A 115,343-nucleotide genomic window follows, 5' to 3' on the forward strand; every position below is an offset into this window, starting at 1 on the left:
GCGAGTCCACCCCCGCCTCGGACAGCGCCAGGTCCACGGTGAGCCGCTCGATCCGCATCCCCAGGTGCGCGGCCAGCAGGGCGCGCACGTGCTCGCGGACGGCGGCCTCCGGGTCACCGTCGGCCGGGGCCGGCCCGACCGGCGGGACCGCGGCGGGCGCGGCGGCCTCGGCGGGCGCGGGCACCACCGGTGCCGGAGCAGGCGCCGGAGCGGGCGCCGGAGCAGGCGCCGGAGCAGGCGCCGGAGCGGGCGCGGCCACGGGTGCGGCCGCCGCCACCGGAGCCGGAGCGGGGGCCGGAGCCGCGACGGGCTCGGCCACGACGGGCTCGGCCGGCACGGGCCCGGCCGGCGCCACGGCGGCGCCCTCGGCCGCGATCAGCCCCGAGCCCGCGGCCTGCACCCGGTCGAACCGGTCGCCGGGGGTGAGCCAGTAGCTCTCCCGGGCGAACGGGTAGGTCGGCGCGGGCACCCGCCGGGGTGCCGCCCCCCGCCACAGCTGCGCCCAGTCGATCGGGGCGCCGCCGACCCAGAGCCGGGCCACCTTGTCCAGCCGGCCGGCGTCCACGACGGCCCGCAGGTAGTGGAGCCCCTCCGCCCCCTCCAGCAGGAGCGACGTGGTGGCGTCCCGGCCGCTTCCGGTGAACACCCGCTGCTCGGTGCCATCGGCCAGCCAGGCCTCCAGGACCGCCGCAAGCGAGGACGGCGAGTCGGCGACGACGGCGAGGCGCTCGGCGTACTCCTCCCGCCCGCTCTGCAGGGTGTGGGCGAGCGCGGCCGGGTCCACGTCCTCGTGGCGCCTGGCCCATCGGGCGAGGTTCCCGGCGTAGTCGCGCAGCCGCTCGGCGTCCCGCGCCGACAGGACGAACAGCTGGTCGCCGGCGGGCCCGGCGACCGGCGCCTCGCGGTACTCCTCGACCACCGCGTGGACGTTGACCCCGCCCAGCCCGAAGGCGCTCACCCCCGCACGCAGCGGGGCCTCGGCCCCGGTAGCGGTGCGCACCGGCAGCCAGGGCTCGCGCTCGCGCACCACCCGCAGCGGGCTGTTCTCCAGCCGCAGGTGCGGGTTGAGGGTTTCGAGGTGCACGTTGCCCGGGATCTCCCGGTGGCGCATCGAGAGCAGCGCCTTGATCAGGCCGGTGACGCCCGCGGCCGCCTCCAGGTGGCCGGTGCTGGGCTTCGCCGACCCCAGCGCGACGTGCGGCTCGGTCCACTGGGCGCCGTGGTCGGCGTACAGCCGGGTGAAGGCCGTCTTCAGGCCCTCGACCTCGATCGGGTCGCCGAGTTCGGTGCCGGTGCCGTGCGTCTCGACGTAGGTGACCGTCCGGGGGTCCACTCCGGCACGGCGGTGGGCCGCGACCACGCAGGCGGCCTGCGCGTCCGGGTTGGGCGCGGTCAGCGAGTTGGTGCGGCCGCCGTGGTTGACCGCGCTGCCGCGCAGGACGCCGTGGATGACGTCGCCGTCGCGCACCGCCGCGTCGAGGCGCTTGAGCACCACCATGCCGACGCCCTCGGCCCGGGCGATGCCGTTGGCCCGCGCGTCGAAGGTGCGGCAGCGGCCGTCCGGGCTCAGCATCTCGCCCAGGCTCATGTCGACGAACAGCGTCGGCGAGGCGATGACGTTCACGCCGCCGGCCAGCGCGACCTCGCACTCGCCCTGCCGGATCGCCTCGGCCGCCTTGTGGACGGCGAGCAGCGAGGACGAGCAGGCGGTGTCGACGGGCTCGCTGGGGCCGCGGAGGTTCAGCAGGTAGGACACCCGGTTGGACAGGATCGCGTGGGCCCGGCCGGCCGAGTTGTAGCCGTCGAGCGGGACGCCGAGGGCGTGCTGCAGCTCGAAGTAGTCGTAGGTGCTGCTCCCGATGAAGACGCCGGTGTCCGTGCCGGACAGCGCGGACGGCCGGATGCCCGCGTTCTCGATCGCGCTCCAGGTGGCCTCCAGGACGAGCCGGTGCTGCGGGTCCATCGCGACGGCCTCGGTCGGCGAGATGCCGAAGAACCGCGCGTCGAACAGGTCGACCCGGCGCATGAACCCGCCCCACCGGACGTTGGTGCGGAACTCGCCCGGCTCGGGCTCGCCGTCGATGCGCCGCCAGTCCCAGCGGTCCGCCGGGATCTCGCGGACGAGGTCGTCGCCCGCCACCAGGTGCTCCCAGAACTCGTCCAGGTCGTCGGACTCCGGTAGCACCCCGGCCATGCCGACGATCGCGACGCCGTCGAGCGCGGCCGCGACCGGCGCCGGGGCGCTCGTCGGCACGGCGGCGGCGGTGGTGGGCTCGGCGACCACGGTCGGCGCGGCGACCGACGCGGCCACGGCGGTGGGCGCGGCGGCTACCGGCGCGGCGGGCGTGGCCACGGGCGCGGCGGGCGCGACCGGCGCGACGACCATGGCGGGCGCGGCGACGGCGGCCGGCACGGCGACCGGCGCGGCCATGAACGCGGCCACCGGCGCCGCCAGCGGCGCCGCCGCGGCCGCGGCCACCGCGGGATCCTGCGCGAGGATGGCCTGGCCGTGGTCACGGAGGATCTTGGCCACCAGGTCGTCGACGGTGGCGACCCCGAAGAAGGACGCCGGGGTCACGTCGAGGTCCCAGCGGGTGTTCACCTGGTGGCTGAGCCTGGTGTACATGATCGAGTCGAAGCCGTAGCGGCTGAGCTGCTCGTCCGCGGCGAGCTCACCGGGCAGGACCCCGGCCACCTCCTGGACGAGTGCCAGCAGTTCGCCCGCCACGGCGGCCTGCCAGGCGTCGTCGGCCGCGCCGGCGCCCTGCCCCCGGTCCGTCCCGGCCGCCGGGGCGGCGGTGCCCGCGAGGAGGTCTTCCGTGCCCGCGACTGCCACCTGAACCTCCTGTCGGCCGAGCACCGGGCTCGGCTCCTCGAATCCCGCCTGCGGCGCGAGCGGTCGAACTCCTGCCGCGGCGGTGCCGGCCGCGGCCGGGATGGCCTCGCCAGGCCCGGCCGGGCTCGCCGGAACGGCCTCGGCCTCGGCCGGGGCGGTGGTCCCGGGCACGGCCGCCTCGGCGGACGGCTCGTGCTCGCCGACCCAGCACCGCCGGCGCTCGAACGGATAGGTGGGCAGCGCCACCAGCACGCCGCCGTCCGGCCACTCCACCGGCTCCCCGGCGACCCAGCGGTCGGCCGGGGCCGTGCCACCGGGCCGGGCCAGCGCGGGGTGGTCCGCTCCCTCGGCCGCGGCGGCGAGCGCGGCGGCGAGGGTCCGGCGGTCGGCGGCGGTGACGGCCAGTCGCTCGGCCATCGCGTCGCGGCCGTGCTGCAGCGTGTGGGCCGCGTCCGCCAGGTCGGCGATCCGGTCCAGGCCGTCGCGCAGGGCGGCGGCGTAGCGGCGCAGCGCCTGCGGCGTGCGCGCCGACAGCGGGAAGACCCAGGGGCCGGCCGGACGCCGCGGCGCCGGGCCCGGCTGCGCCTCCTCCAGCACGACGTGGGCATTGACCCCGCCGTAGCCGAAGGAGCTGACGCCCGCGCGGCGCGGGTGGCCGGCCGGGCGCGGCCAGGCGGTCGCCGACCGCACCAGGTGGAACGGGCTCCCGTCGAACCGCAGGTGCGGGTTGGGCTCGGTGAGGCCGGCCACCGGCGGCAGCACGCCGTGCTCCATCGCCAGCAGCACCTTGATCACCCCGGCGGCGCCGGCGGCGGACTCCAGGTGGCCGGCGTTGGCCTTCACCGCGCCGACCCCGCAGTGGGGCTCGGCCGGCTGGGGAAGGCCCCGGCCACGGCGCAGTTCGTCGAAGGCCATCCGCAGGCCGTTGATCTCGACCGGGTCGCCGAGTTCGGTGCCGGTGCCGTGGGTCTCCAGGTAGCCGATCGTGGTCGGGTCGACGTCCGCGCGCTCGTGCGCCCGGACGATCATCGCCGCCTGGGCGGCCGGGTTGGGCGCGGTCAGCGAGCGGGCCCGGCCGCCGTGGTTGACGGCGCTGCCCCGCAGCCAGGCCCGGACGGTGTGCCGGCGCGCCCGGTCGGCGCTGGTCAGCACGACCAGGCCGAAGCCCTCGCTGCGGACGAAGCCGTCCGCGTCCGCGTCGAAGGAGCGGCACCGCCCGGTGGGGCTGAGCATGCCGGTGCTGCTCAGCAGCACGTGGTTGTGCGGCGTCAGGATGAGGTTGATGCCACCGGCCACCGCGATGTCGCACTCCCCCGACCGGATCGCCTCGGCGGCCCGGTGGATCGCGACCAGGGAGCTGGAGCAGCCGGTGTTGACCGGCTCGCTCGGCCCGTGCAGGTCGAGCAGGTAGGAGACGCGGTTGACCAGGATGGAGTGGGTGGTGGCGGTGGCGGCGTGGGCGTCGACCGGGTGGCCGGCGGCCTGCCGGATCTCGTCGTAGTCGTTCGACCCGGCGCCGATGAACAGGCCGACGTCGGATCCGGCCAGCGTGCCGGGTGCCAGGCCGGCGTCCTCCAGCGCCGTCCACACCCCCTGCAGCACCAGTCGCTGCTGCGGGTCCATCCCGGCGGCCTCGTGCGGCGAGATGCCGAAGAACAGCGGGTCGAACATGTCGACGTCGTGGACGAATCCGCCGCGCCGGGCGTGCACGCCCTCCGGGAGGGTGCGCCAGTCCCAGCGGTCGGCCGGCACCTCGCCGATGAGGTCGTCGCCGACCGCGAGGTGATGCCAGAAGTCGTCCAGGTCCCTGCTGCCGGGCATCCGCCCGGACAGGCCGATGATCGCGATCGGGTCCGGGCCGGCGGGGCGGGCGGCGTCCCGCGGGGCCGGGGCGGCGGGCTCGGCGGCCGGCTCCTGTCGGTATTCGACCGCGGTGTTCCCGGCCGGCGCGATGTTCCCGGCCGGCCCGGCGTACCGGGTGCGCAGTCGGTCCCCGTGGTCGCGGACCAGGCGCTCGGCCAGGGCGCGCAGGGTGGCCGTCTCGTAGAACAGCGCGGGGGTCACGTCGAAGCCGAACTCGTCGTTCAGCCGGGTGGCGAGCAGGCTGTAGCTGACGGAGTCGAAGCCGTAGTCCCCGATCGCCCGGTCGAGGTCCAGCTCCGCGCGCGGGATGCCCGAGGCGTCGGAGGTGAGCCCCAGCAGCTCGTCGGTGAACGCGGCGGCGGGGTCGTACCCGGTCGGGGCGGTGGCGGTGCCGGCGGCCGGCGTGGCGGTGGCGCCGGCCGGCGCGGCGACGCCGTCCTGGGCGGTGCCGGGCGCCGCCGTGGCGACGACGACGTGCTGGAAGTTGCGGCCGGTCTCCGCGGTGCCCGGCAGCGCGGCCACCGGGCCGTAGCCGGCCCCGGTGAGCAGCGCCGTCCAGCCCGGCACGTCCAGCAGCGGCGAGCCGGGCAGGCGCAGCGCGGTGTCGTGGTGCGTCCACCAGCCGTCGAACAGGCCATAGGTGACGGTCCCGCACAGGGTGACCGTGGTCAGCTCGTTGAGCAGCAGCTCGCCCCCGGTGCGCAGCACGGCGCGCAGGTGGCGGACGGCGCGGCCCAGGTCGGAGGTGGCGTGCAGGACGTTCGCGCCGACCACCAGGTCGAAGCCGCCCGCGGGGAACCCCTGGGCGACCGGGTCGGTGTCCAGGTCGAGGCGCTTGAACCGGGTGAACGGGTGGCGTGCGCCGAACTCCCGCCGGCCGTGCGCGAGGAAGGTGACGGACAGGTCGGTGTACCAGTACTCCACCCGGTCGCCGTACCGGTCCAGCGCGCGGAGCAGGCCGGCGGAGGTGCCGCCGGTGCCCGAGCCGACCTCCAGGACGCGGACCGTCCCGCCGGCCGGCAGCTCGGCCGCCCGCCGCTCGACGTGCGCCATGAGGCGGTCCGTCAGCAGGTCGTTGTAGAGGTCGCTGATCGGGTTGCCCCGGTAGATGCCCTCCATCAGCGAGGTGCCGGAGGAGGGGAACAGCAGCTCGGTGGCGAGGAGTTCGCCGCGCAGCAGTTCGCCGTAGTGCGCCAGGCAGTGCGCGAGCAGCCGGACGAACACCGCGTGCTCGGGGTGCTCGGCGGCGAGGTCCTCCAGCTGCCGCAGGTGTCCGTCGGCCCGGGCCGCGGCCAGGGCGCCCGGCACCGGCCGGTGGCGCCCGTCGCGGAGCTCGACCAGGCCCTCCTCGATGATCATGGTCAGCAGGGTGCGCAGCAGCCGGTCGTAGCGGGGGACGACCCCCACCCGGCGGGCGACCTCGTCGGCGTCCGGGTCGGAGCCGTGCCACGCGCCGAGGTCGTCGAGGACGGCGAGCAGGGCGCCGCTCGCGATCGTCGTCATGCGGCGGTCGAGGGCGTGGAAGTCGTCCACCACCCGGCGGTCTCCGGCGGTCAGTGGGCGGCCGGTGGGCACCATCTGCGTCGTCTCCGTTCTCGCTGCTCCCATCCGATCGCGCAGGGCTGCGCTGCCGGGTACCACGACGACCTGGGGCGCCGGCTGTCCGAGGGCCCGGGCGAGCGCGGCGAAGCCGCTCCCGGGCTCGATGGACGCGAAGCCGGCGGCGGTCAGGCGGTCGCGGTGGGTGTCGTCGGCCACTGCTCCGACGGTGCCCCAGTAGCCCCAGTCGACGGCCCGCACCGGGTACGGCAGGCGGGCGTCGAGGGCGTGGGCGTAGGCGTCCAGGAAGGTCGATCCGGCCGCGTAGTTGGCCAGGCCGGGGTCGCCCAGGAAGGACTGCGCGGACGAGAAGAACACCAGGAAGTCGAGGTGCCGTCCGCGCAGGGCGTCGACCAGGACGGCCGCGACGCCGGACTTGGCGGCCAGGCTCTCGGTCAGGTCGGTGTCCGAGAGGTGGTGGGTCAGCCGGTCGCGGCGGACCAGGGCGGCGTGCAGGACGCCGTGCACCGGCCCCGCCTCGTCGAGGAGGGCCGCCACCCGGCGGGCGTCGGTCGCGTCGGCCCGGACGTAGCGGATGCCGTCCCCGAGCCCGTCGGCCGGCCGTTCGCTGCGGCCGACCAGCACGACCCGCGCGTCCCACTCGGCGACCAGCCGGCGGGCGAGCGCCAGGCCGATCCCCTGCGCGCCGCCGACGACCAGGTACCGGCCGCCGCGGCGCAGCAGGGCGGCTCCGCCGCCCGCCGGGGCGGGGCGCAGCACCTGGGTGTGGCAGACCGTGCCGGTGTAGGCGAGGCGGGTGCCCCGGGGGGCCGGTGCCACCAGGGCGGCGGACGGGTGGGCCGGGTCGAGGTCGACGGTCGCGACCGACCAGCCGCGGTGCTCGTTCTCCAGCACCCGGGCGAAGCCGACGACCCCGGCGGCGTACGGGTCGGTGACACCGCGCCCGGGGGCGGCGGCGGCACCGGCGGTGACGATCACCCAGTCGAGCTCCCGGATCCGGGACCACTCCCGCGCGTACCGGGCCAGGGCCCGGACGCCGGACGCCTCGGCCCGGGCGACCCGGTCCACCTCGTTCGGGGCGGCCTCCGTCGCGCCGGTCAGGACGTAGACCAGGCGCGGCCTGACCGTCACCGGGCCACCCAACTCGACGACCAGGGAGCCCTCGTGACGTCCAGCCAGCTCGGCCGCCAGACCCGCCCGGGAGGGGGCGTGCAGCACCACGACCGGGCCGTCGGGGGCCGGCCGCCCGGCGGGGACCGCGCACGGCTCCCAGACCGGGAGGTCCATCGGGACGTCCGCGGCGGCCTGCGCGGGGACGTCCGCCGGGAGCGACACCGGGGCCGGGGCCGCCGCCGGGCGGGTGGCCGGGGCGGCCGGGGTGTTGTCGACCCAGCAGCGGACCCGCGCGAACGGGTAGCCGGGAAGCCGCACCTTGCGCGGCTTGCGGTCCCGGTGCAGCGCCCGCCAGTCGGGGGCGGCGCCGGCCACCCAGGCCCGGGCCAGCTCGTGCGGGTCGAGGGAGTCCGGGGCGGTGACGCCGCCCGGTCCGGCGGCGGTGCCCCGATAGCAGTTGGCCGGCGCCGAGCCGTTCAGGTAGGCCTGGAGGGCGGAGCGGAGTTCGTCCGGCCCGGAGACGACCACAGCGAGCCGCTCGGCCATGGCCTCCCGCCCGGTCTGCGTGGTGTAGGCGAGGTCCGCCAGCGGGACGCCGGCTCCGGTGCCGGCCGGCACGGCCGCGGCGAGGTCGGCCAGCGTCGAGCGCGCGTCGACGTGCGGGGTCCGGCCGGGGAAGCGCTCGCCGAGCGTCAGCGCCAGCCGGCGCAGGTCCTCCGCGTCCAGGCCGAGTTCGTCGAGGGCGGTGTCCGGGTCGGCGCCCGCCAGCCCGGCCAGCTCCGCCACCTCGGCGGTCCGGTCGGCGCCCGGCAGGTCGGTGTAGCGGTACGCCAGTTCGCGCAGCGCCTCCTCCGTGCGGGCGGAGAGCAGGACGGCCTGCGGCCCGCAGAGGCCGGTGTCCGGTCCGGGCGGCTCCGGGAACTCCTCGACGACGACGTGGGCGTTGGCCCCGCCCGCGCCGAACGCGCTCAGTCCGGCCCGGCGCGGGGTGCCGTCCCCGGCCGGCCACGGCTCGGCCCGGCGCTGCACGTTCAGCCCGACGGTGTCCCAGTCGATGGCGGGGTTCGCCGGGTCGGTGTGCAGGGAGGGCGCGAGGGTGCGGTGGCGCAGCTGAAGGAGGATCTTGGTCAGGCCGGCGATCCCGGCCGCGGACTCCAGGTGGCCGATCGACGACTTCACGGACCCGATCCGGGTCGTCGTCCCGCCGAAGACCTGGTCCAGGGCGGAGATCTCGATCGGGTCGCCGAGCGAGGTCCCGGTGCCGTGCGCCTCGACGTAGCCGATCGAGGCCGGGTCGACGTTCGCCCGCGCGAGCGCCCGGCGCACCACGTCGGCCTGGGCGGCCGGGTTGGGCACGAAGAAGCCGCCCGCCCGCCCGCCGTGGTTGACGGCGCTGCCCTTGATCACGCCGAGGACGCGGTCGCCGTCCTCCAGCGCGCGGGCCAGCGGCTTGAGCACGACGACGCCGACGCCCTCGCCGGGCACGTAGCCGTCCCCTCCCTTGCCGAAGGCCCGGCAGCGTCCGTCGGAGGAGACGAAGCCGACCTGGCTCAGGTGCAGGTACTTGTACGGGTGGACGATCGCGTTCACGCCGCCGGCGAGCGCCACCTCGCACTCCCCGGAGCGCAGGCTCTCGCACGCCAGGTGCAGCGCGGTGAGGGACGACGAGCACATGGTGTCGAGCGCGAGGCTGGGCCCGCGCAGGTCGAGGAAGTAGGAGACCCGGTTGGCGACGGCCGAGGCGAAGGACGTCGGCAGCACCGGCAGCCGCTCCTCGGCGCCCAGGCCGAGCATCTGGTACTGGGTGAACATCACCCCGGCGAAGACGCCCACCGGGCGCCCGGCGACGTCCGCGCGGGTGAGGCCGGCGTCCTCCAGGGCGTGCCAGGAGGTCTGCAGGAACAGCCGCTCCTGCGGGTCCATGCCCTCGGCCTCGCGCGGCGTGATCCGGAAGAAGCCGGGGTCGAACTCGTCGATGCCGTCGAGGAAGCCACCCCACTTGCTGGTCGACCGACCGGGGGCGCGCTGCGGCTCGTAGAAGCCGTCCGGCCCCCAGCGGTCCTTGGGGATCTCGGTGACGCAGTCGCGTCCGGTCCGCAGGTTGGTCCAGAACCGGTCGAGGTCCTCGGCCATGGGGTAGCGGCCGGCGACGCCGATCACCGCGATGTCCCCGGTCGGGTCGGGCGCGGCCTCCTCGGCCCAGGCCGGCTCGGTCGCCGCGGCGACGTCTGCGGGGGCGGCGGCGGCGATGTCGGCGGGGGCCAGGGCCAGCGCCTCACGGGCGCGCTCGGGGTCGCCGTGCAGCACCACGACCTCCGCGCCGGTGAGCGACAGCGCCCGCTCGAACACGGCCAGGCCCTCCGCAGTCGGCAGCGGGACCTGCCCCTGCCGGCGGAACAGCGCACGCGCCGCGTCGTCGGTGCGCATCCCTCCCTCGGCCCACAGCGGCCAGCCGAAGGAGACCAGCCCGTGCTCGCGGGCGTAGGCGTCCTGGAAGGCGCTGGCCGCGGCGTAGTCCACCTGCCCGACGTTCCCGGCGACGCCCGTCACCGAGGAGAACAGCGCGAAGAAGTCGAGGCTCAGATGACGGGTCGCCCGGTGGAGCAGCACCGTGCCGCGCACCTTGGGTGCCAGCACCGCGGCGAGGTCCACGGCGGACTTCCCGGGCAGCATGGCGTCCCGCAGCACCCCGGCCGCGTGCACGACGCCGTCCAGCCGGCCGTGCCGGTCGAGGACGTCGGCGACCAGGGCCGTCACGTCGGCGGGCACCGTCACGTCGGCGCGGACGAACCGGCCGGCGACCGGCTCCGCCGGGGGCGTCCGCCCGGCCAGCACGGCCGTGGCACCCCGCTCGGTCAGCAGCGCGGCGAGTTCCCGGCCGATGCCGCCCGCGCCGCCGGTGACCAGGTAGACGCCGCCGGGGCGGATCCGCTGCCCGGCGTCGAGCGGCGTGTCGCGGTAGCGGCGCACCTCGCGGCGCCCCCGGGAGTGCCGCACCCAGGTCTCGGCTCCGTTGCCGAACTCCGCGAGCAGGGCCCGCGGGTCGGCGTCGCCGTCGCACTCGACGGCGGTCACGGCGAGCTTGGGCTGCTCCAGGCGGACGGTCCGGGCCAGCCCCGCCACCGCGGCCGCGACCGGGCCCGGCCCGGCGTGCACCACGGACACCGGTTGCGGCGCGAGCGCCTGCACCAGGGCGAGCAGCTCGCGGCAGGCCGTCTCGACGGCCTCCGGGAGGTCGTCGGCGGGCGCGGCCAGGTGCAGCACCCGCTCGGGCGCGGTGCCGAGCTCGGCCAGGAGCCGCCGGAGGTCGCCGGCCTCGTCGGCGCGGAGCTCGTACGCGTCGGGCCCCAGCCGGCGGAAGGCCGCGCCGCGCCGGACGGTGACCTGCCCGGGGTGTACCCGGAGGTCGCCGATCACCAGCAGCGGGCCCTGCTCCGGCGCGGCCGGGCGGGGCGCCGACTGCCAGACGCCGGTCAGGCAGTGCGTGCGGGCGGGGGCGTCGGGCTCCGGCTCGTCCACCGCGGGGGCGGCCGGGGCGCGCCGGTCGGCGGGCAGCAGGCCGAGGAGGTGGGCGGCGACCGCGTCGACCGTGGGGTACTCGAACAGCAGGGTCGGGTACAGCGAGATGTCCCACCGCTCCTCGAGGGCGCGGACCAGCGAGAGCAGGTGGGTCGAGTCCAGCCCGAGGTCGTAGAAGCCGAGGTCGCCGTCGACAGCCAGGGCGGGATCCCCGGCGGCCTGGCGGACCAGCCCGGCGACCTCCGCCCGGAGGTCGCCGAGCCTGTCACCGGCGGCCGCCGGGGCGGACGTAGCGGACCGGACGGGCGGGTCCGAGGGGGCGGAGGAAGCGGAGGGGGCGGAGGGGGCCGGCGGGGCTTCCGGCGCGGCGGCCACCGGCTCCGCGGCCACCGTGGTGAGCCGGGTGATCGACGCCGTGGAGCGGATCCGCTTGAAGGTGAGGCCGGTGAACCGGGCGGCGGGCGCGCCCGAGCCGTCGTACAGGTCGATGTCGGCCTTCACCACGTCGGCGCCGACCGCCACCCGGGTGAACCGCAGGTCCACCGTGCAGGCCTCGCCGAGCGGACGGACCGCCCGGAACCCGCCGATGTGCAGCGGGATCAGCGGGCGCCCGTCGGCGTCCTCGCCCGCGAAGGCGAGCGCGTACGCCTGCATGGTGGAGCCGTCGAGCAGGGCGGGGTGGAGCAGGAAGTCCTCGGCCGTGGCGCGGGCCTCCTCGCCGAGCGCGATCTCGGACCGGACCCGGTCCGCCGAGGCCCGCAGGGTGCCGGTGACCCGCATGAACGCCCGGTGGTCGATGCCCGCCGAACGCCCGGTCGCGTACACCTCGGCGACGTCGCGCGCGGCGCCGGCCGGCGCCGGGTCGGGCGCGCCGGTGAGCGGTGGCAGGTCGGTGTGCAGGGTGGCGTGCAGGTGGGTGGTCACGGTGTCGTCGACCGGGCCGCCGTCGTGGGTGCGCCGACTGGTCGCCGTCACCCGGTAGACGTCGCCGTCGGGTTCGGCCTCGACGGTCAGCTCCCGGTCGAAGGCCTCGGTGGTCACCACGGGCTCGACGAACAGCACGTCGCTCAGGCCGGTGCGCTCCAGCGGGAAGTCGTGTGCCGCGAGCAGCCGTTGGACGATGTCGAGGAACGTCACTCCCGGCAGGGTGCGCACCCCGTGCACACGGTGGTCGTCGACGATCGGGTTGTCCCTGTTCAGGTGTAAGGCACAGCGTACGGACCGTCGGTCCACGTGTTCTCTCCTGGTGATCGGCGGTTCGGCTCGGCGGGCGGCGGGCGGGCGCGCCGGATTAGGTGAGCGTCAGGTCGAGCCGGGCAGACCTGCGCGGGGCCGGGGTGGTCACGGCGGCAGGCCGGTGCCAGAACCGGCGGCGACGGTAGGCGGGGGGCGGCAGCGGGGGGCGCCCGGGCTCTCCGGGCGTGCCGGCGCCGAGGACGGCGTGGGCGTTGGTCCCGCCGAAGCCGAAGGCGCTCACCGCGACCCGGCTGCCGGAGGGCAGGTCCGCGACCTCGGTCACCGGGAAGAACGGCGACTCGGCGAAAGCGAACCGCGGGTTCGGGCGGTGGCAGTGCAGGGTGGGCACGAGCGTGCCGTGCCGCAGGATCTGCACGGCCTTGATGAACCCGGCGACGCCGGCGGCGCTGAGCAGGTGTCCCATCGAGCTCTTGATGCTGCCGATCCCGCAGTAGCCGCGGTCCTGGGTGTGGGCGCGGTGGACGGCGGTGAGCGCCTGGAGCTCGATCGGGTCACCGATCATCGTGCCGGTGCCGTGGGCCTCGACGTACCCGATCGTCCGGGCGTCGATCCCGCCGCGGGTGAGCACGTCGGAGACCAGGGAGCGCTGGGCGCGGCCGTTCGGTGTGGTGTACCCCATCGTCCGGCCGTCGTTGTTGACGCCCGAGGACTCCAGCACCGCGAGCACCCGGTCGCCGTCGCGCAGCGCGTCGTCCAGCCGCTTCAGCAGCACCATCCCGGCGCCCTCGCCGGGCACCAGCCCGTCGGCGGACTCGTCGAAGGTGCGGCAGCGGCCGCTGGGGGACAGCGCCTTGCCGGCGCTGAGCATGAGGTACGGCTCCTCGTCGAAGAGGAGGTCGACCCCGCCGGCCAGGGCCATCGACGACTCGCCCGAGGCCAGGCTCTGGGCCGCCAGGTGGATGCTCACCAGCGAGGACGAACAGGCGCTGTCGACCACGAGGTTGGGGCCGGTGAGGTCGAGGAAGTGCGAGACGTGCGCGGCCACGAAGTTCTGGTTCACGCCGACGATGTACTCGCGCTTCGGCGGCTGGAGGTGCAGGCGGTGGTTGCCGGTGCGGGCGCCCACGAACACGCCGACCGGACGCCCGCGCAGCTCGGCGTCGGTGTACCCGGCGTCCCGGACGGCCTCCACCGAGACCTCGAGGGTCTTGCGCACCAGCGGGTCCAGGTGCCGTGCGGTCTCGTCGTCGAAGCCGAAGTAGCCGGGGTCGAACAGGGCGGCGTCGTCGAGGAACCCGCCCCACTTGCTCTGGCTGCGCCCGTGGCCGCCGTCCGGGTGGTAGAGCCCGGTGGTGTCCCAGCGGTCGGCCGGGACGTCGGTGACGAGGTCACGGCCGGCCAGCAGGGCCTGCCAGAGCCCGTCCGGGTCGCTCGCGCCGGGCAGGCGGCAGCCCATGCCGATCACGGCGATGGGCGTCGGACGTCCGGTGGCCGCAGCGGGAACGGGTGCGGCAGCGACAGCGGGAGCCGGGGCGAGCGCGAGGGTCGCGCTCGGGACGGCAGCGGCGGGTGACGGAGCGACAGCGGCGGGAGCGGCGGCCGGAGCGCCGAGGGCGGCGGCGAGCCCGCCGAGGGTCGGGTGCTCCTGCAGCAGGCTCGGGTCGACCACGTCGCCGAGCTCGGCTTCGAGCGCCCGCACCAGTTCGGCCATCAGCAGCGAGTCCACGCCGACGTCGCCGAGCGTCGTGTCGGGCCCCAGCAGCGCGGGGTCGACCCTGGTCGTCCGGGCCACGACGGCGAACAGCCAGCCGAGGTCCGGCGCGGCCGCAGGAGCCGCCGGGGTGACCGGCGTGGCCTGGGCCGGCTGCGCGGGGGCGGCCGGCCGCGGCGCCAGGTACAGCTCCGCCGTGGCCACCGACGAGCGCTCCACGAGGCACGGCAGCAGCACCGCCCCGTCGGGCACCCGCAGGGCGAGGTCGAACAGCCGCAGCGCGTCCGTCCCGTCCACGTCGGGGACGCCGAGCGCGGCGCCGGCACTGGTGCGGTCGGCCCCCATCCCCACCTCGCGCCACAGCGGCCAGCGCAGCGAGCGCACCACCCAACCGGGCTCGTCGGCCCGGGCCTCGGCGAAGTCGTCGAGCGCGGTGTTCGCCGCCGCGTAGTCCAGGTAGCCCGCCGCCAGCCGCGGCGAGGCGGCCGCCACCGAGGAGAACAGCACCAGGAGCTTCGGCGGCTGCCCGCCGAAGGCGGACCGGAGCACCCGCAGCCCGTCGGTCTTGGGCCGCAGCACCTCGGCGATCTCCTCGGCCCCGCGGGCCAGGAAGGAGGTCGGACGGTCCATCACGCCGGCGCAGTGGAAGGCGGCGACGACCTCCCCGGACTGCTTCCTGACCTGGCCGAACAGCCGGCGCAGCCGGGCCGCGTCGTCGAGCGCGTCGGTGCGCACGGTCAGCGTCACCCCGCGCTCGACCAGCGCGGTCAGCGCGGTGAGCCGGGCGCGCAGCACCGGATCCGTGGCCGGGTCCGCGAGCAGGGACGCCCACCGGTTGCGGGCGGGCATCCGGGAGCGGCCGAGCAGCACGAGGTGCCGGGCGCCGCGGTCGGCCAGGTGGGCCGCCAGGCGCAGGCCGATCCCGCCGAGGCCGCCGGTGATCACCGTCGCGCCGCGGTCCAGCCCGGTGAGCGGGTCGGCGCCGGTGGCGGCCGGGGCGAACCCGGCCACCGGGCGGCGGCGCCGGCCGCCGGTGTGGCGCAGCTCGGTCTCGCGGTCGACCGCGGCCGTCTCGGTGGCCAGGGCGGCGGCGAGGGCGTCGTCGTCGCCGTCCACCCGGACGGTCCGTGAGTGGACGGCCGGGAACTCGCCGGACAGGGCCCGGTAGAACCCGGCGAGGACGGACCGCTCGGCGCCGCTCACGTGGACGCAGCGCAGTCCGGACCGGGTGTTGGCGGCGAGCACCTGCTGGAGCAGTGCGATCCGTTCGGTCACCCGGGTGCCGGGCTCGGTCCAGTCGGCCAGGTCGACGATCCCGGCCAGGCCCGCCGGGTCGGTCAGCGGCTCCCCCGGGACGTGCACGACGGCCTGCTCGCCGAGCACCCGGCGGGCGAGCTCCCGGTCGGCGGTCACCGCCAGCAGGCGGCCGGCGGGGACGGTCGGCGGGGCGGGCGCGTCCTCCCAGGTGGTGGTGAGGAACTCGGCGCCGGCCGTGGGCGCCACCCAGTGCCGGTCGCGGCTGAACGGGTAGGTCGGCAGCGAGACCGGCGGGGCGTGCGGGGTGGTCGACTCCCGCTCCGCGGCGGGCTCGCGGTCGAAGACGGCGGCGAGCCCCTCGGCGAGTCCGGCGAGGTCGGTGGCCTCCACGGCGACGCGGTGCGCCAGGGCGGCCCGCCCGGTGCGCATCGTCCGGGCGATGGAGGCGAGCGGCGGGGCGTCCGGCGAGCGCACCACGGCGAGCAGCGCGGCCACGGCGGCGCGCAGCGCCTGCGGGGTGCGGGCCGAGACGGGGACGACCACCGGGCCGTCGAGCGGCCGGTCGGCCGGCGCCGCGGGGGCCTCCTCCAGCACGACGTGCGCGTTGGTGCCGCCCATGCCGAAGGAGCTGACGCCGGCCCGGCGGGGGCCGCCGCCGGTCGGCTCCTCCCAGGGGCCGCGCTCCCGCTGGAGCCACAGCGGGGAGCCCTCGACCTTGATCATCCGGTTCGGCCGGGTGATGTTGCGGGTGGCCGGAATCGTGCGGTGGCGCATGGCCAGGATCACCTTGATCATGCCCGCGATCCCGGCGGCGGCCTCCAGGTGGCCGATGTTGGTCTTGAGCGAGCCGACGCCGCAGTGCGGCCGCTCCGGGCCCGGGTGCCCCCAGGCGTCGTAGAGGCGCTCGAACGCGGCGACCATCCCGGAGACCTCGATCGGGTCGCCGAGGCGCGTGCCGGTGCCGTGCGCCTCCAGGTAGCCGATCGTCGCCGGGTCGACGCCCGCCTCGGTGTGCGCGGCGACCAGCAGGTCGGCCTGGGCCTCCGGGTTGGGCGCGGTGAAGGACTGGGCCTGTCCGCCGTGGTTGACGGCCACGCCGCGGATCACCGCGTGCACGCGGTCCCCGTCGGCCAGGGCCCGGTCCAGCGGCTTGAGCAGCAGGGCGCACACGCCCTCGCCCCGGACGTAGCCGTCCGCGTCGTCGTCGAAGGTGTGGCAGCGGCCGCGCGGGCTCAGCACGCCGGTGCGCTGGTAGGCGTTCTGCCGGGCCGGGTCGCACAGCACGTTGACGCCGCCGACGAAGGCCTGGTCGCACTCGCCGGCGCGCAGCGCGGCGACGGCCTGGGCGACGGCGACCAGGGAGGAGGAGCAGAGGGTGTCCACGGCGACGCTGGGGCCGCGCAGCCCGAGGGCGTACGAGACGCGGTTGGCCACCAGGGACGGCGACACGGCGACGCTCAGGTGCGGTTCGTCGCGGCCGGCGTGCTCGGCGAGGACGGCGGCGTAGTCCGAGTGGCAGACGCCCGCGTAGACGCCGGTGCGGGTGCCGGCCAGTGCGGTCGGGTCCCAGCCGGCGTCCTCGGCGGTGGCCCAGGCGGTCTCCAGGAGCAGCCGCTGCTGGGGGTCCATCAGCGCCGCCTCGCGCGGGCTGATGCCGAAGAACTCGTGGTCGAAGCGGCGGATGTCGTCGAGCAGGGCCGCCCTGCCCACCACGTCGGGGTGGGCGGCGGTGTCCCACCGGTCGAGCGGGATGTCGCGGACGGCGTCCACGTCCCGGCCGAGCAGGTCCCACAGCGCGGTGACGCTCTCCGCGCCGGGGAACCGGCCGGCCATGCCGACCACGGCGATCGGCGCCGACGGGTCGCGGGGCGCGGTGGTCACCGGACCGGTCGCGGCCGCCGGTCGCTCGCCGCGCAGCACGCGGGCCATGGCGGCGGCCGTGAATGCCTGGAACATGGTGCTGGGGTCGAGTTCGAGCCCGAGGTCGTCCTCGGCCCGGGCGGCGAGCTCCGACAGCGCCAGGCTGTCCAGCCCGAACGGGCGCAGGTCGTCCTCGGCGGTCAGCGAGCCGGCGGGCCGGGCGAGCACGTCCTCCAGCAGCGGCAGGAGGTCGGCCTCCAGGTCGTCGGGGACGGACGCGGCGGGCGCCGGGGCCGGCGCCGGTGCCGGTGCCGGTGCCGGTGCCGGTGCCGGTGCGGCGGTCCCGGTCCGGGCCGTCCCGCCGTCCCAGAGGCCGGCGAAGACACCGGGGTGGACGAGGCGCTTGACGGTCTCGATCCGGGCGAGCGGCCGGCCGTCGCGTTCCCGCAGCAGGGTCGAGGTGAGCACGGCGCGGTGGTCCGACTCGAAGCGGCAGTCGTCCAGCCGGTAGCGCACCGAGTCCTCGATGCCGCAGTTGCCCAGGTAGAGGATGTCCCGGCTGAGGGTGCAGGCCTCGACGGCCCACTCCCCTCCCGGCGCGAGCGACTGCAGGTACTTGCGCTCGCCCCGGTCGTTGATGTGCGGGTACGAGGCGAAGTAGAGCAGTCCGGCCGCGTTGACGTCGGCGAACGGGTTGAGCTCGTAGGTGTCCTGGAACAACCCGGGGCCGGCACCGGGGCCGAGCCCGTTCCTGGCGCGGAACTCGGCCTGGAACTCCAGGTGTTCGGCGGTCGGCTGGGCCACCGGCGCCCGCCCCGGGTTGCGCGGGGCGCCGGGCGAGAGCCAGTTGCCCGCGCCCCTGCGGACGAAGGAGGTGAGCAGCCGGGCCTCGACGTGCGAGGTGGCGGTGGCGAACCGGACGTCGCTGACGAAGGCCTGGTCGTCCAGCCTGGCGAGGGTGCCGTCGAGCTGCCCCCGGTCGTGCTCGGCGAAGAACCGCAGGGAGTCGGCGGCGGTGAGCCGGACCCGGACGAAGGCGGGCAGCAGTCTGGTGCCGTCGCCGTCCGCCAGGTCGGCGACCTTGCTGCCGAAGTGATTGCCGATCAGCTCCCAGTGGAGGTCGCCGGCCTCGCGCAGCAGCCAGTTCTCCGACAGTCCGCCGACGGACAGCGAGGGGAGCCCCAGGACGACCGACCGGCTCAGCACGCCGGCCTCCCGGTGGCCGGGACGGGCGGCAGGAGGGGGTCCGGCTCCGTACCGCCGACTCCCACCTCCGGACATGTGCATGACATCTCTCGGCAGCGCCGGTTCACCACATCCCCCGTCCCTGATGTGTCGTCGCGCGGGCTCCGAGGCTGCGCGGCAAACCGCCCGCGCACGATTCGTGGAACCCGTCGAAGAAGAACAGTCGGCGGCTGTAGAGGCGTATCGCGCCTCCCACGTCCCCGTGGTCTCGCCCCCCCGACGCCGATCATCATGAACGATCATGTCCACGACCCGCAAGGGGTGTCAGTTCGTTCACGACGGGAGTCGTCGGCGACGCGCCCGCACGCCACGCCGAACGGACACCCGTTCGACAGGTGGACCGGACAAGGCCTTCCCCACATCGGCGGATTTCATTCCGGTTATTTCGATCTTTCTCCATCAGGGCCCCCACCAGGCATTTCTGATGACCGACCAGCTGATGCGTGGTCATTTCACCCCGCCTTAGGACCGATCGCGGTGTCGGTCGGAACGGATCACCCGGCCACCGTCGTCGGAGGGGTCCGTCCGGCCCTGCCCGGAGATCGGCCGAAAACCATCGACGGGGACAACAATCCAGCCACGCCCGCCGGCTCGGGAATTCACCGGGGAACGGGTCGGCCGGTCGGCCGCCGCGACCGCGAACTCCCGGGCCGGCGGCGAGGATTCGGCCAGCGCTTTGGAGCACACCACCGCCCCCAGTAGGGTGCCCAGCATGTTACGGAACGTGAAAGGCACGCAGTACGTGACCGCCCTGCGCGAGGGCGGCTCACTACCCGGCATCGTCGAGGCCGACAACGACGGCACCTATGTGGTCAAGTTCAGGGGGGCCGGTCAGGGCAGCGCGGCCCTGGTCGCGGAGGTCGTGTGCGGCGAGCTCGGACGGCGCCTGGGCATCCGGGTTCCCGAGCTGGTCCTCCTCGACATAGACCCCGAACTGGCCCGCCGCGAGGCGGACCAGGAGGTCCAGGCCCTGTTGCTGGCGAGCACCGGCCAGAACCTGGGCATGGACTTCCTGCCCGGCTCGGTGAACTACGACGGCATCAAGTGGCAGCCGCCGGCCGAGGAGGCCGCCCGGATCTACTGGCTGGACGCGCTGACGGCCAACGTGGACCGCACCTGGTCCAACCCCAACCTGCTGATCTGGCACCGGCAGCTGTGGGCGATCGACCATGGCGCCGCGCTGATCTTCCAGCACTCGTGGCCGGCCGTGGACGCCTGGGCCAACCGCAAGTACCCGATGGACTCGCACGTCCTGAGCGAGCCGGTGTCCGAGGTCTCCGACGCGAAGCTCCGGGACCTGGACGCCGAACTGGCGGCCCTGGTGACCCGCGAGACCGTCGAGGAGGTCGTCGGGATGGTGCCCGACCACTTCCTCCTGGGCATGAACTCCGCGAACGGCCTCGAACCCGACGTGCTGCGGGAGCGCTACTGCGACTACCTCACGGCCCGTTGCGCCGGCGAGCGCGACTGGTGGCCGGCATGAGCACTGAGACGACCCCGTCCATCGGATTCGACTACGCGCTGCTGTACGCCGTTCCCCGCGTCGACCGCGGCGAGCGGATCAACGTCGGCGCGCTGCTGTACTGCAAGGAGGCCGACTACCTCGGCGCCGCGATCCACCTCGACGAGACGCGGCTGCGCGCCCTCGACCCCGAGGTCGACGTCGTGGCCGTCACGGGGGCCCTGGAGGCGATCCGCGCGATCTGCACCGGCGACCGGGCCGCCGGCCCCGCCGCCGGCGGCACCGCCCGGACCCGCTTCGGCTGGCTCACCGCGCCGCGCAGCGCGATCGTCCAGCCCAGCCCGGTGCACGGCGGCATCACCGCCGACCCGGCCGCGGAACTGGACCGGCTGATGCGCCGTTTCGTGCACTGACCTCGGGATTCGCCCCACCGGTCGCCCTCGGGCTGCCGTCGCCTCCCCCGGGAGGCGGCGGCAGCCCTTCGTCGTTCCGGAATCCATTTCAGATACATAGCCGTATTGGGATACAGTCTTGTATCCGACGGCGCATCAGGAGGCGATCACCATCACCAGGCGGCTCACCCGGCAGCAGAGCCGGGAACTCACCCGCGAGCAGCTGCTGCAGGCCGCGGCCGAACTCTTCGCCGAGCACGGTGTCAGCGGCACCTCGGTCGAACAGATCGTCGAGCGCGCCGGCTACACCCGCGGCGCGTTCTACGGCAACTTCGAGGGCAAGCACGAGCTCGTCCTGGCCCTGCTGGAGCAACGCACCCAGCGCGAGCTCGAGGAGATACAGGAGCTCAGCCGCGACGCCGGGTCGTTCGACGACCTGATGGACCACATGCGCTCCTGGTACCGCCGGCGCGACGAGACCCTCGGCAGCTGGCTCGCCCTGCGCACCGAGCTCTGGCTCTACGGCCTGCGCGACCCGAAGCTCCTGCCGGTGCTCGCCGACCGCGAGCGGCGTTCGCGCGCCGCGCTCGCCCAGGCGCTGGAACAGGGCTTCGCCGACCGCTCGGTGGCCCCCCCGGCCCCGGTCGAGTTCCTGGCCCTCGTCGTGCACTCGTTGGGCGACGGCCTGTCCATCCAGCGCGTGATCTCCCCCGAGGACAGCGACATCGACACCGTCGCGAACGCCATCGAACTGCTGATGCGCTCGTGGAGCGCGCTCGCCCGGAACCCCGCGCCCGCCAACGAAGCCTCCCGCCCGTCCCCCGGGCATCCGACCGACAAGAGCCGGATGCCACCGATCGAGAAGCCGGAGAAGAACCCATGAGCAGCAAGGCTGGGCAGGCGGCGCAGCCGACCGCCGAACCGCCTGTCGCCTCCGACGCCCCCACGCCGGACCCGAAGCGGTGGCTCGCGCTGGCCGTCCTGCTGGTCGCCACCTTCATGGACCTGCTGGACGTCAACATCGTCACCGTGGCGATCCCGACCATCCAGGGCGACCTCGGCGCGTCGGCCGTCGTCGTCCAGGCGGTGACCGCCGGCTACACCCTGGCGTTCGCGGCCATCCTGATCACCGGTGGCAGGCTCGGCGACATCTTCGGCCGCAAGCGGATGTTCATGACCGGCGTCGCCGGGTTCGTGGTGTCCTCCGCCCTCTGCGCGGCCGCGCAGAACTCCGAGATGCTGGTCGCCGCCCGCATCCTCCAGGGCATGACCGCCGCGATCATGGTTCCGCAGGTCCTGGCGGTCATCCACGTCACCTTCGACCCGAAGGAGATCGGCCGCGTCGTCAGCCTGTACGCGGGCATGATCGGCCTGGCCATCGTCGCCGCCCCGATCCTCGGCGGCGCCCTGGTCGACTGGAGCCCGTTCGACCTCGGCTGGCGCGCCATCTTCGTGGTCAACCTGCCGGTCGGCATCGCCGCCCTGGTCGGGGCCTCGAAGTGGATGAGGGAGTCGAAGTCCCCGCACGCGATGCGGCTGGACCTGATCGGCATGCTGCTCGCGATCGTCGGCCTGCTCCTGCTGATGCTGCCGCTCATGCTCGGCCGTGAGCTCGACTGGCCCGCCTGGAGCATCACCTGCCTGTTCGGCGCCGCGCCCGTCCTCGTCGGCTTCGTCTTCTACGAGCGGCACAAGACCCGCAAGGACGGGTCCCCGCTGGTGATCCTCTCGCTGTTCCAGGTCCGCGCGTTCGGCGCCGGCGTCGCGGCGCAGATGCTCTTCAGCGCCGTGCCGGCGGGCTTCTTCCTCAGCTGGACGCTCTACCTCCAGGGCGGCCTGGGCTGGTCGGCGCTGCACACCGGTCTGACCGCGATCCCGTTCTCGCTCGGGGTCCCGATCGTCGGCACCATCGCGGTGCGCACGCTCTACCCCCGGTACGGCCGGTACACCCTGGTGGCGGGCGCCGTGGCGATGATGCTCGGCGTCGGCTCCTACGCCTGGGTCGCGAACCACGCCGGGAGCGAGATCACCTCCTGGCACGCCGTCCCGTCCATGCTCCTGCTCGGCTCCGGCATGGGTCTGCTGATGGCCCCGCTGACCGGTCTGATCCTGCGCGAGGTCAAGCCGCAGGAGGCCGGCGCGGCGTCCGGCATCATCAACGCGACCGGCCAGCTCGGCGCGGCCCTCGGCGTGGCGATCATCGGCGGTGTCTTCTTCTCCGCCCTGGCGAGCAACGCGGGCCCGCAGGCCGACAAGGTCATCCCGACCGTCCAGGCGGTGGCACCGGCCCAGGCCGGGGCGATCCGCGCCTGCGCGACCGACTCGCTCGGCCAGCCCGACCTGACCAAGGTGCCCGAGAGCTGCACCACGCTGCTCGCGAGCACGTCGGGCAGCAGCCAGGACGCCGGTTCCGGCGCCGACGCCAAGACGGTCGGCAGCACCCTGAACGAGATCCGCTCCAAGACCTTCATCGCCACCTACAGCGAGGCGCTGTACTGGGCGGCCGGCGGTCTGGTGCTGGTCACCGGCCTGCTGTTCCTGCTGCCGCACCGGACGCACCGGCCGGAGAAGCAGCAGGCGTGAGCCTCGGCGACCGAAGGGGTGTTCGCCCCCGACTGTTAGGCTGACCTGCTGCCCTGTCACCGACTGACGCGCGGTCAACTCCACCGCGAGGGCCCGTGGAACGCGGGCCGGTGACCGAACCCACACCTGGAGAAGCACAGTTATGAGCGGTACGACCTACCAGGTCATCACCCACGGCAAGTTCGCCGAGCTCACGGACGAACAGCGGGCTTCCCTGGTCGCCCAGGCCGGCGAGCACGACCTGTTCAAGGCCCGGTTCACCGAGGAGGGCACTGTCACGTACGAGCCCGCCCTGCTCACCTTCACGTTCCGCGTCCTCATCCCGGCGACCGACGACGACACCGAGGACCTCGTGCTGGGCCAGGCCGAGGAGCTGGCCGCGGCCGCCATCCACAAGCTCGGGGGCACCTACCGGGACCTCCGGTCGGTCTCCACCGACCTGTCCAAGATCAAGGTCAAGCGCAAGGGCCGCTGACCCCCGGATGGGACCCGGCCCGTGCCGGGCGCACGGGCCGGCAGGCTTCGGAAAGGATGCGTTCTCTCATGACACCCGAACAACTCGCCATCGACCTGGGCGATCCGGTACTGCGCCGGGTGTTCTCGGCGCTCGCCCTCGGCGCGACGACCTCCTCGGAGATCCTCTCCGCCTCGGGGCTCGCCGCACCGCAGGCCGCCAAGGCCATCGGACAGCTGGTCCGCAGCGGGCTGCTCGTCCAGGGCCGCGGCTCGCTGGCCTTGGACGAGGCCTCCCTCGCCGAGGCCGCGGAGACCGCCGCCCGGCGGGTGGCCGAGGAGATGGCGGCCGACCAGCCCGACCCGCAGCTGCGCGGGCACATCCGCGGCGGCATCCTGGTCGACGTGCCGGAGCAGGACGACGCGAGGCTCGCGGTGCTCGGGCACATCGCCGGGAGCACCTTCGCCGCCGGCGACGACTACGACGAGCGCGCGGTGACCGACCGCCTGCAGCCCTGGTGCGAGGGTGGCGTGCTGGACGCCGTCTCGCTGCGGCGCGCCCTCGTCGACGACGGGCTGCTGGCCCGTGAGTCCAACCGCTACCGGCTCGCCGCCCCCGTGGGCAGCGCCGGATGAAGACCGGCGGAAGGCCCCGCACCCGGAACGCGGGGCCTTCCGCCTCTTTCCCCTCCGGGCCCGTCGAGCGGACCCGGCCCCCTCAGATCCCGGCCGGCACCGGCCTCGGCCGGCGCACCGCGTCCAGCACGGCCGCCTGGTACGGCGTCAGCGCCGACGCGGACCCGGCGGGCGGGAACAGCGCCGACCAGTCCGGCCGGAACCCGCACTGATGGAGCGCGCCCAGCGAGTCGAGCACCGAGCGGCGCTCGGCCCGCCGACGGCCGGAGGGCAGCAGGCGACCGGCCCGCTCCCCGTGCTCCAGCGTCTGCCGGATCGGGCTGAGCAGCACCGGGTGGGTGCTGACCTCGACGAACACCTCGTGGCCGGCTGCGTGGAGCCCCTCCACCGCGGCGGCGAGCCGGACCGGCTCCCGCAGGTTGCGCATCCAGTAGCCGGCGCCGAGTTCGGTGCCGGGCACCGGCTCGGCCGTGACCGTCGAGTACATCGGCACCCGCGTCGGAACCGGCCGCAGCGAGCGCAGCGCGGCCCTCAGGTCGTCCCGCAGCTCGTCGACGTAGTGGCTGTGCGAGGCCACCGTGCCCTTGATCACCCGGCAGTAGACGTCCCGCCGCTCCAACTCCTCGACCAGCGCGGCGAGTGAGTCCGCGTCACCGGCCAGGACCGTCGAGCGGGGGCTGTTCTCCCCGGCGACGCTGATCCGGCCGCCGCTGGCCGCGGCCACCGCGTGGGCCTCGGCGGGCGGCAGCTCCGTGGTCGCCAGCGCCCCCTTGCCGACGATCCGCCGCAGCAGTCCGCTGCGCCGGCAGGCGATTATCAGGGTGTCCCGCAGGGACAGCGCCCCGGCGGTGTACGCGGCGGCGATCTCCCCCATGCTGTGGCCGACCACCGCGTCCGGCGTCACGCCCCAGCTGCGCCAGAGCGCCACCAGGGCGATCTGCAGGGACACCATGGTCGGCTGCAGGACGTCGATCTCCCCCAGCCTGGACGCCGTGTTGTCCAGGCCGATCTGCTCCACGACGGAGAAGCCGGCGAACTCCCGGACCTCCCGGTCGCAGCGGTGCAGGGCCTCGCGGAACACCGGTTCGGTGGCGAGCAGTTCGCACCCCATCCCGTACCACTGGGCGCCCTGGCCGGCGAACACGAACACCAGCCCGGAGGGCCGGTCGGGGGCGGCCTCGGGGAGGCTCCCGCCGCCCTCCGCCGTGCTCGACCCGTCGAGCCGCTCGGAGAGCTGCCCGGCGAGTTCCTCGTACGACTCGACGGCGAAGGCGACCCGGTACGGGCCGGCGGAGCCGGTCGCGGCGACCCGGCAGTAGTGGGCCAGCGGTGGCAGGTCGCGCCCGTCCAGGATCCGGGCCCGGTGGGCGAACAGCACCGCCCGGAGCCGGTCCCCGGTGTCGGCGGCGACGGCGAACAGCCGTGCGTTCACGTCTCCCTCTCTCGGTCCGGGTGGCGGGGCGCCGGGAGCCGGCGCCCCGCCGGACGGTGTCATCGGCGGACGGCGATCTGGTGGCGGTAGCTCTCCATCGGCAGCCCGCTCATCCACGGCACCACGCCGATCCGGCTGAGCGCCCGGATCGTGGAGTTCGGCTGGTAGCCGGCGAACATGCCGCCGAACATCAGGATCTGGCTGTGCGCCACGATCTGGCGCATCAGCGGGTTGAGCCGCTGGCGCTCCAGCTTCTTGCGGAAGTGGCTGCCCTGCGCCATCCGCCGCCGCACCGCCGCGCGGACCTCGGCGGAGATGTCGTGGTCGGTGGTCCACTCCAGCCCGTCGATCTCCGCGGCGGTCTTGCGCATCGCCGTGTACCGCTGGCGGGTGAACACGTCGATGTGGCTGAGGTGGCCGCCCGGGCGCAGCACCCGCTCGACCTCGCGCAGGAACTTGCCGAGGTCGGGATAGGTGTGCGAGCTCTCGATGTTGACGAGCACGTCCACCGAGGCGTCCTCGAAGGGGAGTTCCTCGGCGTCGCCGTGGACGAACCGCAGGCCGCTCCCCCGGGCGAGGGTGGCGTTGGCCCGGGTGATCGCCCTGGGCGACAGGTCGAGGCCGGTCATCCGGGCCTCGGGGACGATCCTGGAGAGGAAGTTCAGGCCCGCCCCGATGCCGCAGCCGACCTCCAGGACGTCCCGGCCGGCCAGGTCGTCGAGCTCGACCGGGAGGTCGCGCAGGGCGAGGAAGTACAGCTGCTCGCTGAAGCCGTCGGTCCACGGCTCGCCGAACCCGGGCAGCAGGGCCCGGATCTCCTCGGCGATCCTGGCGTCGTACATGCCCCAGTTCCACAGGTCGCCCTCACCGGAGAGGGTGGCGGCCATGTCGTAGATGGTGGCGCTGGCCTTCTTCATCCCGGCGGCCTTCTCGCCCTGGCGGGGCGCGCTGGACTCGTCGAGGTTGATGTCCTTGAGGCCGCTGGTGAAGGCGGTCATGATCTCGGGAGTGGCAGTCATGTGCGTTCTCCGGGAGCCGGGTCGGGGGCGCTCACGCGCTGACGGTGTCGCCGCGGACCAGGCCGAAGCCCTCGGGCACGTCGGCCGGGTCGCCGCCGGTGGTGAGGGGCCGGTTGTCCGCGTCGACGAACACGACGCTGGGTTCGTACGAGCGGGCGCGCTCCTCGGTCATCGAGGCGTAGGCGATGATGATGACCGTGTCGCCGGGGCTGATGAGCCGGGCGGCGGCGCCATTGATGCCGATGATCCCGCTGTCCGCCTCGCCCTCGATGACGTAGGTGCTCAGGCGGGCGCCGTTGTCGACGTCGACGACGTCGACCTTCTCGCCGGGCCAGAGGTTCGCGGCCTTCATCAGGGTGGCGTCGATGGTGATCGAGCCGACGTAGTGCAGGTCCGCCTGTCGCACCGTCGCTCGGTGGATCTTGGACTTGAGCATTTCGCGGAACAGCATGGTCTCCCCGTTCACCAGGTCACCGGCAGCTCGTGGACGCCGTAGATGATCATCTCCGCGCGGGTGCGGATCTCCTCGGCCGGGACGGCGAGGCGCAGCTCGGGCAGTCGGGCGGCGAGGCGCTCGAAGGCGATCCGCAGCTCCAGCCGGGCGAACTGCTGCCCGACACACTGGTGGATGCCGTAGCCGAAGGCCAGGTGCGGCACCGACTCCCGGGTGATGTCCAGCCGGTCCGGGTCGGCGCAGAGCGCGGGGTCGCGGTTGGCCGCGGCGAGCGACATCGAGACCGCGTCGCCGGCCGCCATCCGGTGCCCGTCGAACTCCAGGTCCTCGCCGGCCGCGCGGATCGAGCCACCGTGGACGACCGTCAGGTAGCGCAGCAGTTCCTCGACGGCCTTCGGGGCCAGCCCCTCCGGGTCGGCGGCCAGCGCGGCGTACTGCTCCGGGTGTTCGAGCAGCGCGAACGTCCCCAGGCCGATCATGTTGAGGCTGGTGTCGTAACCGGCGACGAGCAGCACGCTGCCGATCGTGGCAAGTTCCTCGTCGTTGAGCTCGCCCCCCGCGACGAGCGTGCCGAGCATGTCGTCGGCGGGCTCGGCACGCTTCGTCTGGACCAGCCGGGCCAGCGCGGCGCCGATGTTCTGCCAGCCCGCGATCGCCTCCTCGGCGCTGGAGTGCACGGTGAACAGCGCCTGGATGGCCTTGCCGAACTCCTCGCGCTGGTCGGCCGGCACGCCGAGCAGCTCGCAGATCGCGGCGACGGCCACCGGCTCGGCGAACGCCTCGACCAGGTCGACCGGCCCCCCGTGGGCGACCATCGCGTCGAGGTGGTGGTCCACCAGCTCGGTCATCCACGGTTCCAGCGTCCGGGTGCGGCGGGCCGAGAACCACGAGGCGACCTGGCGCCGGTAGCGGGTGTGCTCCGGCGGGTCCATCGCGGTGAACATGCCCGGCGGGATCGCCATGCGGGAGGAGGCCATCGGCAGCGGGATGGGCGAGCGCAGGATCTCCCCGCGCGAGCTCATCCGGCGCTCCGTCAGCAGTCGGCGGACCTCGTCGTAGCCGGTGACCAGCCAGCCGATGTGCCCGTCCGGGAACACCATCCGGGCGATCGGGTGCTCCGCGCGCAGTTCCGCGAGCCCCACGGCCGGGTCGAAGGGACAACTGCCTCGGCGCATCGGATGGCCGTCGACGGTGGGGATGGGGGTGGGGGTGGCGTCGCTCATCACTTCTCTTCCTCCGGTGACAGCAGCACCGGGAACCGTTGCATGGCCAGCAGGTAGCGCGGCGCGATCTCCGCCGGGTCGACGGCCGGCCGCAGGTCGGGGAACCGGTCGAACAGGCTGGTCAGGGCGATCTCACCCTCGATGAGGGCCAGGCTGCCTCCCAGGCAGTAGTGGGCACCGCGGCCGAAGCCCAGGTGCGGGTTGTGCTCGCGGGTGAGGTCCAGGCGCTCCGGGTGCTCGAACTCCTCCGGGTCGCGGTTGGCGGCCGCCAGCACCACCTGGATGGCCTCGCCCGGCTGCACCGTCACCCCGCCGATCTCGACCGGCTCGGTGGCGAAGCGGCGGAAGGTGTGCTTCACCGGCGCGGTGTGGCGCACCAGTTCGGCCACCGCGCGGTCGCCGATCGCGGGGTTCTCCTTGAACAGCCGCAGCTGGTCGGGGTGCTGGAGGAGGGTGAGGGCACCGAGCGCGATGAGGTTGCGGACGGTCTCGTGGCCGGCCTGCACCAGGACCATGGCCAGCGCCACCAGCTCGTCGTCGTTCAGCCGCTCGCTGTCGTCCTCCTGCGCCTCGACGAGCTCGGAGATCAGGTCGTCCCTGGGCTCGGCCCGGCGGGCGTCGATCAGCTTGCGGGTCACGTCGGCCATGCCGCGCACGGCCGGGGCGAACTGCTCCGGGTTGGGCCGCAGGGCCTGGGCCAGCGTCTCGCTCCACTCGCGCCACTGCTCGCGGTACTCCTCGTCCACGCCGAGCAGTTCGCAGATGACGATGATGGCCAGCGGGTGGGCGTAGTGCGCGATCAGGTCGGGCTCGGGCTCGGCCGCCAGGCCGTCCAGCAGGCGCTCGGCCACGCGGGCGATCGCCGGGGACAGCGCCTGCATCCGGCGCGCGGACAGCGCCCGGGTGACGAGCCGGCGCACCCGCATATGGTCGGCGCCGTCCATGGTCAGCAGGGTCGAGTCGAACATGTCGACGATGTCCTCGGGGACGCCCCGGCTGAGCATGCTCTGCCGGTGCGAGTCGCCCGGCGGGCGGCTGCGCAGGGTCGGCTCGCCCAGGACGTTCCTGACGTCCTGGTAGCCGGTGGCCACCCAGATGTCGCTGCCGTCGGCGAACTTGCCGCGGCAGACCGGACGGGGGGCCGAGAGCCAGCGCTCCCCCGCCGCGGGGTCGGTGATGAACGCCGGGTCGGACAGGTCGAACTCGCTGGCGAGCGGGTCCGGTCCGCTGGTCCCGGCGGGTTCGTCGGCGTCGTGCGGGTGCTCGGGCACGGCGGTGTCGGTCATGGGGTCAGCTCGCTCCTCGTTCAGCGTTTCGATCGGGCCGGGGCAGGCGGCCGGGGCGGCGCGGCAGGTCGGACGACCGGCGCGGCGCGGTGGATGGCGGCCGGTCAGGCGGCCGCGGCGGTGTCGGTGCCGACGGCGGCGGCCTCGGCCATCAGGCGGTCGGCCAGTTCGTCGGCGTGGCGGTCCCGCCAGTCGCGCAGCGGGGTGTGCTCCAGCCAGCGGTTGCACGCGCCCAGCGCCGGGCCGCAGGGGATCTGGTAGTCGGCGACCCGGTCCGGTGCGCCCTCGATGGCCCAGGCACTGGCCTGCGCGCAGTACCAGCGGAAGACCAGCGCCATCCGCCGCTTGGGGTCGGTGCCGGGTTCGGCGGCGCGGCCGAGCCGCGCGTACACCTCGTCGAACGGGGCGCCGAGGTAGTCGCGCTCCACCTTGGCGCGCACCGCGGCGGGCACGGCGTCCCAGGAGTCGTGGTTGCGCCACAGGTCGTAGAGCTTGGTCGCCCTGGCGTGGAACAGCACGCCGCGGCGGAACACCCGGGCACGGCCGCCGAGTTCGAACAGGCCGCCGTACGGCGCGAACGCCGTGTCGTGCACGTCGGCCTGCTGCAGCAGGTCCTTGGCTGCCGGGCTGATCCCGCTCTCGGCCGTGCACAGGTTGACCGAGCCGGTGAGGACGAAGTCGGCGCCGAGGACGAAGGCCGCGGCAGCCGACTCCGGTGCGCCGATGCCGCCGCCGGCGCCGATCCGCACGGCCCGCGCGACTCCCCCGAGCTCCGAGCGCAGTCGGCGCAGCGAGGGCAGCAGTGCCCACAGCGCCGCCAGGTCGGAGTGGTCGCCGGCGTCGCCGACCGCGCAGACGTCGTCCGCCAGCGCGACGCGCTCGCCGGCCGCCGCCTCCTCGGCGGTGAGCAGCCCCTCGGCCACCAGCTGCCGCGCGAGCGCGGCGGGCGGCGGCGAGAGGAACAGGCGCGCCGCGTCCGGGCGGGTCACCTTGGCCAGTAGCTTGCGGGGCACGTGGACGGTGCCGTCCGGCAGCACCCGGGCGCCGGTGAGGCGGTGCCGCACCAGGGCGGGCGTCACCTCGACGTGCGTCGCGGCCTCCACGAACCGGACGTCGTGCCGGATCAGCACGTCGACCAGCTCGTCCTCCGCTCCCGGGTCGAAGGGGTCGTGCGTGACGTTGACGCCGAACGGCGCGCCGGCCGGGGTGAGGTCCCGGATCCGGGCCACCGCCGCGCCCACCTCGGCCGCGGGGAGTCCGGCGGCGCCGAAGAAGGAGAGCAGGCCGGCCCGCGCCATCCGGGCGACCAGGTCCACCGAGCCGATACCGAGGCGCATCCCGCCCGCGGCGTAGGCGAGGCGGACCCCGTAGTCACGGCGGAAGGCCGCCGACCCCAGCTCCCCGGGGCCCCGGACGGCCTGCGCCGTCGCGGCCGGCAGCCTTGCGGCCCGGTCGTCCGCGGTCGCAAGCCCCGCGGCCGGGAACCCCGTGCTCGGGAGCCCTGCCGCCGGGAACCCCGCGGCCGAGAGCTCCGCGGCCGGGAGCGGGGTGGCCTCGGTCCGGATCCGGTCGATCAGCTTGGTCAGCACCTGCCCGGGGCCGAGCTCCCGCACCCGGAACCCGCCCAGAGCCATGAGCAGCCGGATGCTGTCCGTCCAGCGGACCGGCGAGACGATCTGCCGGCGGAGCGTGGCGGCCACCTCGCCCGCCCGGTAGGGCCTGGCCTCGACGTTGCCGATCACCGGGATCTTGGGCGCGGCGAAGGTGGTGGCGTCCAGCAGCCGTCCGAACTCCTCGGCGGCCCGCGCCATGTAGCGGCTGTGGAACGGCGCGCTGACGTTGAGCGGTGCGCAGCGGGCGCCCGCCTCCTTCAGCAGCGGCAGCGCCCGGTTGACGGCCTCCACCGGGCCGGCGATCACCGTCTGGGTGGGCGCGTTGTCGTTGGCGAGGTCGAGCTCGTCGAGGGCGTGGTCCCGGAGCACCTGCCGGACGAGCCCGGCGTCGACGCCGGAGACCGCGGCCATCGTGCCGCCGGTGACCTCGCCCATCAGCCGGCCGCGCTCGGCGACCAGCCGCAGCCCGGTCTCGAAGTCGTACACCCCCGCGGCGAACAGGGCGACGAACTCCCCGAGGCTGTGGCCGAGGACGTAGTCGGGCAGCCGGCCGCCCTCCTGCACGGCCGCCAGCCAGGTGAGCGCGTTGACGACGTACAGCGCGGGCTGGGTGTAGCGGGTGTCGCGCAGGTTGCGGCCCGGGTCCTCCAGGCACAGTTCACGGACGGAGTAGCCGAGCACGGCGTCGGCCCGGGCCACCAGGTCGGGGAACCGGTCGAACACCTCCCGGCCCATGCCCTTGGCCTGCGCCCCCTGCCCGGGGAAGACCCAGACGTCGAGCGTCCCCGGGTCGGCGTCGAGCGGCTTCGCGTCGCCGGCGGGTCGGGCGGGCACTGCCGTCGGAGCGGTCACGGGTGTCACCTCGGTTCGTCGTGCGGGGGTGGCGAGCGCGGGGCGTGCGTCGAGCACGGCCCGGTGGAGCACCTCCTCGCGGGCGTACGGGGACAGCAGCGGCATGACCCGGGACGAGCTGCCCTTCGGCAGGGCCGCGCGCACCAGGTTGGCCATCGAGCCGGACGGACCGAGGTCCAGGAAGAGCAAGTCGTCCCGGGCCAGCAGCGGGCCGAGCGCCCTCGTCAGGTCGAACGGGTCGCGCAGCACCCGCCAGAGGTGGGTCGGGTCGATCATCTGCACGGCCGTCCCGGTGGTTCCGGAGATCAGCGGCGTCGTCGCGGGCCTGGTGGTCAGCGAGCCGACCAGGTCCTTGAAGGCGCCCTCCATCGGGTCAATCAGCGGTGAGTGGAAGGGGTAGAGCACGGGCAGCCGCTGGCAGAGCGTGCCGGAGGCCTGGAGGTGGCGCTCGATCCGGTCCAGCTCCCCGGCCGTCGAGGCGAGGACGAAGTTCTCCGGCGAGTTCACCGCGGCCACGTGCGCCCGGGCGAGGACGGGGTCCCGCCGGGCGAGGCCGACGTCGGCGAGCACCGCGAGCATGCCCCCGCGGGGGCACTCCGCCTCGAAGAGCTCCACCTGCCGCAGCAGGGAGGTCAGGCACTCCTCGGGGTCGACGATGCCGGCCACCGCGGCCGCCGCGACCTCGCCCAGACTGGCGCCTAGCACCGCCGCCGGCTCGAAGCCGTACGAGCGCAGCATCCGCGCCAGGGCGTACTCGACCATGAAGATGGCCGGCTGGGTCAGCGACAGCCGCGTCATCGGCCGCTCGGGCCCGTGGTCGCCGCCGTGGATGGCGGCGACCACGGAGTCGCCCCGGGTGTCGCGGACGACGGCGTCCAGGGAGTCGAGGGTGTCCCGGAACACGGCGTCGGCCCCGTAGAGCCACTTGCCCATGCCGTGGTACTGGGAGCCCTGACCCGCGAAGAGGAAGACCGGTGTGAGCATGGTCAGGAGGCGCGCAGGGCGGCTTCGAGGACCTTGTGACCGGTGGGCAGCTGGGTCACCGACTCGACGGTGAAGCCGCCCTCCTCCAGGGCCCGGCGCATCGCCGGCTCGTCAAGGCCGAGGGTGCCCTCGTCGCACGCCACCGCCTGGAACATCGCGCGCCAGCCGTCGATGTCGTTCTCCACCAGCGGCTCCAGCACGAGCAGCCGGGCGTCGGCCGGGCTCTCGGCCATCGCGGTGGCGATGGTCCGCAGGATGCGCACGCAGTTGTCGTACGTCCAGTCGTGCAGCACGTTCTTCAGCAGGTAGCGGTCGGCCCCGGCGGGGACGGACGCGAAGAAGTCGCTCGGCACGTAGCTGATCCGGTCGAGCACCTCCTGGTCGCGGACCCGGCCGAGGGCGGCCGTGCCGCGGCTGCAGACGCTGGCCCGGTCGGCGACGACGCCGTTGAGCCCGGGGTTGGCGGCGAGGATGCCCGGGAGCAGGCCGCCGCTGCCGCCGCCGACGTCGACGACGGTCTTGGCACCGGTGAAGTCGTGCTGCTGGACCAGGCAGTGGGCGACCGGCGCGGCCAGGTCGATCATGCCCTGGTCGAACAGCTCGGCGGTCTCCGGGTGGGTCTCCAGGTACTCGTACAGCGACTCCCCGAACACCTCCTGGAAGCCGGAGCGGCCGGTCTTGACGGTGTGCATCAGGCCGGCGAAGGCGTCGTCGTACAGCTCGGCGGAGAGGATCGCGAAGTGGCGCTGGGTGAACGGGTGGTCGGCCCGCAGCGGCGCGTAGGCCTCGGCGAGCCTGAACTTCTCGCCGTCGCGCTCCAGGATGCCCGGCACGGTGAGCATCTGCAGCAGGCGGTACAGCACGTCGGGGTCGGTCTCGGTGCGCTCGGCCAGCTCGGCCGCGGTCATCGACCCGTCGGCGAGGATGTCCGCGATCTCCAGTCGGGCGGCGACGGCCAACGCGCGGGCGAACCAGCCGCTGACGGCCAGCTTGAGGATCTCCATGGGTTGTGGCTCCTTCGAGGTCCGGTCAGGCGGTCCGGCGCAGCCGGTCGACCAGCGCGGAGGGGGTCGGGTTTTCGAACATGTCGGTGAGGGCGAGCCGGACGCCGGTGAGGTCCCGGATCCGCTGGGCGAGCACGACCGCCAGCAGCGAGTGCCCGCCGTTGGCGAAGAAGTTCGCCCCGGCGTGCAGGTCCTGACGCTCCAGCAGCTCGGCGAAGAGCGCGGTGATCGCCCCGGTCAGCTCGTCCTCCGTGGCCGCGGCGGGGCCGACGGCGGCCGGGCCCTGGTCCTGCGCCGCGAGGGCCGCGAGGGCCAGGTAGTCGACCTTGTCGCTGCCGGTGCGCGGGAAGGCGTCCACCGCGACGAACCGGTGCGGGATCACCGAGCGCGGGAGCAACTTGTTTGCGTGGTCCCAGAGTTCGTCGACGGCCTCGGGCCGGTTGGGCACCCGGACGAACGCCGCCAGCGAGCCGTCCGCCCCGGGGTCTCCGACGACGACCACGGCCGCCGCCTCGACGTCGGGGTGGCCGACCAGCACGGCCTCCACCTCGGCCAGTTCCACGCGGTTGCCGCGCAGCTTGACCTGGCGGTCGGTCCGGCCGTACAGGTCGATCCGGCCGTCCGGGCGCCAGCGGCCGACGTCCCCGGAGCGGTGGAAGCGGCCGTACTCGGTGTTCTCGCCGAAGCGCTCGCCGGTCAGCTCGGGCCGCCGGTGGTAGCCCTCGGCGACGCCGATCCCGGCCACGCAGAGCTCGCCGCGCAGGCCGATCGGCAGCGGGCGGCCGTGCGGGTCGGCGATGAAGATCCGGGTGTTGGCGACGGGCGCGCCGACGTCCACCCGGCCGGTGCGGTCGGCGGTCATCCGGCCGGCCGTCGCCCAGATCGTGCTCTCGGTCGGGCCGTAGACGTTCCAGAGGTCGGCGCCGGCCGCGAGCAGCGTGTCGGCCAGTTCGGCGGGCAGCGGCTCGCCGCCGGTCAGGATGGTCCGGCCGGCCGTCAGGTCGGCGTCCTCCCGTACGACCAGCCGCCAGGTGGTCGGGGTGGCCTGGAGGAAGCCGATGTCGTGGGCGGTGACGGCCGCCGCGAGGAGCGCGCCGTCGGTGCGCGCCTCGTCGGGGAGCACCACGGTGTGGCCGCCGTGCAGCAGCGGCATCATCAGTTCCAGCGAGGACGTGTCGAAGCTGTACGTGCTCAGCCAGCCGGTCGGCCGGGGGGATCCGGCCACGCCGAACCGCTCGGCGTAGTCGACGATGTGGTTGACCAGGCTGCGGTGCGGGATCGGGATGCCCTTGGGGCGGCCGGTCGAGCCCGAGGTGTAGATCAGGTAGGCCAGGTCGTCGGGCCCGACGGTCACCGCGGCCGGGTCGACCGGCACCTCGGGGGCCGTGGCGCAGTCGGGCGCGGCCACCGCGCGGGGGCCGTCCGGCGCGGTGATCCCCGCGCCGACGATCACGGTGCGGGCGCCGGCGTCGTCGAGCTGGTGGGCCAGCCGCTCCTCGGGGTGGTTGGGGTCGAGCGGCAGGTAGGCCGCGCCCGCGAGCCAGGTGCCGAACACCGCGGCCGCGAGGGCCGCGCCGCGCGGCAGCAGCAGGGCGACGACGTCGCCGCGCCGCACGCCGGCCTCGGTCAGCCGGGCGGCCGTGTCGACGGCGGCCGACCACAGCGCGCCGTACGTCACCGCGCTGTCGCCGTCCCGGACGGCCAGGGCCTTCGGCTCGGCGGCGGCGCGCCGGGCGAAGCCCGCGAGCACCGACGGCGGTTCGACGGCGCGGTCGGTCGCGTTGGCGGCGTCGATGACCGCGTGGTCCCGCTCCGACCAGGTCGGCAGCGAGGCGATCGGCGCGTCCGGTTCGGCGCCTACCGCGACCAGCAGGGCGTCGTACCGGCTGACCATCAGTTCGACGTCGGATCGATCCAGCACACCGGTGTAGAACACCGCGCGCACGGTGGCCTTGTCCTTGCTGGCGGAAACGAAGAATTCGAGGTCGAACTGGCTGAAGCCGTTCTCCACGACGACGAGCTCGGCGTCGGTTCCGGCAATCGTGAAAGCGCGCTGGTCCTCGACGTAGGGAACGTAGTTGAAAACGTGCTTGAACAGCACGTTGCGCCAACCGGAACCGTCCCGTTCGACGACGTCGAGCAGATCGTCGGCGGACACGTCCTGGTGGGCCATCGCCTCCAGGAAGGTGCGACGGGCCAGCGCCGCGAGATCCCGGAAACTCGCCTCCCGGTCGAGCATCAGGCGCAGCGTGACCAGGTTGCTGTGGTAGCCGATCGCGTCCATCGCCTCCCGGGTGCGGGAGTTCACCGGCGAACCGATGGTCAGGTCAGGGCCGGCGCCGTGCGCGGCCAGGAGCACCGCGTAGGCGGTGAGCAGGACCACCGACTCCGGGGCCCGCAGCTCCCGCTGCAGGCGGCGCACCACCGCGTGGGCCTCGGGCGACAGCACGTGGGTGACCTCGTCGCCCCGCAGCGTGGTGACCGGCTGCTCGGCACGCTCGCACCACAGCTCCAGCCCGGAGGACCGGAACCCGGCCATGGTCTGCGCCCAGTAGCGGCGGCTCTTCTCCGACGCCTCGGGCTCGTGCCAGGCGGGCACCTCGACGGGCTCGGGGTGCCCGCCGGCGAGCACCGCCTCGTACAGGGTGACGAACTCGGCGCGCAGGATCGCCGTGGACTGGACGTCCGACACGGCGTGGTGCAGGGCCAGGCAGTACACGTCGTGGTCCGGGCCGTGCAGCAGCAGGGCGCGCACGAGCGGGCTGCCGTCCGCGAGGAAGGGGCGGGCGACGAAGGCGGTCAGGGCGGCGAGTTCCTCGCCCTCACCGAGGTCGGCCTCCTCCAGGTCGACGGCCAGGGAGGCCGGGACGGACCTGGTGAGCTCGGCGTCCTTGCGGTGGAAGACCGTCCGCAGCACCTCGAAGCGCTCCAGCAGGAGCTGGGTGGCCTTCGCCGCCGCGGCGGCGTCGAGGCGGCCGTGCACCCGCAGGCCGAGCGACAGGTTGTTGGCACCACTGCCCGGGACCAGCTCGTCGAGCAGCCACAGGGTGGTCTCCTTGCGGGACGCGCGAACGGCCCCGCCCGGTATGTCGGGGCTCACGCGCCGCCCTCCGGCCGGGCGGCCAGCAGGCCGGCCACGGTCTCGGCGACGGCGGGGGTGCGCAGGAGGTCGCGGTGCTCGACCTCGAAGCGGTGCTCGTCCGCGATGACGATGGGCGCCACGCCCGGCGTGGTGCGCATCCGGTTCAGGCCGCTGCGCTCGCTGCCGGAGGTGACCACCGTGGCGCGAGCCCAGCCCGGCCGCGGGTCGAGGCCGGAGGCGGCGCACAGGTAAGCCATGAACGAGCCGACCATGGCAACCAGTTCGTCGGCGTAGTCCTCGGCCAGCCCGGCCCGGAGCAGGGCGCCCCGGCCGATCGGCGTGAACACCGAGTACAGCTCGGCCGCGAACTCGGCCGGCTCGATGCCGGGCTTGGCGGCGAGCAGTTCCGCCGTCCCGGACAGGTTGGCGATCTCCTCCTCGGTCAGGATGGTCGTCATGTTGCCGACCACCCGCCCGAACTGGAGGTGGGCGGTGGGTACGTCGACCAGCTCGGGGTCGAACACGATCACCGCGGGGGCGACGGCCTGGCGCTCGGCGACCTTCTCGGCCAGGGCGCCCGCGAACACCGAGCCCGCGCAGTAGCCCATGACCGCCCGGACCGTCCGTCCGGACGCCTCGATCTCGGAGAGCCAGCCCTCCAGGTACTCGTCCGGCGAGGCGCCGGTCTCGGGGGCGCGGACCGGCGCGACCGTCTGCCAGAGCGAGAAGTCCGGATTCAGACCGGGCGCCAGCTCGGCGAACCCGCCCTCGTTGCGGCCGGTCACCGGGAAATCGGCGGCGAGCACGATATCCGCGTCACTTCCGGCGTCGAAGACGACGTTCCACACGGCAGGGTTGGGCATATTGACTCCCCCGATTGTCAACGATGAGTTGCCGGGTAATTTCACGGGCCTGACGAGGCCTCACCGGCCCGGGCCACCCCGGATACTAGATCCAGCTGATCAGCCTGTCCACATCAATCGATCAAGACCAATCACGCCTGATCATGATGCGCCTTACGCGACTTTGAGCCATGGGGGAGGGTTTCGGACACACGCGACAAGATCGCCATTACCCAGAAATCCGGCACGCCAAACATTCCCTTGCTGAGAAAGTGCGCGAAATTCCCGGAAAATCGGCGGAAATCCAGTGGATCACACACCCGATTCCGCCCCAAACGCCCCCTGCGGAGGGGCATCGCGCCACCGGGAACTGTCCGAAAGTCTTCGCACCGGCCCCCACCGCGCCGACGGCGCCCGCCAGGGGCCCGGAGCCCACCGCCGGCATCCGCCGCAGCGTCGGAGTTGACGGGACATCACGAGCGGTATCGCCCCGTCGGCAACCTCATCTGACGCTACGTCCGCCGGTCATCACGCCCGACACTGCGGGTGCCGATACATCATCCGCGCAGGTCGCGGCCTTGGCCGTCGATGTTCGGATCCGCTCGGCGCTTCCCCGGCATCTTCACCTGCACAGGGCACCAGCGGCATCATGATCTGTCGTGCTGCCGCGTCTGGCCAGCTACGGCGCCTCTTACTGCTGGTCCGCCCGGACACAGTCCTGCGGTGGCACCGCGACCTGCTCAAGCGACGCCATGCCGCGACCTGCGCACCGACGCGTCGCGGGCGCCCGCCCACCGTCCGCTCCATCCGCGCCGGGGCCAGATTCCTGATCCGCGACCGCGACGCCAAGTTCACCGCCGCCTTCGACGCCCTGCTGACCGACGCCGGACTCACTGTTGTCACCCGGCATCCGGATACCGCGAATGAACTCCATCATGGAGCGCCGGATACAGACCTGCCGCAGGAAGCTCCTGGACCGCACTTCGATCTGGCACCAACGCCACCTCCTCCACGTGCTCCGCGAGTTCGAGACCCACGACAACGAGCACCGGCCCCACCGAGCACTGAAGCAAGCCGCGCCGCTCCGTCCCCCACCCGAACCGATCGACGTGCCAGCGCAGATCAGGCACCTTGAGATCCGCCGACAAGACCGACACGGAGGAACCCTGTAGGAGTACCAACACACGCCGCGTGAGCAGGCCGGATGATCTATCGGCCCCCGCACCCGCCGGAGTCCCCCGGCCGTCACCTGCGGCTCGTGCGCTGACACTGTCTCGGAAACGGCAAAAGCCCCGCTGGCCTGGACCTTCGTCCAGTCAGCGGGGCTCCGACATCACTGTCGGGACGACAGGATTTGAACCTGCGACCCCTTGACCCCCAGCGGTCGAAAAGGTGTCCGCCCAATGTTCACCAGTCCGAATCCCGCAGGTCAGGGCCCATCCCGTCTGCCACGCATGACGCGTGATGTCACCTCATGGCGCCCAGTCCGTGAGAGGCGCGTGAGAGGCCGGTGGGCCGCAGCGAGCTTCCTCACTGCGGCTCACCTCCTTCTGGGTCGGGCTTCGCTTCATCGCCGGCGCGCTGGTTCGAGGCTGTTGCTTCGGCGAGCGGCGTCCGGTGGTCATCGAACCTGGTCCAGCGGGTACCCCTGCGCGAGGGCAGCCTTGCGGAAGGCAGCGAGCCGGTCGGCGGGGACGGCGAAGTGGCGCTCGCCCAGCCGGGTCGCGACGGTGCGCAGGCGCCGGTCCCCGGCCAGGAGGGCCGCCACCGCAGGGTCTGCGCATTCGATCAGGTGGACCGGGCCGGTGTCGCGGACCTGGCCGAGGCGGCGGGCTGCGTCGTCCAGGAGTGTCGTGACGGTCTGCGGCAGCGGATGCCGGCTTGCCGACTCCAGGTAGCGGCGCAGCTCGGTGAGGTCGCGTCCGGCGTCGGTGGCTCGGAGCAGGGAGCGGTGGGTGAGGCTCCAGACGTGGTCGCCGGTCTTGTCGGCGAAGGCGTCCAGGAGCAGGGCGTCGGCGAGGGCGAGTCCGTCGAGGGCGGCGATGTCGTGGTTGGGCAGAACGGTGATCCGGCCGGGCCGGGTTGCCGGTTGGGGTTTGGGGCTGGGGGTGTAGGTGGCCGCCTGGTCGGTGGCGTAGGCGCCGAGTGGGTTGAGGCGTAGGGCGAGCAGGCCGTCGTAGCGGCTGAGTTGGTCGAGGTAGTCGCCGCCCCAGTTGTGCTGGTAGTCCGTGCGGGCTCCGGCGGGCGGGATGTAGTCGATGTCGATCAGGCCGAGGACGGCCGCGTATTCGAACAGCACGGCGAGGGTGTAGCGGCCCTGGAGCAGCGGCCAGTCGTGGTGGCCGTCGTAGCCGAGGCTTCCGTACTGGGGGTCTTCCAAGTACAGCTTCCACAGGGCGCGTTCGCTGCGGGTGATGACGGGGTCCTGGCCGGCTTGGTTCATCTGCGCGAACAGGTCGTCCGCGGTGATCCATTGGCCGGCGGTGCGGGTGGTGAGTGCCTGGCCGACGAGTTCGCGGCGCGGTCGGGCGGCGGTGAGGACGTTGGCGGCGCGCTGGCCTTTGATCTCCTCGATCCGGGAGAATTCGTCCAGCAGGGTGTTCTTCAGCCAGCGCTGCCACAGGGCGGCGATGGTCTCGTGTGTGGGCTTGGCGAGTGCGGTGCGGCCGCGTGGGGTCAGCGTGAGCCTGCCGGCAGCGATGGTTGCCAGGCCGCCGGCCTGGAGGAGCAAGGGCCAGGCGAAGGCGGCGATGGCCTCGTGTTCGTAGAAGTCGCCGTCGTCGAGGACTTCGGTGATCGCGGCGACGGTGGCCGCGCTGGGCCTGCGGGTCTTCTCGCTGCAGCGGAGCTTGCCCGTGGCGCACAGCTGGAGCACGGCGGCCAGGTTGGCCTGCGCCTCGTGTTCGGTGGCGCGGATCCGGCGTTCCTTCTCCTGCCGGTCATCGAGCTGGTGATCGATGCTCACAACTGTCCCATGGCCACGGTGTAGCGGAAGCCGTCCGGGCCGCAGGACCGTTCCAGGATGTGGACGATCTTCCGGGCGTCGTCGTGCGGGCCGGAGACGTAGAACGGCTTGCCCTCGCGCCCGAAGTCGATCGCGGGCTCGTCGCCCCGCACAGGCCCGAGGTAAGGGGCGGTGTCCGCGAAGCCGGGTGCGGGCGAGAAGCCGAGGGAACGCGCGTACGCGACCGCGCCGTGCACGATTGTGCGAGCCTGGTCGAGCTCGATGCTCAGCGGCGGCAGGTCGAATGCCGAGTAGTACCGGCGCAGGTATGTGAGGAGTGAGCCGGCTCCGATGACCTCCGGCTCGACGATGTTCTTGACGCCCAGGCAGTGGACGTCCACCAGGAATCCGCACACCGTTACTCTGCTAGACCGCTCCTGGCGGGCCGCCAGTACCTGGGCGAAACCTGCCGTCTCCGAATTCTCGGCGGCGTGCGGGTCGGCCGCCGCCCACGCGGGTGCGGCGGCCAGTCCCAGGCCGGCGCTCCAGCCCGCGTTCACCCAGCACCCGATCACCGGCCGATCCGCCGGGGCCGTCCCTTCCGCCAGGCTCTCGGCCGCCTGTCGCAGCAGCGCACTCGCCTGCGTGGGGCGCATGCCCAGGGCCCTCGCGATCTGCTTCGGCCCGCTCCCGGCTGCCCGCAGTTCCAAGACCCTGGCCAGGACATCGTCGCTCTCCATCACCCGGGCATTGTCCTTCAACCCCGGACACCGGAGCGCCCACCCCTGGTCGTTCAACCCGAACGGCTGGCGCATGCCCCAAACCGCCTCCGCCGCCCTGGCGGTGGCGGTACGCTGAGGCGTTCCAGATCCGGCTTCCCGTCATGGGTCGCCCCGCTCGTATCAACCAGTCGGCTTCGTCCAGCCGCGGTCACGGGCGCGCGACCGGGCGGTAGCCGTTCCCGGCGAGTCAGGCCCGCGCCCGACCGCGCTGCCGCTCCTCGGCGAACAGGTGGAACCGACGCAACTCGTCCTCACGGCGCGCCAGCACGTCCTTGAAGCGGCGGAACGCGCCACGGCCGGAGATCGCGATCTCCAGGCGATCCGCGAAATCGGCGTCACCGATCGTGGCGATGAACAGCTCCACGTCCCGGTAGCCGTCCCGGGAACCCTCGCACCACACCGGCAGCCACCGATCAGGATCCTCGTCGTCCTCCGTCTGCTCGCCGGAGTCGACCAGCTGAGGCCAGCAGTCACCGGTGGTGAGGTCGATCCGGCCACCGCCGAGGACCGGGTCGCCTTCCAGCAGCCCGGACAACTCTTCCAGATCCACCGGCAATGGCCTGAGCGGTGGCACCGGGCCGCGCCCCAGGGCAGCCGCAAGCTGCCGCGCCAGCTCCGCGTCCCCCGCCCAGTCGCGCCCACCGAGTGCGGCGATGCACCGCTCGGCCAGGTCCGCCGCCCCCGGCACCCGCGCGGTCACCGCGTCGCCGACCGCATCTCCGACCTGCTGCAGAACCTCCGCGACCGGCTGCCCGGAAAGCAGCGCAACCAGCGCCGCCCCGTCGCAGGCATGCCGCGCGGCGCGCAGCCGCCGCAGATTCTCGGCGCCCGGCGTGCCGAGGCAGCCGGTGACCACCTCGAGGTCGACGGCGAGCATACGGTCACGCACGGCATGACGGGCGATCATGGCGACGAGTTCCGCCGTGTCGAGAGTCCCGGCGAGCATACGGAAGCGCCGCTCGGTGGGATCCACGGTCCGCCTGTCAGTGCCGGACTCGGGCAGAGTGTTCCAGGTGAAGCCGGCGCGTACAGCAGCCAGTGCCGCCGCGACCGTGTGCGGGCACAGCACGGTGGCACGGCTGTCGGGGCAGTCGCACTCACCCGTCAGGACGCGCCCCACGACGCCGACCCAGACCTGCCAGGTCCGGGTGCCGTCCACGACATCGGCGTTGGCTCCGCCGAAACCGGGCTCCAGGTTGCGCACAGCGCCGGCGGTCAGCAGCTTCTCGCCGCCGCAGTACGCCTGCGCAGACGCAGCGGCCCGGACAGTGTCGGTAGCGATGCTCAGGGCCATGCCCGTCATCCAACCCTGCCCGGCCGAGCTCCGGGTGTCAGGTCCACGAACGGGTAAATCCTCCGTCCACGCCCATGGCCCAATCGCGCACCCGACGTACTCGGGATCACGTCAAACGCCGTCGGGCGCCGAAAACAGATCCAGCCGCCTTCCCCGGGCCGTCCGCCCGTATCCGACCAGCCTCGCGACCTGGTCATCCGGCTCGGCGCCGAGAACCCCCGATGGGGCTCTCGCCGCGTAGCGCATCCGCGCGTACCTGAGAAGCCGCCACCGCCGCGCCTACTTGGAGGCTAGCTGAGCGTGGACGACAGGGGACAATCACGAGCTCGGCGAAGCACGGGCAGCCGCTCACACGGACCTCAGGGAGCGTCGGGCAAGCCTCTGCCCGGCTCTGGGCAAGTCTGCGCCGTAGTTGGTGACGGGCGACGTCCGGGCGCTGGACGGCCGTCGCCCTCAGGTGTGCGGATGTCAGCGTTGCCCGTTAGCCTCCCGGGTATGCCACACCGCGCCATACCGCGCCACTCAAGCGGCCTTCTCGCCCTGGCCGCCGCGGACGCTTTGTGGGTCGATTTGACGGCCGGCAGTGCTGTGCCGACGGCTTCCGGGGCGCTCAGCTGCTCTCCTGCTGATCCCGGGGCGGGGTACGTACTGCTCGGCGAACGCGCGGTGGCGACGGTGAGGGGACCGGGCGGCCGGTGGAGCGTTGACGAGACCGACGTACGGCGGGCGGCGACGGAGCTGAACGCGGTCGAGGTGAACCTGGATGACCTGGTCCGCGTCGGTCCTTTCCGCGGCTCCCTGAACCCGGAGCGCAACGACCCACCCACACTGCGGTGGCGTCAGCGCATCGCCCGGGAACAAACCAGCGCACAAGACCCTGGCAACCACGGGCGCGCACCGCGGCACGACAACGGCCAGTTGCACCATCTGGGCGGGATCGACTGGCGCCGGACCTTCGTGGAGCGCACCCGCGACCAGACGGCGCGAACATGGTGGCTGCCACGGTCCGTGGTCAGGGTGCTGGACGCGGCCCAGCACACCGAAACCCAGTGGCTCCAAGCCGCACGGACCTGCCGGGACTGCGCGGCCGTCACCGACCGGTCCTCCGGCCAGTGGCGCGTCCACACCGCAGACGGCCCGCAGACGATCTGCCCCGACTGCCGCACTTTCGCGCTGCGCCCGTACAACGGCGAGCTGGAAGGCCACCTGTACTCGACGCTCAGCAGGAAGCACGGCTTCTCCCGCAAGGTTGCCGCGTGGGGATGCGCCGTCTGCCGGACAGCACCCGCCGCCGCGCTCGACCACTGCCACGAACACGGCTACGTCCGAGCCCCCGTCTGCCAGTCCTGCAACACGCAGGAACGACCCGACCACCTGTACAGCAACGACGTACGCGTCGGCGACCGCTACACCCGCCTCTTCCACACCCATGCCGACACCTGGCTCCGCCACTGGCACCGCTGCCCCGGCTGCCGCGCCCGCACCACACTCCCACTGCCACACCTGGCCGCATGGACCGCCCACACGGCCAGCCAGTCGCTGCGCCCGACCCATCGCGCCCCTAGCAGCTCTCGCGGGCGCAAACCCTGCGGTGCGCTGCGCGCGTCCTGGACGGGCAGCCAGAACACGTCCGGCTCCTGCCTGATCACCGTCGCCGTCGACTTCTGCCCCTCCGGCGAACACCGCGTCCTGGCGCAAGTCCCCTACCGCGAAGCCGCCGAACGGTTCCGTACTTGGCTGGCCATCACCGCCCCTGTCGTGGCTGCCGCGGCCGGACCCGGACGCCTGGACGGCATCCCCGCCCAACAGTTCCGGCCCGTCATCGCGGACACCAGCAGCGAGGGCCTGATGCTGTTCTGAGCCAAGAGCGGCATGCGTATCGGACGGTGACGGGGTTCGCCGGTGGTGCCGGGCGGCGAGCAGGGACGGGGTCAGGCCGGAGCCTATCTCGTCAACCTCCCACGGCACCTGATCCCACCCTCATGACACGGAGTCCGTAAGAGAGCCGGGTGAGTCGCAGTGACTTCCTCCCTGCGGCTCGCCTCGCCGGGGATCGCATAGGCATGCCCAGTGAAACGACTTGAGATAGCCAGTTGTATGGATCAGCAGTCATGGTCAGCCGCAATTGCTCAGCAGGTCATGGGTTCTGCGTATGCCTCGCCATGGCAATTGCGCTCTCAATTTCTGCCTTAAGGTGTTCGATTTCACGGTTGGCACGCCGCGCGTATGACATTGAGCCTGAGTCTTCCCGGTGTGGCCGTCCGCTGGCCATGCTTAGGCGTTGGTCAGGCGCAGGCGGGTGGTCTCGTACGACAAATTGGATATAACCGTGAAACATTGCCGTGGCTGGCTTGACGATGACGTGGTCAATCTCTCGGACGGTGAGCGATCGAATGCCTTTCATACGTGGGCCATAGCCCTCCTTGCGGATGGTGACGGTTTCGCCGTCGAAGTTGATGCTCCCGAGCACACCTTTAACGGTGGTTAGTCTCTGCTGATTGCTGGATACAACCGGCGGTGTGCCGGCCTCTACGGGAACTGCGTGCGAGAGCAGCTGGCCTCCTGCTGGTGTGGCATCAGCGCTATCGTTCTGCTGCTCTTCCTGGTTCCGTGCGGTGCCGGCACCGGAGGTGGGTGCAGACTGCGGGCCGGCAGGCGGCTGCTCGGGTGATATGCGGCCGGGCATGGTCGCGTCTGCGTCCCGCCACACCGTGCGAAGCCCGGCGACGAAACCGTCGAGATACGCCCTGCTCGGAGTAAAGGACCAACGGTCGTAGCCGATCGGGTCGACCAGGGCTCCGAGGTGATCGGCGAGCAGCGGCAGCCATGTTGGCCTCGTGGCGCCCGAGGGGGCTTGTCCCATCTGTATGTCTCGCCACCCGTTGCGCCAGCCTTCCAACCAGCCTCCGAAGTCGAAATCTCGGTTGGCAAGCTCATCGAGAGCCAGCCAGCCAAGGTGAGGTGCTAAGCGCACTCCGTCCTGGTAGCCGCGCTCTCGTGCGCGTTGGCGATCGGCCTTCAATGCAGCGACTGCCGCGTCGAGATCGGATGACGGATCGGCCGGGTCATGCTCGGCGGTGACGGTGCCCCTCTGCTTCGACTCCGGACCAGATGCCGTAGGGGCCTTGTGCCCGTTCGCGGTTGTAGCCGCGCTCGCGTGCGCGGTGCGTTGCGCGGCCTCCGACAGGGTTGACCGGATGGCGAGATTCAGAATTCCCTTGGAAGACATACGGACTACGGCGGGTGATTGGCCTGCCGCCTCGTCCTCGCCGGCGTGCCACCCACCCTGCGCGTCAATGAACTCCTGAAGCTCAGCGATAAATCCGTGGAGAGATCCATCGGTCAACTCATTGGCCCGCGGAACCTGAATCCACGTCGCTTCGCTGCCACGCCGCAATTCCTTGGTGAGGTTGACCCAGAAGAGTCTCTTTTCGGCGCGGTCGTAGACCACGCCCACCACAGGGAGCCGGCTCTCCTTCCAGTCATCCCGATGGTCGCCGACAGGGATAGCGTAACCGTTGGCTCGCTTGTACTTCTGGCCGCTCTTCACCTGGACAGCGACGACGTGCCCGGTACGCCGGCCTTCACTGGCGAACCCAACGTATAGGTCTTCGCCGTGATCAGCACCCCCGTCGATCTCGTGGACGAGGTGGTCATGCTCCTCAAGCAGCGTTCGCAGGGCGTTGACTCCTGCACGCTCGATCTTCCGGCTCGCGCTGATAGTAGCCACGAAGGGCACCTCCCCCGACACGTCCCGCTGCTCGATGCAGCGTAGCTGCCGGGACCGACCGTCATGCCCGATCGTCGGGCATCGTGCTCCAGGGTTGGGCGAGCGAACCATCTGACTCCCAGCCATAGTGCAGAAGCTGTTCCGCGTACGCGTCGCGACCTAGCTTCCGAAATAGAGCCGCCGTCAGTCTCAACGCCGGTGCGAACCCGGCGTTGGCGGCCTCGCGATAGGCAACAACGGCGACCTCGTGGTTGTCATCGGCGCTCCCGTCCTCGTCGGCTCCCGTGGGAGTCAGGAAGCGCTCGACGGCGAAGCGGCACAGCGGCGCCCTGCCCGACCGTGGGCAGGGCATACTCGGCGATCACCCGCCCGTCGGCGGCGTCCACGACCAGCCAGCGGTCTCCGCCGTCGCCCCGGCCCGGCATGGGGTCCGGCCGAAAGATCCATACGTGCGAACCATCCAGTGAAAAGGCGCAGTTGGCGAGCCCGATCGAGGAGTGCGCCGGGGCTGTGAAGGGGATCCGCCAGTGCACCGCGCCGTCGGCGTCCAGGCGGTGGGCCTCGTGCTGGGTGGTGGCAACGACACAGCCGGCGTCGGGCGCGAAGGCGGCGCCCCACGCGTCACGCGGGCGATTGTCGAGTCGGAACAACGGGCTCGTTGTCGGCGGCCGAGAAGTCCACAGCGAGCAACGTCCCGTCTTACACCCACGACACTGGGCCGTGCCCGGCCGGAACCGCCGAGGCAACGGCTGGCGACAATGCCGCTTCCGGCGCCAACGGCTTGGTCGTGGCGATCGGTCGAACGGGCAGCAGCATCATGGGAATGCAGTGCACCGGGCCGCCCTGACAGCGCCGGCCGGGCCTGGAGCGAATCCGCATGCGCGGGGGTGGACGCGATGGCAGCGTGCAGCCCCTTTCGGGAAATGAACCGCCCGACCTGAGCGTCGTCGCCATGCATGCGGTGGACGGTCAGGACGACGGTCGCCCGGAGCCAAGTCATCTCCGAGGCGGCGATTGCGTACGGGCTGTCCGCTGGTGACCAGCTATCCGGCAGGTGATGCTCCATGGATTGCTGGGCCGCCGCAGCCACCTGCCGCAGGCGTTTTCTCGACGGCCGCGGAAATGAGATTTCGTTCTGTGTGGGCTGTGCCGTAGAGTCGGTGTCACCGACGCGGGGTGGAGCAGCTCGGTAGCTCGCTGGGCTCATAACCCAGAGGTCGCAGGTTCAAATCCTGTCCCCGCTACTACGCAACAAGGCCGGGCCCGTCGCACTGTGTGCGTCGGGCCCGGCCTTCGTGTTGGTTTGGTCAGCAGTCGATGGCGGTGTCGACCTCGATTCGTCAGCGGTGAGCGGGTCGTGATCATCCTGGCGTTTTGCCCGTAATGGCCCCGTTAATGGAACGCCGGGCACTCACCTGCCGACGCGAACCCCTCGGCGGGACGCTGATCTGGAACCAGCGCCATCTCCTGCACGTACTGCGGGAGTTCGAGGACCACTACAACACCCACCGCCCACATCACGCACTCCACCAGGACACGTCGCTGACACCACGGCCCGTCCCGGTCGCCGATACCGGGCGGAGCGCCCGGCTGGACGTCCGCGGACGACCGTCTCGGCGGCACCCTCCACGAGCACCGACATGCCGCATGACGTGCACGGACAGACTTGTCGGCACCCACAGGGGCGGCGCGCGCCGGAAGACCCCCGGCAGGGGCCGTACCATGCGCCGTCCGCCGTGCCGAGCGGCGCCGCCGTTCCGAGAGGTCGGCGATCAGTCCGCCGTGGCGATCAGCGGCTGGAGCAGGATGTCGGGTTGGGCGCGCTGGAAGGCGTTCAGGTGCCACTTGTCGGCGAACAAGGCCAGCAGCACGTCATCCGAGCGGCGGGTGAGCACCTCGCCGTTGGTCAGACGGGCTTTGGCCAGGGCTGCGGCGCCGTCGGCGTCGGTGATCCGGGCCAAGCGGTAGGAGAGCTGGTCGAGGGCGATCGGGGAAGAGAACTCGTGCTCCATCCGGTGCAGGATCACGTCGAACTGCATCGGGCCGACCGCAGCCATGACCGGCGCCTGGTCGCCACGCCGGTCGGAGACCAGCACCTGGATCACGCCTTCCTCATCGAGTTGGGCGACGCCCTTGCGGAACTGCTTGGAACGGCTGATGTCCTTGGGCCGTGCCACCGCGAAGTACTCGGGGGCGAAGGCGGGCAGCGGGGGAAACTCGGTCTTCTTGCCGGTGAAGAGGGTGTCGCCGACCCGCAGCGCACTCGCGTTGATCAGGCCGACCACGTCGCCGGGGTACGCGGTGTCGACCACGGTGCGCTCGGCCCCGAAGACGGTGTGTGCGTACTTGGTTGCGAAGGAGCGGCCGCTGGCCGCGCGGGTGACGTGCATGCCGCGCTCGAAGACACCGGAGCAGACTCGGACGAAGGCGATCCGGTCGCGATGGGCCGGGTCCATGTTCGCCTGGATCTTGAACACCAGACCGGAGAACTCCTCGCCGACCTCGCGGCTGCCGCCCTTGGCCAGCGGGCGGGGCCCGGGAGCCGGCGCGAGGTCGACCACGGCGTCCAGCAGGGGCTTCACACCGATGTTGGTCAGCGCGGCGCCGAAGAAGACCGGGCTGATCTTGCCGGCCTCGAAGGCCTCCTGGTCGTAACCGGGGCCGGAGGAGAGCACCAGCTCCAGTTCCTCCAGCGCGGTCGTCCAGGCTTCGCCCTCCTGCTCGGCGGCCTTCTCCGAGGTGAGCTGCTCCTCGAGGGCGGCGTGCGTGCCGGCCGGCACCTTGGTGTAGCGCAGCATCTGCTCGGTGTTCCCCGCTTCGACCAGGCCGCGCAGGTTGCCGGCGTTGCCGACCGGCCAGACGACCGGGACGGGGGTGATCCCGAGGTGCGTCTCGATGTCCTCGAGCAGGGTGAGGGCATCCCGGCCGCGCCGGTCCCACTTGTTGATGAAGGTGATCACGGGGACGCCGCGATGGCGGCAGACCGCGAAGAGCTTGCGGGTCTGCTCCTCCAGGCCCTTGGCCGCGTCGACCAGCATGATCGCGCAGTCGACGGCGGCCAGCACCCGGTAGGTATCCTCGGAGAAGTCGGCGTGGCCGGGGGTGTCGACCAGGTTCATCACGTGGTCGCGATAGCCGAACTGCAATGCGGCCGAGGTCACCGAGATTCCGCGCTCGCGCTCCAACTCCATCCAGTCGCTGGTCACGCCGCGTCGGTCACCCTTGGCGTGCACCGCACCGGCAGAAGTGATCGCCCGCGCGTGCAGCGCCAGCGCCTCGGTGAGCGTGGACTTGCCCGCGTCCGGATGGCTGATCACGGCGAAGGTCCGTCGGCGGCCGGCCTCATGAAGGACCTGCGGGACGGGGACGGACTGTTCGGTGCTCACGGGTTTCCTCGGGTACGCATCGGCAGCAGGCCGGGTGACGCCTCTCCGTACCTGGTGAGCCGGGGATCAGGTCCGCAGGCTCAAGAAGCGATAATAGGCTGCCGGACGGCGTGACCCCGAAATTCCCGTTTGCCGGCTGCTGCCCCGGCTCCAGCCGGGGTAGCAGCCGAACTGCCAAGAGTCGAAGCCGAGGCTGAGCCGGTCCAGGGTCCTCAGCCACAGGTTGCGCCGGCCCGCTCGGAGTGGATCGTCAACTCGCCTTCATCGAAGCCCTGTTTGGCGACGGTGCCCTGGATGAAGCGCCGGGCGACCTCCTCGCTCTCGCAACCGGCTACCTGCGGGGCTCGGAGAGTCGTCGCCGCAGGTCAAGCCCACGTATCGGTATGCGCAGGCTGGCATCGCCCGGATTGGTCGGCCTCGCCCACGACAGGTGAGCAATCTGGGCGCAGCCGGCTCCGCAGGGCGCGATGATCCGGCTGCTCTCGAGCCCGTGGTCAGCGGTCATATCGGGACGCTACGCCCTGCGGCACCGAGCAGCGCCAGCGAGTCCACGACCCCTTGTCGCCCGACAAGGGGTCGCCGCAGGTCAGGGCACCATTCAGCCGTTTGTGAGCACGGAGTGAGTGCGGGGGTTCACCGGCTGCTGACGCCCGCCGGGAGACCATGAGCGTGGCTGTTCGTACGACCCGCAGGAAGTGATCACCATGCGCTCCGCAGCCCACGCCGGGCAAGCCCACCACCGACGCGCGCTACCGCGACTACGTCACCCACGACCTGATCCCCGCCCTCGGCGTGGTCAGGCTCGACGACCTCGGACACTCCCACATCGCCGCCTTCACCCACGCCCAACTCGACTCCGGCCGCGGCAAGGTGACCGTTCACCGCTGCCTCGCCACCCTGTCCAGCACCCTCGGCGACGCCGTCCGACAGCGCCGCCTCGCCTACAACCCGGCCCGACCCACCGTCATCCCACGCCCCTCCGCGGCCGAACGCCAGATCTGGACGGTGCAGGACGCGATCCACTTCCTGCACCGCTGCCGCGGCACCGACCCGGCCTTCGCCGACCTCGTCGAGGTCCTCATCGGCACCGGCATCCGCAAGGGCGAAGCCCTCGACCTGCACTGGGATGACGTCCACCTGCCCGAACGCGTCCTCTACATCCAGTACACGCTGTCCGCGGTCGACAACAACCGCCTCGTCCTCACCAACCCCAAGACCCGCAGCAGCAAGTCGTGGGTCGCCGTCTCCCCGCGCGTCGCCACCGCCCTGCGCCACCGCGCAGTCGACAAAGGCCCCTCGCCGCCGTCACACGCAGACCACGGCGGCTTCGTCTTCCACCGCCCCGACGGACGCCCCCTGCACCCTCAGTACGTCCTCAACCACTTGCACGACCTCTGCCGGCAATTCGACGTCCCCCGCACTGCCATCCACGACCTGCGCCACCTCGCCGCCACCATCTCCAAGACCCTGCGGCACGCCACCCTGTCCACCGCCGCGAACATCTACGGCTACCTCACCACCCAGGCCGCCCGCGACGCCGTCGGCACCATCGACCAAGCCCTCACCTCGGCCGACTCCATGAAGCTGCCACGCCCACGCACACCCGCCGCTCACACCGGCCAACACCACAACCAAGCCGCCACGATCAAGGGCCAGCCCTCAAAGGCGAGTTGACACGACCAAGCACCCGCCTTGATCGACTCGGCGAGATCCCGCCCTCACAATGCACTCACAAGGCCCCAAAAACGCATCAAGGCCGTTTCCATCTCTCGATGGAAACGGCCTCCGACCTGCGAAAACGCTGGTCGGGACGACAGGATTTGAACCTGCGACCCCTTGACCCCCAGCGGTCGAAAGGTCGTGACGGTCAGTCCGTTCAGTACGGAACCCGCACGCCAGGGCCTACCCAGCCCACCACGCATGGCCCCCGATGACGCCTCATGACCCCGCGTCCGTGAGAGGCGCGTGAGAAGCGTCGGGCAAGGGAGACTTCCGGAGTGATGTGCCTCACGCCCCATTGGTACCGGCTCGGCGCGGGAGCCGCTGGCCCGGTGGGCCGGAGTCGGTGCGCCGGACTCACCGGGCATGCCACCTCCGACGCTCCGGAGGGCTGCCCGGCACTGCTCCGTAAAGCACCTTGAAGGAATGTTTAAGAGTGCCGCAAGACATCGAATTGCGGGCTTGTTCAGCGATCTCGGATACTGCGGCGCGGATAGCCTGGCGGTCGCCGATACGGGCAACCCGTACCGGCAGTCGGAAACCCGGCACGAGGATTTATCCCCCGGGCGCCCTTGTTCGCGTCGAAGGCCGTTCCAGGCAGTGTTTCGCGACGCGTCCCGGCGGTTTCCAACCCAGTCCCGAAGAGGAGAGCTGTCATCAATTCACGACGCAAGAAGGCCCTGGCGGCCGCCTGCGGAACTCTGCCGCTGATGGTCGTCGCCATGACCTCCGGCGTGGCCCAGGCCCACGGCTCCATGCAGAATCCGGTCAGCCGGGTCTACACCTGTTACCAGGAAGGTCCGGAGCATCCCAAGTCGGACGCCTGCCAGGCCGCCGTCGCGGCGAGCGGCACCCAGGGGTTCTACGACTGGATGGGGGTGAGGATTGGTGACGCCGCCGGTCGCCATCACCAGCTCATCCCGGACGGCAAGCTGTGCAGCGCGGGCAACGATCAGTACAAGGGCCTCGACCTGGCTCGCGCGGACTGGCCCGCGACGTCTCTGCCGACCAGTGGCAACTTCACGTTCAGGTACCGCGGGACCGCCCCGCACCGGGGTAGCTTCGAGCTGTACGTCACCAAGGACGGCTACGACCCCACGAAGCCGCTGAAGTGGTCCGACCTGGAGCCGAATCCCTTCCTCAAGGCCTCGGACCCGCCGCTCGTGAACGGGTCGTACGAGATGACCGCACAGCTGCCGAAGAAGCAGGGGCGGCATCTCATCTACGCGATCTGGCAGCGGTCCGACAGCCCGGAAGCCTTCTACTCCTGTTCCGACGTCATCTTCGGCGGCGCCGGCTCGGGCAGCGTTCCGGGGGCGGGTTCGAACCCGAGCGTCGCACCGACTGCGGCTTCCACCCCGACTGCGGGTTCCGGTACGGGCGGCAAGCCCGGCGCGGGTTCGGGGCAGGCCGGCAAGCCGGGCACCGCCACGGGAAGCGGCACGGCCACCCACGCGGGCTCCGGCTCGAACGACGGCATGGACATGAGCGACGGGGAGATGTCCGCGGCGGCCGGCGCATCCGCCACCCCGGGCAACACGCCTCAGCCCAACGCCGGCACGACCAACTCCACCACGACGGACTCCGCCGAGAGCCTGGCCCACACCGGTGCCGCGGACGTCGTACCGCTCGCCGCCGGTGCGGCAGGGGTTCTCGGGGTGGGTGGCGCGGCGATTTTCCTGGCCCGACGCCGCCGCAGCGACCGCCGGGTGTGAGCCGCACCGCCCGGGCACCGGGGTGAGGTTCCGGGCGTTCTTGTCCGTCGCGGGGCCGGCACGGAATCCGGCCCCACGGCGTGCCGCCCGAGCCGGCGCAGCATCGTCGCGCCTGTCCTCACCATCCGGTGTTCGGGCGATCACACCGCGGTGTGCTCGCCCCGCCGCCCCGGAACCGCACGACGCCCGGCACGCCGCCCCGCGGTCCGCGGCCCGGGTCCGCTCACCCCGGGCGGGCGCTCGGCCCCCGGCGCGACGGGAAGCCGGATGCGCACCTGCGCCCCACCCAGCGGCGAGCGCTCGATCCGCACGTCCCCGCCCGCTCCTTCGGCCATGCGGCGCACAATGTCGAGGCCCAGCCCGGTCGAACCCTCCCGCCGACTGCCCTGGCCGCGGCGCAGTGCGACCTCCGGGGCCGCGATCCCGGGCCCGGCGTCGGCCACCAGGATGACCGCGGCGCCGCCCTCCGCGAGCAGGGTCACCGAGAACTCCGTCCCCTCGCCGGTATGCCGGAAGACGTTCCCGAGCGCGGCATCCACCGCAGCGGCCAACTCGGCCTGCGCCACCGGAACCGGAACCGGCCCGGTCGGGCCGGAGAACCCCCAACGCCGCCCCTGGTCCTCCGCCAGCGCCGACCAGAAGGCCATGCGCTCGGCGAGCACGTCGGTGGCGTCGCACTCGGCCGCTTCCCGCCTCGCGCTTCCCGCCCGAGCCGTGGTGATGACCAGGTCCACCTCCTGTTCCAACCAGGCCACCACCTGCCGGGTCTGGTCCGCGACCGGACCGGCGTCGAGTGCCGCAGCGTTGAGACGCAGTGCGGTGAGCGGCGTGCGCAGCCGGTGTGACAGGTCCGCCGCGAACTCCCGCTCTGCGGTGATCATCTGCACCATCCTCCCGGCCATGGCGTTGAACGCGAGTCCCACCTCGCGCAGTTCGTAAGGACCCTGGGCGTCGACCCGCACGTCGAGATCCCCGGCGCCGAGGGCGCGTGCGCCGCCGGCCAGATGACGGGTCGCACCGACCAGCCGGGCCGCCAACCGGTCGGCCACCAGAGAGGAGAGCGTGATCAGGACCACGGCCACACCGCCCAGCACCAGCCAGACGGTACCCAGCCCCCGTTGCAGGTCATCGTCCAGGAGGTAGACCTCGACCACCGCGACGGCCCCCTGGTCGAGCACCACGGGCTGGAGTACCGCGTAACCGCCCGCCACCCGGGCGGTGAAGGCGCGGCCCTGCCGGACGGCGGCGCCGAGTTGCTCGTCATCCGCGTGGGCCGGCCCGATGACCGCCCCGGACGGCAGGTGCACAGCGATCCGGCCGGCAGCGCCGACCGGCGTGCTGGCCAGGGCACGGGTCACCGCCACCTGATCGGTGGTCACCACGAGGACAGGTTCGACCGAGGCCGCCTGGCGCTCCGCCTCGACGAACGCACGGTCCTTGGCGAACTCCCGGACGGTCAGGGCCAGCGGGATCAAGAAGGCGAGGGCGACCATGGCGGCCACGGCGATCGCGAACCGCGCCAACGCCCCTCTCACGGCCCGGACGCGGGAGGGCAGTTCGCAGGTGCCTCCAGCATCACCCCGACCCCGCGCACCGTGTGCAGGTAGCGCGGCGCGGCGGCACGCTCACCGAACTTCCGGCGCAGCCACGACAGGTGGACGTCGATGGTCTGGTCCTCGCCGTAAGGCTGCTGCCACACCTGCGTGAGCAGCTCGCGGCGGGTCACGACCTCTCCCGGCCGGGCCGCGAGACAGGCAAGCAGATCGAACTCTCTCCGGGCGAGGTCCAATTGCCTGCCGTCAAGGGTTGCCTCCCGGCGGCGGACATCGACCCTGAGACCGCCCACGACCAGCACCTCGGAGCGCGTACCGCCGCTCGTCCGGCGCAGCAGCGCGGCGAGCCGGGCGTTGAGGTACGGTCCGGAGAACGGCTTGACCACGTAGTCGTCGGCGCCCTCGTGCAACAGCCGGACGATCTCCGCCTCCTCGTCGCGGGCGGTGGCAATGAGGACCGGCACGTCGGACACGCCCCGCATCATCTTGAGCACCTCGGCGCCGTCCAGATCGGGCAGGCCCAGGTCGAGGATGACGACGTCCGGAGGATTCCGGGAGACCTCCCGCAGGGCCTCCAGCGCCGTGCCGACACTGCGGACGGCGTGTGAGGCGTTAGTCAGATCACGAATGACAGCCCACTTGACGAACGAATCGTCCTCGACGAGGAGCACACTTGCCATAGTGCCGTCACCGTACGCCACCCGTGCCGCACGCCGCCACTGCGGGAAGGCGGCTGTGCCCCGGGCATGATGGGGCAGTGCGTACCTGGACTCTTGCGACGGCATGGCTCGTCGCCACCGTAGCCGCGGCGGCCGTGGGCTGGCTCGGCGTCAACACCGTGCTGCGGGCGGCGATCTTCGGGCCGCCGCAGGCATTGACGGTACCGGACCGGGTCGCGGCCCACACCGCGCCGCCCATACCGGACGGAACACCGACCCCGTCGCAGAGCCCCCGACCGTCGTCCCCGACGGCCGTCACCACACCGTCGAGGACCGCGCCCGCGGCCGTGCCCTCGCCCAGGACGTCGGCTTCCGCGACACCGCCCACGAGCCCGGACAGCACAGGGGACGTCCACGGCTACACGGTGCACGGCGGGCAGGTCACGTTGGCGCTCGGTACCGACTCGGCCTCGCTGGTGTCGGCCACGCCTGCGTCCGGGTACGCGGTGACGGTATGGCGGGCGAAGGGGTGGCTGCGGGTGGACTTCACCGGCAACGGGAAGACCTCGTCGGTCTTCGCCACCTGGAACGGACACCCGCCGATGGTCCAGAGCTACGAGTCCTGACGTACGGGCCGCCTCACGCGCGGACGACCGGCGGGGCCGCTTCCCAACGCCGCGTGGATTCCGGCCGGTGCCCGGCGAACAATAACCGTTCCTTAGTCGTCCCTTAATCCCGGGCATTTTCCTCTGAATAGGCATCTGGCTAGAGTCGTGTCAGCCGGCGTGCGTGGCCCCGGCTTTCCCGGAATCACGCCCGGCGCCACGGCGCGGAACGTCAGTCGAACGGTCGTGGGAGTCTCGCGCGCCGCCCCGCTGTATTCCACCGGGCCGGTACGGCCGTCGGGTCCGCATGAAACGCGCCGCATGACATCAGGACAGGAGAAGCCTTGCACGTCCAACACGGCACCGAGGCCGCCACACACACAACGAATCTCCTGGAACGGGTGGCGGCGAACACGGTCACGGTCTCCGCGCGTGAGGCCAGGCTGCGCCTGCAGACCCTGCGCGCGGATCGCGGGGTGTCCGCCCCGCATCCCGAACCGGCAAGACCGGCCCCGTCGGGGCAGGGCGGCGGCCACGTACGCCTGCGGCCGTTCGGCGCCGAGCCCGCCGTGCCGCGGACACGCTCCCCCCAGCCGCATCAGCTCGCGCCGAAATCTCCCACGGGCCGCGGGAATCCGGGACAGCCCGACGCGTTCCCGGACGGGATCGGCGAACTGCGGCGCGCCCTCGACAGTGCCCGGGCGGACGTGGGCAGGCTGCGTGCCGCCCTTGCCGAGGCGCGGACCGACCTGGACACGGTGCGCCAAGAGGCGGCGCGTGCCGCCGGACAGAACGACGAGCTGCGCCAGGACTTGGGCTCGGCGGAGACCGAACGGCAGCAGGCGCTGTTCTTCGCCGAGCAGGCGGAGGCGGCCCGGGCCGCCTCAGAACGCGCCCGGACCGACGCCGACTACCGGTCGGCACAGATGTCCGTCCACGCCGAACAGGCCGAACAGGCCGCCCAGGCGGCCCTCGCCTGGGCCCACCGGACCCAGATCGCCAGGGACGCCGCCTTCGCCGACGCCGCCAGGTGCCAGCAGGAGGCCACCGGCCTGGCCTCCAGGGTCGAGGAACTCCACGGTCTCCTGGCAGCCGTGTCGGCTGAACGCGACGCGGCGCGCGCCGAGGCGGCACGAGCGCGCGGCCTGGTCGACCAGTGGACCTCGCGCGCACTCGTGGCCCTCGCGACGCCGTCCCAGCACGACTCCCGCGGGCCCGCCGACCCGGATCACCACCGGCAGCCCACCGACGGCCCGGTCCAGCCGTCCTTCTTCGGGGCTCCGATGGACTCCCTTGACCCGCACCTTCCGGCGACCTGAGGCGTTCTCGACCGCCCTGGTCCCGTACGCGCCCCACCGGACCGTGCCCGACGCCCCGCCGACAGCGGCACGTCGCAAGGCGGGAGCCCTCCGCCGTGACGGTCCGCCGACCACCCACCTCCCCCCAACCCCCAGAGCTGCCCCTCCCATGAGCCCTTCCGGTGACATCACGTCACTCCTGCCCGCCCAGCCGTCCAGGACAGGCGCGTCCAACCACGCGGCCCGGCACCGCGCACGGGCCGCCGGCGCGACCACTCCACCGCGCCTCCACCCGCAGGCACTACTGCGCGGCATCCTGACCGGCGCCTGGGTCGTGACCGGTGCGTGGGCCGTCCAGGCGGTGCCGTCCACCCGGCTCGACGCCCTACTGGCCACAGGCGCCCACCTGACCGGGCTCCTCGCCGGATACGGCATGCTCGTGATGATGCTGCTGATGGCGCGGATACCCGCCGTCGAACACGGCGTCGGCGCGGACGTGCTGGCCCGTTGGCACGCCCGGGGCGGGCGCTACGTGCTGACACTCGTCGGCACGCACGCCCTGCTCGCCCTGCTGGGGTTCACGGTGTACACCGGTACCGACGTGGTGTCCGCTGCCCAGGCCGTCCTGGACTATCCCGCGCTGGCGGAGGCCACCGCGGGCACCCTCCTGCTGTGCCTCGTCGGCGTGGTCTCCGCCCGCGCCGTGCGCCGGCGGGTCCGGCACGAGACCTGGCGAACCGTACACCTGCTGACGTACGCGGCGGCCAGTCTTGCCTTCGCTCACGAGGTGGCCGGCCCCGACATCGCCCGCGCCTCGCTGCTCCCCTGGCTGTGGTCGCTGATGCACGCCCAGGTCGCGGTACTGCTGCTGTGGTACCGCTGCGTGGTGCCGGTCCGACAGATGCTTCGCCACCGTCTGCACGTGGCGGATGTACACAGCGAAGGACCCGGGGTGGTTTCGGTGGTGATCGCCGGGGATCACCTGGACGAACTCCAGGCGCAGGCCGGCCAGTTCTTCCGATGGCGGTTCCTCACCCGCAAACTCTGGTACACCACCCTCCCGTTCTCCCTGTCCGCCGCCCCACAGGCCGGCGCACTTCGGATCACGGTCAAGGCACTCGGCGACCACACACGTCGCGTACGACGGCTGCGTCCCGGCGTACGGGTCATCGCCACCGGCCCGTTCGGCGCGGTGACCGCGCACCGCCGCACCCGCCGCAAGGTGCTGCTGCTGGCGGGAGGCGTCGGCATCACCCCGATGCGAGCCCTCTTCGAGACGCTCCCCGGCGGGCCCGGCGACATCGTCCTCCTCTATCGGGCCAACAATCCGGACCAACTGATACTGCGCCACGAACTCGAAGCGATAGCCGCCCGACGGGAGTCCGGCCTGCACTACCTGCTGGGCCCGTCGCAGGGCGAGCACAACCCGCTCTCCCCCGCCCTGCTGCGCAGGCTCGTGCCCGATCTGCGCGAACGCGATGTGTTCCTCTGCGGGCCACCGGGGATGACCGAGGCCGCCATCACCGCCCTGCGGAACGGCGGGGTGCCGAAGGGCCGGATCCACTGCGAGACGTTCGCCTTCTGACCAGGCCGCACCCGGACCTCCGATCGCCCTGTCCGGGCCTCCGACCGGCGCCACCACTCACGAATGGGAACACCGACCCGGATGACGGTCACTTCGCTTCACGTACCGCCGCCCTCTGCTCTCCCGACCCGTCGCCACCGCCTGAACGCCGCCCTCGGCCTGGCCTGTGCAGGCCTGCTGGCCGGCTCTCTGCTGTCCACCGTGAAGCCGGCGGCGCCTCCACCTCCGGACCGGACGGCACCGACTGCGCCCCCGTCCGCCTGCGTCACCGCCCCGCGGTCCTGAGGACGCCTACGGCCAGGCGACGACGACCGGGACGGTTGCGCTGTGTCCCGGCCGGGCGGTGCCGTTGAATTTCCGCGTTCGGCGGCTCGCTCTCGAAGCCGCGCTTGTGGCTGCGGAAGAACGGCATACCCGGCGTGTATCCCGATTCCGCCCGCCAGACCAGGCTGCCGGTGACCTGAGCTCAAGCTCAGGTCGAGCTTCCGAGGCGCGACCGGGCCCGCTACCAGCAAGTGCTCCGGGCCGGCCGGTGTCGAAGGCACGGCCCGGTATCAGAGCCGGACGATGACGAGGGCGGTGTCGTCGCTGGCGCCTGCGGCGGGCAGAAGGTCGAGGAGAAGGGCGTCGGCGAGTGGCTCGGGGTCGGCCGTGCGGTGACGGGCCAGGGAATCGGCGAGGCGGGCGAGGCCGGTGTCGATGTCCTCGCGGCGGCGTTCGATCAGGCCGTCGGTGTAGAGGACGAGCGTGTCGCCCTCGCTGAAGCCGGTAGTGGCCTGAGGGCGGGGGACGTGTTCGGGGCGGGCGCCGAGCGGGGGGTCGGTGGCCTGGTCGAGGAATTCGACGGTGCCGTTCGCGCACAGCAGGGCGGGTGGCGGGTGGCCGGCACTGCTGTACGTGATGGTGTGGGTGTCCCAGTCGATGTAGGTCTTGACCGCGGTGGTGTTCTCGGCGCCGTCGACGGAGCGGGCGTACAGGCCGAGGACTTCCAACGCCTGAGCGGGGCCGTCGGCGACGCGTGAGGCAGCACTGAGGGCGCTGCGGAGCAGTCCCATGACGCCGGCGGCCTGGAGGCCGTGGCCGACGACGTCGCCGACGGCGACGCCGATGCGGTCGCCGGGCAGGTCGACGAGGTCGTACCAGTCGCCGCAGACGTTGAGGGAGCCGACAGCGGGGCGGTAGCGCACGGCGGCGCGGTGGTGGCCGACCGGGCCGGGCGCGGGCAGCATGGCGGTCTGCAGGGCGAGGGCGACCTCTCGTTCACGGGCATGGGCCTCACGGAGCCGTTCGTTGACTTCCTGCAGTTCCCGCGCGCGGGTGTAGAGCTCCGCCTCCAGGACCCGGGCTTGGGTCCCTCGGGAGCCACCGCCTGCCTTGATGAGTTCGGTGACTTCCTCGACCCGGTGGACCAACAGCACCACCCGGCCGTCCGGTCCCAGGAGGGGAACGTTGACCGGGCTCCAGTACCGCTCCTCCCACTCGCCCGGGCGTTCCATGGATTCGACGTCGTAGCGTTGCAGCGCCATGGTGTCCCGCTCGCCGGTGGCGAGCACCCGTTCGAGGGAGGCGCGCAGATTGCGGGCACCGGTCGCGGCCGGGTCGTTCGGATTGTCGGGAAAGACGTCGAACAGGTAGCGGCCCACCAGCTGCTCCCGGGTGCGCCCTGACAACCGTACGAACGTCTCGTTCACTTCGGCGTACACCAGGTCGGGAGTCAGGAGCGCCACCATGCCGGGCAACGCCTGGAACACCGCCGCATAGTCGATTCCCGCCTCCGCCATTCGCCCGCCTCAACTCTCCATGCCGCCTGCGGCGCCACCGGCACCGAAGCACTGGCACCCGGCCGGAGACTCCGACCGGCGGCTCCGGGCCCGGCAACCGCACCCGCCCACGCCGTCCGTCCGAGGCTCAGCGCAGAACCGGTGGGGCGCCCGATGCCATCCAGGTCCACGCTACGTCCGACAACTCTCCCGTCGGCCTGCGATCCGCCGAATGGCCGCCGTTCGGCGGACCAGACAGGGCCCAGTGGCCCCTGGGCGCACGCCAGAGCCACGAACCTGGACGAATGGACGACGTGGCACGCACAGCGAGCGGGCTGGAGAGGCCGGAGTGCCCGGCACTGCTGGCGGCTTGCGGCTTGCGGCTTGCGGCTTGCGGCTTGCGGCTTGCGGCTTGCGGCTTGCGGCCACGGCAGAGTCGTGGTCAGGGCGCAGGCTCTGCCGGTCGTCGCCCCCCGGTGGTCGAGGACGACGTCGTCGCCGATGCCGACGCCGATGCGAGCCTGCGCCGGGTGACGGACGGCGACGTCATCGCCTTCGAAGCGGACGGCACCAACTCGGGCACGGCGGGGAAGCGTCAGCACCGTAGCCGGGTCCTGCCCGTCTACGGCACGGGGAATCCCAAGTCCGGGGGGACTCGATCGGGCACGACGGGCGGTAGCCCGACTCAGCCGGCCCGGCCTCGTGCCAGCCGCACGGGCACGACTTGGCGGCACGGGCTGCTCAAATCCAGCTCACATCTGCCACGAACACCCGGCCGAACCGGCAGCGCACCACGGCGGGGGGCGTGGCCGAGGTGCCCTGCCGCTGCGCGGGCACGGGACGGTACGCACGGGCACTAACGCGGTTCGGACGACCTCGTCGCGCTGGTGAACGAACAGGACCGGACCCCTTCTCGCACACGCGGCGGTCACTTCATGGTGAACAGAAAACTCTCGGAATGGTAGTAATCGGGCAGTTGCACGAGGGGTGACCCGGGCCGCGGCGGGTCGGCCTCGGGCCAGTTCTGCGGGCCGAGCAGATGGCAGGAGTAGTCACTCGACGGGACCGGCGGCACGAACCACAGCCGGAACGTGCCGGGTTCGGTGTCCGGTACGAACCGCCACAGCTGCTGCGCGCGTGCAGCGTCGGACCGGCAGCTCCGGAGAGCGACCACGACGTCGTTTCCGCCGCTGGTGGTCCCGTCGAGGCAGGTTCCAGTGTCCGCATTGCGGAGCTGGTAAGCGTTCTGACTGACCGCCAGGCGCTCCCAGCGCTGGGACGCCCGGCCCGTGCACTGCTGGAGCTGCAGCGGGCCGTCGCCGCTCCTGTCGGTGAGGCCGACGCAAAGCCCCGTGCTCCTGTTGACGAGTGGGAGGCCGATGGGCTTGTCGGTCGAGGGCGGTGCGGCGACCGCCGAGGGGGAGGGGGACGGGACGGCTGACGCCGAGGGGGTCCGGACCGCCGTCGACGGTGGGGCCGACGGGGAGGGGGACGGAGTGGCCGACGCCGAGACGGTCCACGTGCGGGGAGACGGGGCGACCGGTGGCGCGCCCGAGACGTCCACCGGACTCGTGAGGGATGCTGATGCCGCAGAGACCGGGAGCAGGGCGGTACCGGCCAGCGGGGGGTGTGTTCCCGCCGCGTCCATGGTCTCGATGAGGACCACCCCGGCGATGGCCAGCGCTGCCATCGCACCCGCCGCTACCGCGCCACGACAGGCCAGCGCGCGCCGTCCGCCAGGGCGCCGCCCACCTCTGTGCGGCGGACGCGCTCGGGTGAGACGTGCGGGCCTCGGTACGGCTGCCGACGCCTGCCGGGAGGAGGCCGCGATCACCGGCAAGGCGGTTGACGACGGTTCTCCCGCCCACAGGAGCAACCCCTGGAGCAGCACCGGCCGCTGCCAGAGGTCGATGGCGGTCAGTTCGCCTCCGGCGCGAGAACAACTCTCGCACCGCGAGAGGTGGCGATCGAGGTTCCTCGTGTCGCCGGTGCCGTGCCGGACGAAGTCACCCAGTACGGCGACCAGGTGGCGGCACGGCCGATGAGGCACTCGCGCGGCGTACATCTGGAGATAGGCGTCGTAGAGAAGCTGTCGTGCGGGCGCGTCGGGTTCCGGTCGAGGCGTCGGCGGGCGGCCGGTCGACTCCTCGAGGCAGTGCCACAGCTCGGCTTGCCGAGACTCCGGAAGACTCCGGAACGCGCGCAGGAGGAACGAGTCCGATTCCGCCGCGGTGACCGCCGCACGGGCTGACGGAGCTGCCGGCTCCGGCTGGGGCAGGGCATCGAGCCAGGCGACGAAGCCCGCGCTCAGTGCCGCTCTGCGCCCGGTGTCGGCCCATCCGGCCGCGGCGCTCCTCACCTCGGCCAGCAGGTACGGCCGCCAGTTCTCCGTGGGTCCGGCACCGGAGCGAACGGCTTCCAGGGTTCGCCCGAAGGACTCGTCCGCGAGCTTCCCCACAGCGCGGCGTTCCCCGCACAGCAGGCCGGCGTAGGTCACCACGGCGTCCCGGTGACGGTGCGCCACGTCGGCTGCTGCCGACTGGGCCCGCTCGTGTCCGCCTCGGATCAGGCGTGCCAGTTCGGCATCCGCGGCTACCTCGGTCACCGAGTCCGACATCTGATCTCCTTCGCACATCTCAGGGCGGGTAGACACTCGAACCGTCACCACGCAGCGCGGTAGCCGGGGCGCGAGCATCGCAGGCTGGTCCGGCAGGGCACGGGCAGCGATGCTCGAGGAGGCCCGGCGAATGCTGGTGTCACGGTGCGCTCACGATCTCTGACGTCGACTTGTGCGCGCATACCGAAGAGGGGCACTTCGTCAAGGGCCGCTCCATCCCTTGAAGAGGTTCATGAGGTCTTCGGCCTTTGCCGGGCCCCACTCGTGTCTCGTTCCCGCCGTTGGGGGTTTCGGAGCGGAGGCCGGCAGTGGTCCGCCGGCCCGTGTCACCGCCTTTGGGGGCCGTCCGGGTCGACCGTGTCCGTCAGCCGCTCCAGTTGCCCGGCACCGCCACTGGGCGGCGCTGGTGCCTTGCCAGGTGGCATCGGAGCCGCCATCGACAGGACCTGGTAGTACAGGACCGCCGTGGCGATCACGACGGTGGCGATGAAAGGCCGGCGGACGTTGTTACGGGCGGGCCAGCCGACCAGTCGGTGCAGTCGGCCACCGGCTGCTCGGGTGGTAGCCCGCCTGCGACGGCGCGCGCGGCGGCTCATCGGTTCCTCCTCCTTGATGTCACCGCTCGCGAAAGCGGGCCGGTGTGTCCGATTCGGTCGCGGTAGTTCAGTAGTTGGCGCGGCATGTCGAAGGCCACGGCGGCCACCATCTGAGAGCCCTGCGGGGTTTCGCGGTGGTAGGCGGCCACGAAGCGCTCGGAGCGCAGCGATCCCTCGACGATCTCCATCCGCTCGCCCAGGGCGGGCATGCCGACGGCCTGCACGCGGGTCCCGTGCTGCTCGGACCAGAAGCGCGGCACGGGGGTGAACGACGGTGCCAGTTCGGGGCCTTGGAGCAGGGCGTCGGCCGCGTGCTGTCCCATCTCAACGGCGTGGATGAGGTGTTCCACCCGGCGGGGCGTGGCATCGAACCTCGCGTTGGGCCACCGAGCCACGTCACCCGCCGCCACGACACCGGGTACCGGACGGCCGGACAGGTCCACGGCGTGACAGGTGGCGTCGCACAACACGCCGTCGGCGACGTCCAACCCGCTGCCGTCCAGCCATTCGGTTCGCGGAACGCTGCCCAGGCCCAGGACGACGAAGTCGGCGTCGACCACTCCACCGTCGTCCAGCCTCAGGCGAAGTCCGGTGCCGGTGTCGGTCCACTGGCTGATCCGGGTACCGAGCCGGACGTCGACCCCAGCCCTGGCCTGGATGCGGCCGACGACCTTTCCCAGCCTGCTGCCCAGTACCCTGCGCAGGAGCGGGGCACTGTGCACCACCAGGGTGACGGCCATGCCGAGATCGCGTGCGGTGCAGGCGAGTTCGCAGCCGACGAAGCCGCCACCGAGGATCACTACGTGCCGCGCCCGGGCTGCCCGTATGGCCTGCTGGATGGCGGCGGCGTCCGCCAGGGTGCGGATCGTGCGGATCCGGTCGCTGACCACGGGCGTCTCCGGCAGTCGTCTCGCGTCGACGCCGGTGGCGATCACCAGGCCGTCGTAGGGAAGCCGTTCACCGCCCCGCAGTTGCAGGGTCCTGGTCCCGGTGTCGAGGCCGATCATGTGGGTGGCGAGCAGCCAGTGGGCGTCGAGGGAGTCGTCGGCCCGGAAGGTGAGGTCCTCGCTGCCCAGCTCACCTGCCAGGAACTGCTTGGAGAGCGGCGGGCGGCTGTACGGGCGGCGCAGCTCCTCGCCGACCAGGACCAGTTCACCGTCGAAGCCCCGGTCACGCAGTCGTCTGGCCGCGCTGAGTCCGGCCAGTCCGCCACCCGCGACCACGATCCGCCGGTAGCCGGCCTCACCGGCCGCCGCGCCGCGCCGGGAGCGGCGGGCCGAGGCGGGCGGCGAACCGCCACTGATGGTGATGGCCTGCATCGGGCAGCAGCGGACCGCCTGCCGGGCCTGGGCTGCGAACCTCGCCGGCACGTTGCCGGTGTAGTGCAGCGAACCACCCTCGGAGACGCGGAAGACCTCGGGGGCCTCCTGCTGGCAGATGCCGTAGATGTGGCAACGGTTGTTGTCCACGCTGACCTTCACCGGCCCGGTCTCGGCGACGAGTCGGGTGGACGGGATCGTCAGGGACTGCTCGGTGGCCGTTTCCGGCTCGGGGTACGCGAGCGCTGGAGAAGCAGTGGTGAACGCCGCGGTCGGATCGTCACCGTCGGGAGTCCGTGACGGGGCCTGCGGCTGCACCTGGAAATGATTCAGCATCAATTGGCCACCGGCATAAGCTACATGTTGCTCATCGTACACAGCGGAACCGGCCTGTCGGCTGGGCCCGTTGTCCGGCGGGGGCGTCGTCTGCGACGGCCACTGCAGCACCGGCGGGAAGGCCACCTGCGGCAGCCCGGGTTCGGGAGACCACTGCTCGTCCGGTGGCCACCATGCCTGGCCGGGCCATGGGGCGGGGATCGTCACCGAATGCCGTCCACACCGCTCGGGAAGTCCCCCTGGCGAAGGCGCGACGAGGAGGGCAGGATCCGAATCAGGAACGCCAGCAGGCAGCTCAGGGCACCTGCCGCGATTCCGAGCGCGACCCGGTTCAGGTGGCGCGGCTCCGGGTGGACGGTGAAGATGTGCAGCCAGATCAATCCGAACGCCGCATAGGCGAGTTGGTGGAACCGAAGCCACTTCCGGTAGCCGAGTCGCTGTTGCAGCCACACGGAGCAGCCGACCGCGACGGCCAGTTCGGTGCCGAGTACGCCGAAGCCCACGGGAATCCGCTGCTGACCACCGCTGAAGGGGAGGAGGAGGTCGGCGATGTCGATGTCCCACACGGGCTGGTAGCGGAATGTCACACCATGGATCGCCCCGAAGATCAGCGCGGAGAGCGCGATGGTCATGTGTGCTCCGTACACCGTTCCCCGGTTGACGCTGCGCTGGAAGTAGCGCATGCGGAGCACGATGCCCAGGACCACGGTGGTCACCATCAGGACATAGGAGATGATCGCGGCAAGTCGGGCGATCAGATGGACGCCCATGTCGTACGGCATCCGCCTCTCGTAGGCATCCAGGGGGGAGCCCGGTATGGGAGCCTCGGCCGATGCCGGATGCGAGAGCAGCAGGACCGTCCCCATGGCGAGCGCCGCCGTCGCCCATGCCCGAGCGGACCTGCGGTAGCGCAAACGAAAGCCGCCGCTCGGCGGAGCGCCGGCTTCAGGGGATGTCGCTGCGTCGGAAATCGAGGTCATGAGCTTCCTGGATCCAGGGGTTCTTACGGCGATGCGGCTGCGTCCGACCCGCTCCTCCGCGCCGAGGGCGGGAGACGGGGACGACAGGGGAATACCGACCGCCCGGCAGCGGGCCCGGCGGCAGCACTGATCGTAGGGTCCCCGCCGGGTCCGTGGCGCGTACGCCAAGGTCCCCTCATCAACCCCTAAGGTTGTACTGACACCCCGTTGGGAGGGCGGCCCGGCTCCGGCGGCGCCTGTCCCGCGATGCGGCCGAGCGGGATCGGTCGCGCACCGAAATGGCCGGCTCGCGACCGTCGACGCCCATTGCCTCCGGTCGGCTGAGCGAAACCTTATGCGCACTTTAGGGTCTCGCGCAGAAGCGCGTTTCGCCCCGGACCAGGTCATACGATCGATGCCGCCGGCGCTTCCCTGCCCGACCGAGATCCCGAACTCCGACGACGCGCCCTCCCCTCGCAGTCGGCGCGCCGGCCGCGATCGCGGATCCGCGGTGGTCATCGGCATCCCGAAGAGGTGCCCCACTGCCATCACACCCGTCCTCAGGAGATCTCGCATGACTCGGAGTTCAGGTCAACATCGTTCCCGCGGTCGGGGACGCCGGGTGCTGGCACTCAGCCTCGGATTCGGCGGTGTGCTCAGCGCTGGTGCCGCGCTGCTGGACGTGTCCTTCGCCGCCACCACGGCCGCCCCGCCGGCCCAGCCGAACCCGAACTGCACTCTGACCGTGCCCGCCGACCCGCTCACGGCCCAGGGCCTCGCCACGCCCTACAGACTGTCGGCCACGAACGCCGCCCAGGGAGCGTGCCACGAGGCTGACCCCAACCAGTCGGCCTTCGTCGAGGCCACCGTGCTCGACCCGGCCACCGGTGCCGTCTCCGTCTACCACCCCCTGGTCATCGACCAGGGGACTGCTCCCGCGGCCGCGTCCGTCGTCCCGACCCTCCCGGCGAACGCCGTGGTCGGCATCTGGTTCGGCTACAACGGCAACATCCTGTCCATGGCCGGACAGACAGGAGCAGGCAAGTGCGTCGGCGGCACTCCGCAGGGACAGCCCTTCGGGCAGTTCGCCTACTGCAACGCCCCCTCCTTCTTCGCCGCAGCCAACGCCGCCGACAAGGCCGGCAAGCTCAAGGTGCCGCCGCTGGGCACCGCCAAGGACGGCAAGCCCTGCCCGACCACCCGCGACTTCGGGGTGGTCGACCAGGACCAGAGCGACAACGTCACCACCGAGTACCTGGCGATGGCGAACGGCCGGACAGCGCAGAAGACGAGGAAGAACGCGGCCAGGCTGAGCCGCAGGAAGACGATGCACCCCACCGCGCTGCTCAACGGCAGCGACAACCTGCTGCTCGACAACTTCGTCGACCCGGCGCTCGGCTGCAAGCCGTGGACGGCCCCGGACCTCGCCGACCCGGGCAGCGAGGTCACCTCGCTCGCCCTCAACGAGCTCCAGGCCGCCAAGTTCCAGGCGGCTCCGGTCGCGATGGTCCCGCTCAACGACCCCATGGCGAACGAGAACGGCAAGGAGAGCCGCCGCAAGACCAACCTCTATCGCGCGGGCGTGAACCAACCTCCGCTCGGCGCCACCGCCAACGGCGACCCGAAGGCCTACTGCATCAGCCTCACCACGGCCGGCGCCCAACGCATCGCCCTCGATCGGCAGTTCACCGCCACAGCGGCCTCACCGCAGGCCGGGCAGAACCTCTTCGACTTCCTCAACCAGCGCTTCGCCGCCACGCTCACCGCCCTCGGCTGCCAGCAGCCCACCCCGGCCCCGACCACGCGGCCTTCGACCGCAACGCCGAGCATGAGCGCCACGCCCACCGCCGGCCCGAGCACGCCCGCCGAGCCCACCACCGCTCCGGGCACGAGCCCCGAGCCCACCATGCGCCCGAGCTCCGCCGCCACGCCGCCCCCCGCACCCGCCGACTCCTTCCCGCCCTGCTGCACCCCATAGCGACAGGAACGCGTCGGCACCAAGGCGCAGCCCGCGCCGAACCATCACCCCTGCGCACAGCGCACCGACAACCACACCGTGAGGACTCCCTGTGAACGACACGACCGTGCCCCCGCTCATAGCAGCCCCTGAAGGGGGCGCCGAACTCCGCCTCGTACTCCGCCTCGACTGGGAGGATGTCGCCGAACTCGGTCGGCTGGCGGGAGAATTGGCCCGCGAGGCACAGCGTCCGGTCAGCCTCGACGAGGCAGCGAGCCGCCGACTGAGCATCCGTTCGGACTCCGCGCGTGGCGGCGAGGGCGATCCGGCCACGAAGGCAGCGGGGGCGCTTGCGGCCGCCCCGTCCGTCGAACCGCCCCGCCAGGCGATCGGAGCCGCAGGGAAGCCGAGCGCACCGCCCCTTGAAGGAAACGGCGGGCAGACGGCCCGGCACGCGGCAGCCACCTCCGTGAGCCAGCCACCCATCCGGCCGGTCCCTCCCCAGGTCCAGCCGCCGTTCGAAGAGAAGAGCTACCCCTTGACCGCCGCCAGCTGAACGGACCGGGCGGGGCCGGGGCGCACCCGGCCCCGCCCGGCCACAGCCCGGCCGGCCCTCATGAGAGAGCGTGACCTGATGTCCGAGAACACAACCGGCAACGCGCGGCGCACCGTCCCCGGTCGCCGCGCCGTGCTGTGCGGTATGAGCAGCGCGGCCGCGGTCGCACTGTGCGGCTGTTCGTCGTCCACGACCGCGCGGTCCACCGCGGAGGATTCCGCGACGCCCGCGGAGTCCGGCGCCGGGGAAGACGGCGCTGTGAATTCCACCGCGCCGACCGCCGGCGGACCGGCGACCCCCGGATCGAGTGCGATGCTCGGCAAGGCGGCGGACGTACCCGTCGGAGGCGGCATGATCTTCCCTGCCGCCAAGGTCGTCGTCACGCAGTCGGCGACAGACCTGTACAGGGGCTTCAGCGCCGTATGCACCCACCGGGGCTGTACCGTCTCCGGTGTGGCCGATGGACTCATCACGTGCCCGTGCCACGGGAGCGCCTTCAGGATCGAGGACGGCTCGGTCGCCAAGGGCCCCGCCACCTCACCACTGGCACCGGTGCCGGTCAAGGTCCACGACGGCGCACTGGTCGTCGGCGGCTGAGCACGGCTCGTCCCGCACTTCCCCGACGACCACCGTACTCATCCCCACAGCGGGCCCCGCGCGCCTCCTCCGCCCGAGCGGCGCGGCGGGGTCCGCCGACCCGGAGTTACGGCAGGTAGTACATCGGGTTGGGCAGCTTGAAGCCCTTGTCGGCGTGGCCGCCGGCCAGGTCGCTGTTCTGGTCGCCGAAGTTGCCGACGATGTCGTAGCCGAGGCTCTCGATGTGGGCCCGCGTTCCGGACTTGTACTCGGTCACGGTGCAGTTCGCCCCGCACGACAGGTACGGCGCGGGTTCGGTCTTGTTCTTCAGGAACAGGTGCGCTTCGTCCGCGACGGGGAAGCCGGCGGCGGCGAGGTTGGCCGCCGTGGCAGTGCGCTGGGTCTCGGGACGGCCGGTGATGTAGAAGACCGTGTAGCCCTGCTGCTGGGCCCAGGTCGCCAGGTCGTTCATGCCGAAGACGGCCGGCATGGTTTTGGTGGCGATGTACTGGGCGTTGCTGGTCGGGTTGTAGACGAAGGTGGTCTCCAGCTCGTAGTTGTACGTGGACAGGGAGGTGTCGTCGACGTCGAGGACGATGGCCTTCTTGCCGGAGTGGTCGTGCTTGATGCGCTGGGCCAGGTACTTGCGGGCCTGGGACTCGATGCCCTTGACCTGGGTGGCGTAGTTGCTGTCCGGGGAGGCCCAGTGCTCGCCGTTGGCGTCGACGGTGTCGCCGTAGTACGCCTTGATCTTGGCCACCTCGTCCGTCATGTTGGTGATCTGACGGTCCGTCCTGGGCGCGGAGGCGTCCGCGGCGGCGAGCCCGCCGCCGGCCACCACCGCGCCGACGACGACACCGACGACGAGGGTGGGAATCTTCCGCGTGCGGGACGTCAGGGTCTTTTCGAGCATGAGGGGATTGCTCCTTCTGCCGCAGGCCGGGAGGGCGCGTTCGCCCGTCGAACCGGCGTGGGGGACTGCGCGATTCCCCGAACCGTAGGGGCGATCAACTCCACTGGTCAAGCGCTGTCTACGCGCATGGTCTACGCGCGATGCCGCCGGGGGCCGCGCCCGGGTCCGGACCGTCCCGTTCAGCCCGAGGCCCGTACGGCGTCTCGCCCCGTGAGATCTTCGGGCGATCCGCTTCCACAGACTGTTGCAACACGTTCGGGTTGTGGCAGCCTTCCGTTCATCCAGTCGAGCCGAACGCTCCTCGATCTACGCGCGTCCCCACACGCGCTCACCCATGCGCTCACCATGCGCTCGTTCGCCCAGTCGTGCGCTCATGCCCTCATGCGCTCACTCGAACTCACTAGGAGCAAGGATGGGCCTCCGACGCCCCACCGTCCTCGCCCTGGCCGCGGCTCTCGGCGCGGCCCTGCTCGCGGCCCCGCAGGCCCTCGCCGCGGGCGAGAGCCCCGACCCCGGCCATCACAACGGCAGTTGCGTGATGCGGGCCGGCAATCACCGGGTCGACCACGTCATCTATCTGACCTTCGACAACGTCCACTTCACCCGGGACAACCCGAACGTGCCCTCCGACCTCGAACAGATGCCCCACCTGCTCGACTTCCTGGAGCACAACGGCACCCTCGACACCGCGCACCACACCCCGCTGATCGCCCACACCGGCAACGACATCCTCACCCAGCTGACCGGCCTGTACGGTGGCGATCACGGGCAACCGGTGTCCAACTCGTATCGGTATTACCAGCCTGACGGAACCACCGCCTCCGCCCGCACCTTCGCGTACTGGACCGACGGCGTCGCCGACCCCTCCAGCGCGGCCCCCACCGACACCGCGCCGACGATGGTCACCCCGGACGGCCGCAACACCCCGGCCCCGTGGACCGCGTACACCCGGGCGGGTTGCGACTTCGGCTCCGTCTCGGTGGCCAACACCGTGCTGGAGAACACCGGTTCCGACCTCGACAAGGTCTTCGGCAAGGGATCGCCGGAGGCCGCCGAGGGCAAGGCGGACCCGGTCAGGGCGCAGGCCGACTTCGTCGGCATCGGCGTGCACTGCGCCCGGGGCTCCGCGCACTGCGCCGGCACCGGCGCCCGCCCGGACCTGCTGCCCGACGAGCCCGGCGGCTACCTCGGCTACCGCGGGCTGTTCGGCGCCCGCAGCGTCGACCAGGTGATCTCCGGCAACGGCCCGGTCCGGGCGATCGGCGGCACCCCGGTCACCGACAAGGCCGGCAACCCGGGCTTCCCCGGCTTCGACTCGACGTCCGCCGCCAACACCCTCGGCTACCTCGCCACCATGCAGGAAGCCGGCGTGCCCGTCACCTACGGCTACATCTCCGACGCCCACGACCGCTACCCCGGCGGCAGCGCCTTCGGCCCCGGCGAAGCCGGATACGTCGCCCAGCTCAAGGCCTACGACCAGGCCTTCGACGGTTTCTTCCAGCGCCTGGCCAAGGACAGCATCACCCCCGCCAACAGCCTCTTCGTCGTCACCTCCGACGAGAACGACCACTTCGTGGGCGGCAAGCCCAGCCCCGTCGGCTGCGACGGCGTCACCACCCCGTGCACCTATGGGCAGATCGGCGAGATCAACGCCAACGTCCGCGGACTGCTCGCCGCCCAGCAGCACCTCACCACCCCGTTCCAGCTGAAGTCGGAGTCCGCCCCGAGCTTCTACCTCGACGGCAACCCCGCCCCCGACGCCGCCACGACCCGCGGCTTCGAGCGCGCCGTCTCCAAGCTGACCGCGGTCAACCCGATCACCGGCACCACCGAACCGATCAGTCACCAGCTCGCCGACCGCACCGAGATGAAGATCCTCCACATGGTCACCGGCGACCCCCTGCGAACCGCCACCTTCACCGACTTCCTCGACCCGAACTACCTCGCCGTCGCCGGCACCGCCAACTGCGCGACCCCCTGCGTGGGCCTGAACGCGGAGGAGGCGTGGAACCACGGCGACTTCGCGCCCGACATCAACACCACCTGGCTCGGCCTGGCCGGCCCGGGCGTCAAGCACCTCGGCGCGACCGGCGCGGTCTGGTCCGACCACACCGACATCCGCCCCACGATGCTCGCCCTGCTCGGCCTGCACGACGTCTACGCCCACGACGGCCGTGCCCTGACCGAGTTCCTCACCCCCGCCGCACTGCCGAAGAACCTGCGCACCGGCGACCAGGCCGACTACCGGCGACTGGCCGGCGACTACAAGCAACTCAACGCCGGTGTCGGCGGGTTCGCTTCGGCAACGCTGTCCGCCGCCACCCGCGCCGCCGCCTCCGACACCCCGGGCGACACCTCCTACCACGACATCAGCGCCCGGCTCACCGCCCTCGGTGACCAGCGCGACCAACTCGCCCGCCGGATCGGCACCCTCCTGGACGACGCCGCCACCGGTACCGGCCGCATCCCCTGCGCCACCGCCCGCGACCTCGCCCACCAGGCCGAGAACCTCATCCACCAGGCCGACGGGCTCGCCCGCGGCTGATCCCACCGACCGGCGCTGGGCGGCTCCTCCCCGCCCACCGCCACGCCATCTCCGCCCACCGACCTACCCCCGCGGCCGGTGGGCGGCTGCCTTCCGCCCTCTCCCCGTATCCGGAGACAGCACCCCATGCCCCGAACCACCGCCGGCCGGGCAGCACTGGCCGCCACCGGCCTCTGCGGCCTGCTCGCCAGCAGTTGCGCCGCCACCCCGCCCCCCGCCAACTCCCCGACCGCCCTGCGCGCCCGGCTGCCGCAGTCGATCCGCACCAGCGGTGAACTGCGCATCGGCGCCTACCTCAACTACGTCCCGGTCGAGTTCAAGGACGGCGGCGGCACACCCATCGGCCTACCCGGACCTCGCCGCGGCCCTCGGTTCCTACCTCGGCCTGCGCGTCAGGTTCCTCGACATGGCCTTCAACGACCTCATCCCGGCCGTCCAGTCCGGGAAGATCGACCTGGCAATGTCGGCCGTCATCGACTCCCGCGACCGCCAGCAGGGCAAGGACACCACCGGCCACGTCACCAACCCGAGCGTGGACTTCGTCGACTACTTTCTCACCGGCACCTCGATCCTGGTCAAGGCGGGCAACCCGCAGGGCCTGACCACACTGGACAGCCTGTGCGGCCACACCATCGCCGTGCAGACCAACTCGGTCCAGATCAAGGTCGCCAAGGCCCAGTCCGCCGCCTGCACCAGGAGCGGAAAACCGCTCCGGATCGACTCCGTGAACACCGACGACCAGGCCGTGGCCGAGGTCTCCTCCGGCACGGCCGCCGCCGACCTGGAGGCTACCCCGGTGCCGACTACAACACCACTACACCGAACCACACAGGCATGTTCCAACTGGTCGGCAGCTACCGGGAGTCGAACATGTACGGGATCGTGGTCGGCCGCGACCGGCGCGACCTGTCCGACGTGCTCTCCCAGGCCCTCGACCAGCTGATCGCCAACGGCACGTACCAGAAGGTCCTCGACAAGTGGAACGTGAGCAGCGGTGCCGTCGTCAACGCCACCGTCAACGCCGGGCTCTGAACTCCCCTACGTGGACTCGACGAGCCCTTCCTGTCGCCGGCCGACAAACTGCCGGGCGCCGGTTCCCTCGGTCAAGCGGTCCAGGAGCAGCCCAGTGCCGGTGCGACCCTCGATGCTCACACCGACCGGCTGCCGCCGGGCCGCGGACACTGCCGCACTGAGCGCCGCGGCCTGCGCGGTGACGACACGCGACGATGCCCGGACCCTCCTCGCCCTCCCGATCGACGTCGGCCGACCCGGCGGGATCCGGTCGGCGTTCGGTCAGCCCATGCTCTGGGAGCGGCTGGTCACGCTGATCTCGGAGGTTCCGCCGTTGCCGGAGAACTCCACCACGAGTGAGGCCGGGTCGCTGTGCCGCACCTTGGCGGTGAAGCCGGCGGCCGGCACGGCTGACAGCAGGCAGACGGTGTTGGAGTCGATCGCTACGGTGGCAGTGCCGCCGGCCGCTTGATAGGTCTGAACGTCGGCGTCGCGCGAGCAACGTGACGTCCCGTGCGTCGCAGCCGCCACAGCCGCTCCTCCGCCCGCGGGTTGGGGTTTCGGGGTGGCGGTTTCCGTAGCGGGCGCGGCGGTGCGTGCAGTGGCCGTCGGGGCTGCGGGAGGGGCGGTGGCCGTCGCGCTACCGGCCGGCGCGGCAGGTGTCGGCGTCGCGGTCGCGGTGACCGTGATCGAGGTGGTGGGAACTGACCGAGCCACAGGAAGAGCCGTCGTGGCAGGACGTACGACAAGGTGGACCGTCAGGACAACCGCGGTGATGCTGACAGCGGTGCACCCCAGCCAGATGAGCGGATATCGCCAGACGGACCTCATGAAGCCTTCCTGACCGAGTCCACTATGGTGCGATCTTATGACATACGTCCTTGTCGTCGATGACGACCCGGTGATCCGCACATCGCTGGTCGAGGCATTGAGTGCGCTCGGCCATGTGGTGAGCAGTGCCGCCGATGGCTTCGGTGCTCTGCGGGAGTTCACGCAGTGTCCGCCGGACGTGGTGGTGCTGGACCTCGGTCTGCCCGACCTGGACGGTGCGGATGCTCTGCTGATGATCCGCGGTCTGTCCCGCGTGCCGGTGCTCGTGGCCACGGCCCGTGACGACGAGCGGGAGATCATCAGACTGTTGGACGCGGGCGCGGACGACTACCTGGTCAAACCCTTTTCCGGCGCGCAACTGGCGGCGCGGATCTCGGCGGTGCTGCGCCGCTGCTCGCCCGATGCCCCTGCCGCGGTCGGACCGGCGACCCGTGGGGCGGCAGGGACGTCTCGAGCGCCCGCCGTGCCCCGCTCGCCGCGGGCGCCGTCGCCCTCTCGGCCCGTGCTGCCGGGGACGGCCGCGATGTCCCTGGCGCTGGAGATGCGCGCTGGGCCTCCGGTGGCTGCCGTGGCGCGTGAAGGCGGGCTGGAGCACAGCGGCGGGGGCGCGCTGCTCGTGGGGGAGCTGCGCATCGACCCGCTCGCGCGAACCGTGCATCTGGCGGGGGAGGAGATTCGGCTGACCCGCCGTGAGTTCGACCTGCTGGCCTTCCTGGCGCGGCACGCGGGACTGGTGGTCTCCCGCAAGCAGATCCTCGCCGAGGTGTGGCGCCAGCCGTACGTGGACGAGCAGACCGTCGACGTGCACCTGTCGTGCCTTCGCCGCAAGCTCGGCGAGCGCGCCGCGCGCCCGCGCTACCTGCACACCGTCCACGGTGTGGGGGTGAAGCTCGTGAGCCCTTCGTGAGGGTGACTCTGGCGATGGTCGCCCTGGCCGTGACGTCGATGGTCGCGCTGTCCTTCCTGATTCCGCTGGGCCTGCTGCTGAGCACTCAGGTCCACAGCCAGGCGACGCAGACGGCGCAGCAGCGGGCGGCGGTCCTGGCGCCGGTCCTGACGATCGCCACCGAGCCGACGGCGGTTCGGCACGTCGTGGAGAGCCTCGACGAGCCGGACCGCCTGTGCGTTCATCTGCCGAACGGCACGGTGATCGGCAGCAGCCATGCCCCTGCGGCGCAGCTGCGGGAGGCCGAGACCGGCCGGGCGTCGGCTGGCGGGGACGTACCGGGGGGCTGGGACTACCTGCAGCCCGTGCTCCTGGGCGGGGACCGGGTCGCGGTCGTCGAGGCGTTCGTGCCGGAGGCGGAGCTGAGCCGGGGCGTGGCCACGGGCTGGACGGTGATGTCCGTGCTCGCGGCGGGGCTGGTGGCCGGCTCGGTGGTGGTGGCCGACCGGCTCGGGTCGAAGGTCGTGCGCTCGTCGCGCGGGCTGTCCCGGGCGTCCAACGCGCTCGGCGCCGGTGATCTGGACGTGAGGGTGGATCCGGCAGGCCCCCGCGAACTGCACGAGGCGGGCGTGGCGTTCAACGCGATGGCGGATCGGATCGTGCGGCTGCTCGACAACGAACGGGAGCTGATCGCCGATCTGTCGCATCGGTTGCGGACCCCGCTGACCGCACTGTACCTCGCGGGCGAACAAGTTGGACCGGTGCCGGGATCGGACCGGCTCTCCGCCGCGATCCGCCGTCTGGAGCACGAGGTGGACTCGCTCATCCGCACGGCCCGGGCCCGGACGTTGCGCGGGCAGACGGCCCCGGAAGCGACACCGGACTCCGGCCGGGCGCAGGAGCCGACCTGCGATGTCGCGCAGATCGCCCGGCAGCGGGTCGGCTTCTGGTCGGTGCTGGCGGCGCAGCAGGACCGCAGTTGCACGATCACGGCGACCGAGGCGCCCACTCCGGTCGGCCTGCTGCCGGACGAGCTCGCCGCCGTCGTGGACGCCCTGATCGGCAACGTGCTGCGGCACACCCGCCCCGGGGTGGGACTGCGCGTGGAGGTCCGGCGTACGGCACCGGGCACCGTCTTGGCGGTCGAGGACGACGGCGACGGCATCGCGGACCCGGACCGGGCACTGTCACGCGGCGCGAGCACCGGTGGATCCACCGGCCTCGGTCTGGACATCGCCCGCCGCGTGGCCGTCTCCACCGGCGGCGGATTGCGGATCGGACGCGCAGCCTCAGGTGGAGCCCGGGTGGAGGTCGTCCTCGGCCTCGCCGAGCAAGAACCTCACCAGCCTGCGGACACCCGGAGGAGGAGAAGCCGCCTCCGGCGTTGACAGCGACCGAGAAGGCGGGTCTCCCGCTGGGCGGTGTGCCGCGTGACCACGAGAACGCGCGGCCTCGTACGGGGGCCTGACGGCGGCACCGCCGACCCCTCAGCCGCTTCGGCCCTTCCACACCATGTGAGCAGGACCTTATGGTTTTTTTAGGGCCTTCTGCGGACCGGCCCCGGCCCTGCGAACGCCCCCTACGCTCGGGGTGTCGGCCCTCGATTCCCCCACTCTGAGGGCCGCAACGCCCGGCGGCAGCGGGCCGTGCGACTCCTCCTTGCACCCGGCTGCCGTCGAGCACCGCGGGCGTACCCGGCGACGGTTCCTGCCGTGGTACGCCCGCCCCGACGACCAACTGCGAGGAATCCCGGACCATGATCGCTGACGCGGTTCCTCATCTGCTGCCCGCGCTGCTCGCGGCGTCAGAGCCGGGATCCCGGGCTCGCATGGACGCGTACGCGAAGCAGGTCGCGGTCCACGGGGTGGCGTTCCCGTCCCAGCCGGTGTGTGAGATCGGCATCCGCGAACTAATGGTCCCCTTCACCGGCGGACTGCAACGGATCTGCGTGGGATTCGGCGTCCCGGGCACCGAACTCGGCGTCGCACAGCGACTCGTGGCCCTCACCGACAATGAAGGCGCAGCAGATGGCGGGGCCCTCCTCGGTGCGGACGGGAATGTCGCCCCGGACCTCGCCGACCCGGGCCGCGACGTCACCTCGCTCCCCCTCGACGAGCTCCAGGCAGCCGCGCACCAGTGCGCACCGGCGGCACTCGTCCCCCTGAACGACTCGATGGTCCGCGAGGACGACCGGCAGAGCATCGTCAAGACGAACCCGGCCCTTCACATCCACCGCGCCTTCACCGGTGGAGGGTCGGAGCCTCTTCGACCTCCTCACCGGGCGGCTCGCGGCATCGCTCACGAGCCTCAACCGCCCCCGGGCCGACACGGCGTCACGGGCCCGATCCGTGGCCACGCCACCGCCCATGTCCCGGGGAACGGACGCGCACGCGACCCCCGACCCTTCTCCCTCACGGACGGGCGCCGCGACCGGGGCGGAAACGGGCCTGGCCGAGTGGCCGAGCACGGCGAGCCATCGCGCGGCGCCGGACCGAAGACGAAGGCCGGCTGACACGAGCATCGGCCGGCGAAGGAGAATCGTCTCCAAGACCCTGCGGCACTCCACGCTGGCCACCACCGTCAACATCTACGGCCACTTGCTCCCCCAAGCCGCCCGCGAAGCCGTCACCGCCCTTGCCGACGCACTCGACCACGCAGACCTCCCGTGCGAGATCAACTGACGCGCAGTCAGCCCGCGCGATCACCCGAGCTCACCTCGGCCGCAAACCGCCAGGTCAGAGCGTCGGACGCGACCACCCTGCGACCACGCGCACCCCGGAAACGAGTGAGAGCGGCTACTTGGTTTCCCAAGTAGCCGCTCTTACAACCGACTTCACAGTCGGGACGACAGGATTTGAACCTGCGACCCCTTGACCCCCAGTTAAGGGGTTCAACTAGTGTCGGCAGCCCAGGGTTCATGGCCCTGGCACTCTCGTTGCGTCAACTGCATTGCTAAACAGTCACGTTGGAGCAACGAAGCATGTGCGACACATGGGCAACACCGGTCGATATGACATGCCGTCAGCGTCCACTTCATGCACAAGCGCCCGTTATGGCCCATGGGCGCTCATCAGGTCTGGTCCCAAAGTGGTCCCAGGCGCCGCCACCTCTCCCCAGTTACTGCCAGCGACGGGAACCTGATGATCATTCAGAGGCGGTCTTCGGGAGCGCCCGTCAGCCCCGGTGGCCACGGCGCAGGCCAGCGTGCCGGATTGGCTCGTGCGGGCGGATCACGGTCACTTACCCATCGGCTACGGATCGTGATCTTCCGGGCGGTGTGTCGTCTTGAGCGTGTCCTGCCCGACTGGCCTCGCCGTGCCTCGCGCACTGCCCCGCACGCTCTGCCAACACGCCCGACCACCCGGCGAATCTTGGACCCGGAATCACCCAGTCCAAGAAGGAGACACCCGTGGCGCAGCGTACGAGCAGGGGCCGGGTCTATCGGTGCGGTTGCCAGGACGAGAACCGGAAGCAGATCGGCCCGTGGCGTCCGCAGCTGATTGCGGACGTCAAGCACGGCAAGTGGACCTATGCCGTCGACCTCGCTCCGGAGGACGGCCGGCGTCGCACCCGCTGACGGGGTGGCTTCGCCAGCCGTGCCGAAGCCGCTCGCGAGATGACTCGAGTTCTGGACGGCGAGCTGCGCGGTGTCTACGAGGACCGCCGCACCACCGTTGCCGACTACCTGCGCGAATGGCTCGCCGCGAAGAAGTTGGAACTTGCACCGAACACCTACGCCGGCTACGAGGCGTGCGTCGAGCGGGACCTGATCCCCGCCTTCGGCCGCTACCTACTGCTGGACCTACGCCCCAAGCACATCGACGCGTAGATCACCGCCCAGCAGAAGGCCGGTCGGGGCCGAGTCACCGTATACCGGGCCGTCTCGACCCTGCGCAATGCCTTGAACGCTGCTGTCCGCTCGTGGCGGCTGCGCTACAACCCCGCCAAGTACTCCGTCCCGCCCAGGCCCCGCTCCGAAGAGCGCACCTGCTGGACACTACCGTGCCGCGAACGCTCCGACCTTGAAGTCGGTGCCGCAGACGCTGAAGACGCCGCCCGGCGAGCCGTTCGCCTTCATCACGTTCACCGTGGTGCCCACGTCCTTGGGCAGCGCGACCTTGACGTGGGACGCCAGCACCGGGCAGGTGTAACGGGCCGACGTGGTGCCCTCGCTGTTCACGTCGTTGTACAGCACATCCGCCACCACCGCGGCACCCGCCGGGACGTCGACCGCGTCCGAGCCGTCCTTGGAGTTGTCCCCCGAGACCGGGCTCGCCTTGCCCTGGTCGTCGTCGGCGACCACGGTCGTCGGGCCGACGATGGTGCAGGGGGCACCCGAGCTGTTGGTGATCTTGAGGGTCGCGGCGGCGGGCTGCGCGTCACTGGCGTGGCCCGAGGACTGGAGGAACGTCACCGAGGTGTTCTTGGTCGTGCAGGCCGCGGTGACGCCGCCCCCGCCAATGCCGGAGGACGAGTTGCCACCACCGCTCGTGCTCGTCCTGCCCCCGGACGGCGCCGAGGCCGAGTGCGCGGCCGGCGCCGAGGCCGAGTGCGCGGCCGGCGCCGAGGCCGGGGCCGAGGTTGCACCCGACGGGGCGGCTGATGATGCGCTGGTGCCGACGGCGCTGTCCTGCGTGCCGCTGCCGTCGTTGCAGGCGGTCAGGGACAGGGCGAGCGTCGCGACGGCGCCGACGGCGAGCAGGGCGGGACGGGTGGTGGTGCGCATGGCTGGTTCCCCCGGTTCTCGTTCGTGGGTCGCGATCCTGCACGAGGTCGTTTCCCCTTACACGAACCAGGGTGTTGCGGCGCGCTGGCAGATCACTAACGAGCGCGGCGGCGGCGCTAACGCCCGGCTAACGCTCCCGGATCCTGGCGTGTGCCGCCGCGTGCCGACGCCGCAGTTCGGGCAGTTCGTCCTGGTCGGCGATGCGCAGCAGGGCATCGAGCGCGGTGACGGCGCCCGCGTCGTAGCCGGTCTGCTCGGCCTCAAGCGCGGCCTGCGCGAGGCAGCGCCGCCCGGCCACGGTGTCGCCGAGCCCGGCCAGCGCCTCGCCCTGCCAGGTACGCAGGAGCACGCGCCGGGCGACCGCCTCGTGCTCGGGGCCGAGGCCGAGCGCCACCTCGGCCGCCTCGTACGCCTGCCGGTGGCGGCCCGCGCCGAGGTGGATGCGGGCCAGGTGCTGGAGCGCGAGCATCCGGGTATGCGCGTCGTCGGCCTCGGTGGCGAGGGCGAGGGCTCGGGTGCAGGCCGTTTCGGCGGCGCCGGGTTCGTCGTCGGGGAGGGCCGCGGCGAGGTTGACCAGGGCGGTGGCCTCGCCGAGTACGTCGCCTGCGCGGGCCGCGAGTTCGGGCGCGACGCGCAGGTGCCGGACGGCCTCGGCGGTGCGGCCCTCCTCGGCGAGCACCCAGCCGAGCAGGGTCAGGACGCGGGCCTCTGCATAGGGGTCGGCGCAGGCGCGGGCGTCGGCGAGGGCGGCCTCCAGGGTGGGCGCCCAGTCGGCGAGGACCCGCCAGACCACGAGCGGCCACTGGGTCACGGCGATCCGCCAGGCCCGCTCGGGCCGGTCCTCGGCGCGGGCCGCAGCGGCGATCAGGGCGAGGTCGTCGCGTTCGGCGGCGAACCAGCCGAGCGCCTCCTCGCGGCTGGTGAAGTCCCGTACTGCGGGCGGCTGTTGAAAATCATGAGGCTGCATGAAGGCGGGCTCCCCGCCCGGTTCCGCGGCCTCGGACGCGGACAGCGCGGTCGCCACGCAGTGGTCGTACAGGCGCAGCCGGGCCGCGGTGCGGGCGGCCGGGTCATGGCTCTGGCCACGCGCGTAGAGCCGGACCAGATCGTGCAGGACGTAGCAGCCGGGGGCGGTCTCGGTGAGCAGGTGCGCGGCGACCAGGCAGTCGAGGGCGCGGGCCGCATCCGGCGGGGTCGTGCCGGCGAGCGCGGCGGCGCTGAACCGGTCGACGTGTGTGCCCGGGTGATGGCCGAGCGCGGTGAACAGCTGCGCTGCGTCGACGGGGAGGTGGGCGGTGGTGAGCCGCAGCGCGGAGGCGACGCCGATGTCCTCGACGGCGAGCAGCGCGAGCCGCTGGCGCTCGTCGGCGAGCCGGTCGGCGAGGGAGGCGAGGCCGAGGGCGGGGAGTTCCACGAGCCGAGCGGCGGCGACCCGCAGCGCGAGCGGCAGACCACCGCACAACTCGGCCGTACGGCGGGCCGCTTGGGGCTCGGCGGCGGTGCGGCGCTCGCCGAGGAGACGGGTGAGCAGGGCCACGCTGTCGTCGGTGGCGAGGACGTCGAGGGCGAGGATTCGGGCGGCGTCGGAGGCGACGAGACCGGCGAGGCGGGCACGGCTGGTGACGACGGTGACGCAGCCGGGTCCCGTGGGCAGCAGCGGGCGCACCTGGGCGGAGGTACGGGCGTTGTCGAGGACGACGAGCAGACGCAGTTCGGCGGTGAGCGAGCGGAACAGGGCACCGGCGGCGTCCGCCGACTCGGGCATCCGGCGCGGTGGAACGTCGAGAGCGACGAGGAACTCCCGCAGCAGATCGGCCGGTTCGGGGTCCGAGGTGTCACTGAACCCGCGCAGATCCGCGTAGAGCGTCCCATCGGGGAAGTCGGAGTGCCGGCCGGCCGCCCAGCGCACGGCCAGTGCGGTCTTGCCGACCCCGGCGGGCCCGGTGACCACGACGACCGGCCCGTCAGGTCCGGCCGCGGCCGCGGTCAGCGCGGCGCTCTCGGCGGTGCGGCCGTGGAATCCGCGCGGGGTACGAGGCAGCAGGTTGGGCCGGAACTGAACTGGTTCCAGCGCCGGTTGGGGCGCATCGGCTCGGGCCACGGGGGCGCTGTCGGGGCCGAGGGCGAGGGTGAAGGCGGCGGTCAGCTCGGCGCCCGGAGCGACGCCGAGCTCGTCGGAGAGGACCTGGCGGGCGCGTTGGTAGGCGTCCAGGGCCTCCGAGGAACGCCCCGCATGGTGCAGCGCCTCGACCAGCCGGGCGGCCAGCGGCTCGCGCAGCGGATGGGCCCCGGTCTCCGGCCGCAACAGCTGGACAGCGCGCTCGTGTTCACCGCCCACGACGTACGTGTCGGCGAGCAGCTCGACCGCTGCGAGCCGCGCCTCGTCCAAGGTGTGCGCGGCGGAGCGAAGCAGCGGCGACGGGTAGGCGCCGGCCAGCGCGGGGCCCTGCCACAGGTCGAGCGCCTCGGTGAGCAGCGCGGCCCTGTCACCGGGGTCGGTGGCACGGCGGGCGAGCGCCACAAGACCCTCGAAGCGGTGGGCGTCGAGCAGCGTCTCCGGCAGTTCCAGGTGGTACGCGGAGCCGCGCGTGCTCAGCTCGACGCCGTACGCCGATGCGTCGACGCCCGCCAACAGTGCCCGCAGGCGCGAGACATGGCCTTGGATCACGGTGCGGGCGTGCAGGGGGGGTTCGTCGTCCCACAGCGCCTCGGTGAGTGTGTCGACGGAGACCGCGACATTGGCCCGCAGCAACAGCATCGCGAGCAGGCTGCGCCGCTTGGCGGGCCCGAGCGGCAACGGCCCATCGCTCCCGCTGACCGACACGGGGCCGAGGACCTGGAACTCCATGGACGGAACCCTATCTTCCGAGGGCTACTGGGGATCGGGACGTCGAACCGTACGGATACCGCGCTGCTCCGTCACCGACCAGGTCGGGCCGGTCGGCGGCGGAGGCGATGGGACGAGGGAGCAGGGCTCGGCGGTGAGGGCGGTGGCTTTGACGGACCGGGCCAGGTGGCACGGTCCATCTCGCCGGCGCGGCGATAGACGGCCGCTGACATCGGGTCAGGGGGTGCTGGTGAGCGCGGCCCAGAGGGTGTCGGCGGTGAGGGTGCGGGCCAGACCAGCGGCCCAGGTGGTCTCGTCGCCGTCCTCGTCGCGCCAGGACCACAGGCGGGTGGTGGCGAGGTGGAGCGGGTGGAGCTTGGTGATGCCGATGGCACCGTGCAACTGGTGGGCGATCCGGGCGATCTCGGCAGCCGAGGCGGATGCCTGGGTCTTCGCGCCGGCGATGGCGAACCGGGCGGCCGCAGTGCCAGCGTCCAGCGGGGCGGCGGCGGCCTGGACGGCGGCGCGGACCAGCGCGGCTTCCTCGATCAGCTTCGCTTCCTCCTGCTTGACGGCCTGGAAGCGGCTGAGCGGGCGGCCGAACTGGGTGCGCGCGGTGGTGTGCGCGACCGTCAGCTCGACACAGCGCTGGCCGGCTCCGGCGATCAGGGCCGCCCGGGCCAGGGCCGCCCGCAACTCGGCCTCCTCGAGGAGCTCGCGGGGAATCCGGCGGACCTGCGCGGCGGGGATCTCGACGCTGGCGAGGTGCAGGTCGTCGCGCGCTTCCTCGGCCAAGTTGGCGCCTGGGGCGAGGACTGCCTGGTCCGGGGTGAGGGTGAACAGGACCGGGCCGAAGGGGGCGTTGGCGAGCACCACCACGGCGGTCGCGGTGCGGGCCCAGGGGACGCGGCGCAGGGTCCCGGCGACCAGCAGGGTGTCGTCCTCGCCCGCGCTGCCGGCCGAGCCGACGGCCGAGGCGGCCGGGTGCGCGTGGCGTATCGTCAGCTGGGGGGCGATGGCGTAGGTGAGCGGGCCCTCGGGCACCGACAGGCCGGCACGGCGCAGCAGTGGGCGGGCGACCAGGGCGGTCTCGGCGAACGGGGCGGGGACGGTGCGGCGGCCGGCTTCCTGGACGGCGGCGAGGAGTTCGGCGGTGCTGGCGTCCGGGGTGGGGAGGGGCACGGTCTGGGAGTCGGTGGTGTTGGTGACGGTGACGATGGCGTCCGGGTCGGCGAAGAAGGCGGTGGTGTCGTAGTCGTCGGCGGGGACGGCGGGGGTGCTGGTGTCGATGGTGTGGGTGTTCATCGGTGCTGCTCCAGTCCACGAGTGATGATGCCGCGAAGGATTTCGTTGGTGCCGCCGCGCAGGGTGTAGCCGGGGCTGTGCAGGAGGGCGAAGGCGAGCAGTTCGGCGTGGCTGCCGGGGGTGGCGTGCGGGTCGGCCGGGGTGGGCAGGATGCTGCGGACGGAATCGACCAGCGCGCCCTCCAGGCGGGTGCCGAGGTCCTTGACCAGGGCGGCCTGGGTATCGGGCGAGGCGCCGGCGTCCAGTGCAGCGGCAACGCCGAGGGAGAGCTGGCGGATGCTGTGCAGGCGGGCGGTCAGGATGCCGACCTGGGTGAGCTGTTCGGCGGTCATGGCGCGCCGGTCGAGCTCGCGCAGCAGGGAGACCAGCAGGGGGAAGGTGGACAGGTAGCGCTCCGGCCCGCTGCGTTCGAAGGCGAGTTCGCCGGTGACCTGCTTCCAGCCGTCGCCCTGCTGTCCGAGGAGCATGGCCTCCGGGACGTGGACGCCCTCCAGGTGGAAGGCGTTGAAGCGGTGCTCTCCGCTCATCAGGTGGATCGGCTCGATCCGCACGCCCGGGGCGCGCAGGTCCACGATGAACTGGCTCAGGCCGGCGTGCTTGTCCTCGGCTTCCTCGGTGCGGGCCAGCACGATGGCGTAGTCGTTGGCGTGGGCGCCGCCGGTCCACATCTTGGTGCCGGTCAGCCGCCACCCGTCTGCGGTGCGTTCGGCGCGGGTGCGGACGGAGGCGAGGTCGGAGCCGCTGCTCTTCTCGCTCATCCCGATGGAGAAGAAGCACTTACCGGCGGCGATCCGGGGCAGGAAGAAGCGGCGCTGCTCCTCGGTGCCGTGCTGCAGGATGGACGGGCCGGCCTGCCGGTCCGATACCCAGTGCGCGCTGACCGGGGCGCCGGCGGCCAGGAGTTCCTCGATCACCACGTAGCGCTCCAGGAAACCGCGCCCGGCACCGCCGTACTCGGTGGGCAGCGCCATGCCGACCCAGCCGCGTTCGGCGAGGCGGCGGGTGAACGCGGGGTCCCAGCCGGCCAGCCAGGAGTCGGGGCGGCCGAGCACGGTACCCCGGGCGCGCTCCTCGTCGAGGAAGTCGCGTACATCGAGGCGCAGCTGCCGGGCCGATTCGGGCAGGACGGCCTCGGGAAATCCGAGCGGGGAAATTGTCGCCGTGGGCATGGTTCGCTCCGGAATGGTCGATGGGGATTCGGTCTCGGGAAATCCAGTGGATCGGGTCAGTTGGCGGAGTGCAGCAGCGCGGGGTCGAAGCCGGCCTGGCCGAGGACCTCGTCGGTGTGCTGGCCGATGGCCGGGCAGGGCCGCAGCGGCGGTTCGGGGTCGGCCGAGTAGCGGACCGGGCGACCGATGACCCGGTAGCGGCCCTCGGTGGGGTGGTCGGCCTCGTAGAGCAGGCCCCCCTCTCGGGCGTAGGCGGTGGTGGCGGCGGACTCCAGGTCGAGCACCGGGGCGGCGGCGATGCCGACCCGATCGCAGAACTCCTGCCATTGGGCGCTGGTGTGGTTCGGCGTCAGTTCCGCCATCAGCCGGTAGAGGTCGTCGGCGCGGTGGGCCCGGTCGGGGCCGGTCGCGAAGCGAGGGTCGTCGGCCAGTTCGGGACGGGCGACGAAGGCGGTGAAGTCCCGCCAGTTGCGGTCGCTCTGCGGCAGGATGCACATCCAGCCGTCGGCAGTGCGCTGGGCACGGCGCTCGGGGCTGAGCGAGCGGGTCGAGCCGAACGCGCCGTCGGGCTCCAGGCTGGCCGCGCCCAGGTGCTCGACCAGGTTGAAGGCGAGCATGGTGTCGACCATCGGGACCTCGATGTGCTGACCGGTGCCGCCGTGTTCCCGGTAGTGCAGCGCGGCCAGCACCGACTGGGCGATCTGCATGCCGCAGATCTTGTCGGCCAGCACGGTCGGCACGTAATGCGGCTGGCCGGAGACCTGGTGGTTGAGCCAGACCAGACCGCTGGTCGCCTGGATGATGTCGTCGTAGGCGGCGTGGGTGCCGTGGCTGCTGTCGCTGCGGAAGCCCTGTGCGTTGGCGTAGATCAGGCCGGGATTGACGGCCGCGACCTCGGCGTAGTCCAGGCGCAGCCGGGTCAGGGCCTGCGGGCGCAGGTTGGTGATGAAGACGTCGGCGGTCCGCAGCAGGGCGAGCAGGGCGTCGCGGCCGTGCGGGGCCTTGAGGTCGATGGCGACGCTGCGCTTGTTGCGGTTCAGGTTGAGCGCGGCGCCGCCCATACCGGGGTGGCGCAGCGGCGGGTAGTGGCGGGTCATGTCACCGGTCGGCGGCTCAACCTTGATCACGTCCGCGCCCAGGTCGCCGAGCTGCTGGGCGGCGTACGGGGCCATGATCACGCTGGCCAGTTCGACGACGCGGACTCCGGCGAGCAGTCCTCGCCCGGACGGACCGCTGGGCTCCTGGGTCATCTGCTGGTACCTCCTGAAATGTCGGGTGAAGGGCGGGCGGCCGGCGCCGCGTTGCCTCGTTCCGCAATCCAGGAAACCCGCGGGGAATCGGCACCGTCCAATACGAGTTGGGCGCCGGATCGATAGGGCGGAGGATATTCACGCGGCGCCGGCTCGGGTCATATGGGCGCGGATATCGGTGATTCGGGGAATCCGTATTGGACGGTGCGGCGCCGGACCGGCTGTTCTGGTGGAGGCCGCCCGACCGGGTCGGCCGCCGCGGCACACGCGGCTCGTCATCTCCGGAAGGAGAGTCGGACATGGCAATCGATCAGGCGCAGCGGACCAGTGCGGCGTACCGGGCCCTGGAGGGCCTGTACCGCGAGTTGGGGATCACGGCGGCGGACACGGGCGGCACCGTGAGGATCCAGGGGGCTGACCCGGTGACGCCTTCGGTGCACCGGATCGGCGACGCCGCGGCGGCTGCCCTGGCCGCCCTGGGCACCGAGGCCGCCGCGCTCCACCGGGAGCGCGGCGGCGCGGCGCAGGACGTGACCGTCTCGGTGACGGCGGCGGTGCGCCAGCTGATGGCGGTGTTCTTCACCCGGATGCGGGGCGTGCCGGTCCATCGCTTGCAGGAGGACCCCAACCTGCTCGGCAACAGTGACTTCTACCGGGCAGCCGACGGCCGGTTCGTCTACGTGCTCCTCTCCTACCCGCACCTGCGTGACACCGCCTGCCGGGTACTGGACTGCCCGCCGGACCGCGAGCGGATCGCCGCCGCCATCGCCCAGTGGGACGCGCTGGAACTGGAGGAGGCCATCTGCACCCTGGGCGGCACCGCGATCGCAGTGCGCACCCGGGAGGAATGGCAGCGGCATCCACAGGGGCGGCTGCTGCAGGACGGCCCACTGATCCGGATCGAGAAGATCGGGGAGAGCGCGCCGGAGCCGTTCTCGGCGTTCCCGCCGAAGCTGTCCGGCGCGGCGGACCGGGACCTGCCGCTGGCCGGGGTGCGGGTGTTGGACAACACCCATGTGATCGCCGGCCCGATCGGCGCGCGGATCGCCGCCGAACTGGGCGCCGACGTGCTGCACATGTCCTCGCCCGACCATCCGGACCCGACCGGGATGATCGTCGAGACCGGCATCGGCAAGCGGGCCGCCTTCTGCGACCTGCTCGACCCGGCCCAGGCCGCCGCCTTCCGGTCCGTGCTGGCCGGCACCGACCTCTACGTCTGCAACTACCTGGGTCTGGACGCCAAGGGCTTCGGCCCGGCGGCACTGGCCGAGCAGCGGCCCGGACTGGTCGTGCTGGACTTCCTCGGCTGGGGAACCGAAGGGCCGTGGGCGGCACGCGGCGGCTTCGACCAACTGGCCTCCGCTGCCACGGGTTTGGCAGCCGAGGAGGGCTCGGTCGACGCTCCCCGGCTGCCCCCGACCTACCTTCTGAACGACTACCTAGCCGCAGTGCTCGGGGCCGCGGGCGCGCTGGAAGCGCTGCGCCGCCGGGCCCGGGAGGGCGGCAGCTACCGGGTGCACGTCGACCTGGCGAAGGTCTGCATGTGGGTGCAGGACCTCGGGCTGCTCCAGCGCGCGGGCGTGGTCGAGCTGCCCGCCCCCGACCCGGCGCACGACCAGGCCGAACTGGTCACCGTGCGGGGACCGTTCGGAGAAGTGTGCTACCTGCCGACCCAGGTGCGCTACTCCACGCTGGCACCGCGCCTGTCCCGCACCGCCGAGCCGCTGGGCGCATCGGAGCTCATCTGGTGACCACAGTCCGGCGCGTCGGCCTCCTCCTGCGGGTGCACCGTTGCGGGGCCCTCGATCTCGGGGCGGTGGCGCTCCATCAGCTCCAGCAGGGTGGCGACGGCCGGATCGGCGTTCGGACGGCTCAGCGCCGCGACCGTGGTCACCAACCGGTCGCCGTCCTCGATCGCGACGAAGCGGATCATCGGGTGACCGAGCGCCGCGACCCGCTCCGGGACGAAGCAAACGCACACCCCGGCCGCGGTGTAGCCGAGCATGCTGGTCAGGTCCTCGGCCTGGGCACGGGTGCGCAACTCGAAACCGGCCTTGCGACAGGCGTCCTCGATCAGCGCCCGGATCCGGGGCATGGCCGGCTGCGCGGCGGTCACGAACTCCTCGTCCCGCAGCCGGGCGAGCGGCACCGACCCGGCCCCGGCGAGTGGATGGTCGCACGGGACGGCCAGCACGGTGCTCTCCTCGGCCGCCTCCCGCACCTCCAGACCCGCCAGGTCGGAGACCGGCAGCCGGACCAGCGCCAGGTCCGCCACCCCTTGCCGGACCTGCTCGCACAGCTCGGCGGACGACCGCTGACGGACATCCAACCGCACGCCCGGCAACTCCCGGGCGGCCATCGCGAGCAACCGGGGCAGGTGCCAGTACCCCAGGCTGCTCACGTAGCCGAGCCGAACCGTGCCCTCGACGCCCTTGGATATCCGACGGACCCGAGCCACCGCGGCCTCCTGCGCCTCCAGCATCCGCTTGGCGTCGGCCGCGAAGGCCGCCCCGGCCACCGTCAGCCGCACTCCCCTGCTGGTGCGCTCGAGCAACAGCACTCCAAGGCCGCGTTCCAGGCGCTGGATCGCCTGACTGAGTGGTGGCTGACTCATCGACAAGCGCCGGGCGGCATGCCCGAAATGCTGCTCCTCGGCGAGTACCACGAACTGCTCCAGCAGGCGAGGGGTGAGCTCCATGACCGTCAACCCTAGGGCGCGGTTCACACACCGAACAAGGACAGGGGACACGCGGGCGATCTTCTTCTCGTTGACCCGAACGCCCGCCTCCCGCAGTTCGGAGGTCACGCGCGGTGAGCCGTAGGAGGCGACCCCCGGAACGTGGGCTGCAGGCTGGCGCATCTCCTGCACCAGCCGAATCGCCACGATGCAGGGTGCCGGGCGATGGCGCGCGCCTCGGTCACCGCGCTCGCCCTCCGGCCCCGATTTCTACCTCGAGCACCTCAAGCGGCTGACCGCCAACGGCATCCAGCCGCACTTCATGCTCGCCAACCTGCCCCAGCTGGAGACCGTCGAACGACTGATCCGCGCCGGCCTCTACACCGGCCCGCTCAACCTCAACTACGTCGCCATCGGCGGCGGCGCGTCCGCGTTCCGCCCCGCCGATTTGGTCGAGTTCGCCCGCCGCACCCCGGACGGCGCCGTGCTCACCATCGAGAGCATCATGCGCTCCACCCTGCCGATGAACACCATCGCGATCGCCCTGGGCCTGCACGTCCGCGTCGGCATCGAGGACAACCTGTGGGCGCCCCGCAAGGAGCGCATCACCTCCGTCCAGCAGGTCGAGCAGCTCGTCCGCATCGCCGACGAGCTGGGGCGCGACATCGCCACCGCCCAAGAGGCCCGGCGGATCTACCAGATCGGGGAGTAGTGGACCAACGCGGACGAAACCCTCGACCACCTGGGCCTGCCCCCGAACCGCCGCCCCGGCGAGCGCGGCGTCCCGCTGCGCCACCCTTCCCCCGCCCGTGGCGGCGCGCTGGTCTGAGCACCACCCGGTAACGGGGCACCCACGCCCCGCTCCCCGTCCGGTCGGCGGCCCACCGCTGGTCGATCTGGCTCACCAAAGTGGAACCCGATGCCAGCTGGCTCGGCCGGGTGGCATCTGACCTCTCGGCCGATCAAACCAGCGCTTTGAAGCAGATAGCGGTGTCGCTCTCCCGACACGATCGCCATCTGCGCGCTGGGGGCCGCGCCGTGCTTCGCGCGCCGGCCGCGTTCTCCTCATGAGTTGTTGGCTGGTGGGCACTTGTCTCACCACGATCACCTGACGCAGGGAGAACACGATGAGCACCTGTCCCACCCGTGGCCGTGTCTACCGCCGCTGTGGCTGCCGTGACGAGTGCCGACGGCAGTTGGGAGCTCGTGTCCGGCGCTGCAAACCGAAGCAGGGCACGGGAGTTGGGCGTACGCGGTAGACCTGCCGTCTTCGGAGGTGGGACGCAAGACCCGCCGCCGCAGCGGCTACCGCTCGGAGCAGGACGCGCGGCACGCGCTGGAACTCGTGCTGGCCGCGGAGCGGATCGGAGTGTTCGAAGACCCGAAGATCACCGTGGGTACCTATCTGCTCGAGTGGCTGGCGTTGAAGGAGAAGACCCTCAAGGCCTCCACCTACGCGAACTACCACGCGTACGTCCACAAGGACCTGCTGCCCACATTCGGGCGGATCCGGCTGGTCGACCTGAAAGCCCGACACATCGAGAAGTGGAGCACCGATCAACTCTCCGCCGAACGCGGCCCGGTCGCCGTGTACCGAGCCGGCTCCGTGCTGCGCAGCGCGCTCGGCCAGGCCGTGCGCGGCAAGCGCTTGACCTACACCCCGGCCCGGCGCGCCATCAGGGCGCGGCCGGCCTCGCCCGAGCGGCTGTGCTGGACCCCGCTGCAGGCCGCCGCGTTCCTTAGCCACAACGCCCAGAATTACGCGGATCAGCTCGGGGACCTGTTCGAGGTGATCCTCGCAACCGGTCTTCGGCGCGGTGAGGCACTCGGTCTGCACTGGACGGACGTGCACTTCATGGAGCGCAAGGTGTACGTCCGCTGGACCCTGTCCGCGGTCAACAACAACGAACTTCACCTGGGACCGCCGAAGACCAAGGCGAGCCTGAACTGGGTCAGCCTCAACGCCCGGGCCATGGACGCCCTGCGGCGCCAGGCCGACCACCAGCAGTCACTGCTCCCGCCGGGCGCGCCGTTGGAGGGACTGGTCTTCGCCGGGGTGGACGGCTCGCCGCTGCGGCCCCAGCACGTCCTGAATGAGCTGCGGCGGCGCACCGCCGAGATCGGGCTGCCCCGGATCGGGGTGCATGACCTGAGGCACACTGCGGCGACCATCATGATCACCTCTGATGTGCCCATGGCGGTGGTCTCCAAGACCCTGCGGCACTCCACCCTGGCCACGACCATCAACATCTACGGGCACCTGCTCAAGTACGCCGCAGACGAAGCGGTCCACGCCCTGGCCGACGCCCTCGCACAAGCCGAGGCCGACCTCGACTCCGGCCGTCCTCACCACCTCGGACGCGCTGCCTAGCAATCGAAGTGCCGGGCTCCGGGCGCCATCGCTTCTCGCATGCCGGGCTTGGAGCCGGACCGGGCACGGTCAGCTCCAAGCCCGAGCGAGTGCCGCTCGCGCGGGGTCGCGATCCGGTGATCACGAGCCCAGGCAGTCACCATCTTCTGCCTCCACAGCGAGGGAACCGCTGCGAAGCAGTTGATCAACGACAGGCCCCGGCACCAGCAGATCAACGCTGCCGGCCGACCAGTGCGCAGCCACCTGATACACCGCAAGGACACCGGCCTCCCACCGGGGAAGCCGGTCCTCCTCCCCCTCCCCGCCGTGGGCGCGGTCGAGCGGCGGGAGATCGACCGTGACCGAACGGCGAGGAACCGCCGCGTGCTGCGCGGCCAGAGCACGCGCCTGGGCATTCCAGTCATCAACGAGGCGATCCAGCGCATCGAGAGCCTCCCCGCGACCCCGCCGGCGGGACCCGAACGCCCCGTATACCACCGCCATCACCGCAACCCTGCCCACCTCAAGCCCGTCCCAGCCGCCAGCACACTCCTGCTGCCAGCAGGCCCACGCCTCCTGCACCAGCCACGGACCGCCGGGCCCCGGGCCGACCAGAGCCGGCCCACCATCGGTCCCTGGATCCGGCAGGGTCGCGGCACAGGCCGCCTCCAGCAGAGCGGACTCGTCCAACGACGAGGCCAGGCTCCGACGTGCGCAATCCACTGCTCCGGCGAGGCCGGTACGCATCGGCTCGACCCACGGCGCAAGCCACGGGTACGCCGCCGTGACCACCTGACTCTCCAGCAGCTGCGCCTGCAAGCTCCACCACCTCCGACGCTTCCCCTCGCGCGCAGCATCCGAGTCCGCCCGCCTCACCCCCTCCGTGACGGGGCCCGCCTCGAACTCTGCCTCATCGCCCGGGGCACACACCCACGCCCTCAACGGCGCCAGAGACGACACCGCTTCAGCGAAGGCGACGAGCGGATGTTCACCCGGAAGCGGCCACGCGCAATGTGTGCACAACTCCCCGACCGCGAGCATCAGCGGCATCTCCAGACGGTGAACCGCCGGCGCGGATCGTAGCTGCCCGCAATCCGCGCCGCCATGAAGCCTTCCCAGGCCCGACGACGACCGGAAGCAGGACAGCGGCAGCTCCTGGAACAACCCCAACGGAACATCGGCCGCAAAGATCTGACCCAACCGAAGCCTGCGCGTTTCCGGGCTCAGCATCGCGGCGCCAACCGAAAAGCACAAAGACGAAGAGCGAATCGCGCCTCACCCGCCGCGACCCGAGCGGTTACCAGCGGCCCTCGGCGCAGCGACGGGCGAAGTGAGCTCCTTGTCGCGCTCTCAAGGGGTAGCAGCAGCTCAGCAACCACGCCCGGCCTCTGGTGATCGCGTGGTGGTCGCAGCGCAACGATCACTCGACAGGACTTCAAGCGAGGATCCCGACCCAGAAATCGGGACAAACCTGTGCGAATCAGTCGCCACCGAGGAAGATCGCGTACGGCGCCCGTCAAGCCGACGACAGCAGGTCACCCGCTCAGGAGGGCCGAGCTCCTCCGACCGCGAAGCACCACGCTTGACCATCCGGCCCCAACTCCAGCCTGGCTACGGCGAGTTGTCCACCGCCACCTGCCATCAGGCTGCGTTCCCAGACCGGTCAGGGCGCGACCACCATGCGACCACCACCCCGCGACACGCACAAAAAGGCGCTCCCATCATTTTGATGGAAGCGCCCTCCGACCTGCGAAAACTCGCGGTCGGGACGACAGGATTTGAACCTGCGACCCCTTGACCCCCAGTCAAGTGGGCCGTTCCTCTGCCTGCTTCGAGCGAAGCCAGCACGCCAGCTTCAAGCTCTCAAATCAGCTTACCACTCGCCGAATTGCACCGCACCCGCCTCCATGCACGAGTGGACCAGCTGACAGTGGCTCAATGGTTACTATGTGCAGGAATGTCCAAATCCGAACACCGCCGCCCACTAGCGCCCAAGGCATGTGGTCCCAAAGTGGTCCCAGAGCTCTGGTCACACGCAGCAACCGGCCCTTCGAGGCCCGCTTCAATCTCCCCAGTGGGAAGCACCTCCTTGCGGAAAGACCATCCCCCCCACAAGGTATCAGTGACACAGTGTGACGATATCCGGGGGCCCGTCAGATCGCACCACTGGCCGGAACGTCAGATCCAGTCTATTCCCTCCTGGGTAAAATGTGACAAACGCAATGATGTCTAGATTGCCCGACTTCTGGCATGTATGGTGTCCCGTCCATCGCCGGGCGGGCCGGCGGGTGGCGTGCTGGGGGGTTCGTGGCGGGACTGCAGGTGTTTCGAGTCGCTGGCGGGGATGTTCGCCGTGTCGAGGGCGCGGCCGTGGAGTTCGAGCGTGATCTCCAGCGGCTCGTGGAGGCGAACATGGAGGAGATGCTGGGTGGTGTCCGTTTCCTGGCGACCGAGTACTCCACCGGTCCCGTGCACCGGGGCCGGATCGACAGCCTCGGTCTGGACGAAGACGGAAGCCCAGTCCTGATCGAGTACAAGCGCACGAGCAGTGAGTCGGTCCTCGCCCAGGGGCTGTTCTACCTCTCGTGGCTGGTGGAGAACCGGTCAGAGTTTGAGGCGCTCGTCGAGCGGCGGCTGGGAGCGGAAGCCGCCGAGCGGGTGGACTGGAGCCGCCCGCGGGTGGTCTGCATCGCGGCGGAGTACACCCGCTACGACCTGGTGGCTGCTGGCATGTCCCACCATCGGATCGACATGGTGGTCTACCGGCGCTACGGGGACGACCTGGTGACGCTGGAGCTGGCGGTGTCGATCGCCGGCGGCTGCGGCTCCCTGGCGGTTGGCCGGTCGGAGCGGACACGGCTGGCTTCGTCCGTGCGCCGGACGGTCAGCGACGTGCTGTCGCAGGTGGGCGGCGAGGTACGGGAGCTGTACGACGAGTTGGACGCCCGTCTGCTCGACCTGGGCGAGGGGCACTCGGTGGAGCTGCAGCACTACGTCGCCTACCGCCGCCGGCGGAACTTCGCCTGCGTCCGGGTGCTGGCGCAGGCCCAGGCTCTGGTCGTCTTCCTGCGCGTCGACCCGACGACGGTCCAGCTGGTCCCGGGCTGGACCAGGGACGTCCGGAGAATCGGGCACCTCGGCACGGGCGAACTGGAGGTCCGGATCGGCTCGATGGAGGATCTCGACCGGTCAATGGCACTGCTTCGGACGAGCTACGCCGCTGCGGCGTAGTCCGTCAATGGCGATGGGCCGTACCCCCTTTGCGGGGTACGGCCCATCGCCATTATTCGGCCCGCTCACCGGAGGGCTGGGTCCGCGGGGCTGGCCCTGGTGTTCAGTGGTGTGCCGGGCGTACCAGGGCGGCGGTCAGCGCCGGCGCGGGCGGGATGATGAGGGTGGTGCGGTGACGGGCGGCTCGCTCGCCTGCCCGGCGGGGGGCGGATTGAGGGCCTGCTGGATGTGGGCCCGGCGGGCAGCCCAGCGACTCAGGTCGCGCTGGTAGGTCCGGACTTCCTCGCCTCCGGCAACGCGCGGGTCCGGTGCGGTGGGCTGGCGGCCCTGGGGGTTCGGCTGTTCGATGACGGTCCTCCGCATCAAGAGGTAGGGACTCCGGGCGCAGGCCCGAGTCGAGCGGGGTCAGTGTTCTTGGTCGTGCTGCGACTCTCGGGCCAGCGCGGTGATCAGGGCGCGTTCACGGACGAAGTCGGCGTGCACCTCGGGCTGGTTCGGGCCGAGGGCTTCGAGGGCGCTGTCGATCGCCGTGAGAGCTTCGGCTCGGCGCCCGAGCATCCGCCAGGCAGTGGCGGTACGGAAGAGCATGATCGGGTCGCCGTCGTCGAAGGTGGGCCACGCGGCCAGCTCCAGGATCCGCTCGGCCTGGTCGGGTAGCCCGTCACCGAGCCAGAGGCCGTGGAGCAGGGCGTGGCAGACCTGGGGGTTGTCACCGGCTTCGGCGAGGCTGCGGTCCATGGCGTCGAGAGCACCGCGCGCGGAGCTTCCGAGGAGGGCGAAGGCGGCAAGGGCGCGGGTGTACGGATCCCAGTGCGCTCGCTCGCTTCCCGATGCCTGGTTGAGCAGCTGCTGGATGCTGCGGCACCGGAAGTCGAAGCGCAGGCCGGCGAGGTGGATGTGCCGGAGCGCCTGGGCGTGGGTGCGGTCGGTGCCGGGCTGGGTGAGATGGTTGGTGCCGGTGAGGTGGGCGAGGGCGCTGTTGCGTCGGCTGCGGGCGTACCACGTGAGGTGGTTGGCCAGGGCGGCGCTGGTCTGCCAGTTGGCGTGGGCGCGGCTGAGCCAGCGGGCCGCTTCGCCGGTCCAGGGTCGGCCGGCGTCGATCTCACGCTCGATCAGCGTGCGGACGGCGGCGAGGGCGGCTGCGCGGAGGTCGTCTCGGGTGACGGCGATGCTGAGGGCGCTGTACCCGCTGGGGCGGTCGAGGAGGCCGCGGATCATGATCTGTTGGGTCTGCGGGTAGGCGGCGGCCCGGGCGATCCGCTCGATGGTGTGCAGGTCGGCGCTGGTGTCGTGCAGGACGGCTCCGTTTGGACGGGGGGTTCCGTTCGCCGGCTTCGTGTCGGCCGGTGCGGGCTGGTTCCGGGTGCGAGGGTGGCTGTTGGTGCTGGGGATGGTCGGCTCCGGGAAGCGGTGGCTCTGGTGACCCAACTGGTCAGCGGGTCCGCCGGGGGCCGGCTGGGGGTGGTGCCGCCGGTGCGGTGGCTGGCTGCGCGGCGGGCAGCGGGGTGGCCGGTGCGGATCGGGCGGCTGCGCGGCGGGCGGTCAGGTGGTGCTGGGGTGCGGTGCCGGTCCGTGTCGACTGGGCAAGGCGGTCGGCTTCTCGGGCTGCTGCGGTGATCAGGAAGGTCGGGGTGTCGGGGCTGAAGGTCGCGCTCCACAGGGCGGGCGGGTCGCCTCCGTCGAGCGTCCAGGCTTCAGCCAGCGGCACGATGTCCAGGGAGCTGGGCTCGCCCCGCAGGACCGACCACAGCTTCACGCCGGCGGGGCCGGTGCTCGACCTGTCCCGGTGGTGGAGGTCGCTCTTGTGCCAGTCCGACAGGCGGAGTTGGGCGTGGGCGAGGGCGGGGTCTCGGCTTCCGGGGACCGGATCGGGCCGGTAGCGGCGGTGTGGGGTGAAGCTCGGCTCGGGCGAGGACTCGAAGTCGTCCCAGACCTCTTCGACGTCGAGCCGCTCGAGGGCCTCGGCGAGCGCAGCGGTGACGGCGGCGACGACCGGCGTCGGGGTGTGGGTGGTGAAGCGGGCGGTCCAGGAGATGCGGTCCCCTTTACTGCTGCTCCATGGGGGACCGTCGCCGGTCGCGGTGATGGTCCAGGGGCTGGTCCAGCGCTGGTCGGGTCGGTGCTCGGGTGTGTGGGCGACGCTGACACGGCCGCAGGGGCTGTGCAGGGTCATGTTGCCGAGTTCGTCCTCGGTGTGGCGCCAGTCCCGCAGCGGCTCGACGGCGATGGTGGGGTCCTCGGTGTCGATGTCGGCGTGCGCCGGGGTGCTCTTGCCCTCCCTGGCCGAGGGGACGGTGAACACGACGTCGCGGTACGGCCGCGGGATTCGGTCGGCCCTGCGCGTTGCCGGCTTCGGCGCGGTGGCGGCCTTGAGTGTTGCGGTGATCAGGTGTGCTGGGGTGTGCCGGGAGAAGTCCGCCTGCCAACCGCGGGCCTCCAGCGGGCCGGCTGCTCGGCCGGCAACAATGGTCGTCGCGCCGGGCTCGGTGTCCGGGTTGGAGTACCAGGATCCGTCGACGCGGTGCCACAGCTCGATGCTCTCGACGGCTGGCTCGGGGCTCTCGGCGTGGACCTGGTCGCCGAGGAGGACGGTGTCCCATCCGGCGCGTTCGACGGCGTCGAAGATGCTGCGCAGGTCGGTGGGGCCGGCGACGGCGGCGAGTCGGTCGCGCTGGAGCTGGGTGGTGAGGTGGACGAGGGTGTCGGTGATGATCTCTGCCGGTGTACCGCTGGTGAACGTGGCTGTCCAGGTCGGCGGTGCGGTCAGGAGCGGATGATGGCTGATCTGCCAAGCGGTGTCGCTGTCGTGCTGGGCCGCGATCAGGAGGATGTCGTACGACGGGCTGGCCAGGCCGGCGCCGGCCTGGTGCCAGTCCACCGGGCGCCAGCCCCGCTTGGTCAGGTTCGTCCAGACGGTCTTCGACGCGCCAGGGCCTGCCAGGCGTCGGGGCAGGACTCGGACGGTCGTGTTGTCGGGGTCGATGGTGCTCCTCAGGCTGTCAGCGGCGGTGGCCGTCGCGGTTCGGGGTAGGTGGTGTTGCCCGTGGAACGGCTGGCGGTGCGCTCCCGCTGCCGGGTGAGGTGGGCAGTGGGCTGCGGGTGCGGGCTGCCCGGCCCCGCTGGACGTCCAGCGGGGTTGGGCTGGGGGGCAGTTCGATCAGCTCTGCGGCACCGATGACCGCGGCCCCGATCGTCAGGTTGCTCAGTTCACCGACGTCACGGGTGGCTTGGCCGAGCATCGCACCGGCGATGGCGTGCAGGATCCGGTCCGGGGTGGAGGTGCTGGCTGCCGCGCACCAGCCCTCGTACTCGTCGCCGATGGTGACGGTCCAGAACCCGTCCTGGCCGGCTTCCTCCCAGTCGCCGGCCCCGCCGCCGGGGTCGAGGACGATCCGGTCCTGCGGGGCGTGCATCGAGACCACCGTCTCCTGCTGCGCCCGGGCGTCCCAGGTGGTGGTCCACTCCGGGGGCTGGAAGAGGCTGCGCCACTCGCTGTCGGCGGCCGACCCGTGCAGCCGGGCGCCGGAGCGCAGCTTGGAGGCGAGGTCGGTGGTGATGGCCTCGACAATCTCGATGGGCGTGTGGTCGGTGAGGCACACGGTCCACTGGGGCGGCTCGAACGGGGCGTCGTGCACGGCGATCTTCCACATCGCGTCGGTCCCGTTCTGGGGCACGAAGCCGAGCCGGATCCGACCGTCGTGGGAAACGATGAACTGGTTGCCGCGGCCGTCGTCGAGGCACACGGCGCCGGCGTCGACGAGCGGGCGGATCGCCCGCTCGCTGTCCAGGACGGGGCCGGCGTACAGCGCCGGGGTGATGCTCAGCTGCAACCACGGCTGATCGTCGGCCTTCTTGACCCAGTAGGGGTTCGTGGTCAACAGCGGCTCCGGTCGGTCGGCCAGGGCAGCGCGGCCTCGGGTGGTTCCGTGTTGTTCTGCTGGGTGGTGATGAGTGCTCCAGGTAGGTACGTGACTGGGTGCCTTCTGCGGCTGTCGGCAGCCTCTGCCGGCCGCGCGCTGCGGCTGCCCGCAGGGCCGCGGGAGTGGTCGACGGACCGGTGGGCGCCGCCGGAGGCTGGCCAGCGCCGCGCTGAACACCGCGTACGCGCGATTCCGTTCGGCTCTCGGCGGGAGTTGGGGCCGGTGGGGAGTCGGTGAACACCTCGATGTACCGGGCGATGGCGTGCCTGAGCGGTTCGGGGTTCAGCTCGCCGTCGCGGTCGATGTCGGCCAGAGCACGCACGGTGTGCACGAATCCCAGCCGGGGCACCGTCTCATGGTCGTCGAAGAGGTTGGAGCCCAGTTGCGCTCCGCTGGCGCGCAGCACCACCTGGACGCGAATGCCGCGGTACGTGTCGCTGCGGATGCCGCCTGGCTCAAGCGCAGCGGTGATGAGGACGTCCGCACGGGGCGCGAGCTGTTGACGGCTGGTGGTGATGCCGTCCGGCAGCGGCGCCAGGGTCGTCAGTATGGCGGCGTGATCGACTATGTCGTCTCCTTAGTGGCGGTGCGGCGTTGGCTCTGGCCGAGCGGTTGCCGTCCATCCGGCCGTCGGCCGGGGCGGCTCGTACGGCTGGCGGGTCCGGAGCGGGTCACCGGACGGGCCGGGAGACAGCTGGCTCGTGGGTCACCGCCGCGGCCGGTGCGACGACGGCGCCGCCAGCCGCCTGGGCGGCAGGGGAGGCCGTACGCGCAGCCTGGGCCCGCGAACTGGCCCGGTGCTCGCTTCGGGCACTGGTGAGGTGAGGCAGGACTTCCGGTGCGAGGTCCGCGCGGTGCCGCCGGACCGGCGCGGGGGTGATCATGGGCCGGGTTGCCGCGGCGATCACATGGAGCGGGGTGCCCTTGGTGAAGTGGGCTTCCCAGTACGCGGGGGTGCCCTCCGGACCGGCCCAGAGCATGACGGTCTCGTCGTACGGCTCGAACTCCTTGGCCAGGCCCGTCGGCACGCGCCGGACCTCGAGTCCAGCGAGGCCATCCGGAGCGGTGAGAGGGATCACGTTAGCCGTGAACTCGCGCTTCCATCCAGCCTGTTCGACCAGCCGAGTGGCGTCCCGGACGAGGTAGCTGCGGCGGTTGAACACCTGCTCCGGGTATTCCTCAAGGTCTCCCGCGATGGTTTCCAGGAAGGCACCGACGATCTCGACCGGGGTACGGCCGTCGAACCGCGCCATCCAGTCCGGAGCGCCCATCGGATCGGCGCTAGCGACGAGTTGCCACCGGTCCAGGTAGTCGCCCATGAAGGCAACTCGCAGGCGGTGGCAGGGGCTGGAGATGAACAGGCTGGAGTTCTCGGGGTCGGTGTGGTGAGGCCAGTTCCGCTTCTTGATGAGCAGGTTGAGGGCATCGCCGGGGTCGCCTCCGGCGCCGGCCAGGTAGCGGGGGGCAACGTCGATCTGGGTGTCGTCGCGCATGGGCCTCGTGCAGTGGGTAGGGCGGGGTGGGAGCCGAGTGCAGTGGCCCGGTGGTCCGCGGGGTCTGGTTCAGCGTCGGGGAGCGGTGTCCCGGTGAGGCCCTGGCGGTGCCGGCGCTGACGTCCGCTCGGGGGCGGTGCGGTCCGCGGTGGCGCCTGCCCGTGTACGGGTCGCTGCCGCCTGCGCGCGCGATCCGGCGCTGGGCACGAAGATGGCGTGGGTGGGGATGGGGCGGAAGGTGAACGACTCCTCGTAGCCGTAGCCGGGATCGCCGCCGACCCAGGCCGCGTCGATGGTGCGGGTCCATTCCTGGACTTCCTGCAGGGTGGCGAAGGCGTGCTCGGTCAGGGAGTACCAGCCGGGGCCGGGCGCGATGTCCGTGGCGTCGGATCCGCGAGCCCAGAACGCTTCGATGTCGAGGGTGATCGCCTCGTCGACGTGCTGGTGGAAGACGCGGTAGGCCAGGTCCGGATCGGGAGCGTGCTGGTCCAGTGCGAGCACCCATGAGGGGGAGCGTTCCCAGCCGTAGGTGAAGTGGGCGAGGACCTCGTAGCGTCCTGGCGTGCGCAGTCGGTCCTCGACCTGTCGGGTGGCCGGGTCGTCGGGGCGGGCGTATAGGCCCCCGGTGTAGGTGACGGCGTCCGGGTCTGCGCCACGTTCGATGAGCCAGCGCTCCGCGAGCGCGATCATCGGCAGGATCTCGTAGTCGGTGGTGTAGGTGGCGGTGGTCGGGTCGCGCTGGACGTACGCGGCGACGAACTGCGGGGCGGGCAGGTCGGGGCCGATGCAGACCTCGTCTTGGAACAGGTAGTAGCTGTGCCTCGGGGAGCCGGTCGCTGGGGTGTGCTGCAGCCGCAGGGGCGGGGTGTCGAGCAGGAAGTCGAGCATGTAGACGGCGTGTGCCGCCTCCGGGGTGGCCGGTGCGAAGCCGTCGAGGGTGAACGGGTCGAAGTCGTCCAAGGGGTGGGTGTCGATGGTGGTCTCGCTTCGAAGGACGACTTGGTGCTGCCGTCTGGGGTGGGGGTGGCGAAGGCATTGTCGGTGGCGGGCAGTTGTGTCAGCGGGGCCGGGGGCCTGCTTTGGGGGCGGCACGGCAGCCGTTCCCGGGGAGTCGGCGGTGCCGTTGGCAGCGCGACCGAGGCCGTCCTGCTGGGCCGCTGTCGTACGGGTGCGGGCGGCTCCGGCCCGTGGCGAGCGGCTGACGTCGAGCCGGCCCACAGCGTGGTCGCCAGCCTGCGGCCGGCGTCGATGATGGCGGCCGTGAGTTGGGGAGACTCACTGGCATCTCCACCGATCCGGTGATGAGCCGCCATCCGCCGGCCGCTCGCAGGGTTCGAGTGCTGCGGGCCATCACGCCGCCGTCCCCAGTGATGATGCCGACGAGCCTTCGGCCCTCGTAGCGAACGGCCGGACGGCCGTGTCGGGCAGGCCCGACACGATCGGGGCGGGGGCTGCGTCGCCCGGTCCAGGCCGTCGGATGGATGGGCGTCGGCTTCCGAGCAGTCCGACGGGTCGCCGTACTTCTCGAACAACTACCGCCCTTGGGCCGGGCGGGCCGGGCCAGCCGCGAAACGGCGGCCCGGCCCGGCGGTCAGGCTTCGTCCGGATCCGACTCCACCGTTTCGGGGTCGAGCGCGCCCGAGGCGAACTGCTGCTCGGCTTCGGCGAGGCGGCGCTCGGCGATCTCGGCATAGTGCGAAGTCACCTCGACGCCAATGAAGTTGCGACCCTCCAACAGGGCCGCAACGCCCGTCGAGCCGGAGCCCGCGCAGAAGTCCAGGACGGTGCCGTCCGGGCGGCAGATCTTGACGAGCTCCCGCATCACTGAGACCGGCTTCTGGGTGATGTGGACGCGGCCAGTGCGAGGCTGCGAGGCGGTGTACAGGCCGGGCAGGTAGACGGGGTGGGCGTCGCCATCGATCGGGCCCTTGCTGCCCCACAGAACGAATTCACAATTCTGCGTGAACCTACCCTTTTGCGGTCGCGCGGCGGGCTTGTACCAGGCGAGCGCGCCGCGCCAGATCCAGCCGCCGGCCTGCAGGGCGTCGCTAGTGGCAGCCAGTTGGCGCCAATCCGTGAAAACGAGCGCAACGCCACCGTTCCTGGTGGCCCGATAGGACTCGGCGAGGAGCTGGCTCAGCCAGTACGTGTAACTCCTCTGGTCCTTGTTCTCGCCGGGGAAATCGGCGAGGGTGTGGGCGGCGTCAGCGGAGGTGTACTTCGCACGGGCCGTCCGCCCGGTCCTTTCCTGCGTGGTACGCCCACCCGAATTGTAAGGCGGGTCGGTGATGACGCAGTCGACGGAGTTCGAGGGGATCGCGGCGAGCCGGGTGAGGGCGTCGCCCCGGTGGATTTCGTAGGGCAAGGGGCGGGCTGTCCTCCTGGTCGGGGAAGGGGAAGGCAGCCAGAGCATGGCATCCGACCTGGGCTTTTCGGCCGCAGTCGGGTGGGTGAAACCGACGCTTGGACCGTGGGCTCCGGCTGCGAGGAGGAACCTAGCTCACGTGCGGCTCGCGACCTAAAAAGGCCGAATCCGGCAGCCGATGAAGATCGTTTTAGGTTGCGAGCTGCACCTTGCCAATCGTCTCCCGTGCCCCAGAGAAAGCCCGTCGGCCCGCTGATCTTCGTTTTAGGTTGCGAGCCGAACCTCGCCTACCGTGGGGCACCCGATCGGGACGCTTCCCTCGTTCGACCCAGCGGCCATCGTTCTTTTTAGGTCGCGAGCCGAAGAGGGGCTAACGTCCTGCGGGTCGGTCGCCGGGATATCTCCGTGCCGAGCGTTCGTCGCTTTTTAGGTCGCGAGCCTTCGATTCGGTAGCTTCGGCGGTCTAAAGCGAATTCCATCTATCCGTTCCAGGGGACAGCCATGCCCTTTTCGAGATTACGAGCGCGGCTTGCTGCCGCTCTCGCCGGCCCGCCCGTCCGCCGAAAGGGCGGGCCCCTCACCCCGCGCTCGGTCGCATGACCCGACAGGAGACCTCATCATCCGCTCCCTCACCGTACGGACGCCGATTCCCAGCTCCCGGCCTCCGGACGCCTCCGCCGCCGCTCCGGCGGGAGGTGGCGCTCTGGAGACGCGATGAGCCTGAAGAAGGTGGTCGGCCTCGGCGCGGCCGGGCTCCTGCTCACGCCGTTCGCCGTGGCGTTCCCCGCGCTAGCCGTGGCGGCCAACGACGAAGCCACCAAGGCCAACAGCAACAACACGTGCACGTCCGGGCCCGGCCCACAGCCTGTGGACACGGCCGCCGTGGCCGCTCAGGTCAAGCAGATTCTGAACGGGCTTGCAGGACCGCTCGCTTCGGTTAGCGGCCTGGACTCCCCGAGTGTCCAGATCCCCAACGCCAGGACGATCGTGGCCACCGGCATCGCCATGCAGGTCCCCGCTCGCGGCCAGACCATCGCGCTGGCAACTGCGCTGCAGGAGTCCGGACTCAGCAACCTGAGCTCCGGTGACCGCGATTCGCTCGGCCTCTTCCAGCAGCGCCCGTCGCAGGGCTGGGGCACGCCCGTGCAGATCCAGGACCCTGTGTACGCCTCCACCAGCTTCTACAAGGCCCTTCTGGGCGCGGCCGGCTGGCAGCAGCTGCCGCTGACCATGGCCGCGCAGGCGGTCCAGAAGTCTGGCTATCCGGACGCGTACGCGAAATGGGAGAACCTGGCGACCGCTCTTCAGCAGGCCATCTCCCAGGCCCTGCCCGGGGGTTCGAGTCCGGGCGGTTCCCCGTCTCCGACCGCGACCCCCGCACCGTCGCCCTCCTCGGGTGGGTGCGGAACCGGTACGGGTACGGGGACGGACTGGGGCACGATCCCGCCCGGCGTCCTGCCCGCCGGCTACCAGATCCCCACCGACGCCCCGCTCGCCGTGCAGAACGCGATCAAGTTCGCGCTCGGTCAGCTAGGGACGCCGTACCAGTGGGGCGGCGACTGCACTGCGCCGCACGGCCCGGACCCGATGGGCCGGTGCGACTGCAGCTCGTTGATGCAGCAGTCTTACAAGACCGGCGGCGTGACGCTGACGCGCACAACCTACACGCAGGTCAGCGAGGGCACCGCCGTCTCGGTGGACGCCTTGCGCCCCGGCGACCTGCTGTTCATCGAGCCCGGGCCGCAGGGCCCGGAGCACGTGGGCATGTTCATCGGCCAGGGCCTCGTGGTGCACGCGCCGAAGACGGGCGACGTGGTCAAGATCTCCACGCTCGACTCCTGGAAAGCGGGCATCGTCGCCGCCCGCCGCGTCGCCACCTGACGGCAACCTCCGTCGATCTCAGCGCACTTCGCGCATTCTACCCCTCCCTCGCGCGGACACACCGCGCCCCTCCCTACCCCTCTAGCCGTGGAGTGTGATTGCTCACCTACCTCGCCGATTCCGCCACCAAGGTCCAGCTGGCCTTCGACCCCGGCATCACTCCCAGCCAGGGCGGCCTTCCCGGCCTCGACGTCCTCAAGTCCACGGTCGGCTCGATCAACCTGTTCGCGATCATCGCGGTGGTCGGCGCCCTGTGCGTGTCCGGCATCGTCTGGGCCTGGGGCCACCACACGGGTTCGCACGGCAGCGAGCAGAAGGGCAAGCAGGGCGCGCTCGTGGCGGCCGGCGCGGCCCTCCTGCTGGGCGCCGCCAACGGCATCGTCAGCTTCTTCAGCGCAGTCGGGACGAACGTCCACTGATGCTCAAGTCCTCGCCGTTCACCGGGCAGTCCGTGCTGCTGCGCCGTCTGCTGATCGGCCTGGGCGTGCTCGTGGTCGTCGCTCTGCTGGCCGGGCTCATCGCCCGGCTCGCGGGCGGCGGCCACCGCACCCCGAGCGCCGCCAAGTCCCCTTCTGCTGCAGCTGTTTCGGCACCGCCTTCTCCGCCATCGCCGCGCACCAGCACCACCCCGTCGACCGGGCCGACGATCGGCACGGCCCCCGTCGTCGCCGCACCCCCGCACACCAGCGACCCGATCGCGTTCGCGAAGGCGTTCGCCGCGGCCCTGTGGAGCTACGACACCCGCACCGCCACCCAGCCCCAGCAGCTCGCCGGCCTGCGCGGGTGGCTGACCGGTGAGAGCCAGTACGCCGACCCGGACGCACTCGCCGCGCAGGTACCGGACCCGACCCTGTGGGACCGGATGCGCGACAACGGCCAGTTCGCCGTCGGCGAGGTGGCCGAGGCGCACCTTCCCGCCGCGTGGCAGCAGGCCATCGGCAAGGATCCGACGCAGCTGACCATCGCCTACATCTACGCGGTCACCGTCACCGGCAAGCAGACCGTCAGCTGGCGCGACGGCGGCGCCGGCGCCGAGGACCGCTCCATCACCCTGGCCGTGCAGTGCCGGCCGAGCCACGACTGCGCGCTGGCCTCCATCGCCCCCACCGTCTACCCCTGACCTCACTCATCGGTCCCAACCAGAGGAGCTGATCGCCCATCGGCTTTTGTGATCTCCCCGGCTCCGGCCTGCTCTGCGACGTCATCGTCGGCGGCGTCAGCGACTCGGTCACCGACTCCATCGGCAAGTGGATCGCCAAGTCCGCCGGCGACTTGGCGAAGAGCGCCGTCGACCTCGCCTCGCGCGCCGTCGACAAGACCACCAGCATCGACCTGTCGGCCGAGTGGTTCCGCACCAACTACGCCACGATCTTGCCGATTGCTTTGACCATGTTGGTGATGACCTTCATCTTCCAGCTGATCAGGGCGGCCTGGCGCCGCGACGGCCAGGCACTCGGCCAGGCCGTCACCGGCACCGTCTCAGCGACGCTGTTCGCGATGACTGCGATCACCTTCACCGGCGTCGCCGTCGCCGTCGTGGACGCTCTGTCCCGCGGGCTGTTCCAGATCGCCAACACGAACATGGACGACGCCGTCAGGCGGATCGTCCGGGTGTCGATGATCAGCATCACGTCACCGCTCGGCTGGGCGATCCCCGCGCTGGTCGCACTCGGCTGCGCTGCCGGAGCGATCCTCTACTGGGGCGCGATGGTCCTGCGCAAGGTGACCATTCTCGTGCTCGTCGTGCTCGCGCCGTTCGCGGCGGCCGGCGGCTCCTGGGAGCCGACACGCGACTGGCGGCGCAAGTGGATCGAGGCCACCGCGACGGTGGTCTTCAGCAAGATGATCATGACGGTGATCATGCTGGTCGGTGTCTCCGCCCTCGGCGAGAGCAACACCAAGGACGGCGTGCAGGCGCTGTCGGACATCATCGCCGGCCTCGTCGTCATGATGCTGGTGCTGCTCAGCCCGATGGCGATCTACAAGTTCGTGCACTGGGCCGGCGACGGCGGACAGTCCCACGACCTGCACCGCTCGACCGCTGCCGGCCTTCAGGCCGGCGCCGCCGCCGCGAAGAAGGGCGGCCGGATGGCCGCCACCGCAGCAACCGGCGGCGCGGCGATGGGCGGAGGCGCGGCGATGGGCGGCGGCGCCCCGCAGGGCCCGGCCCAGGTTCCTGGCCAGGACAGCCCGGTCGGCGGCAACACCTCCGACTCCGGCTCCGGCTCCGGCTCCGGCTCGGCCCCGTCGACGCCGAGCACGTTCCGGTTCCCCGGCACCTCCTCCGGAGGCGGCGGCGACGACGCGATCGACCAGGCCCTGATCACCCGGCGCGGCAGCCGCAACGGCAACGGCGGCGACCAAGGACAGCCCCTAATCTCCCGGGCCCCGGCCTCCGGCCAGCAGCCCGGAGCGCCCGGCGAGGGGTCATCCACCAAGGCGAGCAGTGCAGTTACCGCCTCCACCGCCGCGGGCGGGTCCGGTGCGCCGCAGGTCGTCCTCGGCGCCGCGCGTTCCACCAGCTCTCCCTCCTCAGCCGGGGCAGCAGAAACGTTTCCCTCTGCCGCAGCGGGGCCGACCTCCGCACCGGGCGCCGCCGTCGGCTCCTCCACCCCGCCCACCTCCTGACCGCCGCCGGCCGGGGCCACCCCTCGCCCGAGCCCCGGCCGGCCTCCCGCCCTCACCGAAAGAGTCGCCCCTGTCGGCCTCCGACCTCCCCCTGCCGACCGTCCGGTTCCCCAGCCGGTCCCGCCGCGGCGTGCTACTCGGGCTCAGTGTCGCCCAGCTCACCGTCGTCGGCACGGCCGGCGCCCTGCTCCTGGCGACGATGGTCGCCACCGGACTGGCCGGCGCCGCCCTGGCCACCCCCGTCTGGGCTCTGGCCGCCGCCCTCGTCATCGTCCGCGTCCACAGCCGCTCCATCGCCGATTGGTCACCTATCGCTACCCGCTTCTACCTGCGCCGCGCCAAGGGCCAGCTCGTCTGGCTCGCCCGTCCCGCCACCCGGCCCCGCCGCGACGGTCTCCTCCACCTGCCCGGCACCGCGGCGAGCCTTCGCGCCGTCACCGCCCCGGGCGGCACGCTCGGCGCGGTCCACGACCCGCAGAAGAACACCCTCACCGCCGCCATCCGCGTCAGCTCCCGCGCGTTCGCGCTGCTCGACCCGCCGACCCAGTCCGCCAACGTCTCTGCCTGGGGCCGGTGCCTGGCCTCGCTCGCCCGTACCGGCTACATCACCACCGTGCAGGTCATCGAGCGCACCGTCCCTGACAGCGGTGATGCCCTGCAGCGCTACTGGGCCGAGCACGGCCGACCCGACGCGAAGGTCGCCGGCCCCGTCTACGAGGAACTGCTCGCCGCCTCCGGCCCGACCGCAGCGCCTCACGAGTGCTACATCGCGGTGAGCCTCGACCTCAAGGCGGCCCGCCGCCTGATCGGGGAGGCCGGCGGCGGCCTGGTCGGCGCCTTCGCAGTGCTCGCCCAGCTGGTCCCCGGCTTCGAGCAGTCGCTGCGCAACGCCGGTCTGAACCCCGGCGGTTGGCTGACCACCGAGGAGTTCGCCGCCGTGATCCGCAGCGCGTACGACCCGAAGGCCCTCGCCCACCTCGAGCAGTGGTCCGAGACCGGCCAGCCCACGGCCGACCCGGCCGCCGCCGGTCCGGTCGTCGTCGTCGAGGAACCCGCACGCCTCACCACCGATACGGCGTGCCACGCGGTCTACTGGATCGAGCAGTGGCCCCGCTCGGAGGTCGCCCACGGCTTCCTCCACCCGCTCATCTTCGCAGGTGGCGCGCGCCGAACGCTCTCCCTGACCTACGGCCCCCAGGCCCTGGAGGCCGCGCTCAAGGCGGTGCAGCGCACCAAGGCGTCGATCATCGCGGACGCCGCCGAACGCGTGCGCAAGGGACAGGTCGACTCCGAGGCCGACTCGATGGAGTACGCGGACGCCAAGCAGCACGAGCGCGAGCTGATCGCCGGCCACGCCGACGTCGACCTGACCGGCCTGGTCGTCGTCTCCGCCGACACCCCCGAAGAGCTGCGCCGGGCCTGCGCCTCCATCGAGACCGCCGCCGCCGGCACCGGCCTGGACCCGCGGCTCCTGCGCTGGCAGCAGGCCGACGCCTTCACCCAGGCCGCCCTGCCGCTCGCGCGCACCTGACGGGAGGCCCCGCCGTGCACCACCCGCCGACCGGCGACCACCACCGCCTGCTGCGGTTCGCCACCGCCGGCCTCGACGTCCACCACCACACCGCCCTGCCCGAGCAAGAGCCTGTCTCCCGCGCCGAGTTGGACGCCCTGCACGCCCACTGCGTCGCGCTGTTCGCGCTGCTCGACACCCACACCGGCACCACCCGGCCCCGCGCGCCAGCCGAGGCCGACCACCTCCACGCCGCCCGCATCCGCATCTGGCAGACCTGCGAAGCCCTCCACGGCGCCTACCACCGCGCCCCGCGCGCCGACGGACGCCGCCCCACCCGCGAGGCGTGCGCACTCCGGCTACCGGAAGGGGCACCGGACATGGCGATCTGCCAGCGCCATACCGCCACCGCAGGGCGCGTTCGCCGCATCGCCACCCCCTCCGAGCTGCGCGGTACCCCCACCGCCTCCTCCCGCACCTGATCTGGAGAAACGTTCCTGCGCTCCGCCAGTGCCACCCCCCTGTTCACCCCGACCCGCTCAGACCGCGCCGCCCGCCGCCAGGCCAAGCGCGACCTCGCCGCTGCCCGCCGCACCGCCCGCAAAGCCGGCCAGCCCCACCGCCCGAAGAGCCGCCGCGAGGAGAACGCCGAACTCCTCCCCGCCTACCCCGCCGCCGGCCGCCCCGGCCCGGCCTCCCTGCGCGGCGGCAAGCTCAAGCTTCCCGCGCACCGCATGACCACCGCGACCGCCAGCGCCGCGTACCCGTTCCTGGCGGAGGGCGGCCTCGGCTCCTCGGGCGTGCTCATCGGCCGCGACGTCCACGCCGAAGCCTCGTTCGTCTTCGACCCTTTTGCCCTGTACGGAAAAGTTGAAAATTTCACCAATCCGAACACGCTGATCGCCGGCGTCATCGGACAGGGGAAGTCGGCGCTTGCCAAGTCAATTGCCCTGCGCAGCACGGCATTTGGCTACCGCGTGTATGTGCCGTGCGACCCGAAGGGTGAGTGGACGCCCGTCTCGGAGGCGGTCGGCGGCACCACCATCGCGTTGGGTCCTGGACTTCCGGGCAAGTTGAACCCCTTGGATGCCCCGCCCCCGCCGGCGGGAGTGGATCCGGCCGACTGGGCGGGCGAGGTCCGCAAGCGAAGGCTGCTGCTGCTCGGCTCGCTGGCGCGCACCGTGCTCAAGCGCGATCTCGCGCCGATGGAGTACACCGGGCTCGATGTCGCACTGGACGCGGTCGTCGCCCGCACCGAGCTGACCGGCCAGGTGCCGCTGCTTGGCGACGTCGCCGCCGTCCTCGGGCAGCCCGCCGTCCTGGACGCGGCGCTCGGTGACCCCACTCGCCGGGTCGGCGCCGCTGCCCAGGACCTCTCCCACGCGCTGCGCCGGCTGATCAACGGCGACCTCGCCGGCATGTTCGACGCGCCGTCGACCGCGACCTTCGATCCGCGCAGCCCGATGCTGACGATCGACCTGTCCCGTCTCGGATCCACCGGCGACGACACGGCGCTGGTGCTGGCGATGACATGTACGTCGGCATGGATGGAGGCCGCACTCAGCGATCCCAATGGCGGTCGCAGGTGGGTCGTGTATGACGAGGCGTGGCGCGTCATGCGGCACGAGGCCCTGCTCCAGCGCATGCAGGCGCAGTGGAAGCTGAGCCGCGGGTTGGGCATCGCCAACATGCTGATCATCCACCGCTTGAGCGACCTGCTCAGCGCCGGTGACGCCGGTTCGCGTACCCGTGCTCTGGCGGAGGGCCTGCTGACCGACTGCGCGACCCGCGTGATCTACCGCCAGGAAGCCGACCAGCTGGCCGCCACCGCCGGCCTTCTCGGCCTCAGCGGCGTGGAGACCGCCGCCATCGCCCAGCTGGGCAAGGGCCGCGGGCTGTGGCGGGTGGCCGGGCGGAGCTTCGTTGTTCAGCACCTGCTCCACCGGGCCGAGTTGAGCCTCTTCGACACCGACGCCCGGATGCACGAGAGCCAGACGGCGGCCTGATCGCCACCGGGGTGACCGCAGACATCGCGGTCGGGTGGCGGCCCAGGCCCGAACGAGGCGACCACGAGGCCATCGTCGCACGAGCCAGGCTCTCCGGGGCCGGAACTCCGGAAACAGGCCGAGGTCCCCTGCCGCCGACCGGTGACGGACGGCCGCCCCATCCGCCTCTTCTCGCCCTTTCCCCAGCGCAGTTGACTGTTCAGGAGCCGTCATCACGCACGTCACCATCGCCCACCTGCCCGAGCGGGACACGGTCGTCGCCGACCCGCCCGACCGGCGCAGCGCGTACTGGCTCGAACAGGCCGGCCTCGTGCGCGACGACGCCCTGCTGCTGCACCGCATCCGCCGGGACACCGACCGCAGCACCGCGCGGCGGCAGCTCCTGGATGCCGAGAGGCTGGTCACGGTCGCCGGCTACGGCTTCACCCGGGTGTACAGCGCGGACGAGCAGCGCCGACGGGTCGAGGAGGTGCCACCGCACTTGCGGCCGGCAGTCACGACGGCGCCGCGGACTCTGGGCCGCACGGTCTGGGTGCACCTGGTCAGCGACGACATCGACAACGGCCACCTGGTGCTCCACGCCCAGCACCGGGGCGTCGAGGGTGAGCTCGAGCTGCTCGTCGACTACCCGGCCGCCGGGGAGGCGGCGGTGCTCTACACCGAGCCGGGCAGCAGGCACTACGGAGCCGCTCGCCACTCCAGCCTGAAGTCCGCCCGCCAGGCGTGGTCCTCCATGGGGTACGCGGCCGACCCGCCCGAGCCCGGCGTCCGGCGTGCCGCGGCCCGCCGTACGTCCCCGGTGTTGCTCGGTCGCCCCGGCCCGCTCCCGCCCGCACCGCCGCACGTTGTCGCCCACTCCCCTTCCCCGACCTCGGGCATCGGTCCGCCCCCGTTCTGACCGCATCAGCGCTTCCACCTCAACTGCTCTGCCTACTTCTTGGAGACTCATGCCGACCATGACCCTCACCCGCCAGGACGCCCGCCTGGAGGCTGCCCTCGGCCAGAGCATCACCTCTCTGGTCGCCAACGAGGCGCGGGCCGACACGTCGACCTGCCGCGTGATCGAGACGCACCGCGCGCTGGTCGCGGCCGAGACCGCAGTGTCCTTCCAGCGGGTCCGGCTGATCAACATCGCCGCCGCCAAGCGCGTCGTCGACGACGGCGTCCTCGACGCGCTGGACGCGCAGCTGGAGCGGCTGGAGGTGGCGGCCGAGGAACGCGACGTACTGGAGGCCGACCTCGTGCGGCTCCTCCAGGAACGCGAGGAAGAGGCGAAGCGGCAGGCGGATCAGGCCGCCTCGGCACCCGCTGCCGCCCCGGTTCCCGTCGTGGTCGTGCAGGGCGCGGCCCGCCGCCGCTGACCGGGAGTCCTGCGATGTCCGTACCGATGGAAATCGACGCCGCCGGCTCGGTGAGTTTCGGCTGGACCTTCGACCATGGCGAGTTCGCCGTGCTGACCGGCCAGGTGCCGGGGAAGGCGGGTGAGTTCCTCTACGAGGCCGGATTCTGGTACCGGGCCGATGAGGTGAGCGGCTGGCATCAGCGCCCGAGCGTCGACCGAGACGACCAGATCCGCAACGCCGCCGGCGCGATCGACCAACTGGTCAAGGCGCGCGTCCCGGTCGCGAACTGGCACCAACCCGAGCAGCGCAACGCCGACTTGGTCGAGCACTACCGGTGGCTCCAGGACGGCGGTCCGTTCCCGGACGCCGACGCCGCTGCCGCCAAGGCCCGCACGCTCATGTCCGATGCACTGGCCGCCGACTGCCTCGGAAGCCCGCGCGACCGGGCCGTCGCCGAGGAGGTGGCCTCCGGCGCCCTGGTCGTGGAGGCGATGCACTCCTTCGAGGACCGGCACTGGTGGCTGGCTGCCACCCCGGAGGACGACGAGCACTCGTACGTGTGGCTGAACTACGAACCCGGCCGCGGCGAGCTCTACACCACCGACTACATCGCCTCCTTCGCCGCAGCCGAGGCCCGCCGCGAGTTCCGGGTGACGATGCTGCGGGACACCACCTGGCCCGCTTCCGCCCGGGCCGAGGCCGCACGGCCGTCGCGCCGCCTGCGGATGACCGCCGCCCCCTCCGCGCCGCCTCTGCCACCCGGGCCCGCTCCCGGACGAGCGGCCTCCCGCTGACCTCCTGGAGAACTGCGTGCCCCACCAGAACCCGACCACGGCACCGCAGCCCGGGGTCGTCTTCCGGCGCCTGGCCGCCGCCGGGATCACCGCAGCCACCGCCAGTCGCGATCCGGCTGTGCTGGCGGCGCTGGCCGAGGCCGGATTCCGGCTCGGTCTGGAGGACGCCCCGGAGCGCTACTCGCTGGCGGACCCCGACCCCGTACGGCAGACCCAGATCACCACCCAACTAGTAGCCGTGCTAAGGGATATGAGCGTCCCGGTCAGCATCAGGCCGTCGATCCCCGGCGTCGAAACGGCCAGCATCGCCCTCTCGCCCTCGGCGGCGCGCGTCGCCGCTGCCCGCACCGCTCCCGCGCACGGCACCTCCACCACTTCCGATCAGGCCCGCCCCGCGGCGCCGGTCCCTTCTTCGCCGGCACCGGCCGCCCGCCGCTGACCGCGTCCACCCCTGCCCCGAGGAGCAGCGCATCACCCCCGAGCACGTCTCCATCACCCGTGACCCGCAGTTCGGCGTCGTCGCCGATGTCGGCCCCGATGCCTCGCCGACCGCCCACACGCTGCTCGCCCGCGCCGGGTTCCGCCAGCTCGACGACGGGCGCCACGCCCTGGACCCGGCGACCGAGCAGAACGTCTTCCTGCACGCACGGCAGACCGTCGCCGCCCTGCGTCGTGGCGGAGTCAAGGTCAGCGCGGACCCGGCCTTCGACTACAACGAGGCGACCCGGCCCGTCCCCGACAGCCCGGCCGCCCGCGCCGCCGGCCCCGGTGCCGTCGTCCAGGCCAGCGCCCCGCGCACGCACGATGTGCACATCGGCCGCCACCCGCGCCTCGGCATCGTCGCCACCAACCCGCACGGCAACCAGCAGGCCGCGTTCGCCCTCGCCGAGGCCGGCTTCACGCGCACCCGCGAGCACCCCAGCCTCTACGTCCTCGACGAGCCCGAGTTCGAAGGCGCCAAGCGGACCGCCACCGCCATCTCCACGCTGCGCGGCCAGGGCCTGCGGGTCGCCTCCGACCTCGCGTTCGAACCGCTGGGCGGGCCGTACGAGAGCACCGACCCGTTCGCCACCCGGCTGATCGAGGCGCTGGACCGCACCTCGCCCGCCCCCGCACCGGACCGCCTCGCGAACGCCGAGGACCCGTTCGCCACCCGCCTGTTCAAGGCCCCCGACCTCGGCCCCATCTCACCGGTCGCGCAGACGGACCCGTTCGGCACCGTCGTCCACCCTCCGGCCGGACCGGGCCGCGACGAGCAGGGCGCCGACGCGCTGCTGCACAACCGCGCGCTGCTGACCGCCGAGATCGCCTCCCGCCTGCGCGTCATCGAGGAGCAGGTGCGCGCCGATCCCGGCGGCGTCGACCTGGCCCGCGTCGAGGCGGTGATCGGCGAGGCCACCACCATTCTCGCTGGGGCTGGCAAGGACCTCGCCGCCGTCGCCGCCGCTCCCACCGCGCCGGCCGCCCGCACGAGTGAACCGAGCAGCGCCCGCGCCCGCGCCGCCCTCGCCACCAGCGGCCGGGTTCGCTCCGCCGCTGCTCTGCACGCCACCGGTGCAGCCTCCACTGCCGCGTCCGCCCAGGTCGTCGATCCGCGGATCGCGTGGGCCGCCGGGCACACCAACTCCCGCTGATTGAAGGAGCATTACCCTGTCCGTCAAGAAGAACTGGTCCGTCGAGCACGACTGCGGGCACGAAGTCGCCCACGACCTGTCCACTCGTCCCGCCGACAAGCGCGCCGGCTACGCCCGCTGGCTGGCCACCCGCTCCTGCCGCGACTGCTGGCTGGCGGAGCGCAAGGAGGACACCGCCGAGCGTGAGGCGTGGATCGCCGCCCGCCGCGCAGAGGAGGCGCAGGCCGCCGCCGAGTGGGCCGGCCGTTTCGAGATGCCCCCGCTGGAAGGCCCCGAGCGTGCCATCGCGTGGGGTGAGCGCTGCCGGCACCAGCTGGTGACCGCCGCCTACGAGGCCCTGGTGGTCGAGGGCGTGCTCGCCGAGAAGGACTGGCTGGCCGTCGAGCGGCAGCTGCGCACGCTGGACAAGGCGTCCTGGTGGATCGATCAGCGCGAGAGCGCGCCGGCCGACCTGCCCGAACTGGCCGCCGCCGCCACCAGCGCCGACCGCGTGAACGAGAACCCGAACTGAACGTGGGAGCCGTGAGCGACCCGACCTTCGAGGCCACCGCAGTCGACCCCGTCGGCACCAGCAAGAAGCTCGACCCGACCGGGCTGGCACATCAGGCCCCGGCGCATCCCGAA

General features: G+C 72.2%; 80 protein-coding genes, 1 tRNA gene and 2 pseudogenes (2 of these 83 cut by a window edge). 43 read left to right on the forward strand and 40 right to left on the reverse strand.

Annotated features, from left to right (window positions below; translation table 11 throughout):
- Positions 1 to 12,124: the 5' portion of an SDR family NAD(P)-dependent oxidoreductase gene (locus ACIBEC_RS17815; protein ID WP_360493070.1), read on the reverse strand. Its footprint begins 335 nt before the window's first position; only the first 12,124 of its 12,459 coding nucleotides appear in the window; the start codon lies at positions 12,122 to 12,124; its stop codon lies off the left edge, out of view.
- Between the two features lie 58 nt (positions 12,125 to 12,182).
- Positions 12,183 to 18,122 (reverse strand): beta-ketoacyl synthase N-terminal-like domain-containing protein, encoded by a 5,940-nt coding sequence (locus ACIBEC_RS17820; RefSeq protein ID WP_360493073.1) that lies wholly within the window; start codon positions 18,120 to 18,122, stop codon positions 12,183 to 12,185.
- Between the two features lie 751 nt (positions 18,123 to 18,873).
- Between ACIBEC_RS17820 and ACIBEC_RS17825 the strand changes: the two genes are divergently transcribed.
- From ACIBEC_RS17825 to ACIBEC_RS17850, 6 genes are all read left to right on the forward strand, one after another.
- Entirely contained in the window at positions 18,874 to 19,644 is a 771-nt protein-coding gene (locus ACIBEC_RS17825) for a HipA family kinase (RefSeq protein WP_360493076.1), read from the forward strand.
- Positions 19,641 to 20,036 (forward strand): DUF3037 domain-containing protein, encoded by a 396-nt coding sequence (locus ACIBEC_RS17830; protein WP_360493078.1) that lies wholly within the window; start codon positions 19,641 to 19,643, stop codon positions 20,034 to 20,036. The genes ACIBEC_RS17825 and ACIBEC_RS17830 overlap by 4 nt, the downstream gene beginning before the upstream one ends.
- Before the next feature lie 118 nt (positions 20,037 to 20,154).
- A complete protein-coding gene (locus ACIBEC_RS17835) occupies positions 20,155 to 20,898 on the forward strand; it encodes a TetR/AcrR family transcriptional regulator (protein WP_360493081.1) in 744 nt (247 codons plus the stop codon).
- Positions 20,895 to 22,598 carry an MFS transporter gene (locus ACIBEC_RS17840; RefSeq protein ID WP_360493084.1) on the forward strand — a complete coding sequence of 568 codons (1,704 nt, stop codon included), beginning with the start codon at positions 20,895 to 20,897 and terminating at the stop codon, positions 22,596 to 22,598. The genes ACIBEC_RS17835 and ACIBEC_RS17840 overlap by 4 nt, the downstream gene beginning before the upstream one ends.
- A 142-nt stretch (positions 22,599 to 22,740) precedes the next feature.
- On the forward strand, positions 22,741 to 23,073 hold the full coding sequence (locus ACIBEC_RS17845) for a DUF6204 family protein (RefSeq protein ID WP_360493087.1): 333 nt from the start codon (positions 22,741 to 22,743) through the stop codon (positions 23,071 to 23,073).
- Between the two features lie 68 nt (positions 23,074 to 23,141).
- Positions 23,142 to 23,687 (forward strand): DUF2087 domain-containing protein, encoded by a 546-nt coding sequence (locus ACIBEC_RS17850; protein WP_360493090.1) that lies wholly within the window; start codon positions 23,142 to 23,144, stop codon positions 23,685 to 23,687.
- Between the two features lie 82 nt (positions 23,688 to 23,769).
- On the opposite strand, the gene ACIBEC_RS17855 is transcribed toward ACIBEC_RS17850, so the two are convergent.
- From ACIBEC_RS17855 to ACIBEC_RS17895, 9 genes are all read right to left on the reverse strand, one after another.
- The gene (locus ACIBEC_RS17855; RefSeq protein ID WP_360493093.1) at positions 23,770 to 25,119 is read right to left on the reverse strand and encodes an acyltransferase domain-containing protein; all 1,350 of its coding nucleotides are present in this window, start codon (positions 25,117 to 25,119) and stop codon (positions 23,770 to 23,772) included.
- A gap of 59 nt (positions 25,120 to 25,178) precedes the next feature.
- Positions 25,179 to 26,138: a class I SAM-dependent methyltransferase gene (locus ACIBEC_RS17860; RefSeq protein ID WP_360493096.1), complete on the reverse strand. Its 960-nt coding sequence runs from the start codon at positions 26,136 to 26,138 to the stop codon at positions 25,179 to 25,181.
- Between the two features lie 31 nt (positions 26,139 to 26,169).
- Complete coding sequence (panD, locus tag ACIBEC_RS17865; protein WP_360493574.1) at positions 26,170 to 26,586, reverse strand: aspartate 1-decarboxylase; 417 nt, start codon at positions 26,584 to 26,586, stop codon at positions 26,170 to 26,172.
- Between the two features lie 14 nt (positions 26,587 to 26,600).
- Positions 26,601 to 27,815, reverse strand: a complete 1,215-nt coding sequence (locus ACIBEC_RS17870) for a cytochrome P450 (RefSeq protein WP_360493098.1) — start codon at positions 27,813 to 27,815, stop codon at positions 26,601 to 26,603.
- Positions 27,815 to 29,101: a cytochrome P450 gene (locus ACIBEC_RS17875; RefSeq protein ID WP_360493101.1), complete on the reverse strand. Its 1,287-nt coding sequence runs from the start codon at positions 29,099 to 29,101 to the stop codon at positions 27,815 to 27,817. Before ACIBEC_RS17875 ends, ACIBEC_RS17870 begins: the two co-directional genes overlap by 1 nt.
- A 104-nt stretch (positions 29,102 to 29,205) precedes the next feature.
- Positions 29,206 to 32,550 carry an ACP S-malonyltransferase gene (gene fabD, locus ACIBEC_RS17880; protein ID WP_360493103.1) on the reverse strand — a complete coding sequence of 1,115 codons (3,345 nt, stop codon included), beginning with the start codon at positions 32,548 to 32,550 and terminating at the stop codon, positions 29,206 to 29,208.
- A gap of 2 nt (positions 32,551 to 32,552) precedes the next feature.
- On the reverse strand, positions 32,553 to 33,554 hold the full coding sequence (locus tag ACIBEC_RS17885; RefSeq protein ID WP_360493106.1) for a methyltransferase: 1,002 nt from the start codon (positions 33,552 to 33,554) through the stop codon (positions 32,553 to 32,555).
- Between the two features lie 25 nt (positions 33,555 to 33,579).
- On the reverse strand, positions 33,580 to 36,654 hold the full coding sequence (locus ACIBEC_RS17890) for an amino acid adenylation domain-containing protein (RefSeq protein WP_360493109.1): 3,075 nt from the start codon (positions 36,652 to 36,654) through the stop codon (positions 33,580 to 33,582).
- Positions 36,651 to 37,499, reverse strand: a complete 849-nt coding sequence (locus ACIBEC_RS17895) for a hypothetical protein (RefSeq protein WP_360493112.1) — start codon at positions 37,497 to 37,499, stop codon at positions 36,651 to 36,653. The genes ACIBEC_RS17890 and ACIBEC_RS17895 overlap by 4 nt, the downstream gene beginning before the upstream one ends.
- A gap of 655 nt (positions 37,500 to 38,154) precedes the next feature.
- On the opposite strand from ACIBEC_RS17895, the pseudogene ACIBEC_RS17900 reads away from it, so the two are divergent.
- Positions 38,155 to 38,650: pseudogene (locus ACIBEC_RS17900) on the forward strand (integrase core domain-containing protein); the annotation flags it as partial.
- 449 nt (positions 38,651 to 39,099) lie between these two features.
- Here the strand turns inward: ACIBEC_RS17900 and ACIBEC_RS17905 are convergent.
- Together ACIBEC_RS17905 and ACIBEC_RS17910 are read right to left on the reverse strand one after the other, a co-directional pair.
- Positions 39,100 to 40,443 carry a helicase-associated domain-containing protein gene (locus ACIBEC_RS17905; protein WP_360493115.1) on the reverse strand — a complete coding sequence of 448 codons (1,344 nt, stop codon included), beginning with the start codon at positions 40,441 to 40,443 and terminating at the stop codon, positions 39,100 to 39,102.
- Positions 40,440 to 41,078, reverse strand: coding sequence for a hypothetical protein (locus ACIBEC_RS17910; protein ID WP_360493118.1), 639 nt, complete (start codon positions 41,076 to 41,078; stop codon positions 40,440 to 40,442). The genes ACIBEC_RS17905 and ACIBEC_RS17910 overlap by 4 nt, the downstream gene beginning before the upstream one ends.
- Between ACIBEC_RS17910 and ACIBEC_RS17915 the strand changes: the two genes are divergently transcribed.
- A complete protein-coding gene (locus ACIBEC_RS17915; RefSeq protein WP_360493121.1) occupies positions 41,077 to 41,280 on the forward strand; it encodes a hypothetical protein in 204 nt (67 codons plus the stop codon). The genes ACIBEC_RS17910 and ACIBEC_RS17915 overlap by 2 nt on opposite strands.
- Before the next feature lie 111 nt (positions 41,281 to 41,391).
- Here the strand turns inward: ACIBEC_RS17915 and ACIBEC_RS17920 are convergent, their stop codons facing one another.
- Positions 41,392 to 42,498: a hypothetical protein gene (locus ACIBEC_RS17920; RefSeq protein WP_360493124.1), complete on the reverse strand. Its 1,107-nt coding sequence runs from the start codon at positions 42,496 to 42,498 to the stop codon at positions 41,392 to 41,394.
- A gap of 495 nt (positions 42,499 to 42,993) precedes the next feature.
- Here ACIBEC_RS17920 and ACIBEC_RS17925 point away from each other — a divergent pair, with 495 nt between their 5' ends.
- Positions 42,994 to 44,358, forward strand: coding sequence for an endonuclease domain-containing protein (locus tag ACIBEC_RS17925; RefSeq protein WP_360493127.1), 1,365 nt, complete (start codon positions 42,994 to 42,996; stop codon positions 44,356 to 44,358).
- Positions 44,359 to 44,635: 277 nt separating this feature from the next.
- Here ACIBEC_RS17925 and ACIBEC_RS17930 read toward each other — a convergent pair whose 3' ends face one another.
- A complete protein-coding gene (locus ACIBEC_RS17930) occupies positions 44,636 to 46,228 on the reverse strand; it encodes a DUF4365 domain-containing protein (protein WP_360493130.1) in 1,593 nt (530 codons plus the stop codon).
- A gap of 254 nt (positions 46,229 to 46,482) precedes the next feature.
- The gene (locus ACIBEC_RS17935) at positions 46,483 to 46,878 is read right to left on the reverse strand and encodes a hypothetical protein (protein ID WP_360493133.1); all 396 of its coding nucleotides are present in this window, start codon (positions 46,876 to 46,878) and stop codon (positions 46,483 to 46,485) included.
- 520 nt (positions 46,879 to 47,398) lie between these two features.
- Between ACIBEC_RS17935 and ACIBEC_RS17940 the strand changes: the two genes are divergently transcribed.
- Together ACIBEC_RS17940 and ACIBEC_RS17945 are read left to right on the forward strand one after the other, a co-directional pair.
- A tRNA-Met gene (locus ACIBEC_RS17940) sits at positions 47,399 to 47,472 on the forward strand.
- A 151-nt stretch (positions 47,473 to 47,623) separates the two neighbouring features.
- Positions 47,624 to 47,752 (forward strand): annotated as a pseudogene (locus ACIBEC_RS17945) (integrase core domain-containing protein); the annotation flags it as partial.
- A gap of 248 nt (positions 47,753 to 48,000) precedes the next feature.
- On the opposite strand, the gene ACIBEC_RS17950 reads toward ACIBEC_RS17945, so the two are convergent.
- Complete coding sequence (locus ACIBEC_RS17950) at positions 48,001 to 49,614, reverse strand: peptide chain release factor 3 (RefSeq protein WP_360493136.1); 1,614 nt, start codon at positions 49,612 to 49,614, stop codon at positions 48,001 to 48,003.
- A 792-nt stretch (positions 49,615 to 50,406) separates the two neighbouring features.
- Here ACIBEC_RS17950 and ACIBEC_RS17955 point away from each other — a divergent pair.
- On the forward strand, positions 50,407 to 51,288 hold the full coding sequence (locus ACIBEC_RS17955) for a tyrosine-type recombinase/integrase (protein WP_360493139.1): 882 nt from the start codon (positions 50,407 to 50,409) through the stop codon (positions 51,286 to 51,288).
- Between the two features lie 617 nt (positions 51,289 to 51,905).
- Entirely contained in the window at positions 51,906 to 53,048 is a 1,143-nt protein-coding gene (locus ACIBEC_RS17960; protein ID WP_360493142.1) for a lytic polysaccharide monooxygenase, read from the forward strand.
- Positions 53,049 to 53,188: 140 nt separating this feature from the next.
- On the opposite strand, the gene ACIBEC_RS17965 is transcribed toward ACIBEC_RS17960, so the two are convergent.
- Complete coding sequence (locus ACIBEC_RS17965) at positions 53,189 to 54,583, reverse strand: HAMP domain-containing sensor histidine kinase (protein WP_360493145.1); 1,395 nt, start codon at positions 54,581 to 54,583, stop codon at positions 53,189 to 53,191.
- Positions 54,580 to 55,281 carry a response regulator transcription factor gene (locus ACIBEC_RS17970; RefSeq protein WP_360493577.1) on the reverse strand — a complete coding sequence of 234 codons (702 nt, stop codon included), beginning with the start codon at positions 55,279 to 55,281 and terminating at the stop codon, positions 54,580 to 54,582. The genes ACIBEC_RS17965 and ACIBEC_RS17970 overlap by 4 nt, the downstream gene beginning before the upstream one ends.
- A 77-nt stretch (positions 55,282 to 55,358) precedes the next feature.
- Between ACIBEC_RS17970 and ACIBEC_RS17975 the strand changes: the two genes are divergently transcribed.
- From ACIBEC_RS17975 to ACIBEC_RS17985, 3 genes are all read left to right on the forward strand, one after another.
- A complete protein-coding gene (locus tag ACIBEC_RS17975; RefSeq protein WP_360493148.1) occupies positions 55,359 to 55,886 on the forward strand; it encodes a hypothetical protein in 528 nt (175 codons plus the stop codon).
- Between the two features lie 323 nt (positions 55,887 to 56,209).
- Positions 56,210 to 57,184, forward strand: a complete 975-nt coding sequence (locus tag ACIBEC_RS17980) for a hypothetical protein (protein WP_360493151.1) — start codon at positions 56,210 to 56,212, stop codon at positions 57,182 to 57,184.
- A 148-nt stretch (positions 57,185 to 57,332) separates the two neighbouring features.
- Positions 57,333 to 58,748 carry a ferredoxin reductase family protein gene (locus ACIBEC_RS17985; protein WP_360493153.1) on the forward strand — a complete coding sequence of 472 codons (1,416 nt, stop codon included), beginning with the start codon at positions 57,333 to 57,335 and terminating at the stop codon, positions 58,746 to 58,748.
- A 554-nt stretch (positions 58,749 to 59,302) separates the two neighbouring features.
- Here the strand turns inward: ACIBEC_RS17985 and ACIBEC_RS17990 are convergent.
- The 5 genes from ACIBEC_RS17990 to ACIBEC_RS18010 form a co-directional block, all read right to left on the reverse strand.
- Positions 59,303 to 60,529 carry a SpoIIE family protein phosphatase gene (locus ACIBEC_RS17990; protein WP_360493156.1) on the reverse strand — a complete coding sequence of 409 codons (1,227 nt, stop codon included), beginning with the start codon at positions 60,527 to 60,529 and terminating at the stop codon, positions 59,303 to 59,305.
- A 907-nt stretch (positions 60,530 to 61,436) separates the two neighbouring features.
- Positions 61,437 to 63,203, reverse strand: coding sequence for an RICIN domain-containing protein (locus ACIBEC_RS17995; protein ID WP_360493159.1), 1,767 nt, complete (start codon positions 63,201 to 63,203; stop codon positions 61,437 to 61,439).
- Positions 63,204 to 63,451: 248 nt separating this feature from the next.
- A complete protein-coding gene (locus ACIBEC_RS18000) occupies positions 63,452 to 63,721 on the reverse strand; it encodes a hypothetical protein (protein ID WP_360493162.1) in 270 nt (89 codons plus the stop codon).
- On the reverse strand, positions 63,718 to 65,376 hold the full coding sequence (locus ACIBEC_RS18005) for an FAD-dependent oxidoreductase (protein WP_360493165.1): 1,659 nt from the start codon (positions 65,374 to 65,376) through the stop codon (positions 63,718 to 63,720). Before ACIBEC_RS18005 ends, ACIBEC_RS18000 begins: the two co-directional genes overlap by 4 nt.
- 203 nt (positions 65,377 to 65,579) lie before the next feature.
- The gene (locus ACIBEC_RS18010; protein ID WP_360493168.1) at positions 65,580 to 66,356 is read right to left on the reverse strand and encodes a ferric reductase-like transmembrane domain-containing protein; all 777 of its coding nucleotides are present in this window, start codon (positions 66,354 to 66,356) and stop codon (positions 65,580 to 65,582) included.
- 601 nt (positions 66,357 to 66,957) lie between these two features.
- On the opposite strand from ACIBEC_RS18010, the gene ACIBEC_RS18015 reads away from it, so the two are divergent.
- Both ACIBEC_RS18015 and ACIBEC_RS18020 read left to right on the forward strand, forming a co-directional pair.
- Complete coding sequence (locus ACIBEC_RS18015; protein ID WP_360493171.1) at positions 66,958 to 68,313, forward strand: hypothetical protein; 1,356 nt, start codon at positions 66,958 to 66,960, stop codon at positions 68,311 to 68,313.
- 613 nt (positions 68,314 to 68,926) lie between these two features.
- Positions 68,927 to 69,445 (forward strand): Rieske (2Fe-2S) protein, encoded by a 519-nt coding sequence (locus ACIBEC_RS18020; protein WP_360493174.1) that lies wholly within the window; start codon positions 68,927 to 68,929, stop codon positions 69,443 to 69,445.
- 106 nt (positions 69,446 to 69,551) lie between these two features.
- Here ACIBEC_RS18020 and ACIBEC_RS18025 read toward each other — a convergent pair whose 3' ends face one another.
- A complete protein-coding gene (locus tag ACIBEC_RS18025; RefSeq protein ID WP_360493177.1) occupies positions 69,552 to 70,337 on the reverse strand; it encodes an HAD family acid phosphatase in 786 nt (261 codons plus the stop codon).
- 412 nt (positions 70,338 to 70,749) lie between these two features.
- Between ACIBEC_RS18025 and ACIBEC_RS18030 the strand changes: the two genes are divergently transcribed.
- Complete coding sequence (locus ACIBEC_RS18030) at positions 70,750 to 72,882, forward strand: hypothetical protein (RefSeq protein ID WP_360493180.1); 2,133 nt, start codon at positions 70,750 to 70,752, stop codon at positions 72,880 to 72,882.
- 271 nt (positions 72,883 to 73,153) lie between these two features.
- Positions 73,154 to 73,825, forward strand: coding sequence for a transporter substrate-binding domain-containing protein (locus tag ACIBEC_RS18035; protein ID WP_360493183.1), 672 nt, complete (start codon positions 73,154 to 73,156; stop codon positions 73,823 to 73,825).
- Positions 73,826 to 74,175: 350 nt separating this feature from the next.
- Here ACIBEC_RS18035 and ACIBEC_RS18040 read toward each other — a convergent pair whose 3' ends face one another.
- The gene (locus ACIBEC_RS18040; RefSeq protein WP_360493186.1) at positions 74,176 to 74,424 is read right to left on the reverse strand and encodes a hypothetical protein; all 249 of its coding nucleotides are present in this window, start codon (positions 74,422 to 74,424) and stop codon (positions 74,176 to 74,178) included.
- Positions 74,425 to 74,761: 337 nt separating this feature from the next.
- Between ACIBEC_RS18040 and ACIBEC_RS18045 the strand changes: the two genes are divergently transcribed.
- Both ACIBEC_RS18045 and ACIBEC_RS18050 read left to right on the forward strand, forming a co-directional pair.
- Positions 74,762 to 75,631 carry a response regulator transcription factor gene (locus ACIBEC_RS18045; RefSeq protein ID WP_360493189.1) on the forward strand — a complete coding sequence of 290 codons (870 nt, stop codon included), beginning with the start codon at positions 74,762 to 74,764 and terminating at the stop codon, positions 75,629 to 75,631.
- Positions 75,628 to 76,998 carry a HAMP domain-containing sensor histidine kinase gene (locus ACIBEC_RS18050; RefSeq protein WP_360493192.1) on the forward strand — a complete coding sequence of 457 codons (1,371 nt, stop codon included), beginning with the start codon at positions 75,628 to 75,630 and terminating at the stop codon, positions 76,996 to 76,998. The genes ACIBEC_RS18045 and ACIBEC_RS18050 overlap by 4 nt, the downstream gene beginning before the upstream one ends.
- 521 nt (positions 76,999 to 77,519) lie before the next feature.
- Here the strand turns inward: ACIBEC_RS18050 and ACIBEC_RS18055 are convergent.
- Entirely contained in the window at positions 77,520 to 77,744 is a 225-nt protein-coding gene (locus ACIBEC_RS18055; protein WP_396287970.1) for a hypothetical protein, read from the reverse strand.
- A 232-nt stretch (positions 77,745 to 77,976) separates the two neighbouring features.
- Here ACIBEC_RS18055 and ACIBEC_RS18060 point away from each other — a divergent pair, with 232 nt between their 5' ends.
- The 3 genes from ACIBEC_RS18060 to ACIBEC_RS18070 all read left to right on the forward strand — a co-directional run bounded on the left by ACIBEC_RS18060 (position 77,977) and on the right by ACIBEC_RS18070 (position 79,439).
- On the forward strand, positions 77,977 to 78,291 hold the full coding sequence (locus ACIBEC_RS18060) for a hypothetical protein (protein WP_360493201.1): 315 nt from the start codon (positions 77,977 to 77,979) through the stop codon (positions 78,289 to 78,291).
- Positions 78,292 to 79,019: 728 nt separating this feature from the next.
- Entirely contained in the window at positions 79,020 to 79,187 is a 168-nt protein-coding gene (locus tag ACIBEC_RS18065) for a hypothetical protein (RefSeq protein WP_270142945.1), read from the forward strand.
- Positions 79,188 to 79,226: 39 nt separating this feature from the next.
- Positions 79,227 to 79,439, forward strand: a complete 213-nt coding sequence (locus ACIBEC_RS18070; RefSeq protein ID WP_270142947.1) for a hypothetical protein — start codon at positions 79,227 to 79,229, stop codon at positions 79,437 to 79,439.
- A gap of 168 nt (positions 79,440 to 79,607) precedes the next feature.
- Here the strand turns inward: ACIBEC_RS18070 and ACIBEC_RS18075 are convergent, their stop codons facing one another.
- From ACIBEC_RS18075 to ACIBEC_RS18095, 5 genes are all read right to left on the reverse strand, one after another.
- A complete protein-coding gene (locus ACIBEC_RS18075; protein ID WP_360493204.1) occupies positions 79,608 to 80,336 on the reverse strand; it encodes a DUF4232 domain-containing protein in 729 nt (242 codons plus the stop codon).
- Between the two features lie 127 nt (positions 80,337 to 80,463).
- A complete protein-coding gene (locus tag ACIBEC_RS18080; RefSeq protein ID WP_360493207.1) occupies positions 80,464 to 83,184 on the reverse strand; it encodes a transcriptional regulator in 2,721 nt (906 codons plus the stop codon).
- A gap of 216 nt (positions 83,185 to 83,400) precedes the next feature.
- Positions 83,401 to 84,468: an acyl-CoA dehydrogenase family protein gene (locus ACIBEC_RS18085; RefSeq protein WP_360493210.1), complete on the reverse strand. Its 1,068-nt coding sequence runs from the start codon at positions 84,466 to 84,468 to the stop codon at positions 83,401 to 83,403.
- Complete coding sequence (locus tag ACIBEC_RS18090; RefSeq protein WP_360493213.1) at positions 84,465 to 85,637, reverse strand: acyl-CoA dehydrogenase family protein; 1,173 nt, start codon at positions 85,635 to 85,637, stop codon at positions 84,465 to 84,467. The genes ACIBEC_RS18085 and ACIBEC_RS18090 overlap by 4 nt, the downstream gene beginning before the upstream one ends.
- Before the next feature lie 56 nt (positions 85,638 to 85,693).
- Entirely contained in the window at positions 85,694 to 86,887 is a 1,194-nt protein-coding gene (locus ACIBEC_RS18095) for a CoA transferase (protein ID WP_360493216.1), read from the reverse strand.
- A 299-nt stretch (positions 86,888 to 87,186) separates the two neighbouring features.
- Between ACIBEC_RS18095 and ACIBEC_RS18100 the strand changes: the two genes are divergently transcribed.
- Positions 87,187 to 88,638 carry a CoA transferase gene (locus tag ACIBEC_RS18100; RefSeq protein ID WP_360493219.1) on the forward strand — a complete coding sequence of 484 codons (1,452 nt, stop codon included), beginning with the start codon at positions 87,187 to 87,189 and terminating at the stop codon, positions 88,636 to 88,638.
- On the opposite strand, the gene ACIBEC_RS18105 is transcribed toward ACIBEC_RS18100, so the two are convergent.
- Positions 88,569 to 89,585, reverse strand: a complete 1,017-nt coding sequence (locus ACIBEC_RS18105) for a LysR family transcriptional regulator (RefSeq protein WP_360493222.1) — start codon at positions 89,583 to 89,585, stop codon at positions 88,569 to 88,571. The two genes, ACIBEC_RS18100 and ACIBEC_RS18105, sit on opposite strands and share 70 nt — an antisense overlap.
- Before the next feature lie 187 nt (positions 89,586 to 89,772).
- Between ACIBEC_RS18105 and ACIBEC_RS18110 the strand changes: the two genes are divergently transcribed.
- Both ACIBEC_RS18110 and ACIBEC_RS18115 read left to right on the forward strand, forming a co-directional pair.
- The gene (locus ACIBEC_RS18110) at positions 89,773 to 90,276 is read left to right on the forward strand and encodes a 3-keto-5-aminohexanoate cleavage protein (RefSeq protein WP_360493225.1); all 504 of its coding nucleotides are present in this window, start codon (positions 89,773 to 89,775) and stop codon (positions 90,274 to 90,276) included.
- Positions 90,277 to 90,840: 564 nt separating this feature from the next.
- Complete coding sequence (locus ACIBEC_RS18115; protein WP_360493227.1) at positions 90,841 to 91,935, forward strand: site-specific integrase; 1,095 nt, start codon at positions 90,841 to 90,843, stop codon at positions 91,933 to 91,935.
- Positions 91,936 to 92,055: 120 nt separating this feature from the next.
- Here ACIBEC_RS18115 and ACIBEC_RS18120 read toward each other — a convergent pair whose 3' ends face one another.
- Complete coding sequence (locus ACIBEC_RS18120) at positions 92,056 to 92,733, reverse strand: hypothetical protein (protein WP_360493230.1); 678 nt, start codon at positions 92,731 to 92,733, stop codon at positions 92,056 to 92,058.
- 1,551 nt (positions 92,734 to 94,284) lie between these two features.
- Between ACIBEC_RS18120 and ACIBEC_RS18125 the strand changes: the two genes are divergently transcribed.
- The gene (locus tag ACIBEC_RS18125; RefSeq protein WP_360493232.1) at positions 94,285 to 95,145 is read left to right on the forward strand and encodes a DUF5655 domain-containing protein; all 861 of its coding nucleotides are present in this window, start codon (positions 94,285 to 94,287) and stop codon (positions 95,143 to 95,145) included.
- Between the two features lie 405 nt (positions 95,146 to 95,550).
- Here ACIBEC_RS18125 and ACIBEC_RS18130 read toward each other — a convergent pair whose 3' ends face one another.
- The 6 genes from ACIBEC_RS18130 to ACIBEC_RS18155 form a co-directional block, all read right to left on the reverse strand.
- Positions 95,551 to 96,573, reverse strand: a complete 1,023-nt coding sequence (locus ACIBEC_RS18130) for a hypothetical protein (RefSeq protein ID WP_360493234.1) — start codon at positions 96,571 to 96,573, stop codon at positions 95,551 to 95,553.
- 4 nt (positions 96,574 to 96,577) lie between these two features.
- A complete protein-coding gene (locus ACIBEC_RS18135; protein ID WP_360493237.1) occupies positions 96,578 to 98,023 on the reverse strand; it encodes a DUF317 domain-containing protein in 1,446 nt (481 codons plus the stop codon).
- 121 nt (positions 98,024 to 98,144) lie between these two features.
- Positions 98,145 to 99,023: a DUF317 domain-containing protein gene (locus ACIBEC_RS18140; RefSeq protein ID WP_360493239.1), complete on the reverse strand. Its 879-nt coding sequence runs from the start codon at positions 99,021 to 99,023 to the stop codon at positions 98,145 to 98,147.
- 713 nt (positions 99,024 to 99,736) lie between these two features.
- Positions 99,737 to 100,558 (reverse strand): DUF317 domain-containing protein, encoded by an 822-nt coding sequence (locus ACIBEC_RS18145; RefSeq protein ID WP_360493242.1) that lies wholly within the window; start codon positions 100,556 to 100,558, stop codon positions 99,737 to 99,739.
- 69 nt (positions 100,559 to 100,627) lie between these two features.
- Positions 100,628 to 101,518, reverse strand: coding sequence for a hypothetical protein (locus ACIBEC_RS18150; RefSeq protein WP_360493245.1), 891 nt, complete (start codon positions 101,516 to 101,518; stop codon positions 100,628 to 100,630).
- A gap of 631 nt (positions 101,519 to 102,149) precedes the next feature.
- The gene (locus ACIBEC_RS18155) at positions 102,150 to 102,923 is read right to left on the reverse strand and encodes a site-specific DNA-methyltransferase (protein WP_360493248.1); all 774 of its coding nucleotides are present in this window, start codon (positions 102,921 to 102,923) and stop codon (positions 102,150 to 102,152) included.
- Positions 102,924 to 103,637: 714 nt separating this feature from the next.
- On the opposite strand from ACIBEC_RS18155, the gene ACIBEC_RS18160 reads away from it, so the two are divergent.
- The 14 genes from ACIBEC_RS18160 to ACIBEC_RS18225 form a co-directional block, all read left to right on the forward strand.
- Positions 103,638 to 104,804 (forward strand): C40 family peptidase, encoded by a 1,167-nt coding sequence (locus tag ACIBEC_RS18160; RefSeq protein WP_360493251.1) that lies wholly within the window; start codon positions 103,638 to 103,640, stop codon positions 104,802 to 104,804.
- Between the two features lie 98 nt (positions 104,805 to 104,902).
- Positions 104,903 to 105,223, forward strand: coding sequence for a DUF6112 family protein (locus ACIBEC_RS18165; RefSeq protein ID WP_360493254.1), 321 nt, complete (start codon positions 104,903 to 104,905; stop codon positions 105,221 to 105,223).
- Positions 105,223 to 105,924 carry a hypothetical protein gene (locus ACIBEC_RS18170; RefSeq protein WP_360493257.1) on the forward strand — a complete coding sequence of 234 codons (702 nt, stop codon included), beginning with the start codon at positions 105,223 to 105,225 and terminating at the stop codon, positions 105,922 to 105,924. Before ACIBEC_RS18165 ends, ACIBEC_RS18170 begins: the two co-directional genes overlap by 1 nt.
- Before the next feature lie 152 nt (positions 105,925 to 106,076).
- Positions 106,077 to 107,432 carry a conjugal transfer protein TrbL family protein gene (locus ACIBEC_RS18175; protein WP_396287971.1) on the forward strand — a complete coding sequence of 452 codons (1,356 nt, stop codon included), beginning with the start codon at positions 106,077 to 106,079 and terminating at the stop codon, positions 107,430 to 107,432.
- Between the two features lie 70 nt (positions 107,433 to 107,502).
- Positions 107,503 to 108,963: an SCO6880 family protein gene (locus ACIBEC_RS18180; RefSeq protein WP_360493583.1), complete on the forward strand. Its 1,461-nt coding sequence runs from the start codon at positions 107,503 to 107,505 to the stop codon at positions 108,961 to 108,963.
- A gap of 14 nt (positions 108,964 to 108,977) precedes the next feature.
- On the forward strand, positions 108,978 to 109,424 hold the full coding sequence (locus ACIBEC_RS18185) for a DUF6238 family protein (RefSeq protein WP_360493260.1): 447 nt from the start codon (positions 108,978 to 108,980) through the stop codon (positions 109,422 to 109,424).
- A gap of 15 nt (positions 109,425 to 109,439) precedes the next feature.
- Entirely contained in the window at positions 109,440 to 110,948 is a 1,509-nt protein-coding gene (locus ACIBEC_RS18190) for an ATP-binding protein (protein ID WP_396287976.1), read from the forward strand.
- A gap of 310 nt (positions 110,949 to 111,258) precedes the next feature.
- Positions 111,259 to 111,846: a hypothetical protein gene (locus ACIBEC_RS18195; RefSeq protein ID WP_360493269.1), complete on the forward strand. Its 588-nt coding sequence runs from the start codon at positions 111,259 to 111,261 to the stop codon at positions 111,844 to 111,846.
- A gap of 49 nt (positions 111,847 to 111,895) precedes the next feature.
- Positions 111,896 to 112,309 carry a hypothetical protein gene (locus tag ACIBEC_RS18200; protein WP_360493272.1) on the forward strand — a complete coding sequence of 138 codons (414 nt, stop codon included), beginning with the start codon at positions 111,896 to 111,898 and terminating at the stop codon, positions 112,307 to 112,309.
- Positions 112,310 to 112,323: 14 nt separating this feature from the next.
- Positions 112,324 to 113,085, forward strand: a complete 762-nt coding sequence (locus ACIBEC_RS18205) for a hypothetical protein (RefSeq protein ID WP_360493275.1) — start codon at positions 112,324 to 112,326, stop codon at positions 113,083 to 113,085.
- Between the two features lie 16 nt (positions 113,086 to 113,101).
- Complete coding sequence (locus tag ACIBEC_RS18210; RefSeq protein ID WP_360493278.1) at positions 113,102 to 113,524, forward strand: hypothetical protein; 423 nt, start codon at positions 113,102 to 113,104, stop codon at positions 113,522 to 113,524.
- Positions 113,525 to 113,891: 367 nt separating this feature from the next.
- Positions 113,892 to 114,719: a hypothetical protein gene (locus ACIBEC_RS18215; RefSeq protein ID WP_360493281.1), complete on the forward strand. Its 828-nt coding sequence runs from the start codon at positions 113,892 to 113,894 to the stop codon at positions 114,717 to 114,719.
- 253 nt (positions 114,720 to 114,972) lie between these two features.
- Positions 114,973 to 115,230, forward strand: a complete 258-nt coding sequence (locus ACIBEC_RS18220) for a hypothetical protein (RefSeq protein ID WP_360493284.1) — start codon at positions 114,973 to 114,975, stop codon at positions 115,228 to 115,230.
- 11 nt (positions 115,231 to 115,241) lie between these two features.
- Positions 115,242 to 115,343, forward strand: the 5' end (the start) of a protein-coding gene (locus ACIBEC_RS18225) for a hypothetical protein (RefSeq protein ID WP_360493287.1). 312 nt of this gene lie beyond the right edge of the window; 102 of the gene's 414 nt are visible here — the first part of the coding sequence; it begins with the start codon at positions 115,242 to 115,244; its stop codon lies off the right edge, out of view.

The sequence above is a fragment of the Kitasatospora sp. NPDC051164 genome, from assembly GCF_044455625.1.
Taxonomy (GTDB): domain Bacteria; phylum Actinomycetota; class Actinomycetes; order Streptomycetales; family Streptomycetaceae; genus Kitasatospora.

Coding starts and splice junctions, on each gene's coding strand:
- ACIBEC_RS18220 (WP_360493284.1), top strand. CDS start 114,973: ATGCCCCCGCTGGAAGGCCCCGAGCGTGCCATCGCGTGGGGTGAGCGC.
- ACIBEC_RS17920 (WP_360493124.1), bottom strand. CDS start 42,498: ATGGCCCTGAGCATCGCTACCGACACTGTCCGGGCCGCTGCGTCTGCG.
- ACIBEC_RS17870 (WP_360493098.1), bottom strand. CDS start 27,815: ATGAGCGACGCCACCCCCACCCCCATCCCCACCGTCGACGGCCATCCG.
- ACIBEC_RS18080 (WP_360493207.1), bottom strand. CDS start 83,184: ATGGAGTTCCAGGTCCTCGGCCCCGTGTCGGTCAGCGGGAGCGATGGG.
- ACIBEC_RS18025 (WP_360493177.1), bottom strand. CDS start 70,337: ATGCTCGAAAAGACCCTGACGTCCCGCACGCGGAAGATTCCCACCCTC.
- ACIBEC_RS18205 (WP_360493275.1), top strand. CDS start 112,324: ATGTCCGTACCGATGGAAATCGACGCCGCCGGCTCGGTGAGTTTCGGC.
- ACIBEC_RS18160 (WP_360493251.1), top strand. CDS start 103,638: ATGAGCCTGAAGAAGGTGGTCGGCCTCGGCGCGGCCGGGCTCCTGCTC.
- ACIBEC_RS17970 (WP_360493577.1), bottom strand. CDS start 55,281: ATGGCAAGTGTGCTCCTCGTCGAGGACGATTCGTTCGTCAAGTGGGCT.
- fabD (WP_360493103.1), bottom strand. CDS start 32,550: ATGCTCACACCGGTCTTCCTCTTCGCGGGTCAGGGCTCCCAGTACCAC.
- ACIBEC_RS17985 (WP_360493153.1), top strand. CDS start 57,333: ATGAGCCCTTCCGGTGACATCACGTCACTCCTGCCCGCCCAGCCGTCC.
- ACIBEC_RS17860 (WP_360493096.1), bottom strand. CDS start 26,138: ATGACTGCCACTCCCGAGATCATGACCGCCTTCACCAGCGGCCTCAAG.
- ACIBEC_RS18100 (WP_360493219.1), top strand. CDS start 87,187: ATGGCAATCGATCAGGCGCAGCGGACCAGTGCGGCGTACCGGGCCCTG.
- ACIBEC_RS17995 (WP_360493159.1), bottom strand. CDS start 63,203: ATGCTCGCGCCCCGGCTACCGCGCTGCGTGGTGACGGTTCGAGTGTCT.
- ACIBEC_RS17915 (WP_360493121.1), top strand. CDS start 41,077: ATGCCCAGGGCCCTCGCGATCTGCTTCGGCCCGCTCCCGGCTGCCCGC.
- ACIBEC_RS17850 (WP_360493090.1), top strand. CDS start 23,142: ATGACACCCGAACAACTCGCCATCGACCTGGGCGATCCGGTACTGCGC.
- ACIBEC_RS18020 (WP_360493174.1), top strand. CDS start 68,927: ATGTCCGAGAACACAACCGGCAACGCGCGGCGCACCGTCCCCGGTCGC.
- ACIBEC_RS18170 (WP_360493257.1), top strand. CDS start 105,223: ATGCTCAAGTCCTCGCCGTTCACCGGGCAGTCCGTGCTGCTGCGCCGT.
- ACIBEC_RS18075 (WP_360493204.1), bottom strand. CDS start 80,336: ATGCGCACCACCACCCGTCCCGCCCTGCTCGCCGTCGGCGCCGTCGCG.
- ACIBEC_RS17875 (WP_360493101.1), bottom strand. CDS start 29,101: ATGACCGACACCGCCGTGCCCGAGCACCCGCACGACGCCGACGAACCC.
- ACIBEC_RS18010 (WP_360493168.1), bottom strand. CDS start 66,356: ATGACCTCGATTTCCGACGCAGCGACATCCCCTGAAGCCGGCGCTCCG.
- ACIBEC_RS18090 (WP_360493213.1), bottom strand. CDS start 85,637: ATGCCCACGGCGACAATTTCCCCGCTCGGATTTCCCGAGGCCGTCCTG.
- ACIBEC_RS18095 (WP_360493216.1), bottom strand. CDS start 86,887: ATGACCCAGGAGCCCAGCGGTCCGTCCGGGCGAGGACTGCTCGCCGGA.
- ACIBEC_RS18085 (WP_360493210.1), bottom strand. CDS start 84,468: ATGAACACCCACACCATCGACACCAGCACCCCCGCCGTCCCCGCCGAC.
- ACIBEC_RS17895 (WP_360493112.1), bottom strand. CDS start 37,499: ATGCCCAACCCTGCCGTGTGGAACGTCGTCTTCGACGCCGGAAGTGAC.
- ACIBEC_RS17910 (WP_360493118.1), bottom strand. CDS start 41,078: ATGCGCCCCACGCAGGCGAGTGCGCTGCTGCGACAGGCGGCCGAGAGC.
- ACIBEC_RS18000 (WP_360493162.1), bottom strand. CDS start 63,721: ATGAGCCGCCGCGCGCGCCGTCGCAGGCGGGCTACCACCCGAGCAGCC.
- ACIBEC_RS17990 (WP_360493156.1), bottom strand. CDS start 60,529: ATGGCGGAGGCGGGAATCGACTATGCGGCGGTGTTCCAGGCGTTGCCC.
- ACIBEC_RS18110 (WP_360493225.1), top strand. CDS start 89,773: ATGCAGGGTGCCGGGCGATGGCGCGCGCCTCGGTCACCGCGCTCGCCC.
- ACIBEC_RS17845 (WP_360493087.1), top strand. CDS start 22,741: ATGAGCGGTACGACCTACCAGGTCATCACCCACGGCAAGTTCGCCGAG.
- ACIBEC_RS18070 (WP_270142947.1), top strand. CDS start 79,227: ATGACTCGAGTTCTGGACGGCGAGCTGCGCGGTGTCTACGAGGACCGC.
- ACIBEC_RS18045 (WP_360493189.1), top strand. CDS start 74,762: ATGACATACGTCCTTGTCGTCGATGACGACCCGGTGATCCGCACATCG.
- ACIBEC_RS17885 (WP_360493106.1), bottom strand. CDS start 33,554: ATGGAGATCCTCAAGCTGGCCGTCAGCGGCTGGTTCGCCCGCGCGTTG.
- ACIBEC_RS17830 (WP_360493078.1), top strand. CDS start 19,641: ATGAGCACTGAGACGACCCCGTCCATCGGATTCGACTACGCGCTGCTG.
- ACIBEC_RS18060 (WP_360493201.1), top strand. CDS start 77,977: ATGTCCCGGGGAACGGACGCGCACGCGACCCCCGACCCTTCTCCCTCA.
- ACIBEC_RS17840 (WP_360493084.1), top strand. CDS start 20,895: ATGAGCAGCAAGGCTGGGCAGGCGGCGCAGCCGACCGCCGAACCGCCT.
- ACIBEC_RS18005 (WP_360493165.1), bottom strand. CDS start 65,376: ATGCTGAATCATTTCCAGGTGCAGCCGCAGGCCCCGTCACGGACTCCC.
- ACIBEC_RS18105 (WP_360493222.1), bottom strand. CDS start 89,585: ATGGAGCTCACCCCTCGCCTGCTGGAGCAGTTCGTGGTACTCGCCGAG.
- ACIBEC_RS17825 (WP_360493076.1), top strand. CDS start 18,874: ATGTTACGGAACGTGAAAGGCACGCAGTACGTGACCGCCCTGCGCGAG.
- ACIBEC_RS18145 (WP_360493242.1), bottom strand. CDS start 100,558: ATGCGCGACGACACCCAGATCGACGTTGCCCCCCGCTACCTGGCCGGC.
- ACIBEC_RS18200 (WP_360493272.1), top strand. CDS start 111,896: ATGCCGACCATGACCCTCACCCGCCAGGACGCCCGCCTGGAGGCTGCC.
- ACIBEC_RS18030 (WP_360493180.1), top strand. CDS start 70,750: ATGGGCCTCCGACGCCCCACCGTCCTCGCCCTGGCCGCGGCTCTCGGC.
- ACIBEC_RS17925 (WP_360493127.1), top strand. CDS start 42,994: ATGCCACACCGCGCCATACCGCGCCACTCAAGCGGCCTTCTCGCCCTG.